This window comes from Kribbella sandramycini, from assembly GCF_013131805.1.
Taxonomy (GTDB): domain Bacteria; phylum Actinomycetota; class Actinomycetes; order Propionibacteriales; family Kribbellaceae; genus Kribbella; species Kribbella sandramycini.
The window spans coordinates 397754-507141 of sequence record NZ_JABJRC010000003.1; the positions used below are offsets into that span (position 1 = coordinate 397754).

General features: G+C 69.5%; 122 protein-coding genes, 1 pseudogene and 1 riboswitch (2 of these 124 running past the window's edge). Of the genes and pseudogenes, 51 read left to right on the forward strand and 72 right to left on the reverse strand.

The annotated features are described in order from the left end of the window. On the forward strand, positions 1-365 hold the 3' portion of the coding sequence (locus HPO96_RS15335; protein ID WP_202885972.1) for a pirin family protein. Its footprint begins 334 nt before the window's first position; only the last 365 of its 699 coding nucleotides appear in the window; its start codon lies beyond the left edge, outside the window; it ends in the stop codon at positions 363-365. On the opposite strand, the gene HPO96_RS15340 is transcribed toward HPO96_RS15335, so the two are convergent. Beyond that, positions 362-691, reverse strand: a complete 330-nt coding sequence (locus HPO96_RS15340) for an L-rhamnose mutarotase (protein WP_171674116.1) — start codon at positions 689-691, stop codon at positions 362-364. The genes HPO96_RS15335 and HPO96_RS15340 overlap by 4 nt on opposite strands. 130 nt (positions 692-821) lie before the next feature. On the opposite strand from HPO96_RS15340, the gene HPO96_RS15345 reads away from it, so the two are divergent. The 8 genes from HPO96_RS15345 (at position 822) to HPO96_RS15380 (ending at position 8226) form a co-directional block, all read left to right on the forward strand. Beyond that, positions 822-2729, forward strand: a complete 1908-nt coding sequence (locus tag HPO96_RS15345) for a penicillin-binding transpeptidase domain-containing protein (protein WP_171674117.1) — start codon at positions 822-824, stop codon at positions 2727-2729. A 14-nt stretch (positions 2730-2743) separates the two neighbouring features. Then, complete coding sequence (locus HPO96_RS15350; protein ID WP_171674118.1) at positions 2744-3091, forward strand: TFIIB-type zinc ribbon-containing protein; 348 nt, start codon at positions 2744-2746, stop codon at positions 3089-3091. A gap of 22 nt (positions 3092-3113) precedes the next feature. Beyond that, positions 3114-3578: a GNAT family N-acetyltransferase gene (locus HPO96_RS15355; protein WP_171674119.1), complete on the forward strand. Its 465-nt coding sequence runs from the start codon at positions 3114-3116 to the stop codon at positions 3576-3578. 74 nt (positions 3579-3652) lie between these two features. Continuing rightward, positions 3653-4639, forward strand: coding sequence for an ATP-binding cassette domain-containing protein (locus HPO96_RS15360; RefSeq protein WP_171674120.1), 987 nt, complete (start codon positions 3653-3655; stop codon positions 4637-4639). Beyond that, a complete protein-coding gene (locus HPO96_RS15365) occupies positions 4636-5448 on the forward strand; it encodes an ABC-2 family transporter protein (protein WP_171674121.1) in 813 nt (270 codons plus the stop codon). The genes HPO96_RS15360 and HPO96_RS15365 overlap by 4 nt, the downstream gene beginning before the upstream one ends. Beyond that, complete coding sequence (locus tag HPO96_RS15370) at positions 5445-6230, forward strand: ABC transporter permease (RefSeq protein WP_171674122.1); 786 nt, start codon at positions 5445-5447, stop codon at positions 6228-6230. Before HPO96_RS15365 ends, HPO96_RS15370 begins: the two co-directional genes overlap by 4 nt. Positions 6231-6283: 53 nt before the next feature. Next, positions 6284-7354, forward strand: coding sequence for a DNA polymerase IV (locus HPO96_RS15375; RefSeq protein ID WP_171674123.1), 1071 nt, complete (start codon positions 6284-6286; stop codon positions 7352-7354). Positions 7355-7392: 38 nt separating this feature from the next. Further along, positions 7393-8226: an alpha/beta hydrolase family protein gene (locus tag HPO96_RS15380; RefSeq protein ID WP_171674124.1), complete on the forward strand. Its 834-nt coding sequence runs from the start codon at positions 7393-7395 to the stop codon at positions 8224-8226. Here the strand turns inward: HPO96_RS15380 and HPO96_RS15385 are convergent. Together HPO96_RS15385 and HPO96_RS15390 are read right to left on the reverse strand one after the other, a co-directional pair. Next, positions 8219-8872 (reverse strand): ANTAR domain-containing protein, encoded by a 654-nt coding sequence (locus tag HPO96_RS15385; protein ID WP_171674125.1) that lies wholly within the window; start codon positions 8870-8872, stop codon positions 8219-8221. The genes HPO96_RS15380 and HPO96_RS15385 overlap by 8 nt on opposite strands. Positions 8873-8942: 70 nt before the next feature. Further along, the gene (locus HPO96_RS15390) at positions 8943-9602 is read right to left on the reverse strand and encodes a GAF and ANTAR domain-containing protein (protein WP_238355136.1); all 660 of its coding nucleotides are present in this window, start codon (positions 9600-9602) and stop codon (positions 8943-8945) included. A 231-nt stretch (positions 9603-9833) separates the two neighbouring features. Between HPO96_RS15390 and HPO96_RS15395 the strand changes: the two genes are divergently transcribed. The 3 genes from HPO96_RS15395 to HPO96_RS15405 are packed head-to-tail and all read left to right on the forward strand — an operon-like array spanning position 9834 to position 12549. Continuing rightward, positions 9834-10247: an STAS domain-containing protein gene (locus HPO96_RS15395; RefSeq protein ID WP_171674127.1), complete on the forward strand. Its 414-nt coding sequence runs from the start codon at positions 9834-9836 to the stop codon at positions 10245-10247. Beyond that, a complete protein-coding gene (locus tag HPO96_RS15400; RefSeq protein ID WP_337796646.1) occupies positions 10244-11539 on the forward strand; it encodes a PP2C family protein-serine/threonine phosphatase in 1296 nt (431 codons plus the stop codon). Before HPO96_RS15395 ends, HPO96_RS15400 begins: the two co-directional genes overlap by 4 nt. Next, positions 11536-12549 carry a cobalamin B12-binding domain-containing protein gene (locus tag HPO96_RS15405; protein WP_337796647.1) on the forward strand — a complete coding sequence of 338 codons (1014 nt, stop codon included), beginning with the start codon at positions 11536-11538 and terminating at the stop codon, positions 12547-12549. Before HPO96_RS15400 ends, HPO96_RS15405 begins: the two co-directional genes overlap by 4 nt. Here HPO96_RS15405 and HPO96_RS15410 read toward each other — a convergent pair. From HPO96_RS15410 to HPO96_RS15435, 6 genes are read right to left on the reverse strand one after another with little or no spacing between them, the layout of a single operon-like run. Continuing rightward, positions 12492-13376, reverse strand: coding sequence for an amidohydrolase family protein (locus tag HPO96_RS15410; protein WP_171674128.1), 885 nt, complete (start codon positions 13374-13376; stop codon positions 12492-12494). The genes HPO96_RS15405 and HPO96_RS15410 overlap by 58 nt on opposite strands. Continuing rightward, on the reverse strand, positions 13373-14890 hold the full coding sequence (locus HPO96_RS15415; RefSeq protein WP_171674129.1) for a sugar ABC transporter ATP-binding protein: 1518 nt from the start codon (positions 14888-14890) through the stop codon (positions 13373-13375). The genes HPO96_RS15410 and HPO96_RS15415 overlap by 4 nt, the downstream gene beginning before the upstream one ends. Then, a complete protein-coding gene (locus tag HPO96_RS15420) occupies positions 14887-15882 on the reverse strand; it encodes an ABC transporter permease (RefSeq protein WP_171674130.1) in 996 nt (331 codons plus the stop codon). The genes HPO96_RS15415 and HPO96_RS15420 overlap by 4 nt, the downstream gene beginning before the upstream one ends. Beyond that, positions 15879-17006, reverse strand: coding sequence for an ABC transporter permease (locus HPO96_RS15425; protein ID WP_171674131.1), 1128 nt, complete (start codon positions 17004-17006; stop codon positions 15879-15881). The genes HPO96_RS15420 and HPO96_RS15425 overlap by 4 nt, the downstream gene beginning before the upstream one ends. Further along, positions 17003-18091 carry a mandelate racemase/muconate lactonizing enzyme family protein gene (locus HPO96_RS15430; protein WP_171674132.1) on the reverse strand — a complete coding sequence of 363 codons (1089 nt, stop codon included), beginning with the start codon at positions 18089-18091 and terminating at the stop codon, positions 17003-17005. Before HPO96_RS15430 ends, HPO96_RS15425 begins: the two co-directional genes overlap by 4 nt. After that, positions 18088-19191, reverse strand: coding sequence for a sugar ABC transporter substrate-binding protein (locus HPO96_RS15435; RefSeq protein WP_171674133.1), 1104 nt, complete (start codon positions 19189-19191; stop codon positions 18088-18090). The genes HPO96_RS15430 and HPO96_RS15435 overlap by 4 nt, the downstream gene beginning before the upstream one ends. Before the next feature lie 122 nt (positions 19192-19313). On the opposite strand from HPO96_RS15435, the gene HPO96_RS15440 reads away from it, so the two are divergent. The 4 genes from HPO96_RS15440 to HPO96_RS15455 are packed head-to-tail and all read left to right on the forward strand — an operon-like array spanning position 19314 to position 21900. Further along, a complete protein-coding gene (locus HPO96_RS15440) occupies positions 19314-20009 on the forward strand; it encodes an FCD domain-containing protein (protein WP_171674134.1) in 696 nt (231 codons plus the stop codon). Between the two features lie 28 nt (positions 20010-20037). After that, the gene (locus tag HPO96_RS15445) at positions 20038-20886 is read left to right on the forward strand and encodes a fumarylacetoacetate hydrolase family protein (RefSeq protein WP_171674135.1); all 849 of its coding nucleotides are present in this window, start codon (positions 20038-20040) and stop codon (positions 20884-20886) included. 34 nt (positions 20887-20920) lie between these two features. Next, positions 20921-21526 carry a class I SAM-dependent methyltransferase gene (locus HPO96_RS15450; RefSeq protein WP_171674136.1) on the forward strand — a complete coding sequence of 202 codons (606 nt, stop codon included), beginning with the start codon at positions 20921-20923 and terminating at the stop codon, positions 21524-21526. Continuing rightward, positions 21523-21900, forward strand: coding sequence for a VOC family protein (locus tag HPO96_RS15455; protein ID WP_171674137.1), 378 nt, complete (start codon positions 21523-21525; stop codon positions 21898-21900). Before HPO96_RS15450 ends, HPO96_RS15455 begins: the two co-directional genes overlap by 4 nt. Here the strand turns inward: HPO96_RS15455 and HPO96_RS15460 are convergent. The 6 genes from HPO96_RS15460 to HPO96_RS15485 all read right to left on the reverse strand — a co-directional run bounded on the left by HPO96_RS15460 (position 21893) and on the right by HPO96_RS15485 (position 26232). Further along, positions 21893-22261, reverse strand: a complete 369-nt coding sequence (locus HPO96_RS15460) for a hypothetical protein (protein ID WP_171674138.1) — start codon at positions 22259-22261, stop codon at positions 21893-21895. The two genes, HPO96_RS15455 and HPO96_RS15460, sit on opposite strands and share 8 nt — an antisense overlap. Beyond that, positions 22258-23331 (reverse strand): alpha/beta hydrolase, encoded by a 1074-nt coding sequence (locus HPO96_RS15465; RefSeq protein ID WP_171674139.1) that lies wholly within the window; start codon positions 23329-23331, stop codon positions 22258-22260. Before HPO96_RS15465 ends, HPO96_RS15460 begins: the two co-directional genes overlap by 4 nt. Positions 23332-23341: 10 nt before the next feature. Then, positions 23342-23887 carry a histidine phosphatase family protein gene (locus HPO96_RS15470; protein ID WP_171674140.1) on the reverse strand — a complete coding sequence of 182 codons (546 nt, stop codon included), beginning with the start codon at positions 23885-23887 and terminating at the stop codon, positions 23342-23344. Beyond that, complete coding sequence (locus tag HPO96_RS15475) at positions 23884-24639, reverse strand: CbtA family protein (RefSeq protein ID WP_171674141.1); 756 nt, start codon at positions 24637-24639, stop codon at positions 23884-23886. The genes HPO96_RS15470 and HPO96_RS15475 overlap by 4 nt, the downstream gene beginning before the upstream one ends. A 3-nt stretch (positions 24640-24642) precedes the next feature. Beyond that, complete coding sequence (locus HPO96_RS15480; protein ID WP_171674142.1) at positions 24643-24840, reverse strand: CbtB domain-containing protein; 198 nt, start codon at positions 24838-24840, stop codon at positions 24643-24645. Positions 24841-24892: 52 nt separating this feature from the next. Then, a riboswitch (cobalamin riboswitch) is annotated at positions 24893-24957 on the reverse strand. 66 nt (positions 24958-25023) lie between these two features. Then, entirely contained in the window at positions 25024-26232 is a 1209-nt protein-coding gene (locus HPO96_RS15485) for an MDR family MFS transporter (protein ID WP_171674143.1), read from the reverse strand. Between the two features lie 73 nt (positions 26233-26305). Here HPO96_RS15485 and pdxR point away from each other — a divergent pair, with 73 nt between their 5' ends. Continuing rightward, positions 26306-27694, forward strand: a complete 1389-nt coding sequence (pdxR, locus tag HPO96_RS15490) for a MocR-like pyridoxine biosynthesis transcription factor PdxR (RefSeq protein ID WP_171674144.1) — start codon at positions 26306-26308, stop codon at positions 27692-27694. Positions 27695-27704: 10 nt separating this feature from the next. On the opposite strand, the gene HPO96_RS15495 is transcribed toward pdxR, so the two are convergent. The 6 genes from HPO96_RS15495 to HPO96_RS15520 form a co-directional block, all read right to left on the reverse strand. Continuing rightward, positions 27705-28316, reverse strand: coding sequence for a hypothetical protein (locus HPO96_RS15495; RefSeq protein WP_171674145.1), 612 nt, complete (start codon positions 28314-28316; stop codon positions 27705-27707). 87 nt (positions 28317-28403) lie between these two features. After that, entirely contained in the window at positions 28404-29009 is a 606-nt protein-coding gene (locus HPO96_RS15500; RefSeq protein WP_171674146.1) for a hypothetical protein, read from the reverse strand. Positions 29010-29094: 85 nt separating this feature from the next. After that, positions 29095-30462 (reverse strand): MFS transporter, encoded by a 1368-nt coding sequence (locus tag HPO96_RS15505; protein WP_171674147.1) that lies wholly within the window; start codon positions 30460-30462, stop codon positions 29095-29097. 38 nt (positions 30463-30500) lie between these two features. Next, positions 30501-30869, reverse strand: a complete 369-nt coding sequence (locus HPO96_RS15510; protein WP_171674148.1) for a DUF1304 domain-containing protein — start codon at positions 30867-30869, stop codon at positions 30501-30503. Then, a complete protein-coding gene (locus tag HPO96_RS15515) occupies positions 30866-31759 on the reverse strand; it encodes a phosphotriesterase family protein (protein WP_171674149.1) in 894 nt (297 codons plus the stop codon). Before HPO96_RS15515 ends, HPO96_RS15510 begins: the two co-directional genes overlap by 4 nt. A gap of 3 nt (positions 31760-31762) precedes the next feature. Continuing rightward, complete coding sequence (locus HPO96_RS15520) at positions 31763-33316, reverse strand: DEAD/DEAH box helicase (protein WP_238355137.1); 1554 nt, start codon at positions 33314-33316, stop codon at positions 31763-31765. A gap of 178 nt (positions 33317-33494) precedes the next feature. On the opposite strand from HPO96_RS15520, the gene HPO96_RS15525 reads away from it, so the two are divergent. Beyond that, positions 33495-33995: a mycothiol transferase gene (locus tag HPO96_RS15525; protein WP_171674150.1), complete on the forward strand. Its 501-nt coding sequence runs from the start codon at positions 33495-33497 to the stop codon at positions 33993-33995. A 1-nt stretch (position 33996) separates the two neighbouring features. On the opposite strand, the gene HPO96_RS15530 is transcribed toward HPO96_RS15525, so the two are convergent. Genes HPO96_RS15530 through HPO96_RS15540 form a run of 3 tightly spaced genes read right to left on the reverse strand, consistent with a single transcriptional unit; the run spans position 33997 to position 35492 of the window. After that, entirely contained in the window at positions 33997-34665 is a 669-nt protein-coding gene (locus HPO96_RS15530; protein WP_171674151.1) for a TetR family transcriptional regulator, read from the reverse strand. After that, complete coding sequence (locus HPO96_RS15535) at positions 34637-35059, reverse strand: DCC1-like thiol-disulfide oxidoreductase family protein (RefSeq protein WP_171674152.1); 423 nt, start codon at positions 35057-35059, stop codon at positions 34637-34639. Before HPO96_RS15535 ends, HPO96_RS15530 begins: the two co-directional genes overlap by 29 nt. Before the next feature lie 4 nt (positions 35060-35063). Then, positions 35064-35492 carry a hypothetical protein gene (locus HPO96_RS15540; RefSeq protein WP_171674153.1) on the reverse strand — a complete coding sequence of 143 codons (429 nt, stop codon included), beginning with the start codon at positions 35490-35492 and terminating at the stop codon, positions 35064-35066. A 114-nt stretch (positions 35493-35606) separates the two neighbouring features. On the opposite strand from HPO96_RS15540, the gene HPO96_RS15545 reads away from it, so the two are divergent. Both HPO96_RS15545 and HPO96_RS15550 read left to right on the forward strand, forming a co-directional pair. Continuing rightward, on the forward strand, positions 35607-35963 hold the full coding sequence (locus tag HPO96_RS15545) for a YybH family protein (protein ID WP_171674154.1): 357 nt from the start codon (positions 35607-35609) through the stop codon (positions 35961-35963). A 150-nt stretch (positions 35964-36113) separates the two neighbouring features. Next, entirely contained in the window at positions 36114-37544 is a 1431-nt protein-coding gene (locus tag HPO96_RS15550; RefSeq protein WP_171674155.1) for an ankyrin repeat domain-containing protein, read from the forward strand. Here HPO96_RS15550 and HPO96_RS15555 read toward each other — a convergent pair. After that, positions 37510-38613, reverse strand: coding sequence for a calcium:cation antiporter (locus HPO96_RS15555; protein WP_171674156.1), 1104 nt, complete (start codon positions 38611-38613; stop codon positions 37510-37512). The two genes, HPO96_RS15550 and HPO96_RS15555, sit on opposite strands and share 35 nt — an antisense overlap. A gap of 72 nt (positions 38614-38685) precedes the next feature. On the opposite strand from HPO96_RS15555, the gene HPO96_RS15560 reads away from it, so the two are divergent. Continuing rightward, on the forward strand, positions 38686-39186 hold the full coding sequence (locus tag HPO96_RS15560; RefSeq protein ID WP_171674157.1) for a GNAT family N-acetyltransferase: 501 nt from the start codon (positions 38686-38688) through the stop codon (positions 39184-39186). Then, the gene (locus tag HPO96_RS15565) at positions 39183-40028 is read left to right on the forward strand and encodes an SCO6745 family protein (protein ID WP_171674158.1); all 846 of its coding nucleotides are present in this window, start codon (positions 39183-39185) and stop codon (positions 40026-40028) included. The genes HPO96_RS15560 and HPO96_RS15565 overlap by 4 nt, the downstream gene beginning before the upstream one ends. Here HPO96_RS15565 and HPO96_RS15570 read toward each other — a convergent pair. Then, a complete protein-coding gene (locus HPO96_RS15570; protein ID WP_171674159.1) occupies positions 40025-40909 on the reverse strand; it encodes a LysR family transcriptional regulator ArgP in 885 nt (294 codons plus the stop codon). The genes HPO96_RS15565 and HPO96_RS15570 overlap by 4 nt on opposite strands. 72 nt (positions 40910-40981) lie before the next feature. Between HPO96_RS15570 and HPO96_RS15575 the strand changes: the two genes are divergently transcribed. Continuing rightward, a complete protein-coding gene (locus HPO96_RS15575; RefSeq protein WP_171674160.1) occupies positions 40982-41581 on the forward strand; it encodes a LysE/ArgO family amino acid transporter in 600 nt (199 codons plus the stop codon). Between the two features lie 14 nt (positions 41582-41595). After that, entirely contained in the window at positions 41596-41856 is a 261-nt protein-coding gene (locus tag HPO96_RS38255; protein ID WP_337796695.1) for an Abi family protein, read from the forward strand. Positions 41857-41904: 48 nt separating this feature from the next. Here the strand turns inward: HPO96_RS38255 and HPO96_RS15585 are convergent, their stop codons facing one another. Further along, positions 41905-42816: an SDR family oxidoreductase gene (locus tag HPO96_RS15585; RefSeq protein WP_171674162.1), complete on the reverse strand. Its 912-nt coding sequence runs from the start codon at positions 42814-42816 to the stop codon at positions 41905-41907. Positions 42817-42862: 46 nt separating this feature from the next. Here HPO96_RS15585 and HPO96_RS15590 point away from each other — a divergent pair, with 46 nt between their 5' ends. Further along, complete coding sequence (locus HPO96_RS15590; protein ID WP_171674163.1) at positions 42863-43633, forward strand: TetR/AcrR family transcriptional regulator; 771 nt, start codon at positions 42863-42865, stop codon at positions 43631-43633. 20 nt (positions 43634-43653) lie between these two features. Here the strand turns inward: HPO96_RS15590 and HPO96_RS15595 are convergent. Next, a pseudogene (locus HPO96_RS15595) lies at positions 43654-44664 on the reverse strand (MFS transporter); the annotation flags it as partial. A gap of 128 nt (positions 44665-44792) precedes the next feature. Here HPO96_RS15595 and HPO96_RS15600 point away from each other — a divergent pair. After that, positions 44793-45677: a hypothetical protein gene (locus tag HPO96_RS15600; protein ID WP_171674164.1), complete on the forward strand. Its 885-nt coding sequence runs from the start codon at positions 44793-44795 to the stop codon at positions 45675-45677. Here the strand turns inward: HPO96_RS15600 and HPO96_RS15605 are convergent. From HPO96_RS15605 to HPO96_RS15620, 4 genes are read right to left on the reverse strand one after another with little or no spacing between them, the layout of a single operon-like run. Next, positions 45646-46044 (reverse strand): GNAT family N-acetyltransferase, encoded by a 399-nt coding sequence (locus HPO96_RS15605; RefSeq protein WP_171674165.1) that lies wholly within the window; start codon positions 46042-46044, stop codon positions 45646-45648. The genes HPO96_RS15600 and HPO96_RS15605 overlap by 32 nt on opposite strands. Further along, positions 46041-46601: a phosphotransferase family protein gene (locus HPO96_RS15610; RefSeq protein ID WP_171674166.1), complete on the reverse strand. Its 561-nt coding sequence runs from the start codon at positions 46599-46601 to the stop codon at positions 46041-46043. The genes HPO96_RS15605 and HPO96_RS15610 overlap by 4 nt, the downstream gene beginning before the upstream one ends. A 41-nt stretch (positions 46602-46642) precedes the next feature. Further along, positions 46643-47626 carry a pyridoxal-phosphate dependent enzyme gene (locus HPO96_RS15615; RefSeq protein ID WP_337796648.1) on the reverse strand — a complete coding sequence of 328 codons (984 nt, stop codon included), beginning with the start codon at positions 47624-47626 and terminating at the stop codon, positions 46643-46645. A gap of 3 nt (positions 47627-47629) precedes the next feature. Then, on the reverse strand, positions 47630-47974 hold the full coding sequence (locus tag HPO96_RS15620) for a helix-turn-helix domain-containing protein (RefSeq protein ID WP_171674167.1): 345 nt from the start codon (positions 47972-47974) through the stop codon (positions 47630-47632). A gap of 125 nt (positions 47975-48099) precedes the next feature. Between HPO96_RS15620 and HPO96_RS15625 the strand changes: the two genes are divergently transcribed. After that, positions 48100-48663, forward strand: a complete 564-nt coding sequence (locus HPO96_RS15625; RefSeq protein WP_171674168.1) for a ClpP family protease — start codon at positions 48100-48102, stop codon at positions 48661-48663. On the opposite strand, the gene HPO96_RS15630 is transcribed toward HPO96_RS15625, so the two are convergent. After that, positions 48635-49804: a trans-sulfuration enzyme family protein gene (locus HPO96_RS15630; protein ID WP_171674169.1), complete on the reverse strand. Its 1170-nt coding sequence runs from the start codon at positions 49802-49804 to the stop codon at positions 48635-48637. The two genes, HPO96_RS15625 and HPO96_RS15630, sit on opposite strands and share 29 nt — an antisense overlap. 147 nt (positions 49805-49951) lie before the next feature. Between HPO96_RS15630 and HPO96_RS15635 the strand changes: the two genes are divergently transcribed. Continuing rightward, positions 49952-50467, forward strand: coding sequence for an Lrp/AsnC family transcriptional regulator (locus tag HPO96_RS15635; RefSeq protein WP_171674170.1), 516 nt, complete (start codon positions 49952-49954; stop codon positions 50465-50467). 368 nt (positions 50468-50835) lie between these two features. Here HPO96_RS15635 and HPO96_RS15640 read toward each other — a convergent pair whose 3' ends face one another. The 3 genes from HPO96_RS15640 to HPO96_RS15650 form a co-directional block, all read right to left on the reverse strand. After that, entirely contained in the window at positions 50836-51843 is a 1008-nt protein-coding gene (locus HPO96_RS15640; protein ID WP_171674171.1) for an LLM class flavin-dependent oxidoreductase, read from the reverse strand. Positions 51844-52181: 338 nt separating this feature from the next. Beyond that, the gene (locus HPO96_RS15645; protein WP_171674172.1) at positions 52182-52709 is read right to left on the reverse strand and encodes an NAD(P)H-dependent oxidoreductase; all 528 of its coding nucleotides are present in this window, start codon (positions 52707-52709) and stop codon (positions 52182-52184) included. A 19-nt stretch (positions 52710-52728) separates the two neighbouring features. Next, positions 52729-53097: a hypothetical protein gene (locus HPO96_RS15650; RefSeq protein WP_171674173.1), complete on the reverse strand. Its 369-nt coding sequence runs from the start codon at positions 53095-53097 to the stop codon at positions 52729-52731. Positions 53098-53223: 126 nt separating this feature from the next. Between HPO96_RS15650 and HPO96_RS15655 the strand changes: the two genes are divergently transcribed. Beyond that, on the forward strand, positions 53224-55464 hold the full coding sequence (locus tag HPO96_RS15655; RefSeq protein WP_171674174.1) for a HelD family protein: 2241 nt from the start codon (positions 53224-53226) through the stop codon (positions 55462-55464). Here HPO96_RS15655 and HPO96_RS15660 read toward each other — a convergent pair. The 3 genes from HPO96_RS15660 to HPO96_RS15670 form a co-directional block, all read right to left on the reverse strand. Next, on the reverse strand, positions 55458-56066 hold the full coding sequence (locus HPO96_RS15660; RefSeq protein ID WP_337796649.1) for a hypothetical protein: 609 nt from the start codon (positions 56064-56066) through the stop codon (positions 55458-55460). The two genes, HPO96_RS15655 and HPO96_RS15660, sit on opposite strands and share 7 nt — an antisense overlap. Further along, a complete protein-coding gene (locus HPO96_RS15665; RefSeq protein ID WP_171674175.1) occupies positions 56027-57775 on the reverse strand; it encodes a histidinol-phosphatase in 1749 nt (582 codons plus the stop codon). Before HPO96_RS15665 ends, HPO96_RS15660 begins: the two co-directional genes overlap by 40 nt. 354 nt (positions 57776-58129) lie before the next feature. After that, complete coding sequence (locus HPO96_RS15670; RefSeq protein WP_171674176.1) at positions 58130-58360, reverse strand: hypothetical protein; 231 nt, start codon at positions 58358-58360, stop codon at positions 58130-58132. A 298-nt stretch (positions 58361-58658) separates the two neighbouring features. Here HPO96_RS15670 and HPO96_RS15675 point away from each other — a divergent pair, with 298 nt between their 5' ends. Next, complete coding sequence (locus tag HPO96_RS15675) at positions 58659-59231, forward strand: MarR family transcriptional regulator (RefSeq protein ID WP_171674177.1); 573 nt, start codon at positions 58659-58661, stop codon at positions 59229-59231. Here the strand turns inward: HPO96_RS15675 and HPO96_RS15680 are convergent. Further along, positions 59228-60058, reverse strand: a complete 831-nt coding sequence (locus HPO96_RS15680; protein WP_238355138.1) for a DUF3152 domain-containing protein — start codon at positions 60056-60058, stop codon at positions 59228-59230. The genes HPO96_RS15675 and HPO96_RS15680 overlap by 4 nt on opposite strands. Before the next feature lie 129 nt (positions 60059-60187). Between HPO96_RS15680 and HPO96_RS15685 the strand changes: the two genes are divergently transcribed. Continuing rightward, a complete protein-coding gene (locus tag HPO96_RS15685; protein WP_171674178.1) occupies positions 60188-61486 on the forward strand; it encodes a protein-arginine deiminase family protein in 1299 nt (432 codons plus the stop codon). A gap of 24 nt (positions 61487-61510) precedes the next feature. On the opposite strand, the gene HPO96_RS15690 is transcribed toward HPO96_RS15685, so the two are convergent. Continuing rightward, positions 61511-61987 (reverse strand): GNAT family N-acetyltransferase, encoded by a 477-nt coding sequence (locus tag HPO96_RS15690; RefSeq protein WP_171674179.1) that lies wholly within the window; start codon positions 61985-61987, stop codon positions 61511-61513. Between the two features lie 125 nt (positions 61988-62112). Here HPO96_RS15690 and HPO96_RS15695 point away from each other — a divergent pair, with 125 nt between their 5' ends. Further along, on the forward strand, positions 62113-63525 hold the full coding sequence (locus tag HPO96_RS15695) for an LCP family protein (RefSeq protein ID WP_337796650.1): 1413 nt from the start codon (positions 62113-62115) through the stop codon (positions 63523-63525). On the opposite strand, the gene HPO96_RS15700 is transcribed toward HPO96_RS15695, so the two are convergent. Together HPO96_RS15700 and HPO96_RS15705 are read right to left on the reverse strand one after the other, a co-directional pair. Next, entirely contained in the window at positions 63522-64286 is a 765-nt protein-coding gene (locus HPO96_RS15700) for a glucose 1-dehydrogenase (protein ID WP_171674181.1), read from the reverse strand. The genes HPO96_RS15695 and HPO96_RS15700 overlap by 4 nt on opposite strands. A 20-nt stretch (positions 64287-64306) precedes the next feature. Then, entirely contained in the window at positions 64307-64888 is a 582-nt protein-coding gene (locus HPO96_RS15705; RefSeq protein ID WP_171674182.1) for a TetR/AcrR family transcriptional regulator, read from the reverse strand. A 45-nt stretch (positions 64889-64933) separates the two neighbouring features. On the opposite strand from HPO96_RS15705, the gene HPO96_RS15710 reads away from it, so the two are divergent. The 4 genes from HPO96_RS15710 (at position 64934) to HPO96_RS15725 (ending at position 67958) form a co-directional block, all read left to right on the forward strand. Next, positions 64934-65773, forward strand: a complete 840-nt coding sequence (locus HPO96_RS15710) for a virginiamycin B lyase family protein (protein ID WP_171674183.1) — start codon at positions 64934-64936, stop codon at positions 65771-65773. Between the two features lie 66 nt (positions 65774-65839). Next, positions 65840-66736 carry a UbiA prenyltransferase family protein gene (locus HPO96_RS15715; RefSeq protein ID WP_171674184.1) on the forward strand — a complete coding sequence of 299 codons (897 nt, stop codon included), beginning with the start codon at positions 65840-65842 and terminating at the stop codon, positions 66734-66736. A gap of 46 nt (positions 66737-66782) precedes the next feature. Further along, entirely contained in the window at positions 66783-67592 is an 810-nt protein-coding gene (locus HPO96_RS15720; protein ID WP_171674185.1) for a phytanoyl-CoA dioxygenase family protein, read from the forward strand. Positions 67593-67628: 36 nt separating this feature from the next. Next, entirely contained in the window at positions 67629-67958 is a 330-nt protein-coding gene (locus HPO96_RS15725; protein ID WP_171674186.1) for a cupin domain-containing protein, read from the forward strand. Here the strand turns inward: HPO96_RS15725 and HPO96_RS15730 are convergent. Beyond that, complete coding sequence (locus HPO96_RS15730; RefSeq protein WP_171674187.1) at positions 67955-68539, reverse strand: YdeI/OmpD-associated family protein; 585 nt, start codon at positions 68537-68539, stop codon at positions 67955-67957. The two genes, HPO96_RS15725 and HPO96_RS15730, sit on opposite strands and share 4 nt — an antisense overlap. Next, on the reverse strand, positions 68536-69501 hold the full coding sequence (locus HPO96_RS15735) for a helix-turn-helix transcriptional regulator (protein WP_171674188.1): 966 nt from the start codon (positions 69499-69501) through the stop codon (positions 68536-68538). Before HPO96_RS15735 ends, HPO96_RS15730 begins: the two co-directional genes overlap by 4 nt. 145 nt (positions 69502-69646) lie before the next feature. On the opposite strand from HPO96_RS15735, the gene HPO96_RS15740 reads away from it, so the two are divergent. Further along, the gene (locus HPO96_RS15740; RefSeq protein ID WP_171674189.1) at positions 69647-70807 is read left to right on the forward strand and encodes a zinc metalloprotease; all 1161 of its coding nucleotides are present in this window, start codon (positions 69647-69649) and stop codon (positions 70805-70807) included. On the opposite strand, the gene HPO96_RS15745 is transcribed toward HPO96_RS15740, so the two are convergent. Beyond that, a complete protein-coding gene (locus HPO96_RS15745) occupies positions 70798-72147 on the reverse strand; it encodes an MFS transporter (RefSeq protein WP_171674190.1) in 1350 nt (449 codons plus the stop codon). The two genes, HPO96_RS15740 and HPO96_RS15745, sit on opposite strands and share 10 nt — an antisense overlap. A gap of 49 nt (positions 72148-72196) precedes the next feature. Between HPO96_RS15745 and HPO96_RS15750 the strand changes: the two genes are divergently transcribed. Beyond that, entirely contained in the window at positions 72197-72682 is a 486-nt protein-coding gene (locus tag HPO96_RS15750; RefSeq protein WP_171674191.1) for a helix-turn-helix domain-containing protein, read from the forward strand. On the opposite strand, the gene HPO96_RS15755 is transcribed toward HPO96_RS15750, so the two are convergent. After that, entirely contained in the window at positions 72640-73776 is a 1137-nt protein-coding gene (locus tag HPO96_RS15755; protein WP_171674192.1) for a cytochrome P450, read from the reverse strand. The two genes, HPO96_RS15750 and HPO96_RS15755, sit on opposite strands and share 43 nt — an antisense overlap. A 65-nt stretch (positions 73777-73841) precedes the next feature. Continuing rightward, a complete protein-coding gene (locus HPO96_RS15760) occupies positions 73842-74687 on the reverse strand; it encodes an NAD(P)H-binding protein (RefSeq protein WP_171674193.1) in 846 nt (281 codons plus the stop codon). 91 nt (positions 74688-74778) lie between these two features. On the opposite strand from HPO96_RS15760, the gene HPO96_RS15765 reads away from it, so the two are divergent. Beyond that, positions 74779-75714, forward strand: a complete 936-nt coding sequence (locus HPO96_RS15765) for an AraC family transcriptional regulator (RefSeq protein WP_171674194.1) — start codon at positions 74779-74781, stop codon at positions 75712-75714. Here HPO96_RS15765 and HPO96_RS15770 read toward each other — a convergent pair. Both HPO96_RS15770 and HPO96_RS15775 read right to left on the reverse strand, forming a co-directional pair. Then, a complete protein-coding gene (locus HPO96_RS15770; protein WP_171674195.1) occupies positions 75711-76391 on the reverse strand; it encodes a dienelactone hydrolase family protein in 681 nt (226 codons plus the stop codon). The two genes, HPO96_RS15765 and HPO96_RS15770, sit on opposite strands and share 4 nt — an antisense overlap. Before the next feature lie 13 nt (positions 76392-76404). Further along, positions 76405-77616 (reverse strand): MFS transporter, encoded by a 1212-nt coding sequence (locus tag HPO96_RS15775; protein WP_202885977.1) that lies wholly within the window; start codon positions 77614-77616, stop codon positions 76405-76407. An 83-nt stretch (positions 77617-77699) separates the two neighbouring features. Here HPO96_RS15775 and HPO96_RS15780 point away from each other — a divergent pair, with 83 nt between their 5' ends. Together HPO96_RS15780 and HPO96_RS15785 are read left to right on the forward strand one after the other, a co-directional pair. Next, entirely contained in the window at positions 77700-78584 is an 885-nt protein-coding gene (locus HPO96_RS15780; protein WP_171674197.1) for a LysR substrate-binding domain-containing protein, read from the forward strand. A 99-nt stretch (positions 78585-78683) separates the two neighbouring features. After that, the gene (locus HPO96_RS15785; protein ID WP_171674198.1) at positions 78684-79286 is read left to right on the forward strand and encodes a VOC family protein; all 603 of its coding nucleotides are present in this window, start codon (positions 78684-78686) and stop codon (positions 79284-79286) included. Here HPO96_RS15785 and HPO96_RS15790 read toward each other — a convergent pair. Then, positions 79252-80145: a LysR substrate-binding domain-containing protein gene (locus HPO96_RS15790; protein ID WP_171674199.1), complete on the reverse strand. Its 894-nt coding sequence runs from the start codon at positions 80143-80145 to the stop codon at positions 79252-79254. The genes HPO96_RS15785 and HPO96_RS15790 overlap by 35 nt on opposite strands. A 90-nt stretch (positions 80146-80235) precedes the next feature. Between HPO96_RS15790 and HPO96_RS15795 the strand changes: the two genes are divergently transcribed. Genes HPO96_RS15795 through HPO96_RS15805 form a run of 3 tightly spaced genes read left to right on the forward strand, consistent with a single transcriptional unit; the run spans position 80236 to position 82140 of the window. Then, positions 80236-81315 (forward strand): ABC transporter ATP-binding protein, encoded by a 1080-nt coding sequence (locus HPO96_RS15795; protein WP_171674200.1) that lies wholly within the window; start codon positions 80236-80238, stop codon positions 81313-81315. A 5-nt stretch (positions 81316-81320) separates the two neighbouring features. Continuing rightward, positions 81321-81740, forward strand: a complete 420-nt coding sequence (locus HPO96_RS15800; protein WP_171674201.1) for a protein phosphatase — start codon at positions 81321-81323, stop codon at positions 81738-81740. Positions 81741-81744: 4 nt separating this feature from the next. Beyond that, on the forward strand, positions 81745-82140 hold the full coding sequence (locus HPO96_RS15805; protein WP_171674202.1) for a RidA family protein: 396 nt from the start codon (positions 81745-81747) through the stop codon (positions 82138-82140). A gap of 4 nt (positions 82141-82144) precedes the next feature. On the opposite strand, the gene HPO96_RS15810 is transcribed toward HPO96_RS15805, so the two are convergent. After that, the gene (locus HPO96_RS15810) at positions 82145-82546 is read right to left on the reverse strand and encodes a hypothetical protein (RefSeq protein ID WP_171674203.1); all 402 of its coding nucleotides are present in this window, start codon (positions 82544-82546) and stop codon (positions 82145-82147) included. A gap of 77 nt (positions 82547-82623) precedes the next feature. On the opposite strand from HPO96_RS15810, the gene HPO96_RS15815 reads away from it, so the two are divergent. Further along, on the forward strand, positions 82624-83250 hold the full coding sequence (locus HPO96_RS15815; RefSeq protein WP_171674204.1) for a MerR family transcriptional regulator: 627 nt from the start codon (positions 82624-82626) through the stop codon (positions 83248-83250). Here HPO96_RS15815 and HPO96_RS15820 read toward each other — a convergent pair. Then, positions 83230-83679: an Lrp/AsnC family transcriptional regulator gene (locus HPO96_RS15820; RefSeq protein ID WP_171674205.1), complete on the reverse strand. Its 450-nt coding sequence runs from the start codon at positions 83677-83679 to the stop codon at positions 83230-83232. The two genes, HPO96_RS15815 and HPO96_RS15820, sit on opposite strands and share 21 nt — an antisense overlap. 93 nt (positions 83680-83772) lie before the next feature. Between HPO96_RS15820 and HPO96_RS15825 the strand changes: the two genes are divergently transcribed. After that, entirely contained in the window at positions 83773-84624 is an 852-nt protein-coding gene (locus tag HPO96_RS15825) for an LLM class flavin-dependent oxidoreductase (RefSeq protein ID WP_171674206.1), read from the forward strand. After that, positions 84614-85030, forward strand: a complete 417-nt coding sequence (locus HPO96_RS15830) for a nucleoside deaminase (RefSeq protein WP_171674207.1) — start codon at positions 84614-84616, stop codon at positions 85028-85030. The genes HPO96_RS15825 and HPO96_RS15830 overlap by 11 nt, the downstream gene beginning before the upstream one ends. 23 nt (positions 85031-85053) lie before the next feature. Here the strand turns inward: HPO96_RS15830 and HPO96_RS15835 are convergent, their stop codons facing one another. Together HPO96_RS15835 and HPO96_RS15840 are read right to left on the reverse strand one after the other, a co-directional pair. After that, positions 85054-86184, reverse strand: a complete 1131-nt coding sequence (locus HPO96_RS15835) for a hypothetical protein (protein ID WP_171674208.1) — start codon at positions 86182-86184, stop codon at positions 85054-85056. A gap of 206 nt (positions 86185-86390) precedes the next feature. After that, the gene (locus HPO96_RS15840; protein WP_184999595.1) at positions 86391-89528 is read right to left on the reverse strand and encodes a replicative DNA helicase; all 3138 of its coding nucleotides are present in this window, start codon (positions 89526-89528) and stop codon (positions 86391-86393) included. A 346-nt stretch (positions 89529-89874) separates the two neighbouring features. Here HPO96_RS15840 and HPO96_RS15845 point away from each other — a divergent pair, with 346 nt between their 5' ends. Further along, complete coding sequence (locus HPO96_RS15845; RefSeq protein WP_337796651.1) at positions 89875-91194, forward strand: MATE family efflux transporter; 1320 nt, start codon at positions 89875-89877, stop codon at positions 91192-91194. A gap of 17 nt (positions 91195-91211) precedes the next feature. Further along, on the forward strand, positions 91212-91781 hold the full coding sequence (locus tag HPO96_RS15850) for a hypothetical protein (RefSeq protein WP_171674209.1): 570 nt from the start codon (positions 91212-91214) through the stop codon (positions 91779-91781). Here HPO96_RS15850 and HPO96_RS15855 read toward each other — a convergent pair. From HPO96_RS15855 to HPO96_RS15895, 9 genes are read right to left on the reverse strand one after another with little or no spacing between them, the layout of a single operon-like run. Further along, complete coding sequence (locus HPO96_RS15855) at positions 91778-92152, reverse strand: DUF4913 domain-containing protein (protein ID WP_171674210.1); 375 nt, start codon at positions 92150-92152, stop codon at positions 91778-91780. The genes HPO96_RS15850 and HPO96_RS15855 overlap by 4 nt on opposite strands. Next, positions 92142-93983: a type IV secretory system conjugative DNA transfer family protein gene (locus HPO96_RS15860; protein ID WP_171674211.1), complete on the reverse strand. Its 1842-nt coding sequence runs from the start codon at positions 93981-93983 to the stop codon at positions 92142-92144. The genes HPO96_RS15855 and HPO96_RS15860 overlap by 11 nt, the downstream gene beginning before the upstream one ends. Beyond that, entirely contained in the window at positions 93976-95583 is a 1608-nt protein-coding gene (locus HPO96_RS15865) for an ATP/GTP-binding protein (RefSeq protein ID WP_337796652.1), read from the reverse strand. Before HPO96_RS15865 ends, HPO96_RS15860 begins: the two co-directional genes overlap by 8 nt. A 16-nt stretch (positions 95584-95599) precedes the next feature. Further along, positions 95600-97183, reverse strand: coding sequence for an SCO6880 family protein (locus HPO96_RS15870; RefSeq protein ID WP_337796653.1), 1584 nt, complete (start codon positions 97181-97183; stop codon positions 95600-95602). Then, entirely contained in the window at positions 97095-98756 is a 1662-nt protein-coding gene (locus HPO96_RS15875) for a TrbL/VirB6 family protein (RefSeq protein WP_171673777.1), read from the reverse strand. The genes HPO96_RS15870 and HPO96_RS15875 overlap by 89 nt, the downstream gene beginning before the upstream one ends. Before the next feature lies 1 nt (position 98757). Continuing rightward, positions 98758-99663 carry a hypothetical protein gene (locus tag HPO96_RS15880; RefSeq protein WP_171674212.1) on the reverse strand — a complete coding sequence of 302 codons (906 nt, stop codon included), beginning with the start codon at positions 99661-99663 and terminating at the stop codon, positions 98758-98760. Next, the gene (locus HPO96_RS15885) at positions 99663-100502 is read right to left on the reverse strand and encodes a DUF8175 domain-containg protein (RefSeq protein ID WP_171674213.1); all 840 of its coding nucleotides are present in this window, start codon (positions 100500-100502) and stop codon (positions 99663-99665) included. The genes HPO96_RS15880 and HPO96_RS15885 overlap by 1 nt, the downstream gene beginning before the upstream one ends. A 24-nt stretch (positions 100503-100526) precedes the next feature. Continuing rightward, the gene (locus HPO96_RS15890) at positions 100527-100772 is read right to left on the reverse strand and encodes a conjugal transfer protein TrbC (RefSeq protein ID WP_238355139.1); all 246 of its coding nucleotides are present in this window, start codon (positions 100770-100772) and stop codon (positions 100527-100529) included. Positions 100773-100823: 51 nt separating this feature from the next. After that, positions 100824-101441: a DUF6668 family protein gene (locus HPO96_RS15895; RefSeq protein WP_171674215.1), complete on the reverse strand. Its 618-nt coding sequence runs from the start codon at positions 101439-101441 to the stop codon at positions 100824-100826. Positions 101442-101693: 252 nt separating this feature from the next. On the opposite strand from HPO96_RS15895, the gene HPO96_RS15900 reads away from it, so the two are divergent. After that, positions 101694-103088 carry a hypothetical protein gene (locus HPO96_RS15900; RefSeq protein ID WP_171674216.1) on the forward strand — a complete coding sequence of 465 codons (1395 nt, stop codon included), beginning with the start codon at positions 101694-101696 and terminating at the stop codon, positions 103086-103088. Positions 103089-103878: 790 nt separating this feature from the next. Here HPO96_RS15900 and rplI read toward each other — a convergent pair. From rplI to HPO96_RS15925, 5 genes are all read right to left on the reverse strand, one after another. Continuing rightward, positions 103879-104325 carry a 50S ribosomal protein L9 gene (rplI, locus tag HPO96_RS15905; protein WP_171674217.1) on the reverse strand — a complete coding sequence of 149 codons (447 nt, stop codon included), beginning with the start codon at positions 104323-104325 and terminating at the stop codon, positions 103879-103881. Positions 104326-104339: 14 nt separating this feature from the next. Continuing rightward, complete coding sequence (gene rpsR, locus HPO96_RS15910) at positions 104340-104573, reverse strand: 30S ribosomal protein S18 (protein ID WP_012924539.1); 234 nt, start codon at positions 104571-104573, stop codon at positions 104340-104342. Between the two features lie 81 nt (positions 104574-104654). Continuing rightward, positions 104655-105254, reverse strand: coding sequence for a single-stranded DNA-binding protein (locus HPO96_RS15915; RefSeq protein ID WP_171674218.1), 600 nt, complete (start codon positions 105252-105254; stop codon positions 104655-104657). 92 nt (positions 105255-105346) lie between these two features. Beyond that, entirely contained in the window at positions 105347-105637 is a 291-nt protein-coding gene (gene rpsF / locus HPO96_RS15920) for a 30S ribosomal protein S6 (RefSeq protein ID WP_171674219.1), read from the reverse strand. A gap of 209 nt (positions 105638-105846) precedes the next feature. After that, the gene (locus tag HPO96_RS15925) at positions 105847-106509 is read right to left on the reverse strand and encodes a DUF4241 domain-containing protein (protein WP_171674220.1); all 663 of its coding nucleotides are present in this window, start codon (positions 106507-106509) and stop codon (positions 105847-105849) included. Positions 106510-106568: 59 nt separating this feature from the next. On the opposite strand from HPO96_RS15925, the gene HPO96_RS15930 reads away from it, so the two are divergent. After that, the gene (locus HPO96_RS15930) at positions 106569-107372 is read left to right on the forward strand and encodes a deoxyribonuclease IV (RefSeq protein ID WP_171674221.1); all 804 of its coding nucleotides are present in this window, start codon (positions 106569-106571) and stop codon (positions 107370-107372) included. On the opposite strand, the gene HPO96_RS15935 is transcribed toward HPO96_RS15930, so the two are convergent. The 3 genes from HPO96_RS15935 to HPO96_RS15945 form a co-directional block, all read right to left on the reverse strand. Further along, positions 107358-107828, reverse strand: a complete 471-nt coding sequence (locus HPO96_RS15935) for a hypothetical protein (RefSeq protein WP_171674222.1) — start codon at positions 107826-107828, stop codon at positions 107358-107360. The genes HPO96_RS15930 and HPO96_RS15935 overlap by 15 nt on opposite strands. Before the next feature lie 535 nt (positions 107829-108363). Beyond that, positions 108364-108897, reverse strand: a complete 534-nt coding sequence (locus tag HPO96_RS15940; RefSeq protein WP_337796654.1) for a class I SAM-dependent DNA methyltransferase — start codon at positions 108895-108897, stop codon at positions 108364-108366. Next, a protein-coding gene (locus HPO96_RS15945) for an MFS transporter (protein ID WP_337796655.1) crosses the window boundary here: on the reverse strand, positions 108855-109388 show its 3' portion. It continues 708 nt past the right edge of the window; the window shows 534 of its 1242 coding nt (coding positions 709-1242); the start codon falls outside the window, past its right edge; the stop codon is at positions 108855-108857. Before HPO96_RS15945 ends, HPO96_RS15940 begins: the two co-directional genes overlap by 43 nt.

The following is a 109388-nucleotide window of genomic DNA, read 5'->3' on the forward strand; positions in this document are numbered from 1 at the left end:
ACGTGCAGATGTGGGTCCGGCCGGATCGGCTCGACCTGCCGCCGTCGTACCAGCAGGCGGAACTCGATCTGACGACCGGTGAGCTGGTGCCGGTCGCGTCCGGGCTGTCGAAACACGCGAGTACGACGGCGATTCGGCTGCACCAGGCGGCCGCGGGGATGTCCGTCGCCCGGCTCGCAAATGCCCAGTCGGTCGAGCTGCCGGCGGCGCCGTACCTGCACGTTTTCCTGGCTGCCGGCTCAGCGAGCGTGGAGGGCCTCGGCGAGCTGAGTACGGCGGACGCCGTCCGACTCACCGACTCGGGAAACCGCCGGCTGACCGCGGGGGCGGCGGGCGCCGAAGTGCTGGTGTGGGAGATGTACTAGTCGCGCTGCTCGCTCATCGTCCAGACGTGCCGGAGGGACTGGCCGGCGACGCCCTCGGGGTTCTGCGCGAAGCCCTCGACGAACTGGCTCATGTGCTGCTGCCAGCGCTGGTCGGTCGGGTTGTCGCGGAGCTGCGCGACGGCGGCCTCGAAGTCGGCGCACTCGACCAGGTGGAACAGGTCGCGACCGCTGCGCCAGATCGACCAGTCGGTGATACCGGCGGCGCGCATCACGGTGATGAGCTCCGGCCAGACGCGGGCGTGCTCGAGCTCGTACGCCTCTTCGGTGCCGGGGATCAGGCGGCTGTGCAGGGCTAAGCGGGTCACAATCGTGCAGGATACGCGGTCTTGACTGCAAAAGGTGTGACAACTTTCCACCCCGGTCCGGGCGTCGTACTTGGGTGGGTTGAGTAGTTTCGCCCGTGTGTTTGCCAATCGTCGTGCGAGAGTTGGAACCGTGAAGCGAACCGCTGCTGTCGTCTGTGTAAGTAGTCTGCTGATCACCGCTGGTTGTTCCGACAGCAAGTCGGGCGACGGCGGGAAGGCCGACCCGGACAACGAGAAGCAGGCATCCGCCCAGGTGGTGAAGCAGTTCGCGGACGCCTGGGTGAAGGCCTGGGCGCCGGACGGCAAACCCACCGAGGCCGCCGCGCTCACCGACAACCCGACCGCGTTCGGCAAGCGGCTCGACGACGTCGACTCGGCGCTGGTGGCCAGTTCGGTCAAGGTCACCCCGCAGGGCGAGGTGAACTGCTCCGACGACGCCACCTGCACGCAGGAGCTGGCCGTCGAGGCCGAGCTGCGCGGGATCGGCGCGATGAAGTGGACCAGTACGGCAACCGCCGTCAAGGTCGCCGACGCCTGGAAGGTGAAGGCCGCCGGCGACACCATCTATCCGGGGCTCGGCGAGGCGAACTACCTCAAGCGCACCCGGAACCTGCCCGCCCGCGCCTCGATCCAGGACCGGCACGGCGTCGCGCTGACCTCGAACAAACCGATCGTGATCGTCGGCGTCGCCTCCGGCACGGCCGCCACCGCGGCGACGTACGCCGCCTTCACCAAGAACCTGGACGTCGACGGCGCAAAGCTGGCCAAGCGGGCCAAGGCCGCGCCGGCCGGTCAGTTCGTGGACGCGATCACCATCCGCGCCGAGCAGTGGGCCAAGCTGCGGCCGACGATGGGCAAGCTGCCCGGTGTCCTGACCATGGGCGGGACGGCGTCCCTCGCGGCGACCCCGACGTTCGCGCGCTCGGTCCTCGGCACCATGAAGCAGGCCAACGAGGACACCCTGAAGAACGCCGGCCCGACCGCCTCCGCGCAGGACCAGGTCGGCGTCAACGGGCTGCAGTACGCGTTCCAGCAGCAGCTGGCCGGCACGCCGGGCGGCATCGTCTCGCTGCGCGACGGCAAGACCAAGCTGACGATCAAGGAGGTCTTCACCCAGAAGGGCACCCCCGGGAAGCCGGTGAAGACGACGCTGGACACCAAGATGCAGCAGGCTGCCGAGGCCGCGCTGGCCACCCAGCAGCTGCCGGCGTCGCTGGTCGCCGTCCAGGCCTCCACCGGGCAGATCCTCGCGGTCGCCAACGGGCCGGACGTGACCAGCTACAACCGCGCCTTCCAGGGCCACTACGCGCCCGGCTCGACGTTCAAGACCGTTACCTCGGCCGCGCTGCTCGGCAGCGGCCTGACCACGAACAGCTCGGTCCCGTGCACGGACACCATCAACGTCTTCGGTAAGACCTTCAAGAACTACGACGCACTGGCGGCGTACGGCGCGGGCCCGATGCAGAAGGCGTTCAACCAGTCCTGCAACACCGCGTTCATCTCCCAGCACGGGCGGCTGCCCAAGGACGGGATGACCAAGACCGCGGCGATGTTCGGGATCGGCCGCGAGCTGAACCTGTCGATCCCGGCGTACGGCGGCGAGGTCCCGGCGCCCAAGGACGACGTCGAGGAGGCCGCCTCGATGATCGGCCAGGGCACCGTCACCGCCAGCCCGCTGGCGATCGCGCTGGTCGGCGCCACGATCGACCACGGCACCGCGATGAAGCCGGTCCTGGTCCCCGGTAAGGACGCCGCCGGCACCGCGGCCGCTCCGTTGCCTGCGGCAACCGCCGCGGCGCTGCGGACGTTCATGCGGACGACGGTCACCGGCGGCACCGCGAAGCTGCTCGCGCAGAGCGGCACGGTCGGCGCCAAGACCGGTACGGCGGAGGTCGTCAAGGACGGCAAGGTCGTCACCAACGGCTGGATGGTCGGCTACCGCGGTGATGTCGCGTTCGCGGTGATCGTCGAGGGCGGCGAGTCCGGCGGTAAGGCGGCCGGGCCGATCCTGAAGAACTTCCTGTCCAAGTTCAAGTGACTTAGGGTTGCGCGATGGAGACCCTGATTTGCCCGAAATGCCGGGGCGCGATGCGTACCTACGAGCGCAGCGGCGTGAGTATCGACCAATGCACCGAGTGCCGCGGGATCTTCCTCGACCGCGGTGAGCTCGAGCACCTGGTGGACGCCGAGCTGCGCTACAACGCGCCGCAGCAGCCGCGGCGCGAGGAGCAGCGCTACGAGGACAAGAAGCGCTACGACGACGATGACCGCCGCCGGTACGAGGAGAAGAAGCGGTACGACGACGACCGGCGCTACGACGAGCGGAGCGGCTACTCCGGCTCCGGTCAGTACCATCATAAAAAGAAGAAGAAATCCTTCCTCGAGGAGCTGTTCGACTGATCGCGGGTCTAGGGTCACCGGTGTGAGTACGCCACTGGTGGCCCTTCGCCCGACGACCGAGGGCGAGTTCCCGGAGTTGTTCGAGCGGGCCGTCGAATCGTTCGCGGCCGGGGTCGGTCCCGCCCGCGATCTGGAGCCGGCGAGTGCGTTGCGGTACGCCCGGGAGTCGATCGCGAAACTCGTGCCGAACGGCCTCCACAGCCCGCACCAGCTGATCTACACCGCTTGGGCCGGTGACGTCATGGTCGGCAGCGTCTGGATCGGCACCGCGGGCCCGATCCCGTACATCTACAACCTCGAAGTGCTCGCCGATCAGCGCGGCAGGGGCTACGGGCGCGCGATCATGCTCGCCACTGCGGACGAGTGTCGCCGGCTCGGCTACCACCGGCTCGATCTGAACGTCTTCGCCGACAATGCCGCCGCGCTCAACCTGTACACCTCACTCGGCTACACCGTCGTCTCCCAGCAGATGCGCAGGGAGCTCTAGAAACTCGCTGGACAGTGCTTTCCGGCCGCGTTTACGGTCGGGGAATGCAGAATGAGTACGGTTGATATCCGACAGTGATCGCCGCGCGTGAGCTGACCAAGACCTACACGTTCCATCAGCAACGCGCCGGTCTCGGCGGCGCTTTGCGAAGCCTGGTTCGGCGTAACTACGAGACCCGGCTCGCGGTGGATCGGATCGGGTTCGAGATCGGCCGCGGTGAGGTTGTCGGCCTGCTCGGGCCGAACGGCGCCGGTAAGACGACGACGCTGAAGATGCTGTCGGGGCTGCTGTACCCGACGTCCGGCGAGCTGGCGGTGCTCGGGCACCGGCCGTCGGAGCGTAAACACGACTACCTGCGCCGGATCGCCCTGGTGATGGGCCAGAAGTCGATGCTCTGGTGGGACGTGCCGGCGATGGAGAGTCTCCTGCTGCACAAGGAGATGTACGGGCTGTCGACGGCCGAGTTCGAGCGGAACGTCGATGAGCTGGCTGAGCTGCTCGACGTCCGGGAGCTGCTCGACGTCCAGGTCCGGAAGACGTCGCTCGGCGAGCGGATGAAGCTGGAGCTGATGGCCGCGCTCGTGCACGGCCCGGAGATCCTGTTCCTGGACGAGCCGACGATCGGGCTCGACGTGGTCGCGAAGGCGCGGGTCCGGAGCTTCCTCGCCGAGGTGAACAAGCTGCGCGGGACGACGATCCTGATCACCAGCCACGACATGGACGACATCGAGGCGCTCTGCTCGCGGGTGATGATCATCGACCACGGGCGGCTGCAGTTCGACGGCGCCCTGGACGAGCTGGTCCGGACGGCGCGCCCACGCAAGCTGGTCCGGGCGACGTACGCCGCGCCGCTGGGCGACGGCGTACTGGCTGGGGTCGAGGGGGTCAGCGGGGTCGAGGTCGACGGGCTGACGGTTCGGCTCGAGGTGGATCGCGATCGGGCGGGTGATGTCCTGGGGGCGTTGACGCGGCTCGGGCCGCTGGTGGATCTCGATGTGGCGGACGCCGATGTCGAGGACATCATGCGGGATCTGTTCGAGCGCCGCGGGGAGCCGTCGTGAACACGCTGACCCGCAATCTGCGGGTGCTGCGCCGGATGACCGCGGCCGAGATCGCCCAGCAGTCGATCTACCGCGGCTCCTGGGTGATCTTCATGCTGGCGAACATCTTCGTCCCGGTCACGTCGTTGCTGATCTGGCGGACGGCGCTCGCGCATGGCGCCCGGCTGCCGGTCGACGAGCGGTACGTGACGACGTACTTCGTGCTGCTCGGGTTCGTGACGATGGCGACGTCGTCCTGGGCGGCGGGGTTCATCGCCAGTGACATCCGGCTCGGGACGCTGTCGAGCTGGATGGTCCGGCCGGCGTCGCTGCTGCTCGGGTTCGTCGCGAACAACCTGTCGGAGAAGCTCCTGAAGCTGATCGCGCTGGTGCCGATGATCGGGATCGTCTGGTGGCTCTTCCGGGAGTCGATGGTCGTCCCGGCGGGGTTCGGGCGCTGGGCGCTGTTCGCGGTCGCCGTGCTACTCGGGGCGGTGCTGGTGTTCACGATCGACATCCTGATCGCGGCGCTCGCGTTCTGGCTGGACGATGTGAGTGCGCTGGTGCAGGCGCGGGTGATCATTGCGAGTGTGTTGTCGGGGGCCGTCGTCCCGCTGGCGCTGATGCCGTCGTGGTCGCGGGGGTTCGTGGAGTTTCAGCCGTTCCGGTTCACGGTGTCGTTCCCGGTGGAGATCGTGGCCGGGCGGTTGTCGGGGGCCGAGCTGTTGCTGGGGTTCGGGCTGCAGCTCGGGTACGTCGTCCTCGCGGGGGTGCTGGCGCGGGTGGTCTGGGCGGCTGGGTTGCGGGCGTACTCGGCGGTGGGCGCATGAGGTACTTGCGGCTGTGGCGGCGGTTCTTCGCACAGGCCGTCGTCCGGGAGACGCACTACCGGGCGCATTTCCTGACCACGCTGGGTGTCGGGCTGGTGCAGCTGGGGTTGGGGATCGTGCCGACGTTGCTGCTGTTCGGGTTCACCTCGGAGCTGCATGGGTGGTCGCGGGCGGAGGTGATCGCGCTGGTCGGGGTGTACCAGATCGTCACCGGGCTGATGGCGGCGTTCGTCGCGCCGAACCTGAACCGGATGACGAGCTACCTCACCGAGGGTGAGCTCGACGCGGTGCTGCTGCGGCCGGTGTCGAGCCAGTTCTACCTGACCTTCCGCTGGATCAACGTCGCCGAGCTGACCAACGTGGCGAGCGGGGTCGCCGTCCTGGTGATCGGTCTGCTGCAGGCGGATGTTCGCGCGGACGCCGGTCAGATCGTGCAGGCCGTCCTGCTCGCCGGCTGTGGACTGGTTCTCCTCACCGCCGTCTGGTCGGCCCTGGCCTACCTGGCCTTCTGGCTCCAATCCGTCGGCCCGATCGGCATCGTCTACACCAGCCTCGCCGAAGCCGGCCGCTACCCGCTCGCGTTCTTCCCCACCGCCGTCCGCACCTTCCTCACCTTCGCCTTCCCCGTGGCCTTCGCCACCACCTACCCCGTCCAAGCCCTCACCGGCGACCTCTCCTGGCGCTACGTGGCCCTGGCCGCCACCCTCACCCTCCTGGCCCTCCTCCTCACCCGCCTCCTCTGGTCCCGAGGCCTCCGCACCTACGCCAGCGCCTCCAGCTAGCCCGTTTTGTCCGTGGGGTGTGGTTTTGTTGGAGGGACTGATGGGAGGGTGCGATGAGCTGGTGGGTCCTGCATGTGGACATGGACCAGTTCATCGCGGCCGTGGAGATCCGCCGGCGGCCGGAGTTGCGCGGGTCGCCGGTGGTGGTGGGTGGGTCGGGTGATCCGGCGAAGCCGCGGCAGGTGGTGGCGACGGCGTCGTACGAGGCGCGTGCGTTCGGCGTCCATTCGGGGATGCCGTTGCGGGCCGCGGTCAAGAAGTGTCCGGACGCCGTGTTCCTGCCGTCCGATCCGGCGGCGTACGAGGCGGCGTCGGCCGAGGTGATGGACACGCTGCGCGAGTTCCCGGTGGTGGTCGAGGTCTGGGGGTGGGACGAGTGTTTCGTCGGCGCCGAGACCGACGACCCGGAGGCGCTCGCCGCGGCGATGCGCGCCGCCGTCGTGGCGAAGACCGGGCTGACCTGCTCGATCGGGATCGGTGACAACAAGACCCGCGCGAAGCTGGCGACGACGTTCGCGAAACAGCCGCGGTCGCATGCGGCGCCGTTCGAGGGGGCCGACGCGGCGGCGCCGGGCGTCTACCGGCTGACCGCGGCCAACTGGCGCGCGGTGATGGACCACCGCCCGGTCCGCGAGCTGTGGGGCATCGGCAGCCGGATGGAGCGCAATCTCAACGAGCTCGGCCTGACCACGGTCGCCGAGCTGGCCGCCGCCGACGTCGAGATGCTCCGCGAGCGGTTCGGCCCGAAGATGGGCGCCTGGTACGCCGCGCTCGGGCGCGGCCTCGGCGACACCGAGATCACCGACGTCCCCCGCGAGCCGGTCTCCCGCAGCCGCGAGGAGACCTTCGAGCGCGACCTGGCCGAGCCGGCCGAGATCGCCGCCGAGCTGCGCCGGATCGCCGTCGAGGTGACGCGTGACGTCGTCGCGGAGGGTCGAAGCATCCAGCGCGTGTGGGTCAAGGTCCGGTTCACGAGTTTCTACACCCCGATCAAGAGCCGCAAACTGCCCGCGATCACCCAGGATCCGGAGGTGATCGCCGCGACGGCGCTCGCCCTGCTGGAGAAGTTCGAGGTGCGGCGTCCGGTCCGGCTGCTGGGTGTGCGGGTCGAGTTCGCGCCGTGAGCCATCCGGAGCGGGGTCGGCTCCGAAGAGCCGGTGTGATGTCTCGACGTACGCTCCTCGCGGCCGCTGCCAGCCTGAGCTTGGGCGGTTGCTCGAGTGAGCCCGCGGCGTCCGACGGCGTGGTCCAGGTCCGGTACGGCGACGACGAGTCGCAGATCGCCGAGCTGCATCTCCCACCCGGTACGGCGACCGTCCCGGTGGCCGTCGTCATCCACGGTGGTTTTTGGCAGAGCGCCTACGGGATGAGTCTGGCGACGCCGCTGGCCGCGGATCTCGCCCGGAACGGGATCGCCGGCTACGCCATCGAGTATCGCCGGGTCGGCAACGGCGGCGGGTGGCCCGCAACGTTCGAGGACGTCGCGGCCGCCATCGACGCGCTCGCCGATCAGCCCCGGGTCGAGCTCGGCAAAGTCGTTGCCATCGGCCACTCAGCCGGTGGTCACCTCGCCGTGTGGGCAGCCGGTCGATCCGCGCTGCCGCCCGCGGCTCCCGGCGCCGCGCCGCGCGTCCAGCTCCGCGGCGCGGTCTCCCAGGCCGGCGTCCTCGACCTCGCCGCCGCGCACCGCGAGCAGGTCGGCGGCAGCGCCGTCCAGGAGCTCCTCGGCGGCACGCCCGACTCGGACCCCGACCGGTACGCCCTCGCCTCCCCGATCGAACGGTTGCCGCTCAAGGTCCCGATCGCACTCGTCCACGGCACCCGCGACGCCGCCGTCCCCCTCAGCCAGAGCCAGAGCTACCTGGCCGCCGCCCGCAAGGTCGGCGACCCCGTGACCCTGAAGGAGCTCGCGCACGTCGGCCACTTCGAGCTGATCGACCCTCGCGACGAGGCCTGGCACACCTGCCGGGCCGAGGCCACCCGCCTACTCAGCTGACATCTGCCCGATCGGGGTCCTCGCGAAGGTGGCTGACCACGTCGCGGAGCCGGACGCCGTGTTCGATCGCGGTTTGGGCCATGACGTCGTAAGCGGCGACGCGATCGAGGTTGTAGCGCTCCATGAGGATGCCGATCCCGGAGCCCACGGTGGTATGCGAGTTCATCGAGCGGCGGAGGCGGCTTTGGTACCAGAGCCCTTCGAGCGCGATCCCGGCGTACGTGCAGAAGTTCGGCAACCGGTCGCGGCTGGGCGTTTCGGCGGTGAGGTAGAGCGAGAGGACGCCGTGCGGACGACCGGCCCCCGGGAACACCGGGGCGTGGACGACCGTGGTGACGCCTGCAGGCAAGGTCGGCAGCGCGCTGCCCTCGACGATGGTTCGGCCTTGGACCGCGTCCCACCACGGGCCATCCGGGACGGCGGCTTCAGCGCGGACGAGGTCGGCCGCCGCGCCGACGATCGCACCCAGCTGCTGCTGGGAGCCGACGGTCGCCACCGCGGGTAACGCGCCGTCGAATGCCTCGGCTGCGGCGTCGGCGATGGTGTCCAGCAGCTCCTCGAGTTGCTGGACGCGGTGCAGCCGGAGCGCGAGATCGGCGAAGTACGCCGCTTCGTCGTGGCGACCGGGCGCGGGGGTAGCGGTCAACAGGCTCTCCAGTCAGGGCATGTGGGCAGGCTCACGCCGTGACCCCGCACTGCAGGAGGCCGCGACCAGCCTACTCGGCCCGGGACTCCGAGTCGGCCACGATCCCCGCCGCGACGTCGTACAGCTTGATGTTGCCGGTCTGCGATGTCCGGACCAGGAAGGCGAAGGCACGGCGCTGATCGAGCCGGTAGCGCTCCATCAGGATGCCGATCGCCTGACCGATCGTCTGCCGCGAGCTGAGCCCGATCGTGAGGGTTTCATGGGTGCGGTTCCAGCCCAGCGCGGCGGCGGCGAAGTTCGCGAACAGGTAGCCGAGCTGGACGTCGTCGGGGCCGATCACGCCGACTCCTTCGGAGAACAGGTTCACCGCGCCGCGGACATGGGACTCGGAACGGAACTGGAAGGCGAGCTGCGATCCGATCCCGAGCTCGGCCGCTCGCGGCCCGAACCGCGGCCAGCGGCCGTCGGCGCGCAGATCGTCGGAGCGGACGATCGGATCGTCGGTCACGGCGTCCAGACAGGGCCCTTCGGCCAGCGAGTACTGCAGTTCGTCGATCTGCAGCGCCAGCGGCCCGGTCGGGGCGAGCGTGCGGATCTTCCCGTCGGAGCCGGTGATCGAGATACTCGCGTGGTCGATCGCCGGCATCGTCCGGACAGCGGCAGTGGTGATCTCGGCGAGCGCGTCGTCGATCGAGATCGGCACCTGCAGCGAGGCCGTCACACGGTCCATCGCGTCAACAAGTTCTCGGGTGTTCATGAGCCCCCCTGGGCAGGTCGCGATCAGTGGACGAAGTGGTAACCGTCGGTCACGGTTGTTGATCCGTCCCCCACACGGTGATAGGTGTAGCACGGCCGAACGGTTCTGCAAGGTAGCCGCTCACCGGCCGCGCCCTGTCGTGGCGCCCTTGATCGAGCCGTCCCCGACCCTGCTGGTCACGGACGGTGAGGAGACCGTTCCGTCATGATCGACGACGACGACCTGACCATCCGGACCGCCGAAGCGGCCGACCATCTGTTGCTCACCGTGATCGGCGACCTCGATCTCGAGAACGCCCCGGCGATGACAGCCGCGCTCAAGGATGCGATCGGCGTCCGGCCGGTGATCCTGGACCTCACCGGCGTCGACTTCATGGATTCCAGCGGGCTCGGCGTCCTCGTCGGCGCCCACAAGGAGGCCGCGGCGCACGGTGCCGCCCTGCTGCTGGCCGCGCCCGGGCCGCGGCTGCAGAAGATCTTCAAGATCACCAAGCTGCACAAGGTGTTCGCGGTGTACGAGTCCGTGCCCGCCGCGGTCGCCGCCCTCGGCCAGCCGTTGCAGGTCGAGGCCGCGCCGCCCGAATCCGTCGTACCGGGCTTCGATGCGGCCGGCCCGTGACCGGGCTGGAGCCCGCCGAGCTCGGCGCGTACGCCGTTGACGAGGCCGGCCGGATCGACGATCGGCCGGGACTGCACGAAGAGATCGGGCTGGCGATGGCGGGATCACTGAACGTCCGCCGCTCGGTCCTCCAACTGCTGGACCGGCTGTGCCCCGAGTTCGCGGACTGGGCCGTGGTGGCACTGACCAATCCGCGGACCGGCGGCGTCCAGCTGTACGGCGGCGTCGACGTCACCTCGGTGGTGAAGGTGTCTCGCCGCGCCTTGGCCGGGCAGGCGCTCGAACGGGTGCTGGCCACGGGTCGGTCCGAGCTGCTGCATGTTTCGTCCGACGACCTCGGCGACGGGCTGACCGGCCTCATCCCGCACCAGGCGCTGCGCGATCAGGCGGCGGCCTTGCGACCGGCCGACGTCCTCGGCACCGGCCTGACCGCTCGCGGCACGGTGGTCGGCGCGCTGATCACCGTGCGCGGCCAGGGCCGCGGGTTCGGGGCCGCAGACACTGAGCTGGCCGAGCAGATCGCGGCGCGCGCGTCGTTGGCGCTCGATTCGGCTCGGCTGTACGAGCAGCGCAGCCAGATCGCGAACGCGCTGCAGAACAGCCTCCTCCCGCCGGAGCTGCCGACTGTGCCGGGTCTCGATCTCGGGGCGCGTTACCGGCCGGCACTCGAGCAGCTCGATATCGGCGGCGACTTCTACGACCTGTTCCAGCGCGACGGTGAATGGCTGGTCGCGCTCGGTGATGTGGCCGGCAAGGGCGTCGAAGCGGCCGTGCTGACCGGCCGGGCACGTCAGAGCCTGCGGACCGCGGCGCACTTCGTCACCGACCCCGGAGCCTTGCTGGCTGCGCTCAACGCCGTGTTCACCGACGACATCTCGCACCGCTTCGTCACGATGATCTGCCTGCGCGTCCGTCCACAGCCCGATGGCGGGTTGCTCGTCGATGTCGCCGTCGCGGGCCACGCGCCGCCGCTGGTCGCGCGGGCGGGCGGCGACGTCGAGGAGGTCGCGTGTGACGGCGCCGTACTCGGAGTCGTGCCGGTGGCGGAGTATCCGGTGACCACCGTTCGGCTCGCTCCCGGCGACCAGATCGTCCTGTTCACGGACGGCATCGAGGAAGCGCGCGGTGAGAGCGGCTTCTACGGTCAGGAACGCCTGCTCGAACTGCTTGGCCGGTACGCCGGCGCCGGCGCGGATGTCACCTGCGCAGCGATCGAGCAGGACGTGCTGGAGCATTTGGACGGCCGCGCCCACGACGACATCGCCGTCCTCGCGCTGGGCTGCACCGGGTGATCGCCGATCTGACACCGACGCTGACCCGTTTCGAGCATGCGGTGGCCGAGATCGACGTCACCTCCGCGCTCGCCGTGGTGGACGAGGCGCTCGCGTCCGGAGCGGACCCGATCGCGCTGCTGACCGAGGTGATCGGCGCCGCGCAGCGTGCCGTCGGCGACCGCTGGCAGCGCGGCGAGTGGTCGGTGGCCGAGGAGCACGCCGCGACCGCCGTCGCGACCGCGGCCACCGAGACCATCACCCGGGAGGTACGCCGGGGGCCGGTCACTCGCGGCCGGGTCGTCGTCGCCTGCGCCGAGCGGGAGTGGCACGCCCTCCCGGCGATGATCATCGACTGCGCGCTGCGCTCGGACGGCTGGGACACCACGCTGCTCGGCGCGTCCACGCCGGCGCTCCGGCTCAATCAGTACCTGCAGGATCTCGGCCCGGACGCGCTTGCCGTCAGCTGCTCGATGCTCGGCTCGATTCCGACGGCGCGCCGCTTCGTCGAGGCGTCCACCGCGGCCGGCATCCCGATCCTCGTCGGCGGACCGGCGTTCGGCTCGGACGATCTGCGCGCCCGTACCCTCGGCGCCACCGGCTGGGCCGCCGATGCGACCGGCGCGATCACCGCGATGCGCGAGTTGCCGGCCGTCGTCCAGCCCGCTCAGCCGTTGGCCGACGGGCCGGTCGAAGAACAGGCCGCGCTGGAGCTCAATCACGGCGAGCTGGTGGCGACTCTGACCAGCCGCTGGCCGCGGCCCGACCGGGCGGGGTCGCCCGAGCTCGATCCGGCGCTGGCGAAGGATGCCGTCGAGCTGATCCTGCACGCGCTCTGGGCGGCCTTGCTCACGGCCGATCCGCGCGCGATCACCGAGACGGCCTGGTGGATCCGCGCCCTGCTCGAACACCGCGACGCCCCGGTCGCGCTCGTGGCGACCCTGCACCAGGAGGTCGCCGGGGCGATCCGCGACTATCCGCTGGCCGCGACGCTGCTCGACGACTCGTGGCCGTCGGCGGAGAGGTTGTAGGTCTCGGTCGCGGTGGTCGCGAAGACGGCTGAGCGCTCGGCCGGGGTCAGGTGGGCGGTCAGGGCCTCGGCGGCTTCGACGACGCCGGCGTAGGGAGCGGCGAGCAGGCAGACGGGCCAGTCGGAGCCGAACATCACTCGCTCCGGCGTGAAGGCTTCGAGGACGGTGTCGGCGTACGGCTTGAGGTCGGCGACGGTCCAGCTCGACCAATCGGCCTCGGTGACCAGGCCGGAGAGTTTGCAGGTCGTGTTGGGCAGGGCCGCGAGCTCGCGGAGCTGGGTCGCCCACGGGTCGAGCGGGCCGCCGACGACCGGTTTGGAGATGTGGTCGACGACGAAGGTGAGTTGGGGGAGCGCCTTGACCGCCTGGATCGCGGCGGGCAGGTGCGGAGTCTTGGTCAGGAGGTCATAGCCGAGGCCGGCATCGGCGACGGCGGCAAGGCCGCGCTGGACGTCGGGACGCAGCAGCCAATCGACGTCGGGCTCGTCGTGGACCTGGTGGCGGATGGCCTTCAGGTAGCCGCCGTCCGGCCGGGCCTGCAGCTCGGCCAGGACGTCGGCGACATCGGGCGCGGTCAGATCGACCCAGCCGACCACACCGGCGACCAGATCGTTGCTTGCGGCAACTTCGAGGAACTCGCGGGTCTCGGCGAGGACGCCGACCGTCTGGACGAGCACGGTCGCGGTGACCTCGGCCGCGGCCGCGATTGGCGCCAGGTCGTCGATCCCGAAGCTCCGCCGGATCGGGGCGAACTCGTCGCCGACCATCCAGGTCTGGTCGCGAACGCTCAGATCCCAGACGTGGTGGTGCGCGTCGACTCTGCTCATGCCGCTGTGGTCCCTTCGGCGTGGATGAGGCGGATGACCTGCTGGCTCATCTGGTCGTAGTCGTGGTTGTTCGGCAACTCGCCGCGGATCCGGTGGTCGCGCATCACCACGACGCGGTCGGCCAGCGTGATCATCTCCGGCAGGTCGGAGGTGATCAGCAGGATCGCCAGCCCGTTGGCGGCAAGATCCCAGATCAAAGTGTGGAAGGCGTCCTTGGTGCGGACGTCGATCCCGACCGTCGGCTCGTCGATGATCAGGATCTCGGTCTGGGCGGCGAGCCACTTGGCCAGCGAGATCTTCTGCTGATTACCGCCGGAGAGCGTGCCGGCCAGTTGGGACGGCGAAGCGATCCGGATGCCCAGCTGTTCGACGTACGACGTCACCATCGCCGTCTCCACCTTGGCGGGCACGTACCCCAGGACCTTGCGCAGCCGGTCCCAGATGGTGACGGCGATGTTGCGGGTGATCGGCTGCTCGAGGAAGACGCCCTCCTCCTTGCGGTTCTCGGTGACGTAACCGATCTTGTGATTGCGCAGGGCATCGCGGACGGTGCGGATCTTGACCGCCTCGCCGCGCACCCGCACCTCACCGGCGGTGATCCGGTCGAGCCCGAGCAGCGCCTTCGCGAGCTCGCTGCGGCCGGCGCCGACGAGCCCGTAGAGCCCGACGATCTCGCCCGGCCGGACGCTGAGATCGACGTCCGCGTGACCGGACGCCGTCCCGACACCGCGCAGCTCCAGGATCGGGGGGACCGCGGTGTCGACCGCGCGCTCGGGCAGGCTGAGCGCCTCATGGACCCGGCCGACCATCAGGTCGACGACCTCGTCCCGGGTCAGGTCGGCGAGGGCGCCGCCGGACAGCACGGAGGCGCCGTCCCGCAGCACGGTCACGGTGTCACAGATCTGGAAGACCTCCTCCAGCTTGTGACTGACGAACAGGATCGCGCGGCCGTCGTCCTTCAGTTTCTCGACGACGCGGAACAGCAGCGCCGCTTCGTTCGGGGTGATGGACGCCGTCGGCTCATCGAGCAGCAGCACACGACTCTCGACCGACAGCGCCTTCGCGATCTCGACCAGCTGGGCCTGGGCGACGGACAGCTCGGTGACCGGTTGGTCCGGATCGATGTCGAGCTCGAGCTCGGCCAGCCAGCGGGCCGCCTCGGAGCGGATCGCGGCCCGGTCGACCAGGCCGCGGGAGGTCGGCAGCTTCTGGAGCAGGATGTTCTCCCCGACCGTGAAGCCGGGGATCAGGTTCCGCTCCTGGTGGACGACGCCGATGCCGGCCGCGGCCGACTCGTGGGGCGAGCCGAACGACATCTCCCGCCCGTCCATCAGCAGGCGACCGCCGTCGGGCCGGTAGAGGCCGGTGATCACCTTGATCAGCGTCGACTTGCCGGCGCCGTTCTCGCCGAGCAGCGCGTGCACGGAGCCGGCCTCCAGCGTGAGCGTGACGCCGTCGAGCGCACGGACGCCGGGGAACACCTTGACGATCTCGGATGCCTCGAACAACGTCATGACACACCTCCGGCCACAGCCGCGTCGGGTGCTTTCACCACGGCGCGGCGCTCCTGACGACGGGCCCGCACCTGGCCGAGGACGACGGAGCCGAGCACGACCGCGCCGACCACGAAGTTCACCCAGGAGGGCTCGAGGGAGAACTCGGCCCGCGCGGTGTCGACGAACCGGACGATGAACGCGGCCAGCACGGTGCCGAGGACGACCGCCGAACCGCCGGTGAGCAACGCGCCGCCGATGATCGGCGCCGCGAACGAGGGCAGCAGCCAGTCGCCGCCGATGCTCTTGTTCACCCCGGGGGACGACGCTACCGTCAGGATCGCGGCGACGCCGAGGATCGCGCCGGACAGCGCATGCGCGACGATCACCGAGCGGTCGTTGGAGATCCCGGACAGCCGGGCCGCGATCGGGTTGCCGCCGGAGGCGAGCAGCTGACGGCCGGGGACGGTCCGTTTCAGCAGCAGCGCGAGCAGGGCGGCGACGATCAGCGCGACCACGAAGATCCAGGGGACGACGCCGAACAGCGCGGCGGAGCCGAACGTCTTCAGACCTTGCGGGTAGGCGTCGACCGTGCGCGTGCCGACCAGGCGGTACTGGACGCCGAGCAGGATCGTCATCGTGGCCAGCGTGACGATGAACCCGTTGATCCGGGTCAGCACCACGAGAACCCCGTTCAACAGCCCGGCCGCGCCGGCCAGCAGGAAGCCGATCAGCAACGCGAGCGGCACCGGGACGCCGTGGTCGGCCATCAACACGCCCATCGCGGCCGCCGCGAACCCGCCGATCGCGCCCACCGCGAGGTTCAGCTGACCCACCGCGAGCACCACCATCTGCGCCAGCCCGATCAGCACCGGCACCGCCAGGAACTGCAGCAGCACCCGAATCGAGTTCGCCGCCAGCAGGTCACCCCCGGAAGCAATCACCAGCCCCACGAAGAACACGAGCCCGATCACCAGCAACGTCATCTCGGTAGACCGAACAAACCGCTTCATCGCTCCCCCTCCTGAGAACCCGCCGCCTTCGGCGGCGGAGGTGGAGAGGAGGAGGCAACGGCTTGGCGGTCGGAGAGGAGGGTTCGGATGCGGTCGGTGGAGAGAGCCGCCAGGAGGATGAGGCCCAGGTAGATGTTGAGGCTTTCGAGGCCGACGCCCAGCAGGTCCAGGCCTTTGCGGATGACGGTGGTCAGGGCGGTGCCGAGGAGGGTGCCCCAGATGGAGACGAAGCCGCCGGCCAGCAGGGTGCCGCCAAGGATGGGGCCGAGGAAGGAGGGGAGCATGAACTCTTCGCCGATGGTGGCTTTGATGGAGCCGGTGGAGACGGCGAGCATGAAGCCGGCCAGGGCGGCCAGGCAGCCGGACATGGCGTGGGCGATGATGACGCGGCGCGCGGTGGGGATCCCGGAGAGCTCGGCGGCGCGGACGGACGAGCCGGTCATCAGGAGTTCACGGCCGAGCCGGGTGCGGGCGTAGATCCAGCCGACGACGGCCATCGCGATGACCGCGAAGATCGCCAGCTGCGGGACGGCGGGTGAGCCGCACACGTTGCCGATACAGACATCGGCGAGCGAGAAGTTCCGCAGCTCGCGCATCCCCGGTGGTTTCGTCACGAAGGCCGCGTTCTCCGTCAGTGACGTGTAGACGAGCGGGATCATCCCGAGTAGCAAGAAGTCCAGCGCCAGCGTCACGACGAACGAGTTGACGCCGGTCCGGGCGATCACCCAGCCGGCCAGCGCGCCGATCGCCGTCCCGGCCACCAGCCCCACCAGGAGGCCGGAGTACAGGGTGAAATGCCACAGGTCGTAGGAGATGCCGGTGATCATCATCGAGAACGCCGCCATCCGGCCGACGGCGAGGTTCATGTGGCCGATCGACAGCACACACAGCTGCGCGAGCCCGACCACGGTGAACATCGCGATATCCCGCAGCAGCGGGAACACCACGAGCTGCTGGTTGAAGAACGCCGGCCGCAGTACGCCGAACAGCGCCGACAGCAGCACCACCAGGAGCAACAGCCCGACGCGCTGGTTCGCCCACCACGGCGTACCCCTGGGCGGCTTCTCGACCGGTGTGTCCTCGCGCAGCGCCTCGGTCGCCGTCGACGAGACCGGCGCGCTCATGAGACCCGCCGATCGTCGATGGCGTCCGGATCCCAGTCGATGCCCAGCCCCGGCGTATCCGGCGCTACTGCATGACCGTCGGCGATCTCCATCTCAGAACGGGTGATGGCGCGCAGCTGGGGGATGTGCTCGACGTACCGCCCGTTCGGCACCGCAGCGGTCAGGCTGACATGCAGCTCCATCAGGAAGTGCGGACAGACCTCCAGATTGAACGACTCGGCCAAATGCGCGACCTTGAGCCACGGAGTGATGCCACCGACCCGCGCGACGTCCACCTGCACAATCCCTGCGCCGCCGGCCGCGACGTACTCGCGGAACTGCGACACCGAGTACAGCGACTCACCCACCGCGATCGGGATCGAGGTGGACTCTGCCAACCGCACATGCCCGGTCACGTCGTCCGCGGGCAGCGGCTCTTCGAACCAGGACAGGTCGACCGCCTCGAAGGCGGCCGCCCGGCGCTTCGCCTCGGCGTACGTCATCGACTGGTTGGCGTCGACCATGATGTCGAGCGACGGACCGACGGCGTCCCGTACGGCGCGCAGCCGGTCCACATCCTCGTGGACGCGCGGTTTGCCGACCTTGAGCTTCACTCCGGGCCAGCCAGCCTTCTGGGAGGCCAGTGCGCCCGCAACGAGCTCGTCGGTGGTCAGATGCAGCCAACCGCCTTCAGTGTCGTACAGCGGCACCTCGCGCCGGTGACCACCAGCAAGCCGCCACAACGGCTCACCGGCCCGCAGACACCGCAGATCCCACAGAGCGGTGTCCACTGCGGCCAGCGCGAGCGAGGTGATCGCACCGACTGTGGTGGCGTGGGTCGACCAGAAGAGGTCCGACCACGCGGCCTCGACGTTCCGAGCGTCCACTCCGAGCAGCCTGGGCAACAGGTTGTCCCGCAGCAACGCCAGTACGGCGGTGCCACCGGTGCCGATCGTGTACGAGTAGCCCAGCCCGGTGAGCCCGTCAGCCGTCTCCAGCGCGACGAAGATGGTCTCCTGCTTGAGGAACGACTGCACGGCGTCCGTACGGACCGTTTCGACCTCCAGGTCGACCAGGTACGCCTCCGCCCGCGTGATTGCGCTCACTGGCAGCTCAGCTGCTTGGCGAACTCGGTCTCGAGCTCCTTGGTCTTCGCCTTGCGCTCGTCGTCGTACGTGTCCACGTTGTCCTTGGTGACCACGAACGAGCCGGAGTCGACCACGACGCCCGGGGTCTTCATCGTGCACTGCTTCGACTGCAGCAACGCGAGCAGCCAACCGCCGACGTACGCCTGACCGACCGGGTTCTGCGTGACGGTCGCGGCGACGCCGCCGGACTTGATCCCGGACAGGATCTTCGCGTCGTCGTCGATCGCGACCACCTTGATCGGAAGCTTGCTCGAGGCAACACCGTCGGCCGCGGCCACCGCGGGGTTGTACGCGGTCGTGACGATGCCCTTGATGTCCTTGCCCTTGGACGCGAGCAGGTCGGCGACGGCCTTCTGCGCGGTCGAGAGGTCCTTGTCGATATCGGTGATCACCGGCAGTTCGGTGACCTTGCCGTTCGTCTCGGCGACGGCCTTCTTCACACCGGCGATCCGGCGCTGGGTGTTGGAGTCGACGTTGTTCCCGGTCAGGTGCACGATCGCGCCTTCGCCGCCGATCGCCTCGATCGTCGCCTTGGCCGCCTTGTACGCCGCCGCCTCGACATCCGTGGACAGACAGAAATCGGCCGAGTTCGTGTCACCGGCCGGGCAGGACGCCAGTGAGCCGACCGCGAAGCCCTTGGCCTTCAGGTCCTCGAAGGTGGAGTTGATATCGGTCGGCGACACGCCGAAGATGCCGAACGCGTTGTAGCCCTGCGCGGCCAGCGAGTTGATGACGTTGTTCTGCTTGCCCTGGTCCCATTCACCGGTCTCGTTGAACGTGACGTCACCGAGTTTGAAGTCGGCCTTGTCGACCTCCGCGGTGGCCTTCCACGGCTGGAAGTAGGGGTGTGCGCCGCCCGGGATCAGCGCCAGCTTGACCTGGGAGCCGTCTTTCAGCGTGACCGGCCCCGAGCTGGATCCGGTGGACGCGTCGTCCTTCGGGCCGCCGTCGGACGTCGAATCGGCGGGTTTCGTGGTGCAGCCGGTGGCCACCAGGGCAACGGCGGCGAGGCAGAGGGCGGTCCTACGGAGAGCGGCGCCGGCGGGGGCGAGGGTCATGAGCGGACTCCAGATCCTATAGGATATTGCGAACCTGATGCTGCCGCCTCACACTGGAGCCGTCAAGACTCGTCGAGGTAACGATGACAAGTCGGGCAGAATAGGTTCGGGAGGAGTGCACTGTGACTGATGCGCATGTGGGTCTCGCGGGGCAGTTGACCCGCCTGCCGCAGCGACAGGTGCTGAGCGACGACGTCTACGAGACCGTCAAGGGCCTGATCATGGACAGCGTCGTCGAGCCGGGCACCCGGCTGAACATCGACGCCCTGACCCGGGAGCTGGGGATCTCGCAGACCCCGATCCGGGAGTCGCTGGCCCGGCTGGAGTCCGACGGTCTGGTGATCAAGGAGCCGCTGCGCGGCTACCGGGTGTCGTCGCGGCTGAGCCGGCCCGAGTTCGAGGACCTGTTCGAGTTCCGGCTGCACATCGAGCCGTGGGCGGCCGGTCGGGCCGCCGAACGCGCCGCGGCCGACGATCTGGTCCGGCTGAAGGACGAGATGCTCAGCTACACCGATGTGCCCGATCGGCCGGCGTACGAGAGCTACCGGGCGATGGCGGCGCACGACCAGCGCTTCCACGACCTCGTGCTGGAGCTGTCCGGTAACGAGACGGCCCGGCTGTCCTTCGCCCGGACGCACTGCCACCTGCACCTGTTCCGGTTGTACTACGGCGGCGGCATCGCGACCAAGGCGCTCCGCGAGCACAAGAACGTCGTGGCCGCCGTCCGCAAGGGCGACCCGGTGGAGGCGGCCGCGGCGATGCGGGCGCATATCGAAGCGTCCCGCGAGCGGCTGCGGCCGATGTTCGACCAAGAGTGATTCCTTCCGTCTGAATCAGGAGACACCTGTGGAACTGCTGCGCCTCGGCGCGGTCGGCGAGGAGCGCCCGTACGTGCGCGCCACCGACGGCACCGTCTACGACCTGAGCCCGCTGACCGCCGATATCGACGGCGCCTTCCTCGCCGCCGACGGCATCGGCCGCACCCGCGCGGCACTCGAGGCCGGTGAGCTCACCGCGGCCGGCACCGACGGCCTGCGGATCGGCGCGCCGATCGCGCGGCCGGGCGCCGTGGTCTGCATCGGGCAGAACTACGCCGCCCACGCGGCCGAGTCCGGCGCCGAGCCGCCGAAGCAGCCGATCGTCTTCTTCAAGCACCCGAACACCGTCGTCGGCCCGAACGACGAGGTCCTCGTCCCGCGTGGCTCCGCCAAGACGGACTGGGAGGTCGAGCTGGCCGTCGTCATCGGCAAGCCCGCCCGCTACGTCGAGACCGACGAGGAGGCGCTCGCCTGTATCGCCGGCTACACCGTCTCGAACGATGTCTCCGAGCGCGCCTTCCAGCTCGACGTCTCCGGCGGCCAGTGGTCGAAGGGCAAGTGCTGCGAGACCTTCAACCCGCTCGGCCCGGCGCTCGTCCCCGCCGACCAGGTCGACCCGACGAACCTCGACCTCAAGTCCTGGGTCAACGGCGAGATCCGGCAGGACTCCAACACCCGCGACATGATCTTCTCCGTCGCCGCCCTGATCCGCGACCTCTCGCAGTACATGGTCCTCAGCCCCGGCGACATCGTGAACACCGGCACCCCGCAAGGCGTCGCCCTCTCCGGCCGCTTCCCCTACCTCGCCCCCGGCGACGTCATGGAGATCGAGATCCAGGGCCTCGGCAAACAACGCCAACCCCTCGGCAAAGCCTGAGCAATCTGTCGGCGCGGCCACCTAGGGTCGCGCCATGACAGAGGCCCTCGACAACATCCGCACGTCGTACGACACCGTCGCCACCTCCTACGCCGAACGCGTCGTGGAAGGCCCGGAGTGGGAGGTCGCTGCCTTCGACCACCTCATCCGGCCGGCGGCCGGCCGCCCGATCCTCGACGCCGGCTGCGGCCCCGGCCGAACCACCGCCCTCCTCACCGAGCGCAGTCACCCAACAGATTCGGTTGTGGTTGGGCTTGATCTTTCGCCCGGGATGATCGGGATCGCTCGGCGGAGCCATCCCGAACTCGACTTTCGGGTCGGGTCGATGACTGCGCTCGACTTCCCCGATGAGTTCTTCGGGGGTGTGCTGAGCTGGTGGTCGATCATCCATCTGCCGCGTGAGCTGGTGCCGGTGGCGTTGGGCGAGTTCTACCGGGTGTTGGCGCCGGGCGGGGTGTTGCTGCTGGGCTTCCACCTCGGCGAGGGTTCGACGCACAAGACCTCCGGGTACGGCGGGCTGGCGATGGATGTGCAGGTGCACCGGTGGCGCCCCGAAGAGCTGGTCGAAAAGGCGGTCGCGGTTGGGTTCACGCCCTGTCAGACTGACTTGCCCGAGGATTGTGTGGTGGTCGGCAAATGACTTCGCGCGTGCGGACGGTGACGTTCGATACTCACGACCCGTACGAGTTGGCCGGGTTCTGGTTGCAGGTGCTGCGAGCGCCACGGCCGGACTACGACCACCCGGGCGACCCGGCGGCGGAGGTGGTGACCGATGGGATGACGTTGTTGTTCGAGCAGAACGACGACGTGAAGACGGTGAAGAACCGGGTGCATCTGTGTCTGGAGCCGGATGGGCCGCGGGATGCCGAGGTCGAGTGGTTGCAGACGCTCGGGGCGACCGTCGCGAACGACCTGCGGAACCCGGACGGGACGGGCTGGGTGGTCATGCTCGATCCGGAGGGTAACGAGTTCTGCGTCCTGCGGAGCGCGGCCGAGCGGGCGGCAACTAGCTGACCGGCGCTTCGCCGGTCAGGGTGATTCGCCAGTCGGTCGCCCAGGCGTGGACGGCGACGTCCAGGCCGTCGCGGGTGGCGGTCGCGCGGTAGTGGCCGTCCTCGGCCGGGGCCGTGGTGGCGGTCCAGCCGCGGGCGCGGAAGGCCTCGGCCGCGGCGGTCACGGCGGCGGCCGGGTCAGGTGCGGTGGGGTTACCGGTCTCGACGGTGATCCGGGCGATGGTGGCCGCGCCGCGGCCGTCGAAGAGGACGCCGGGGTTGATCGGGCCGGGGTCGTGGGTGACGACGGGCTGCTGGTCCGGTACGACGGCGGCCGCGACAGCGAGCAGCTCGGCGCGCAGGGTGTCGCGGGGTGTGGTCATCGCCGGGGTCCTTCGCTGGTCCGTGGTCGGTGGGCTCCGCCGGGGCGGGTGCCCGCGGTGCGGGCGGCGGATTCGGCGCTGGGCGGTCTGGCGGCCTGGGTGGGGGGCGCGAGCCCGCCGTACACCTTGGCGGCGACGCCGGCGGCTCGGTTCAGCATGGTGCCCCAGGCAAGTTTGGTCTCTTGGGCGCGGGTGGTGTCGGTGGTGGTGATCGACGCCAGGTCGCCACGGACGACGCGGCCGATATTGCGGAGGGCCTCGCTGTTCACCCGGTAGTACTCGTTGTGCCAGTGCACCGAGACCGGGTCGTCGCCGTTGGTCGCCATCCGGATCGCGTCCGGGAAGGTGGCCGGATCGGGGCCGTGCCATTCGGAGTACGAGACGTAGTCGCCGGGCGCGCGTTCGACGTACAGGCGGGTCGGGGGCTGGACGATGTCGGCGGCCTCGTCGACGTACTTGGCGATACCGGGCGATCCGGTCAGGACGACGCGGTCGGCACGGGCACCGTGCAGGAGGGCCTGGCCGACGACATCCGAGCCGTAGGAGTGGCCGACCAGGGTGGTGGTCGCGTCGGTCAGCTCGTCGAGCTCGGTCAGGAACGCGGCGAGGCGCGGGCCGCCATCGAGGGCGGCCTGTTTGCTCGCGGCCGCGGCGAGGCCCTGCGGTGATGCGTAGTCGAGCCAGGCGATGGCGACCGTGCCGGGCCCGGCCTCGGCGCGGATCAGATCGGCGCGGTCGGACTGGCCGCGGAAGGTGTCCAGGCTGTTGCCCATTCCGGGGACGAGGACGGCGACATTCCGCGCCTGGTCGAGGTCGCCGAGCACCTCGACCGCCCGGCCCTGGCCCTCGGGGTCGAGCTCGAGGAACTGGCGGGGCCGGTGGACCTCGACGACCTTGCCGTCGGCATCGATCGCCGTGCCCTTGACCGGGGTGAGCAGCTCGGTGAGCGTGTCGAGCCGCTTGCGCTCGGCGGCCGTCGCCGTGCCCGCGGCGACGGCGGCGTGCAGGCGGTTGCGAGCCGCGAGCAGGCGTGCGTGGTTGGCACGGAACCGCTCGGCGAGCTCGCTCATCCGCACTCCGTCAGTGGAAGGCCAGGGACCAGCTGCCAGTGTGGTGGGACAGGTTGACCGTTGCCAAGGGCCGGACATCCACATGCCGGAGCGATTCGGCCGGAGCGTCCAGCACGTACAGGACGATCGCGCGGAAGACCGAAGGATGCACAACCGCCACAATCCGGTCCCGATCCGAGCTCGCGATGTCGCCGAGCCAGTCGGCTACTCGGGCCAGGACGTCGTTCTCGGTCTCGCCGCCGGGGGGCGCCGTGTGCGGGCGTTCCAGCCAGGCCGTGACCTGGGCGGGGTCGGCGGTGAGGAGGTCTTCGAGAGGGCGGTTGGTCCAGTCGCCGTAGTCGCGGTCGCGGAGGGCCGGGTCGACGATGGGGGACAGGCCGAGGGCCTCAGCGGTGGCGATGGCGGCCGGCTCGGGGCCGGCGTAGGTGGCGTCGGCGGCGAGCTTGAGCTCGCCGGCCGCCGCCACACTCGCCGGGTCCGGGTCCGGGGCGCCACCGAGGACGAGGCCGCGCAGCGCGGGAGTCAGTGCGTGGGCGACCAGCGTCAACGAGCTCAAGCATTCACCTTCTGTTCGGATGGCCGGCGGGCCACCGCGGCCGCGTACCCGAATCCGAGCAGGAGCCACAGCGTCGCCTGCGTACCGAGCGAGGCGAACCGGAACTGCCACAGCAGCGTAGCGGGGAACGTGTCCGGAACCTCGTTGATCCGCGGCAGGATCAGGTACGCCGCCACCACCGTCACCAGCAGCCCGGCGACGAACCCGCCCAGCCGGGCGATGTCGCCGTACCGGGCGGCCCAGCGGGACAGCGCGACTCCGGCCCAGACCGCGAGCAGGCCGATCACGATCGTCAGCAGATAGGTGATCGTCCGCTTGGTGATCGTCTCCGGGTCGCCGACAGCCGGCGGGTTCGGCGGGTACTTGAGGAACGGCACCAGCACGATCCCGACGAACCCGGCCGCGGCCAGGCCGAGCGCGGCGTACCCGTCGTTCGCGGTCCGCAGCTTGCGCCGCAGCAGCGTGAAGCCGACGGCGAAGATGCCGCCGAGGGCGACGCCGTACAGGCTGGTGGCCAGGAAGAGACCCGCGCGCTGGCCGTCGCGGCTGACCAGCGGCTCTTCTTCTTCGGCGGCGGGCGTCGCGTGCTCGTCGCCATGGTCATGGGTGTGCCCGCCCGACGCGGCTTCCTCGATCGCGATCGCGGCGTCCACGTGTGGCTCACCGGTGACGTACGCGAAGGTTCCGGCCAGCAGGCCGGCGAAGAGTCCGACGATCAGGCCGCGCACCAGGAGTGATCCGAAGGTGCGCATCGATCAGTGGCAGGGCACGCCGAGGAGGTGCCGACCGTCGTGCATCAGCTCGTGCAGGAACATCCCCGACTGCGAGACCGCGCCCTGGTCGAAGCCGACCAGGTAGGCGAGCAGCAGCAGGAGCGCGACGCTGACGGCCGAGAGAACGAGCAAGCGGGGCGAGATGGCCGGTACGGCGACCGACTGGGCAGGAGCTGCCATCAGAACCTCCTGGGGAAGTGCGCGTCCCCTTCGAAAGGCTGCTGGTGCCCGAGCATCCTGACTCACGAGCAAGCTCGCTCACAGTGGCGCGGCCGTGCCGGATTTTCACCGGCTTCCCTCGGGCATCGCAGGTTGTCCCTCGAACCGTAGCCGCCGGTCCGTTGAAGGGTCAACGGACCGGACTCAACGGGTGAGAATCGCCTCAGTGCGCCGGTCCCGGGCCCGCGCGGTGAGCAGATAACCCGCGCTGGTCGCGACGCCGAGGACGAAACACAGCACCCACAGACTCTGCCCGTGATGCTGCAGCAGATACCCGGCCAGCAGCGGCGCGGCCAGGCGCGAAGCCTGACTGGTGGCGCCGAAGAAGCCGAAGTACCGGCCGCGCAGCGCCGCCGGGGCCATTGTGCCGACCGTGCTGTCGAGGACGGCGAAGTACGCCATCTCGCCGCAGGTCCAGATCGCGACGGTGAGCGCGTAGAACCAGACCGTGTCGGCCGCGCCGGTCAGCCCGAAACCGACCCCGACCAGGAGCGCGCCGAGCGCGAGCACCCGCGAGTACGAGCGGTCCCGGATCAGCCGCGGGAGGAAGAGCTGGCCGACCACGATGAGCAGCGTGTTGACGGCGTAGATCCGGCCGTAGTCGGCGGCGTCCAGACCGTCGTGCTGAACGGCCAGCGGTAGCCCGGCGTTGCTCTGCTTGAAGATCAGCTGGAAGCCGATGAAGAGCAGCACGAAGGTCAGAAAGGGGCCGTCGGCAAGGATTGTGCGAATGGCGCCGCGACTCGGGCCCTGCGGCTCGGACGACGCTTCCGGTGTGGTGTTCGGGACGAAGTACCAGAGGATCGCCGCGAGCAGGACGACGCCGATTGTGTCCAGGATGAAGATCGTCGCGAACCCGGACTTCATCGCCAGCGGCGCGGCGAGGGCCGCGATCGACGTCCCGACGTTGATCGCCCAGTAGTTGATGCTGTACGCCCGCGGCCGGTCGGCGGGTGGGACGACGTCGGTGATCATCGCGCTGACCGCCGTCCCGGCGAATGACATCCCGACGCCGAACAGCGCCATCGCGGCGGCGATCGCGGGCAACGTGGTACTGACCGCGGCGCCGACCAGAGCGATTGCCGTGAGCAAGTATCCGGACAGCGCGGTGCCGCGCCGGCTCCAGCGGTCGGCGAGCGCGCCGCCGGCCAGTCCGCCGGCGATACTGCCGGCGCCGGAGATGGCCAGGATGACGCCGATCTCGGCCGGACTGGTCCCGCGCTCCTCGCGGAGGTAGAAGGTCAGGAAGATCAGCACGAACGACGCGATATTGCCGACCAGCGTGATCGTCCAGAGCGACCAGAAGGCCGCCGGCAACCCGCCGGTCAGTTCGCGCCAGCGGCGACTGAGCATGGAAACACCTTTCGGGAAGTAGTTCTCCCGAGCAGTCTGTGCGCGAAGTGGTACAGAGGTAAGATCCACCTTGATGACAGATACTTGGACCACTTTGCGCGAGGTGCTGCTCCCGGACGGCGCGCCCGGGCGGCAGCCCGGCCGCGAGCTGGAGCGCCGCCTGCGGGAGGCGATCCGGTCCGGCCGGTTGCGCGCGGGCGAGCGGCTCCCGTCCAGCCGCGATCTGGCCGGGCAGTTCGGGATCGCCCGCGGGACGGCGGTCGCCGTCTACCGTCAGCTGGGCGCCGAGGGGTACGTCGTCTCCCAGCACGGCTCCGGCACGAAGGTGGCCGACAGCGTGGCGGAGCCCGCCGTACCGGCGGAGACCGGCCCAGCCCGCAGCTGGCGGTACGGGCTAGGCCCGGGACTGCCGTCACTGGCCGCTTTCCCGCGCAGCGCGTGGCTCGCCGCGCTCCGGAAGGGCCTGGCCGATCTGGACGACGTCGAGCTCGGCTACCCGGATCCGGCTGGTCTGCTCCCGTTGCGCACCGAGCTGGCCGGCTACCTGGGTCGCGTCCGCGCGGTTGTCGCCGAGCCGTCCGATCTGGTGATCACCCATGGCACGTTCGACGCGCTCACCCTGCTCGCGGGCGCGCTGCAAGCACAGGGCCATCGCGAGATCGGGCTCGAAGACCCGGGCAGCCAGGAGCAGTACGAGCTGTTCGCCAACCGCGGTCTGACCGGCCGACCGATCCCGGTGGACGACGAGGGCATCCGGGTCGACGTCCTGACTCGAAGCTCGTGTCGTGCGGTGTTGATCACGCCCGCGCATCAGTACCCGCTCGGCGTCAGTCTGAGCCCGGATCGCCGGCGCGCGCTGCTGCAGTGGGCGCGGAGTACCGACAGCTTGGTGATCGAGGACGACTACGACGCGGAGTACCGCTACGACCGCGCACCGGTCGGGGCCCTGCAGTCGATGGACCCTGATCACGTCGCCTACCTGGGCACGTTGAGCAAGACGCTGGCCCCGGCGTTGCGGCTCGGCTGGATGGTGCCGCCCGCCCGGCTGCTGACCGATCTGGTCCGGCGCAAGCGCCTCGACGACCGCGGCTGCGGCTCGGTCGAACAGGCCGCACTGACCCGCTTCCTGTCCTCCGGGAGCTACGACCGGCACCTCCGCCGGACCCGCCTGCTCTACCGCGACCGCCGCGACGCCCTCCTCGAAGCCCTCGCCGCCGACCTCCCCGACTGGCGCCCGATCGGCATCGCGGCCGGCCTGCACGTCGTCCTCCAACTCCCCCCGGGCACCGACGACCGCGCCCTTACCGCCCGCCTCGCCGACCACGACATTCGCGTCGCCGCCCTCTCCCGCTACACCCACACCGGCCCCGCAACCCCCGGCCTGGTCCTCGGCTACGCGGGCCTCACCCCCGACCGGCTGCGGTCCGCGGTCCGCGCGATCGCCGTCCAGGCCGGGGGCTGAGGCCACCCGCTCAGGCCGTGGTGATCTCCAAGCCCGCCGACGCGCCGGCGAACTTCTTCCACTGGGTCTGGTCGTTCTCGTCGGCTGCCCGCAGAGCGAACGAGATGTGCGACTTACCGTTGAGCAACGCGTCCTGAATCGACTCGTGGACAGGTCCGTCGATGAACTGCAGGACGGGCTTCGGCTGACCGTTCCAGGCGCTGCCCTTGGCATCGCCGAGCCAGCGCCGCCAGGTCGCGCCGTCACTGGAGTTCTCCCAGGTCAGCGGATCCTTCGGGTCGAGGTCCCGGACCAGGAAGAGTTGCACCGGAGTCGCGGCGCCGGTCGGCGTGTGGAGCAACTGGATCGTGAACTTGGCCGAGGTGATCGTCTGTCCGGCGAGCGCCGCGATCGGCACCCGGAAGAACGAGCGCCAGAGGCCGGAATCACCCCACGGCCGGCCGACCAGCGCCTCCCCCTGCGTGCGTCCCCAGTACGACTCGCGCGCCCACGTCCTCGCCGTGTACGTCCAGGCATCGACGGGATAGAACGTCGCCGCGCGCGCGGGCAGTGTGATCGCGAACGGCGCGGCCGCCGCAGCCGCCGCGATACCGAGCACAGAACGACGAGAAAGCTGTGACATGACGGAGTCCTTTGATTGTGAGGTGGCCACACCGTGACACCTGAAAACCCCGAACAACAGCTTTTCGAGTCGCCTTGAATGGTCTCCTCAGGCGGTGGTGACAACGAGGGCGGCGGTGGCGGGGGCGAAGGATTTGCCGTGGTACCTGTTCCACTCGTCAGGGGCGCGGAGGCCGAGGGAGATGTACGGCGACCGCGCGGTCGCGGCAGCCTGGACCTGCTCCCGGACGGCATCGGCCTCGAAGCGGAGGACCGGCCGCGGCGGGGTGCCGTGCGCCGTCGCGGACAAGGTGTCGAGGTGCCGCCGCCAGGTGTTCTCATCACTGGAGTCCGCCCAGCTGATCGGCTCTGCGGGATCCAGGTCGCGGAGGCCGAAGAGGTAGACCGGGTACGGAGTGGAGCTGACCGTCGAGACCAGCTGGATCGTGAACGCGGCCGCGGAGATCGTCTGCCCGGCCAGCCCGGCGATCGGCATCCGGAAGAACGACCGGCAGCTACGGTGCCCGACGTTCTCGGCCCCGACTTGTGCCAGCGGACCGTGGTTCCAGAGGCCCACCGGGTAGTTCTGCATGATGAAGCCCCAGTTGTCGAGTGGGTACCTGGTCGCCGCCCGGGCGGGGAGGGTGGCGGCAAGTGGCGCGACGGCCGCCGCGGCGGCGATGCCGAGTACGGAGCGGCGGGTGAGTTGGCTCATCGGGTGTCCCTTCGTCGGGTGAGTGGGGGAAACCGTTCCAGCCGGCCGCTCCGCGCAGAAGCTGTTCGAGGCCGTTCAAATGGCCTCAGGTGCGGGCTGTGCGGCGGGCTACCTGGACGCCGATCAGGGCGAGGACGGCGGGGACGCCGAAGGCGACCAGGTAGGCGGTGAGGGGGGAGTGCGGCTCGAGGGCGGCGAAGAGGGAGCCGCCGATGGCCAGGACTGTTGCTGTGGACAACGAGTCGCTGAGTTGCAGGGCGGAGCTGTTGGCGCCTTGCTGGTCGCGTTCGGAGTATTCGAGGACGAGGACGGACAAGGTCGGGAAGACCGTGCCCATGCCGAAGCCGGCCAGGCCCCAGCCGAGGATGCCGATCGCGACCGGAACCTGCGGGCTGAGGGTGAGGACGGCGATGCCGATCCCGAGGACGAGCGCGATCATGCCGATCTGCAGGAAGGCGGAGGCGTCGAGGCGGTGGTTCGGCCGGCCGCGCCACCAGGAGGCGAGCACCCAGCTCAGCCCGCTGATCGTCAGCACCAGACCGGCGACCGCCGGGGACAGCCCGCGTTCGCGAGTCAGCATCAGCGGCAGGAACACCTCTGCGCCGAACCCGGCCGCCGCGACGAGCCCCCGCAAGGCGATCACCGCCGGCAGACCCCGGCGGACGGTGAACGTCCCGCGCGGCAACAGCTTCGGCGCGAACCCGGCGATCCCGGCCAGGCCGATCAACAGCAGTACGACCTGAAGGACGCCGTGCTGCTGACCGCCGAAGTGCAGGACGCCGACGCCGACCGCGGCCGCCGTGGCCCACAGCGCGCGCTTGTCCCAGAGCCGACCGGGGCGGACGTCGTACGCGTCGCCGCGGGCCAGCCCGGGGCGCATCACGAACGCGGCTGGGATCGCGAGCAGCGGGACGGCGAGGAAGACGATCCGCCAATTGGTGTGTTCGACGATCAGCCCGGCGATCCCGGGGCCGACGAGGGCCGGGATCGCCCAGCCGGCGGCGAAACCGGCGAAGATCCGCGGGCGGAGCTCCGCCGGGTAGAACTGTCCGACGACGACGTACAGGGCCACGGTCAGCAGGCCGGAGCCGAAGCCCTGGATGATCCGGCCGGCGACCAGCACCTCCATCGACGGCGCGAGCCCGGCGACGACCAGCCCGCCGAGGAACCACGCCGTCCCGTGCCAGAGCGGGCGGGTCGGCCCGCGCAGGTCGCTCCAGGTGCCGGAGACGACCATCCCGACCACGCCGGAGGCGAGCGCGCCGCCGAACGCGAGCGCGTACAGGTACAGGCCGTCGAGCGCCTGCGCGACGGTCGGCATCGCGGTCGTCACGGCCAGGTTCTCGAACGCGACGAGCGTGATCAGCGCGATCATGCCGATCGTCAGCGCCCGGTACCGCGGCGCGAGCACTCCGGCGCGCTGATCCGGTCGGGGTTCGGCTGTCGTAGTCATGCCGAACACCTTCGGACTTAAAGCGCGCTTGAAGTCAACTACAGGACGGCGGCCAGCACGATCGCGGCCAGCGGGGGCAGCGCCTGGGTGGCCGCGGCCTGGACCATCCGGCGGTCGGAGGCGACCAGGACGAGGCCGGCGCCGGCCATACACGCGCAGCTGAACAGCGCGATCGCGTGGCCCTTGTCACCGCCCACGACCAGCCCGCCGAGCGCGCCGGCCGCCAGGAACAGGTTGTAGAAGCCCTGATTGAACGCCCACGGCTTGGCGACGGCCGCTTCGGCGTCGTCCTTGACCAGAAAGCGCCGGTACGTGCTCGGCTTGCGGAACAGCAGGCTCTCCATGACGAAGATCGCGACATGGAACAGACCGGCGACGACGACGAAGACCTGTGCGACGACACTCATGCCGGAACCGTACCGCGCTCGGCCCACCGGAACGCCCGCGCCGGGTTGTCGCGGAAGATCGCGTCGGCGGCCGCCGCGCCGAACTCCCGGATGATCCGCGGCCGGAGCCGGGCCAGCAGATACCTCATCCCGAGGCCGTCCACGCGCGCCTGGGCGGTCGTCGTGTCGCCGCCGAGCAACAGCCGATCGCCGTACCCGGCATCGATCAACGCGCCGAGACAGTCGAGCAGCCACGGGTCGGTCGCGTGGTTGGCCCGCGACGGCCCATCGAAAGCGAGCCAGGCGCCCTGCTTCGCGAGCTCGAGATGCGCGCGCCGATCCGGGAACCGGTTGAGATGCCCGAGCAACACACTCGCCGGCGGTACGCCGAGGCGCGTGAGCAGCTCGAGGACGTCGTCCGCAGCAGTCCCCAACTCATGGTGGACCGCGATCGGCGCCCCGGTCGCAAGCTGCGCCTCAGCAGCCGCAGCCAGCACGAACCGCGCATGCGCATCCAGCCCGTGAAACGCACCCGCCACCTTGATCAACCCAGCCCGCGCCGTACTGGCGCCGATCCCAACAGTCAGCTCACGATGAAACGTCTCCGCCAGCTTCGGCCACTCTGCGCCCTCCGGGTAATGCTCAGCCCGGTGCAAACCAGTTGCCGCAACCAACGAAACCCCGGTCCGCCGCGAGATCTCCACCAGCGCGTCGGCCCGCCGCCCCAACCCGTACGGCGTCCACTGCACAACCGCCGCACCCCCGAGCGCCTTGAACTCGACCACCGCGTCGAGCGCCGCGCCTTCGTCGTCCAGCTCCTGCCCAGCCAGCCGCGCCGAGCGGAAGAACAGGTGATCGTGCGAGTCGGTGACGCCGAGCTGGTCGACGTCACCGAGCACCGTCCGGATCATGCGTCAGGCTGCTTGTTTGCGGGGGCCTCGGCGGCGGCCGCGGGAGCGGGCGCGAGCCGGCTGGTCCGAGGTGGTTGCGCGGGGGCCGGCCGGCTGGGTGGTCGACTGGGCGGCTGGGCGACCACGACCGCCGCGGCCGCGTCTCGGCGTCCGGGTGGCGGTTTCGGACTGGGCGGGCTTGGGGGCGGGCGCGACGTAGGTGCGCTCGCCGGGGGCCAGCTGGGTCAGGAGGGGGTCACCCGCGGTCAGCTTGGTGGTTTTGGGGGTGATGCCGGCTTTGCGGGTCAGGTCGCGGACGTCACGGACCTGGTCGTCGGTCATCAGCGTGATGACGGTGCCCTCAGCGCCGGCCCGGGCCGTGCGGCCGGAGCGGTGCAGGTAGGCCTTGTGCTCGACCGGCGGGTCGGCGTGGATGACGAGCGTGACGTCATCGACGTGAATACCGCGGGCGGCGATATCGGTGGCGACCAGCGTCTTCGCCGTCCCGGCGGCGAAGGCCTCCAGGTTCCGCGTGCGGGCGCCCTGGGACAGGTTGCCGTGCAGCTCGACGGCGGGCACACCCTGGGCGATCAGCTTCTTGGTGAGCGCCTTCGCGCCGTACTTCGTCCGCGTGAAGACCAGCGAACGACCAGGCGCCGCGGTCAGGTCGACCAGCACGGGCAACCGGCTGTCCGACTGGACGTGCAGCACGTGGTGCGTCATCTTCGACACCGGCGACTGCGCCGAGTCGACGCTGTGCGTGACGGGCTTGGTCATGAAGCGCTGGACGAGGACGTCGACGCCGGCATCCAGCGTGGCGGAGAACAGCAGCCGCTGCGCGGTCGCCGGCGTCGCCTCGAGGATCCGCCGGACGGCGGGCAGGAAGCCGAGGTCGGCCATGTGGTCGGCCTCGTCGAGCACGGTGATCTCGACCGCGTCGAGATTCAGGTTGCCGGCCTTGAGGTGGTCCTCCAGGCGGCCAGGGCAGGCGACGACGATGTCGACGCCCTTCCGCAGCCCGCTGGTCTGCGGGCCGTGGCCGACGCCGCCGAAGATCGTCATCGTGCGCAGGCCGAGCGCGTCGGCCAGCGGCGTGATCGAGGCCTGGATCTGGGTGGCGAGCTCACGGGTCGGCGCCAGGATCAGCGCGCGCGGCTGCTTCGGCCGCCGCGGGTGACCGCTGGTCGCCAACCGGGCCAGCACCGGCAGCACGAAGGCGTACGTCTTGCCGGAGCCCGTCCGGCCGCGGCCGAGAACGTCCTTACCGGCCAGCGAATCCGGCAGCGTGGCCGCCTGGATCGGGAACGGTTTGGTGACGCCGGTCGCGGCGAGGGCGGCGGCCAGCGCGGCCGGGACGCCGAGCGCGTCGAAGGTCAGGTCGTCCGGAATCTCCAGCGGGACGACGGCGTCGTACTCGGCCGTGACCGCACCGTTGCTCTGAGCAACATTACCGGCCGGCTTCTTGGCAGCCGGACGGCGGCGCCGCGGGCGGGCCGAGGCGGACCGGTTCGGGGTGGAGCCGTTCGAGGTGGTTCTGGGCGTGGTGGAAGCTTGCGTAGAAGGGCGGCGGGCCGCCATAGGTACTCCAAAAATCGTGGGGTCGTCCTGCCCGGCGCGGCCGTCATCGGCCGCGGCGCGTGGGGGTCGACTGCGAGCACCTCTGTCACAGAGTGCTCCGGGCCCGAGGCAGAACTGGGCGGGCCGTCACCATCAGTGTACGTCACACCAGGTCCGGACCTCGACTAGATTCCGTGCCGTGACCCGAATCGACCCACCCACGGCGGCGTCCGAACGCGAGTTGCTGCAGGGCTTTCTCGACTTCCACCGGCAGACCCTGCTGCTCAAACTCGCCGATCTGAGCGCGGAGCAGCTGACCCTGCGCAGCGCCGAGCCGTCGACGATGTCCCTCCTCGGCCTGGTGCGACATCTCACCGAAGTCGAGCGCTACTGGTTCCAGGCCTGCCTGGACGGCCGCGCGGCGCCACCCGTGTTCTGGACCGACGAACACCCCGACGGCGACTTCGATCTGGCGACGGCCGAGCATGCCGTCCAGGATCTCGACGACTATCGGGCCATCGTCCGCGTCTCGGACGAGCTGGCGGCGCAGTACGAGCTGGATGCGACGTTCCGGCGTCCGCGTCGGGAGGGCGAGTACAGCCTGCGCTACCTCTACATCCACCTGATCGAGGAGTACGCGCGACACAACGGGCACGCCGACCTGCTGCGAGAGCGGATCGACGGACAGACCGGCGAGTAGCTCAGGGCTTGATGGCCCGGATCAACCCGACGACGTCGTTGACGACACCGCGGACGCCGGGGATCCGGGTCAGCCGCAGCAGCCGATCGACCAGCGGAACGGACCGGTCGATCAACGTCTTGGTGCGCTGCAGCTCGTCGCTGTCGTCGTGCACCCAGAACAGCACCACACCCATCTGCAGCAGCCACAACAGCTCCGGCAGCTCCTTCGCCAGCTCGGGCGCGAGTTTGAGATCCGAGCCCTCGACCAGGCGGCGGAAGATCTCGACACTTGCCTCCCGAGCGGGCTGCGACTCGGTGCTGAACGGCGACAACGGGCTCTTCGGATCCGCCGCCGTCTTGAAGAACGTCCCGGCGAACTCGTGGTACGGCGCCGAGACGTCCAGCCAGGTGTGCAGGACGCCGGTCAGCCGGACGACGAACGACTTTTCGCCGGCCAGGATCGTTTCGACCGCATCCCGGTGCTGCTCCTGCAGGTGGTCGTAGTACGCCTGCATGAGGTGGTCTTTGGAGCTGTAGTAGTAGTACGCGTTGCCGACCGAGACCCCCGCCTCGGTCGCGATCGCCCGCATCGTCGTCTTCGCGTACCCCTGCTCGCGGAACAGCCGCAGCGCAGTCGACAGGATCAGCTCCCGGGTCTGCTCACCTTTGGTGGTCGCACTGTCCGTCACATCCGTCAGCGTAGTCACCCCCGGACCGGTCGACGGTGAAGTGCCGTAGGCCGGCCGCCGCGAGCACCATCGCCCGCACCACCGGCTGCATCCCCGGCCGGGTCAGCCGGATCGCCGTCTGCCGGTGGTCGCGCGTGGCCCACAGGCAGATGATCCAGGCCCGGTCACCGATGTAGACCGAGCCGTCGTCCGCGACCACAGTCACGTCGCGCAGCGTCGCCTCGTGGTTGAGCTGGGGGTAGAGCCTCCGCGCGTACGCCGACCCCGCCGCGACGAACCGCATTCGCACCACCCCGTCCGGGCCACCGCGCCCCGGCGCCTGCACCGCCAGCCAACTCCGGAACCTGCGGCACAGGCCGCAGTCCGCGTCGTACAACACCGTCAGCTCGCGCATTGGCTCAGTAGCCGTAGTCGTTCGGCGGCTCGGTCTGCGGCCGCAGTACGGCGTTCGGCGCGACCGGCGGCGTCCCCAGCCGGTCCTCCCGGCTGCGGCGGCGGATCGAGTTGAAGACCCAAACGTTGCTGAGGTGCACGACGCCCAGCACGAGCATCACGATCCCCAGCTTCACGCTCAGCGCCTCGAAGACGGCATTCGCGCTCATCACCGGCTGCTCGATCCGCAGGAACAGCATGACGAAGCCGAGGTTGAGCAGGTAGAAGCCGACCACCAGCAGCCGGTTCACCGCGTCGGCGAAGTCCTCGTTCCCGTGGAAGACATCGACCAGGAAGATCCGCCCGTTCCGACTGAGCGTCCGCGCGACCCAGATCGTCAGCGGGATCGCGATCACCAGGTAGCACAGGTATGTCGTCACCGTCAGTAAGACCATCATTCCGTCCTCACATAGTTGAACACGTTCAATTCAGTGTCGAACGGATTTTGAACATGTTCAAGTGAGTGTCCGCGTGACCTGGATCTCGTCGGCGGGTGCAGGATGCCGGGTATGCGGGAGAAGGATCTGGATCGGTGGGTGACGAAGTACCGGACGGCGTGGGAGTCGAACGACCCGGCCGATATCGGCGCGCTGTGGACCGAGGACGCCGCCTGGTACCGGCGTCCGGACGAGGACCCGGTGCTCGGGCGGGCGGCGATCGTGGAGGCCTGGCTGGAGGTGGCCGACGCGCCGGGGGAGACGACGTTCGAGTACCAGGTGCTCGGGTTCGGCGACGGCGTCGGGTTCGTGCGCGGGTGGACGACGTACCAGACCGAGCCGCCCGGTGAGTTCAGCAATCTGTGGGTGATCCGGCTGGACAAGGACCGGGCGCACGAGTTCGTCGAATGGTGGATGGAGAAGCCGTGAGTGGGTTATCGTCGGCCTAGGCGCTCAGGGCGCCACCGGTCCGCGGGAAGGGCTCAGCCCACCTGATGCAGTGAGTTGGTGCAGTGCTTCACACACCTCCTTTCTCGCCTGACGACGCGGACAGCAGGCTCGCAGAGAGGAGGTCGGCCGATGCCGACCCGCAATCTTCCGAACGACCCGCATCTGGACCATCTGCGCAAGCAGGCCAAGCGCCTACTGGCCGAGGTCCGCGCCGGCGATCGCGCCGCGACTGCGCTGGCCGACGAGTTCCATCCGGTCACAACCTTGGCTGATGCGCAGCTGGCAATCGCGCGCAGTTACGGCTTTCCGAGCTGGCCGCGGATCGTCCGCCATCTCGAGCTGGTCGGCCGCTACAGCCGGTCACCGCATCGGCAGTCCGTCGGCGGTCCGCTGGAGACGCCCGAGCAGCGCGCCGACGAGTTCCTCCGGCTCGCGACCCTGCACTACGGGCAGGACGATCCGGCCCGTCAGCAGGCCGCCCGGCAGCTCCTCGATGAAGTTGCTGCGAGCAACATTTATACGATGGTGGTGGCAGGTGATCTCGACGGCGTCCGGCAGAATCTCGACCAGGTCAGGGAAGAAGGCGGTCCTTACCAGTGGGAGCCGTTGCTCTACCTCACCTACAACCGGCTCGACGCGCCGAACCAGGTCGAGATCGCGCGGTTGCTGCTGGCCAACGGCGCGGATCCCAACGCCGGATATCTGTGGCAGGGCCTGCCATCGCCGTTCACCGCGCTCACCGGCGTCTTCGGCCGTGGCGAAGGTGATCAGCCGACCCATCCGAACCGGGTCGAGCTGGCCCGGTTGTTACTCGACGCCGGCGCGGATCCGAACGACAGCCAGACCATGTACAACTGCGGGCCGGGGTCGCCCCCGCCGTACGACGAGGTCCACCTGGAACTCCTGCTCGAGTACGGGCTCGGGCGTGGGGACGGCGGTCCGTGGCACGACCGGATGACCGCGGCGCACCCGACTCCCCAGCAGTTGCTGGAGGACGAGCTGGTGTTCGCGTCGTCCGCAGGGCTCGTCCGGCGAGTCGAGCTCGTGCTTGCCCAGGGCATCGATCCGGAAGGGCGGGGGACCGAGCACCCGACCTTCTGCGGGCATCGCGCGTACGAACTCGCAGCTGTGCAAGGGCATACGGAGATCGCGGCCTTGCTTCGAGAACGGGGCGCTGCGCCGCTGGACGACGTCCACGAGGTTTATGCGGCGGCGTTCCGCGGCGAGACTCCGGCAGCCAGCGCCGAATTGGCCGCGCGGGCTGTCGCGCGGAACCCGTACCTGATGCACCGCGCCGCGGAGATCGGCCGGACGGCGGCGCTCGAACCCTTGTCCCGTTTGGGTTTCGAGGTGAACCATCATGCGAACGAGGCGCCGATCCACCGCGCCGCACTCAACGGCCACCTCGACACCGTCCGGAAGCTGATCGAGCTCGGCGCCGACCCTGAGCTGAGGGATCCGATGTACGGCGGGAACGCGCTCAGCTGGGCCGAGCACAACCACCAGGACGCGGTGGCCGACTACCTCAGGGGCTTACCGCAAGGAACAGGAAGGCGCTGAACACCATCAGGTGCACCGCGCCCTGCAAGAGCGTCGCCTTGCCGGTCGCGAGCGTCATCATGCTGGTCACGACGGTCAGCGCGAACAGCACCATCTCCTTGCCGTCCAGGCCGAGGACGAGCGGCCCGGTCAGCCAGATCGAGGCCACCGCGATCGCCGGGATGGTCAGGCCGATGCTGGCCAGCGCGGACCCGAGCGCCAGGTTGACGCTGGTCTGGAGGCGGTTGCGCAGTGCCGCGCGCACTGCCGCAACCGTCTCCGGAAGCAGCACGAGCAGGGCGATCACGACGCCGACGACGGCCAGCGGCGCGCCGGCCGACTCGACCGCGGCCTCCAGCTTGGGCGAGACCACCTTGGCCAGGCCGACCACGGCAACCAGACAGACGAACAGCAACCCGAGGCTGCTCAGCGCGACCCGGCCGCTCGGCGCGGCCGCATGCTGCTCCTCTTCCTCCTCGGGTGTCGCCGCCGGCTTCACCGGGAGGAAGTAGTCCCGGTGCCGCACGGTCTGGACGAACACGAACACGCCGTACATCACCAGCGACACGACGCCCGCGAACGCGAGCTGAACCGGGCTGAATCGCGGCCCGGACTCGCTGGTGGTGAACGTCGGCAGCACCAGACTGAGCGTCACCAGCGCCGTCATCACCGCGAGCGCGCCACTCGACGCCTGCACGCGGAACTCCTGCACGTGGTGCCGGATCGAGCCGACGACCAGCGCCAGACCGAGGATGCCGTTACAGGTGATCATCACCGCGGCGAACACGGTGTCCCGCGCCAGGGACGCCGCCTTGTCACCGCCGGAAGCCATCAGCGTGACGATCAGCGCCACCTCGATGATCGTCACCGCGAGCGCGAGGATCAGCGTTCCGAACGGCTCACCCACCCGGTGCGCGACGACCTCGGCATGATGGACGGCGGCGATCACCGCGGCCCCCAGACCGGCGCACACCAGCACCAGCAGCACTGTGCCGAGATCACGACCCCAGGACAGCACCAGGACGACGAAGGCGAGCGGGGGCACGGCCAGACTCCAGCGCGGCAACCCATGGACCACGGAGTTAGTCATCTCCATTTATGCTAAGGGATTCCGAGTAATCCGGTTGGCAACCACTGCGGAGCGGGTGATGCTTCTCGCATCATGACTGTGCAGATCAGGGTGGCGACCGACGCCGACTGGCCGGCGATCTGGCCGTTCTTCCGCGAGATCGTCACGGCGCGCGAGACCTACGCCTACGATCCGGAGCTGACCGCCGAGCAGGCGGAGCGGATGTGGATGACGCCGTCCCCGGGGGCGCGGACGACGGTGGCGGTCGATGCCGAAGGCACCGTCCTGGGCAGCGCGAACATGTACGCGAACCGCCCCGGGCCGGGCGCGCACATCGCCAGCGCGAGCTTCATGGTGGCGGCGGCCGCGCGCGGGCACGGGGTCGGGCGGGCGCTGGGCACGGACATGATCGAGTGGGCCGGTCGGGAGGGGTTCCGCGGGATCCAGTTCAACGCGGTCGTCGCGGCGAACGAGCCCGCCGTCCATCTGTGGCAGGCGCTCGGCTTCGAGATCATCGGCACAGTTCCCGAGGCCTTCGACCACGCCAAGCTCGGGTACGTCGGGTTACATGTGATGTACCGTCCGCTGGTGTGACCGACAACCGCGCACGCCGGATGTGGAAGACCCTCGAGCCGTTCCACGCGATCACGTACTTCGCGCCGGAGACCAGGCAGGCGACCGACGCACTCGGGCTCAAGGGCGGCTGGATGAGCTACTTCGGCTGCCGGGCCGCGCCGCTGGGCGCGGCCCCGGCCGAACTGGTGGCCGCGATCTTCTACAACTTCCACCCGGCGATGGTCGCCCGCTCGCTGCCGGACGCCTGGGGTTTCGCAAGCCCGACGGCGCTGCTCGACGCCCGGCTCGCCGCTGTGGACACCGCCGTACGCCGGCTGTTCGGGAGCGCTCCCTTCGGTCGGGCGGCTGAGCTCGCCCGGCGCGCGGCCGAGGCGGCTCCGGTGGCGGGGCGGCCGTTGGCGGCGGCCAACGCGGCGCTCGAATGGCCGAGCGAGCCGCATCTGGTGCTTTGGCAGGCGACCACGATTCTGCGCGAGTCGCGGGGTGACGGGCATGTCGCGGCGCTCGTCAACGCCGGGCTCAGCCCGTGTCAGGCCCTGGTGACGATCTCGGCGGCGGGTGGGCCGTCGAAGCAGGTCTTCCAGGTCAGCCGCCGCTGGACGGACGACGAGTGGGCGGCGGCGTCCGACGACCTGCGCTCCCGCGGCCTGCTGGACGACGCGGGCGAGTTGACCGACGCCGGGCGCACGCTCCGTCAGCAGGTCGAGGACACGACTGACGTACTGGCTGATCAGGGCTGGCGGGCGCTCGGTGACGAGCTGACGACCGAGTTGGCCGACGTCGTCCGACCGTTGAGCTCGGTCGTGATGTCCGGCGGACTGATCCCACCGGACAACCCGATGGCGTTGCGCTGGGATTAGGTTCGTAGGCTCGCGGTCGCGGCGCGGAGTACGGCGGCGGTCAGGGCGGTCAGCACTGCGGATTCGAGTTTCCAGTGTTGCCAGTAGAGCGGCACGTCGATGTGCTTGCCTTGGGCAACCTCTACCAAGCGGCCGGCGGCGATCGCGGGGCGGGCGAACTGTTCCTCGATCGTGCCCCAGCCGAGGCCGGTCAGCACCGCCTGCTGGAAGGCGCCGGCGGCCGGGACGGTGTGCACCGGTGGATCGACCCGACGGCGGGTCACTTTGCGGATCAGGCGATGCTGCAGCAGGTCCTTGTCGTTGAACACGACCACCGGCGCCTCGGCCAGCGCGTCGGCCAGCGGACGATCGGCGAGCCAGCGCTCGGCGTACCGGGGGTTCGCGACAGACAGGTACCGCATCTTCCCGAGTGGGACGACGCGGCAACCCTGGACCGGCTTGGGGTCCGCGGTCACCGCGGCGAGCACCGTCCCGTTCCGGAGGTATTCGGCGGAGTGGTCCTGGTCCTCGCTGTGCAGTACGAACCGCGCCGGGAACTGCTCGGTCAGCTCCAGCATCGCGGGCAGGAACCAGTTGTTCAGCGAGTCGGCGTTCACGGCCACCGGTAGCCGCATCGCGTCGACCGTCCCCCGGACGGCGGCGATCGCCTCCAGCTCCAGCAACGCGACCTGCCGCGCCAACCGCAGCACCGCCTCCCCCGCCGCCGTCGGCCGGGCCGGCCTCCCGCGCATCACGACCACTTGGCCGAGACGGCTCTCCAACGCCTTGATCCGCTGACTGACCGCGGACGGCGTCACCCGCAATCGCTGCGCCGCGGCGTCGAAACTGCCCTCGTCGACCACGGCCGCGAACGTCTCCAACTGCGCGGAGTCGATCTGCATGATGAAGCAATCCTAATGCCCCATCAGAATCTTTAGCTGGTCTCACCCGACGCCAGTTCCTACCGTCGAACCATGACCGCCCTCACCGGCTTCGCCACCACCCTCGGCCTGATCGTCGCCCTCGGCGCCCAGAACGCCTTCGTCCTCCGCCAGGGCCTGCGCCGCGAGCACGTCGTCCCGATCGTCCTCGTCTGCGCCTTCTCCGACGCGCTCCTGATCTCCGCCGGGATCGCCGGTCTCGGCGTCCTCATCACCCAATCCCCCCTGGCCCTCACCATCGCCAAGTACGCCGGCGCCGCCTTCCTCTACGCCTACGCCGCCCTGGCCGCCCGCCGAGCCCTCGCCCCCACCACCCTGACCGCCACCGCCACCCACTCCCCCCTCTCCCTCCGCACCGCCGTCCTCACCTGCCTCGCCTTCACCTACCTCAACCCCCACGTCTACCTCGACACCGTCGTCCTCCTGGGCTCACTCGCCAACCAACACGGCCCCTCTGCCCGCTGGCTCTACGCCCTAGGCTCCGTCGCCGCCTCCTTCACCTGGTTCACCGCCCTGGGCTTCCTCTCCCGCCACCTCTCCCCCCTCTTCACCCGCCCCCGCGCCTGGCAACTCCTCGACACCACCATCGCCCTCCTCATGACCACCCTCGCCACCTACCTTCTACTGGGCTGATATCCACAGGCGAGATCTTCAGGTGCCCGAAGCCCCACCTCTCCTTCGTCCGCCACTTCCAACGCAAGTACGACGGCAGATTGCCGGTCTGGGTGGTGACCGAGATCCTCGACTTCGGCTCACTCAGCTACCTGTTCACCGGCCTCAAGTCCGCCGACCGCAACGAGATTGCCGCCCGGCTCGGCATCCTCGATCGCCGCGGCGCGCAGCTGGCCGGTCGACGTCCGGCAGTTGCTGCCGGCCGAGTTCCCGAGCACGGGGCGCAGGCTGGCTGAGGCCGGCTTTCCCGACGGGTGGACCGGCCAGAAGCCATGGAAGGCGGATCAGCGGTAGCCGGTGGTGTTGGCGGGGTGGCCGGGTTGTTCTACTTCGACGATGTATCGCCAGGCGTCGGGGCGACTGCCGTCGAGGTCGGTGAAGTTGTAGAGCTTGGCGAGGTCGCCGCTGGAGGTGGATTTGCCGTTCCAGCGGCGGAGGTCGGGGTCGGCGGCGAGGGCGGCGACGGCGCGGCCGACGAAGGACGGGCTTTCGGAGATGGCGAAGTGGGGGATTTTCGTGGTGGCGTCGCGCCAGTTGTCCTCGGTGACGCCGAAGTGTTCGAGCATGGCTTCGGAGCGGAGCCAGCCGGGGGTGAGGAGGACGGCGGTGGCTTCGTACTTGTCGAGTTCGTGGGCGAGGGCGAAGGCCATTCGGCTGACTGCGCCTTTGGCGACGTCGTAGAAGAAGGAGACGCGGTAGTTGTCGGCGTTGTACTCGTCGGTGCCGTCGGTCATCTCGACGACGAGGCCGCCGGGGGTTTTGATCAGCAGCGGGAGCGCGTAGTGGCTGGTGATCGCGTGGGTGTCGACGCCGAGGCGCAGGAGGTGCAGGCCGGCGGCCAGGTCGCTCTCCCAGACGGTCTTGTCCCACTCGGGCTCGCCGAACTGGCCCCAGATGTCGTTCACCAGGATGTGCAGCGCGCCTTGCTCACGCTCGATCCGCTCGACCAGCGCCTGCACCTGAGCGGGGTCGAGATGGTCGACCTGGACGGCGATGCCGTGGCCGCCCGCCTGGTCGATCAGCTCGGCGGTGTCCTCGATCGTCTCCGGGCGGTTCATCTCCGAGCGGCTGGTCCGGGTCGTCCGGCCGGTCACGTACACGGTCGCGCCGGCGGCGCCCAGCTCGACCGCGATCCCCCGGCCGGCCGCGCGGCTGCCTCCGGTCACCAATGCCACTTTGCCCGCCAACGGCTTCATCGCTCAATCCTTTCCATACACTGTATGGTTAGGTACCATACGGCGTATGGTTAGTACTGGCAAGCGCTCCGGCCGGCCCCGCGCGGGTGAGGAGCGGCTGAGCCGGACGGCGATCCTCACCGCCGCGCTGCGGATCGTCGACGACGAGGGCATCGACGCGCTGACCATGCGCCGTTTGGCCGCGACGCTCGGGGTGAACCCGATGTCGCTCTACCACCACCTACCGAACAAGGCCGCCGTCCTCGCGGGCCTCGCGGAGCTGGTGTTCGCCGAGCTGGAGATCCCCGACCCGGGCGCCGCCGTCCCGTGGGCCGATCAGCTGAAGGACGCCGCGCGCGCCTACCGAAACGCGCTGCGCGCCCACCCGAACCTCGCCCTCCAGGTCCTCTCCGACACCTCGACGGTCTCGGCGGTGGTCGTGGCCACGGTCGAGCCGTTCTACCGCGCGCTCGATCGGGCCGGCCTGACGCCGCGGCAGATCGTCGAAGCGGTGAACACGCTGATCGACTTCATCCACGGCTTCCTCCTCGGCGAGGTCTCCGTCCGCGCCGAGACCTTCGACCTGGCCCCCGATCTCCTCGCGCGCACGGCCGACCTCCCGGCCGGGAAGGCCCCGACCCTGGTCCGCGTCGTCGGCGAACTCGGCGCCGAAGGCCTCGCCTACGACTTCGACTCCGGTTTCGAGGCCGCGCTCGCGATCTTCACCGCGGGCATCGCGGCCGGTACGACGAACGCCGTCAACACCACCGGCACGGTCAACCCGGCCACCAGTGTCGCCAGCGGCAGCCAGACCGCCCCGACCGCGAACCCGACGTAGACCGCGATCGCGAAGACGCCGCTGAAGAAGCTCGCCGTGGATGTCACGGTCGCCCGCGCGGGGCCCTCGATCGCATCCTGGAGGCGCGCCTCGGCGACCACGATCACGAGCTGGAGTACACCGTACCCGAGCGCGATCAGCGCGAATCCCCAGGGCGAACCGCTCAACGCGCCGACCGCGATCAGCAGGCCCGCCCCGATGAGCAACGTCGTGAAAGTTGCCGCAGGCAACTTGTACGCCGATCCAGCGAGCGCGCTGCCGATCGCCTGCGCGGCCACGGTCGTCGCCACCAGTAACGGAATGAGGGTGGTCGGGACGCCGAGATCTCCGGCCAGCAAGCCGAAGTACTCGTCGAAGGCCAGGAAGCCGCCGAGTAACGCAACCAACCCCACCGCCCATCGAAGGCGGCGGGACCGCACGACCTCGGTCAACCCCGACCGCAGCATCTCCCCGTACTCCGTGAACGCGCGACGGGAGCCTGAGCCGGACTCAGCCGGAGCGCTCGGCGACTCGTGGAGCGTGTAGGCCACGGCGGCCCTCGTCAGGCCGGCCAACGTGCTGAGGGCACCAGCCAGCACATAGCCGCCTATGGCGAAGACAGGCGCGGCCAAGGCGGTGGCGGCCAGGTTGGCCACGAAGGCGGCAGAGCGAGCCCGGGCCAGCACAGTGGGGAAGTCTTCCGCCTCGCCCCGGGCGGCCAGTTCGTCGTAGACGAAGGCCTCATAACTGCCGGAGGTCAGCGCCGAGGCGGCACCCCAGAGGACGAATCCCGCAGCGAAGCCGGCGTAGCCGGGCAGCACGATCCAAGTCGCGTAACCAACCGCACTCAGCAACGAGCCGAGGATGAGGAGCGTGCGGCGCGAGTATGTATCGGCCCAGGCGCCCGACGGGACCTCGAGCAAGAATCCGGTCGCCGCCCAGATGACGAACAGGGTCGAGATCTGCGTCGTCGACAACCCGTGGTCCCGGAACAGCAACTGGTACAGCGGATACAGGAGGACGAAATCCTCCAACGCTGCGAAGGCGATGATCCACGCGCGGTCCGAACGTCAAAGATGCGGGGCCGGGAATCTCATTTCCCCACGGTACGCCGGGAGCGCGTCGCGCGCAGCCCTAAATTGTCGCGCGGAGTCGCCGGGCCTTCGGGCAGAGTGGACGAATGGGCGTGAGCGAACGGATCTGGGCGAAGCTGCCGACCGGAACCCGGGCGGCGCTGACCGACGGGCTCAGCGGGTCGGACCTGCAGTCACTCCTGCTGGAGCTCAGCCGCGAGCGGGCCGCGAAGGTGACTCCGGCGCGGTTGCTGGAGCGGTGGCGGGGAGATCGGTTCGTGCAGCCTTCGACGGCTGACCCGCGGGCGCTGATCCAGACACAGGCTCGGTTGTGGGCGGCGCTGCCAGATCGGTTCGAAGGGGTCGAACTGTCGCCAGTGACGCCGCTCGGGACCTGTTCGGCCGTCGGCACGATCAACCAGCATCAGGTTCTCAGCACGATTCGGGGGACGGAGGTCGCGAGCGATCCGACCAATGAGCTGGCGCTGGAGGCCGCCGTACGCCGACGCTCAGGCCAGGCTCGGGTCGACCTGGCGGCGTGCCAGCGGGTCGTTCGCGCGCAGCCCGTACAGGGGCCGGGGATGTTCGCGCACTTTCAGCTGTTCGTACTCGTCTCGAGCGCGCGCGACACCGGCTCGGGGCGAACCGAGGCGGCCATGTTGATCGACCACCTCAGCTTCTGGGCCGACGTCCTCGGCGAGCACGCCGACCTGAGCTTCACGACGTTCACGCCGTCCGCAGTCCACGAGCGGATTCAGGACACCGTCCGTCCCGCCCTGAACAACCGCCTACGCGAGGACGCCGAGCGAACCAAGAGCGCCACCTACTACGCCGGGACGGCGCTCGGCATCGGGCTCGCGGACGCCGAACTCGGTGACGGCGGCTTCACCACCTGGACGGCCGACCTGCTCGGCGACGCCAAGGAGCGCTGCCTGACGTCGTGTATCTCCACCGAGCGCCTCACCGCAGTTTCAGCAGGCCCGCGTCGGTAGGGCGGAAGCCGCAGGCCTCCAGGTAGAAGGCGGTCAGGTGGGGTTCGAAGTCGACATGCAGCCATTCGCATCCGGCTGCCCTCGCTTCCTCCGCCGCGGCGAGTACCAGCCGTTTCCCGATGCCTTGCCGCCCGTACTCCGGATCGACAGCGGTATCGAGGACGAACGCGTGCGCCCCGCCGTCCCAACAGACCTGCACGAAACCGATCAGCTGATCGTTGCCAAAGGCACCGACCCAACTCAGAGCCCAACGCTCCAAGCGCTCTGCCCACGGCTGCACCACCGGTTCGCCGCCGAACGCCAACGCATGCAGGGCGGACAGCTGCTGATCGTCCACCGCGAACCGCGCCACCAGCTCGATGCTCACAGCATCGACCTCGCCACGGCGAGCCGTTCGTTCCAGCCCAAGGCCTCGGGTGAGCCCTCCGGCCAGTCCGCCATACTCAACAAGCCCTGGACAACGGTCGACGGCATCGCCACCCGCAGACCCGCGGCCGGCCCGTAGGCGTCCAGTGCCTCGGCCCAGCGGGTGGGCTCGACCGATGACACCAGGAACCAGGCCAGATCGAGTACGCCGGGCGCTGCCGATACGTCCTCCCAGTCCAGCAACGCGACCGCACCATCGGTCGACGTCCGGATGTTCTGGGCCGAGGCGTCGCCATGAATCAAGGTGAGCGGACCGGCGTCGACCAGTTGTTGCTCGACGGCAACGACCTGCCCCTGCAGCCGCTCCCCGAGATCTCGGACCTCGGCCGAAAGGTCCGTGCGAGCTGCGAGTCGCGGCCAGGTGTCGTCGTACAGGCGCGCGACCAAGTCGTTCCCGGCGTCGAGAGAGCGCAGCCATGGCCAAGGGTCAGCTGTGGTCTGGTGGAGCGCACGAAGCACTTCCGCGACCGCGGCCGGGGGACGGCGTTTGACGAGCATGCACCTCAGGCTAGGCCGCGATCACGGCGCGCGAACCTGATTTACGAGGCCGCGGCGGTGCTGATCAGGACTACGGTGCTGGTGCCGTCGAGCGGCAGGCGGGATCGCGCTGCGCGGAGGCCGGCCAGGGTGGCGGCGCCGCTGGGGCCTGAGGTGATGCCGCCGGCAGCCAGGTCGGCCGAGGCTTGGAGTGCGGCGTCGTCGGAGACGGTGACGGCGTGGTCGAGGCCTGCCTGCAGGACCGGCCAGGCGAGGGCGGACGGCGTGCCGCAATTCAGGCCGCCCATCACGGTCTTCGAGGTCGGGATGCTCGTCAGCTCGCCGGCGAGCAGGCTGGTGGTGACGCAGGACGCCGCCTCCGGCTCGACGCCGAGCAGCATCGGGGCGGCGTCCGTACTGCGGTAGTGGGTCACGGCCGCCTGCGCGATCGAGCCGACACCCATCGGGACGACGACCAGGTCGGCCGGCTCCTCGATCTCCCGGAACAGGGTCGAGTAGCCGTCGACGATCCACTGCGGGACGACCTCGTACCCCGGCCAGGCCGAATCCTGGATCAGCAGCCGGTCGTCCCCGGCGTACGCCGCTGCCTCGGCGACCGCGGCGTCGTACGAGTCGGGGACGACGGTCACCATCGCGCCCTCGGAGCGGATCGCCGCGATCGCGCTCTCCGGGACGACGTCCGGGACGAAGATCTGCGCCGGGAGCGACAGCATCGACGCGCGCCGCGCGACCGCCCGGCCGTGGTTGCCGTCGGTCGCCGTCACCAACTCAGCGGGCCCCGGACGCTCGCGCAGCTTGCGGTGGATCGCCCACCAGGCGCCGAGCGCCTTGAAAGCGGGCAGCCCCAGCCGCGACGACTCGTCCTTCACCAGCACCCGGCCCACGCCGAGCTCGGCTGCCAGCGCGGGCACCGGCGTCAGCGGTGTCGGCCGGTACGCCGGCAGGCTCTGATGGAACGCGAGCACATCCGCGGGAGCAGGCGTCGTCCGCCACTCCCTCGCAGTTGGGTTCGAGTACCAGTTCACCAACTAAGCGACCAGGGCGAACGCGGAGTAGGAGGCGGTCGGCGTGCCGACCTGACGCGGCGCCGACTGCGCGACCCGGATCGACGTCGTCCGGAGCCGGATCGGCAGCGTGGACCGGACGGCGGTGGCCAGGTCGAACTGGACCTCGGTCAGCAGGTCGGTCAGCTCCAGCTCCAGCCCCCGGCAGATCGCGGCGAGGATCTCCGACGAGGGCTCCTTGCGGCCGCGCTCGATCTCGGACAAATAGGGCACTGACACCTGCGCCCGCTCGGCCAGCTCGCGCAGGGTGATCCCACGCTCACGCCGCAGCCGCCGGAAGACGTTCCCGATCACCTCGCGTAACAACACGTGTGGCCCTCCTCGGCTCCGATGTCCTGTACCGAGTGTGCCATCCACAAGGTCTCTGCGGTCGGCAGATCTGCCACAGGCAGATTCCCGCCCCCGATCGAGCGCCCACCCGCAGGCTGGAGACCATGAACGAACTCCCGAACAAGAACGTCTACGAGCGGCTGATGTGGCAGCGCATTCTCGTTCTCGGCGACGAGCTGAAGGACGAGAACGCGAACGCGCTCTGCGCCCAACTGCTGCTGCTGAACGCCGAGGACCCGCGGGCCGACATCTCGCTCTACATCAACTCACCGGGCGGCTCGGTCTCCGCGGGGCTGGCCATCTTCGACACGATGAACTTCATCAGCAACGACGTCGCGACGTACGGGATGGGCCTGGTCGCGTCGATGGGTCAGGTGCTGCTGACCTGCGGTACGCCGGGGAAGCGGTTCGCGCTGCCGCATGCGCGGATCATGATGCACCAGCCCACCGGCGGGATGGGCGGGACGGCGAGTGACATCAAGGTCCAGGCGGAGCAGGCGATCAAGGCGCGGGCCGACCTGGCGCAGCTGATCGCCGAGCGGACCGGCCAGCCGCTCGACCGGATCGTCACGGACTTCGATCGCGACCGCTGGTTCACGCCGGAGGCGGCCCAGGAGTACGGGATCGTCGACCGGGTGCTTACCCGACCGGTCGCAGTACCCGGCTGAACGCCTGGAGCAGATCGGCCGTGATGTCCTCCGGGTCTTCGAGGCCGAGGGAGAGGCGTAGGAGGGCGTTGGAGGGTTTGGCGTCGTCCGCGACCAGGCGGTGGGTGAGGGCGGCTGGGTGCTGGATGAGGGTGTCTACGCCGCCGAGGGATACGGCGTGGGTGATGAGGCGGAGTGAGCCGGCTACCTGGGCGGCGGCTTCGTAGCCGCCGGCTACGGTGAAGGCGACGATTGCGCCCGGACCGGACTGCTGGCGGCCGATCAGCTCCTGCGGGTCGGACAGCCCCGGGTAGTAGACCTGCTCGACGGCCGGCTGCGCGCACAGCCAGTCGGCCACCTTCGCGGCGGTCGCCTGCTGCGCCCGCACTCGCACCGGCAGCGTCTGCAGTCCCCTGTGCAGTTCGTACGCCGCCAGCGGGTGCAGCAGGCCACCTGTCACCGCACGGATCTGCCGAAGCCGGCCGACCCATTCCCTGGAGCCCGCGACGACGCCGCCCATGACGTCGCCGTGGCCACCCAGGTACTTCGTTGCCGAGTGCAACACCAGGCTCGCCCCGTGCCGGGCCGGCTGCTGCAACACCGGAGTCGCGAAGGTGCTGTCCACCAGTACCGGTACGTCGCCCGCCTGCCGGACGACGGCCGCGATGTCGATCAACTCGAGGGTCGGGTTGGCCGGTGTCTCCACGATCACCAGCCCGGTGTCGGGCCGGACCGCGGCGGCGATCTCGTCGACGGCGACCCAGCTGACAGTTGTCCCCAGGAGGCCTGTGGACAACAAGTGGTCGCTGCCGCCGTACAGCGGGCGGACGGCGATCACGTGCGGCTTACCGACGGCGACCGTGCCGAGCAGGCAGGCGGCCAGCGCGGCCATGCCGGTGCCGAAGGCGACCGCGCCGTCGGTGTGTTCGAGCTCGGCGAGCGCCTCCTCGAAGCGGGCGACGGTCGGGTTCCACAGCCGCTGGTAGACGAGGCTGCCGCCATCGGGCCCGTTGCCCTGCGCCAGCGCGTCGTACGAGGCCCCGCCGGTGTGGACGTCGGGGAGCGGATACGTCGTGGACAGGTCGATCGGCGGGACGTGCACGCCGAGCGCGGTGAGGTCGTCGCGACCGGCGTGCACCGAACGGGTGTCGAGCTGGGTCATAGCGGGCCTCCCGGCGAGTTATCCACAGGTTTTGCTGACACAGAGTGTGGAATCTTCTGCAGATTGTGGGCAAGAGTTCCGAAGAAAATTCGTCCACAGGCCTGTCCACACACTGTGGATTCTGTGGACGCGCTCTACAGTGGTCTCATGCCGAAGGATCGTCGGAGCCCCGGACCGGCCCCTCGGGCCGTGCCGTCGGGCGGTCTCGACGAGGTGGATCGCGAGCTGGTCCGGCTGCTCGCCATCGACGGGCGGATGCCGAACAACGCCCTCGCCGAGGCGACCGGGATCGCGCCGTCGACCTGCCTGACCCGGGTCCGCGCGCTGCGCGAACGCGGCGTCATCCGCGGCTTCCACGCCGACGTCGACCTGGGCGCGCTGGGTCAGCCGCTGCAGGCGCTGATCGCGATCCGGATCGGGGCGCACTCTCGCGACGAGATCGACCGCTTCCGGGCGAAGGTCCCGGGGCTACCGGGCGTGTTGTCGTTGTTCCACGTCAGCGGCGCCAACGACTACCTACTGCACGTCGCCGCCTCCACGCCGGACGCACTCCGCGAGTTCGTCCTCGACCACCTGACCGCCGACCCAGCCGTCGCACACGCCGAAACCAGCCTCATCTTCGAACACGTCCGAGGCGCCGAACCAAACCTCACCGGGGTGTAAGCCCGCCGTCCCCTCCCGTTTGCTGGGCCCACCCACGAGCCCGTGGGAGAGCCACCCGCAGACGGTAGGCCCTCCCGACATCTCCTGGGTCAGCCCATCAAACGCGGTCCCACAACCCGCGCCCCGACGCGTTTGCTGGGTCAGCCCACGTCCGTGCGGGGCGGCCAACCGCAGGCAGTGGGCCCACCCACAGGCAGCTGGGTCAGCCCAGCAAAACGCGGTCCCACAACCCGCGCCCCGACGCGTTTGCTGAGTCAGCCCACGTCTGTGCGGGGCGGCCAACCGCAGGCAGTGGGCCCACCCACAGGCAGCTGGGTCAGCCCAGCAAACTGGTGGGTCAGCCCAGGCTGGGCTGGTGGGTTAGCCCATCAAAAGCGGGGGGTGAGGCCCCAGGAATTGGCGAGGGAGTTGAGGGACTCGCGGCGTTCGGTGGGGTTGTGGATGTGGGTGGTGACGATGACTTCGTCGGCGCCGGCGCGGTTGGCGCGGCGGCGGAGGTCGGCGGCTACCTGGTCGGCGGTGCCGACGGAGACCAGGCCGGCCCACTCCTCGACGGCGGCCTTCTCGCCTTCGCTCCACGGGTGGTCCGCGGCTTCTTCGGGTGAGGGCAGCGGGCCGGGGCGGCCGGAGCGCAGCCGCAGCATGGAGAGCGCGTTCGCCTGCGCGAGCTGCTGGGCGCGCTCCTCGGTCTCGCCGACGATCGCGGCCAGCGCGAGGATCGCGCGCGGCTCGGTCTCGTGCTCGAAGTGTTGGTAGTTGGTCTTGTACGCCGAGATCACGCCGGCCGGGTCGAGCGTGCCGAAGTGACCGGCGTACGCGAACCCCGTACCGAGGGCGGCCGCTGCCTGACCGCCGTACGTGCTGGAGCCGAGGATCCAGACCGGCGGGAGCGGGACATCTGACGGCTGCGCCGAGATCGGCTCGAACGGGTGCCCGGCCGGAAAACCCTCGGCGTACGCGCGCAGTTCGGCGTACTGCTCGGTGAAGTCGTCGGCCCCCAGCGCCTCCCGGCTCCGGCGCAGCGCCAGCGCCGTCCGCTGATCGGTCCCCGGCGCCCGACCGAGCCCGAGATCGATCCGATCGGGGTAAAGCCCCGCCAACACCCGGAACGTCTCCGCGACCTTCAACGGCGAGTGGTTCGGCAACATGATCCCGCCCGCCCCCACCCGAATCGTCGACGTGACCCCAGCCACCGCCGCGATCATCACCTCCGGAGTCGAACTCGCCACACTCGGCAAGTTGTGATGCTCGGCCAGCCAGAACCGGTGATACCCGGCCGCCTCCGCCACCCGCGCCAGCTCCAGCGTCTCGTGCAACGCCGCCGAAGGCGCCGTCCCACTAGGCACCGGCGACAGATCAAGCACCGACAAAGGCATCGCTTCGCTACTCACACCACGCCAAACCACCCCAAGCCCGCGCCTATTCCACGCCGACGGCGAGTTGCAGACCACGCGGACGACGGCCGGTTCGGCGGCAGCGGATCGCGGCGGCGGACGGCGGGGACGCACGGCGAGCGACGGACAACTTGCGGCATCACATCGAATCGGCTTGCAGGAACTCCTCTGCGGCCGCTGGATCGGCGAGCAGACGAACGGCCCGGTCGCGACGGCAAACGCGAGCGGGTCCCCGGGCAGGAGTAGGCGGGGGCAAGCGCCGGCGGGAGCGGGGAGCGGGAGCGGGAGCGGAGCGGGAGCGGGGGCACGCAGGCGGGGGCCTAGGACGGGTAAGGGTTTTGGGCGCGGGCTTCGCGGAGGGGGCGGGCCCACCAGGCGAGTTGGGTGAGGAGGGCGGTGGCGGCGGGCGGGGTGGTGGGGTTGGTGGGGTGGCCGGTGGGGGTGAAGTCGGATTCCTGGAAGGTGAGGGTGTCGCGGGTGGTGACGGCGTGGAGTTCGGCGAAGACGAGGCGGAGTTGTTCGGCGGCGCGGAGGCCGCCGGAGCGGCCGCCGTAGACGACGAAGGCGACGGGTTTGGCGTACCAGGGGCGGCGGACGGCGTCGATCGCGGTCTTCAGGTCGCCGGGGTAGGCGTGGTTGTACTCGGCGGTGACGATGACGACGGCGTCCGCCTCGTCGATCCGGTCGGCGAGCTCGGGGTGCGGGACGGCGCTCAGGTCGATCAGGTCGGGTTTGAACTCGTCGGCCTGGTCGACGGCGCGCTCGAACCAGCGGGTGACCACGGTCCCGAACCGCCCGGGTTCGAGGTTGCGGGTCAGCACGGCCAGCCGGAGCGGATGCACAGTCACAACCTGCGACGCTAATACCTCAACCAGACTTGAGGTCAACCCGCCGGATGCCGAGGGTAGCGAAGACCACACCGGCGATCAGCAGGACGCCGACCGCGGCGATCAGCCCGGCCGGCAGCAACCGGGCCAGCAGCAGCAACTGGAGCGCACACCCGCCGGCGACCACCAGCGCGAGCCACAATCCGGCCCGACGGCGCGCGATCAACAGCCCGACCGCGGTCAGCGCCAACAATCCACCGAGCGCCGCGGGGAACCCGACGATGATCAGCAGATAGCCATGCGGATCGCAGCCCGGCGCGCAGGCCGGCGACGCCGCCGCGACCAACTGCAGCACGACGGCGCCCGCCACCAGCAGCGTCGCCACCACATTCGCAACCCACAGCTTCACAGCCACGAAGCTTAGACCGGGCCTACGAAAAAGGGGACACACCAGATAAACTCATGGATTTGTGGCTACCACCGAGAAATATATTCGGGAGCCAATACTGCCGCATTTTATCACAAGGGGTTGGAATTGCCGAATCCGGTCGATGCCGAACAAGCGCACCTCAGCACCTTCTACGCCGCGCTGGACGCCGAGCGCGCGAAGACCGAGCAGCGCACGGCGGACGAACTGCTGATCAGCACCCGGAACGCGCAGGCCCTGAACCAGCGCGACCACCGGATCCGCAACCTCGACAGCCGCCTGTCCCGGCTGAACCGCGCCGAGGAGGGCCTGTACTTCGGCCGCCTGGACGCCGCCGACGGCGAGGTGCTGCACATCGGCCGGCTCGGCCTGCACGACGCCGACTACGAGCCGCTGCTGATCGACTGGCGCGCCCCTGCCGCGCGGCCGTTCTACATCGCGACCGCGGTGGCGAACCAGGGCGTCGTCCGCCGCCGGCACATCCAGACCCGGCTGCGCCGCGTGATCGACGTCCAGGACGAGCAGCTCGATCTCGGCCGCGAGGCCGCCGACCCGTCGAAACCGGGGACGGGCGTGATCGGCGAGGCCGTCCTGCTGAAGGCGCTGGACGCCCGGCGGACCGGCCGGATGGAGTCGATCGTCCAGACCATCCAGGCCGACCAGGACCGAATCATCCGCTCCGAGCTGCCCGGGATCCTCGTCGTCCAGGGCGGTCCGGGCACCGGGAAAACCGCCATCGCGTTGCACCGCGCGGCTTATCTGCTCTACACCCACCGCGAACAACTGGAAAAGCGCGGAATTCTGGTCGTCGGCCCGAATGCGGCATTCCTGCGATTCATCGGCCAGGTGCTCCCGTCGCTAGGTGAGGACGGCGTCCGCCTGGTCACGATCGCCGAGCTCTACCCCGGTCTGACCGCGACCCGGCCCGAGGCGCCGGAGAGCGCCGCGGTGAAGGGCCGGGCCGTGATGGCCCAGGTGATCGCGAAGGCGGTCGCCGATCGGCAGTGGGTGCCGGCCGAGCCCGTCGAGCTGACCGTCGACCGGACGACGCTGACCGTCGACCCGGCGTACGTCGAAGCCGCGCGCGACCGCGCCCGCAGCCGCAACCTGACCCACAACCAGGCGCGGCCCTTCTTCGTCACCGAGCTGATCGACTGGCTCACCAACCAGTACTCCGACCTGATCGGCACCGATCCACTCGACGGCGAGAACCTGCTCGACGAGTACGACCTGGCCGAGCTACGTAAGGAGATCCTCGCCGAGCCGACCGTGCACGCACTGCTCGATCAGCTCTGGCCGCAGCTCAGCCCGCAACAACTCCTCGAAGATCTGTACGGCGACGAGCGACGGCTCGCCGAGGCCGCGCCGCAGCTCTCCGAGCTCGACCGCGAGCACCTCCTCCGCTACGGCGCCGACTGGAGCCCGGCCGACGTCCCCCTGCTCGACGAAGCCGCCGAGCTGCTCGGCGACGACGGCACCGAGGCCGCTCGCGAGCGAGCCGCCCGAGCCCGCGCAGTCGCTTACGCCCAAGGCGCTCTCGATGTGCTGTCGGGCTCGGGCTCGACCGACTTCGACGAGGACGACGACTCCGAGATGCTCACCGCGAAGGACATCCTCGACGCGGCGATGCTGGCCGAGCGCTACGAGGCGGACGACGACCGGACGCTCGCCGAGCGCGCCGGCGCCGACCGGCGGTGGACGTACGGTCACGTGATCGTCGACGAAGCTCAGGAGCTGTCGCCGATGGCCTGGCGGGCGATCGCCCGCCGCTGCCCGCTGCGCTCGATGACCGTCGTCGGCGATGTTGCGCAGACCAGCGCGATCGGCGGCGGCACCAGCTGGTCGAGCGCGCTCGGCGAGACCTTCGGCGACCGTTGGCGGCTGGCCGAGCTGACGCTGAACTACCGCACCCCGGCCGAGGTGATGGAGCTGGCGAACGACGTACTCCGGGAGGTCGACCCGACCGCGAAGACACCGCGCTCGGTCCGCTCGACCGGCGTCCAGCCGTGGCATGCCGATATCCCAGCGGCTGAACAGGCCTTGTACGTCTACAAGCTGGCTTCCGAGGAGACGCAGTACGGCGCGGTCGGCGTCATCACCTCACGCAGCCGGCTGGAGCTGATCCAGGAGGCGGTCGACGGGCTGAGCGGTGTGACCGTGCTGACCGCCCGTGACGCGAAGGGGCTCGAGTTCGACTCCGTCCTGGTCGTCGATCCGGACGGGATCGTCATCGAGTCCCCACGCGGGCTGCGCGATCTGTACGTCGCGCTGACCCGCTGCACTCAGCGTCTCGGAGTGGTCGGCGAGCTGCCCGACGTACTGCGGGAGTCCCGAGCCTGGGCTCAGTGATCGGCGCAGCACTTCTGTTGGTGCTGCAGCTCGAACGGGATGAGCACGTTGCCGGCGGCCGGCTGGAGCTGCAGGACCAGCTGGCCCTCCCGGCGTACCGGCCGGAGGAAGTCGAGTGTGTCGACCAGGCTGTCGTCGGTGATCGGCAGCCCGCCGACAGCTTCCAGATAGTCGATCCCGCACCGGGCACGCAGCTCGGCCGCCGGCAGGACGCCGCGGCCCAGCTCGTGACCCGGCCAGCGGACGACGCGGCCCGCCGTCCCCAAGGCCGCCTCGACTGCAGCGACGTACGCGCCCCGGACGAGCTGGCTCGGCCCGGCCAGTTCCGGCTGGGACGCACCCGGCCGGGTGACGGCCAGACCGGCCTCCCGATCCGCGACCACCGCGCGGATCGGGTCGGCCAGGTCGGCCGCGCTGGTGAGCGAGACCGCGACGTGCGGGCGGTCGCCGCCGGACACCATGTGGGTGCAGGCGACGACCGGCTGGTCCACAGCCGCGAGCAGCTCGTACAGCAAGTGGTCGGCCGCGGCCGTGTCCTTGCTGTTCGCGTCGACGGCGACGATCACTTCGGCAGCACCCAGATCGGGTTCGTGTAGAACCACAGGTCGATCCACGGGTCCGCGTCGCCGACGACGTCGAGCGCCGGCCCGGCCGGGTCGATCGCCGCGCCGTGATACCCGGGCTGGCTGCGATTCCCGTCCGTACCGCGGACCCGTACGTACGACGCCTCCTCGACCCGGCCGAGCGGGTGGACCAGCTCGAAGGTGCCGCGTTTGCCCGAGGTGTCCCACTGCCGGACGACCTTGGTCTGCGGGGCCGCGAAGGTGTCGCGATCCTTGACCGGGCCGGTCACCTTGCCCTGGATGACGTCGACCCGGTTCAGCGCCGGGACGAAGTTCGCCCAGTTCGGCATCGTCTGCGTGGTGACCCGGACGACGAGCTCCACCGGACGGCCCTTGCGGACGACGAGCGCCCCACCAAGGGGTTCGCCGTACCGCTTGCCGACCTCGCGGACCTCGACCTCGACGCCTTTGACGAGCATGCCGTGGTCGACCCAGACCCGGCCGTTGCGCAGGCCCTCCATCAGCGACAGGTAGTCCCGGCGCTCGGAGCCGACGTGGGTGCGGCTGTAGAAGCCGGGCCAGAAGTCGCCGGCGGTGGAGTTGAGCTGGTTGCCGTAGACCGGGTCCATGTAGCGGCCGTCGCGGTCGAACTGCTCCTGGGAGGAGCCGTCCGGGCGGCGGGCGGTCTCGTTCCAGTTCACGTGCGAGTCGGAGTTCGCGCTGATCCACCACGGCTTGCCCTCGGCGAGCAGGCTGTCCCAGAGGCCGCCGACGGTCGCCGTCATCCAGTCGAAACCACCCCAGGTGCGGTAGCTCTCGGCCGGGTACGCCGGGAACGAGTTCGCGTTCGGGGAGTTGCCGTAGAAGCCGCGGGCCGAGGCGCCGCCGATCCCCTTCGGCAGGCCGGCCGCCTGGTGACCGGGCGCACCCTCGAAGCCGACGGCGATCCGCGGGTCGGCGTCGCGCCAGTTCCGGATCTCGTGCGGGCTGTCGATCCCGTTCCGGGCCGGGTGGTTGGCCAGGAACAGCGCGTCGGCGACGCGGCGCTTGTCGACCTGCTGGCCGAGCCACTGGATGCCGGAGACCGCGAGCTGCTCGTTGACCGGGGTGTTGGCGCCGGCATTCTTCACGCTGCCGTCGTAGCTGGTCTCGAACTGCTTCAGGACCTCGACCTCACGATTGCCGGGGGCAACGAAGATCGTGCCGTGCTCGGCGGCCGGGATGTTCCATTCCAGGCCCTGGAAGATCAGCGTGTCGCGCAGCTCGGCGCGGGCGGCCTTGATCTGCGGGTTGACCAGGTCGACGCCGATCCGGGCGTGCGTCGCGCCGCCGTGGTCGGTGATGACCAGCCAGTCCAGGCCGAAGGCGGCCGCGTGCCGGGCCTGGTCGATCACCCGGTACAGGCCGTCCGAGCTGAGCTGGGTGTGGATGTGGTGGTCACCGGCCAGCCAGACGTTGGGGCGGTTGGCGTGGCCGAAGACCCAGCCGTCCTTCGGGGCGTGCGCGGCCGCGACCTGGGCGCCGGTCACCGCGAGCGCCGCCGTCCCGCCGAGGACGCCGGCCGAGCGGAGCAGCGCACGCCGGGAGACCTCGGTCGGCGACAGGTCGCTGTCCGGGACCGACTCGTCGAGCGCGGCCAGCGTCGACGCGTCCAGCTCGGTGTTCGGGTGGTGATGGTCGTGATCGTGACCGTGCCCGTGCCCATGCCCATGACCGTGCCCGTGCCCGTGATCGTGCGAGTGCCCCATCTTTTCCTCCTGACAAAGGGAAATCTCGCGGATCATCACCCCCGTGGATGTCTTCCGGGTGTTGGTTCGGTGAACCGTTCGACGTACCTGCGACCCCGTCGCGGCAACGCAAAACGTCCGCACCGGGCTGGGGAGTCCGGTGCGGACGTGAAGGTGTTTCGGAAATGCTTCTCAGGCGCATTACAGGGGAGAAAGCGGCGGGCAAGTGCGGAGCAGAACGCCAACGCGCACTTGCCCGCCGAAACCGGTGTCTTTCGTGGTCGAGGTGAGGTGCTCGGCCGGCCGTCGTCCGGGTGGGTTGTCTGGTGAGAAACGGAGACGGAAAGACGCCGGGAGTTTTTCTCAGCCCCCTTTTCAGCGGGGTGCTACGTCCCACATGCGCTCGCCGGGCAGGGGGTCGGGGAGCCGGTCGACATTGGGCATCGGGTCGTTGGTGACCCGGAGCCCGGCGAAACGGCGGCTCATGGCGTGGGCGTATCGCTCGGCCAACGCCGGCTCGGCGTTGTAGTCGGCGATCACGTGCTCACCGAACCAGACCCGCACGCGACGGCGCTCGATGGTCTGGGTGGCGGTGGCGGTTGTCACTGGTCCTCCTGGCGTGGTTCTCAAGGGGTGGTCGGCGGAGGAAAAATCGCGGGCGAGCGCGGTGACGATGCGCCGTTTGTGTTCACCGTCACGTCAGATCCAACGGAGCACCTGAGCACTTGGTCACGCCTCGATCTCGATTTGTCCGCCGCCGGGCAAACTTTTTCGGAACCGGCCGGACTCGATTCTTCGAGCACATTTTCGACTGTTCCGTCCGGCCCGCTCGGAGCCCGGATTCACAGCGATTCCTCAGGAACGACACGCCGAGCTGTCGGACGGACTCCGTACGCTGGATCTCGTGACCATCGAAGAGACGGATACGAAGGCGCTGGCGGTTCCCGAGCGGGTGGCCGACGGCGTCGTGGGAGCGGATGTGCCGCCGGCCATGGGGCTCGCGGCGGTGCAGACGGAGCACCTGATCGGAGACGTCGGCGACGCGCTGCGGCTGCTCGACGCGGTCGAGCGAGTCCGTGGTCACGCGCATCCACTCGTCCTCGGCCTGCAGGATGCGGTCGGTCTGAAGATGCCGGCGGCGCTCGTGCTGAGCGCCATCTCGAACGGGCGGGCGACGGCCGCCGGGGTCGCCGAGCAGATCGGGACGACGAGCGCCGAGGCCGAGCTCGCGATCGCGGAGCTGGTCGCGGCGGGCATGGTTCGCGGCGGCGCCGAGCTGGCCGTCACCTCGCTGGGCCAGGCCCGGCTCTCACAGCTGGACGGCCTGACCGTCCGCGTGCTCGACGTCGTCACCGGCATCCTCGGCCCGGACGACGCCGCCCACCTGATCCGCCTGCTGCACACCGTGGCCGACGGCCTGGAGTCCGCAAGCTCGCCCGGCAGTCCGGCGCTACCGCACGTCCTGCTGCAGAACTAGCTGGTCGGGATCGAGTCGTCGTACTTGCCGAGCGGCCCGCGGTAGAGCGCGCCGTTGCGGTACGGCGACTGGTTCGCCACGCAGCCGTGCAGGCCAAGCGTCTGCTGCTGCATGACCGGCGCGGGCTGCCCGGCGCCCGGGCACAGCTGATGCGCGTAGCCGAGCCGATGCCCGGTCTCGTGGTTGATCATGTACTTCCGGTACGTCAGCAGCGGGGCGCCGTAGTTCGGAACGCCGTGCACCCAGCGGGCGATGTTCAGCACGACCCGGTCGCCGATCCGGCAGCTCGTGTAGCGGTCCGGCGCATAACCGCAGTACGTGTCCCGGGTCTCCGGCGTGACGAACATCAGCCGGAAGTCACTGGCCTCCCCCGGCCCGACCTGCTGGAAGCGGAACTTCCCACCCGCGGTCCAGCCGTTGACGGCGCCGTACGTCTCCCGCACGAACTTCGCCAGCGCCGCGTTGTCGATCCCCTTGATCCCGCCCTCGATCGCGATCTGGAACCTGAACAACTTGCCGGAGGCACCGAGTACCTCCCGCTCCGGATCCGCCGGTAACACGGTGAACTTGACCGTCCCGCGGCTCGGATAGGTGATCGCCGGCACCGGCCGCTCGGGCACCTTCGACGCCTGCTCACCACCCATACTCGGCTTCGGCTTCGGCGTGGCGGCAACCGGCCGCTCACTCTCCTGGGTCCGCTCGACAACCGGCTGCTCCGGCTTCGCCGCGCGATCGAACGGGCTGGCCGGCAGCTGATAGACCACGCCGACCCCGACCACCGCCACCGCGGCAAGCCCCACGATCCTGACCCCACTCCAGCGACGCATCCGTTGCTCTCCTCACGACGTCCAGTCGCCTCTTCTTGCCCCCAGCGGCCGAAACCCTTCTCAGCACGGGTGTGCTAAATTGATCGCTGAGAAAACACGCTCGTATCAAAAAAGAGGAGACGCCCGACGATGCGCTGGACGACCGCCCTCGCGACCGCGACCCTGGTCACCGCGAGCTCTGCCCTGGTCGCATCGGCCGCCGACGCGGTCCGGAGTACGCCGTCGCGCGCGAAACTGACCGCCGACGTGAACCGCGACGGCCGCCTGACCGCGGCCGACGACGCCGGCCGCGCCAGCTGGAGCCAGGCCCGCGGCGCGATCTTCCTGCCGAACCTCGACGACGACGGACGCCGCTGCCGGGTCGACCCGGCCGACCTGGAGAAGGCCGGCCGCGCGGTCGACGACAAGCTCGCGGCCTGTCACGACGCGGCCGACGAGCGGATCAACGGCCCCCGCGACGCCGCCGACCTCGCACCGCTCAAGATCGATGCCCTGCGCAACCTTTCGGCAGCCGCCACCGGCACGATGACGATCCGCTCCGGCAACGTCTGGGACTTCGCCGGAGTCCCCACTCCGCGCCCCGCGGGCCGGCTGCTCTACCGCGATCTGCGCGGTCCGGACGTCGGCGTCGTCCAGGAGCTGGCGAAGGCCGCCTCCCCGCAGCTCGACGACCTGCTGAACATGGGCGGCAACATCGAGATGCTCCCGCCGTACGCCGGGTACCCGCACGGCCGGATCGTCTACGGCTCCGGCGAACGCCGTCCGGACCCGGGGTTCATCACGATGGTGACCAGCCAGGGCTACCAACCGCCGATCGTGTACGACGTCTCCTGGCTGATGATCGGTCACGCCGACGAGACCACGCACGTCGTCCGCGCCGACAACGCCCGCGGCTGGACGCTCGCGGTCGCCGATCCGCGACTCGCGATGCGCCTGCTCCACGACGTTCAGCGCCGCGGCGGCGGCAGTCAGCGGCTCTTCGCGGACACCAACTCACCGTCGAAGCCGACCGTCGACGAGATCGTCGCCAACGGCGCCGCGGACAACGAAACCGCGGCGCGACACATCGACGACCAACTGAAGATCCTGCTCACGGCGACCGGCCTCCGCCCCGACGAGCTGGTCCGCCTCCCGGTCCTCTTCGACCGCGTCCCCGGCGCCGAGCTGTACAAGGCGCTGACTCCCGGCCTGGTCAACGGCCTCTCCCTCACCGACCGCCACTTCGCCGCCCCCGACCCCCACGGCCCCAAACTCAACGGCCGCGACCTCTTCCGCCACACCGCCGAACGCGCCCTCGCCCGCAACGGCGTCCGCATCCACTGGGTCGAGAACTTCTTCTGGTCGCACCTCGGCGGCGGCGAAGTCCACTGCGCCACCAACGCGCTTCGAGACACATACAGCACAACCCCCTGGTGGAAAGGAGCCTGAGATGCCTGCCGCGAGCTGGTGATGTCAGAGGTACAGCCGTAAAGCCGGATAGCGCGAGGTCACGAAGCCGAGTTGCTCGTAGAGCGCGAGGCCGTCGGGGGAGGCGTTCAGCTCCACCACTCCCACGGCGGTCTCGTCGCGAAACCAGTCGACCAGCGCGACCACGCAGAGGCGGGCCAGGCCGCGGCGCCGAAACGCCGGCTCGGTGCTGACGTTGTACAGATGCCCACGCAGGGTGGTCGGATCCTTCGGACCCGGCGGGTGCTGGTTCACATGACCGACGGCGTTCGCGACGACACCGGCCGTCGGATCGTCGACGACGTACGCCGCGAAGCTGCCCGGCTGCTCGAGTTGCTCGGCGTACCAGCCCCGGGCGTTCTTGCGCCATTGCGCGTCGGGTCCGCCCGGGTCGGTGCCCATCGCCTCGATCATCAGGCCGCGGAGGTGGACCAGCGCCTCCACGTCGTTCTGGGTGGCTCGGCGTACGTGTGGGGCGGTCATGGGGAGATCCTGCCAACTTTTTGCGGGGATGGGGGATCTAAGGGGCCGTGGGTGCGAGGAGTGGGCGGCGGGCGCGGCGGGCCAGGGCTCGGGGGCGGTCGGGGGGTCGCGCGTTGGTGGTGGCGGTGCTGGGGGTGCTGCTGCCGGGGGTTGGGTATTTGGCGGCGGGTAGGCGGCGGTTGGGGGCCGTCGTGCTGCTCGTCAGTTTGGGGTTGTACGGCGGGGCGGCGGTTGTCGTGCTGACGCGGCGGGATCAAGTGGTCGCCTGGGCGTTGCAGCCTGATGTGCTGCTCGCGATGGTGGTCGGCCTCGGGGTGATCGCGTTGCTCTGGGTGACGGTGCTGGTCACGTCGTACAAGATGTTGCGGCCGCTCCATGCGGGGCCGGGGGCCCGGCTGGCGGGGTCGGTGGTGATCGGGCTGGTCTGTTTCGGGCTGGCGTCGAGTACGGCGTTGGGCGCGCAGACCCTGATGGCACAGCGCGACCTGGTGGAGAAGGTGTTCTCCGGCGAGGGCTCAAAGAGCCAGACCCGGCCGAAGATCAAGAACACCAAGGACCCGTGGGCCGAGGTGCCGCGACTGAACGTGCTGCTGCTCGGCGCGGACGACGGCGAGGGCCGCCAGGGCACCCGCACCGACTCGATCATGGTCGCGAGTATCGACACCCGGACCGGCCAGACGTCGCTCATCTCGCTGACCCGGAACTGGATGCGGATGCCGTTCCCGGAAGGCACCGCGCTGCACCGGCGGTTCCCGACCGGCTACTGGGATCCGGACGGCCCGAAGGAGCAGCCGAACTTCTACCTGGACGCGATGTACCGGATCATCCCCGCGGAGTACGGCGAGCTGATCGGCCCGTCCGACAACCCGGGCGCCGACGTCCTGAAGATGTCGGTCGGCGAGGCGCTCGGCCTCAAACTGCATTACTACGTGCAGGTGAACCTGGCCGGGTTCGCGCAACTCGTCCAGGCCCTCGGCGGAATCACCGTGAACATCAACTACCGGGTCCCGGTCGGCGGTAACGACGACAAGAAGATCCCGCCGAACCGCTGGCTCGAGCCCGGGCCGAACCGGCACCTGAACGGCGCCGACGCGCTGTGGTTCGCCCGCGGCCGGTACGCGGTGAAGGGCGCGGACATCGCCCGCCAGGCGCGCCAGCGCTGCACGGTGAAGGCGATCGTCGAGCGCGCGACCCCGCAGAACGTGCTGGCCAACTACCTCGACATCGCGAAGGCCGGCGAACAGCTGATCCGGACCGACATCCCGCAGTCGATCCTGGGCGCGTTCGTCACGCTCGGCCAGCGGGTGAAGAACGGCAAGATCACCAACATCGACCTGGACAAGCAGAAGAACTTCCCGAACGGCCGCAACCCCGACTACGCCGCGATGCGCAAACTCGTCCAGCGCCATTTGAACCCGGTCAAGGCGACGCCGACCCCGCGCAAGACCGCGCCGACGACGCCCCGCAAACCGTCCAAGGCGACCACCGCCGCCCCCGACCTGGCCGAGGCCTGCGCCTACAACCCGGTGGAGGGTTAGGCGTAGCGGACGCCGAGGCCGCCGTCGACCGACCAGTTGGCGCCGGTGACGAAGGCGGCCGCGGTCGAGGCGAGGAAGCAGACGACCTCGGCGACGTCGGTGGGGGTGCCGATCCGGCCGAGCGGGTGGACGCCGAGCGCCCGGTCGCGTTCGCCGGGGAAGGTGTCGAAGAACTCGTCGAGCAGGTCGGTGCCGATGTAGCCGGGGCTGACCGCGTTCACCCGGATGTTGTGCGGGCCGACGTCGAGGGCCAGCGAGCGGGTCATCCCGACCAGGCCGGATTTGGCGGCGGCGTACGGGAACATGCCCGCGGTGGTCAGGTTCGAGTGGATGGACGCGATGTTGACGATCGCGCCGTGCCGGTCGGCGATCATCGACGGGAGGACCGCGCGCGCCATCAGCCAGGCGCCCTTCAGGTCGACGTCGAAGACGGAGTCCCACTCGTCGACGGTCATCCGGGTTGCGTCGGCGTACGCGTTCTTCCCGGCGTTGTTGACCAGCACCGTGGCCGGGCCGAGCTCCGCCGCCAACTGTGCAACCGCTTCGGCAACCGACTCCTCAGCGGTGATGTCACCGACCGCAGCGGCAACTCGGACGCCGGTCGCGCGCAGCTCGGCCGTGGTTTCGGACAGCTGATCGGCCAGGATGTCGATCAGCCCGACCGCCGCACCTTCGGCCGCGGCCTTCACCGCCACCGCTCGCCCGATCCCCCGCGCGGCCCCGGTCACCAGCACGACCTCGTCGGTCAAACGTCCACTCACGGCAGTCCTTCCGTTAGGCGTCAGCTCGACCCTAGTCGGGCAGCGGCTCGGGCGTACCGATCGGATTCGGCCGCGGTCATCGGCTGCCGTAGCAACAGCAATTGGTGATAGATCGGCGCGGTCGCCGCCACACACACCGCGTACGCGTCGGTCGTCGCCGGCACCTCACCCCGATCGATCGCCCGCTGCACCACGACACCCGAACGCCGGTAGCGATCGGCCCAGAACTCCCGCAGCGCAGCACCCGCCTCCGGCGTCCGGAACGACGCGGCGATCACGGCCCGGGTGATCGACGGCTCGATCGTGAGGGACTCGTACACCTCCCGATTGAGCGCAATCAGATCCCCTTCCAGGGTGCCGGTATCAGCCGGCGCCCAGTCGTCCGTCGCTCCCGAGTCGAGTAGGTCGACCAGCAACCCGGCAACGCTCTTCCACCGCCGATAGACAGTCGTTCGATGGACGCCGGAACGCGCGGCGACGCCGTCCATTGTCAGCCCGTCGTATCCGTGTTCGGCCAGCTCCGCCACGACGGCGGCCAACACCTCGGCACGCACCCGCGCCGTTCGGCCACCCGGTCTGCTTGCGCGATCAGCCTCGCTCATGTCACGATCTTAACACTACATTCGTCGCATTAAGGAGTTCCCGCCATGCAAGCCCTGGAGATCTCCGGCCCGGCCGAAGGGCCGTACGGTGTCGCACTCACCGATGGCAAGGCGTGGGCGACGCTGGTGCACGCGGGCGCGGTGGCCCAGGTCGACGGGCGGCGATTCGAGCTCGGTGACGGCGCGCGGCCGATGGTGATCGTGGCCGACCCGGACGGCGGCGTCCGATTCACCCGGAACGGTGACGACCGCATCGGCCGAATCGATGCCGAGGGCAACATTTCGGCAGTCGAGGTGCCGGGATCGCCGTACGGTGTCTGCATCGGGCCCGACAATGCCTTGTGGTGCACGCTGATGAGCACCGACGAGGTCGCGCGAATCGCGGCCGATGGAACGGTGACGACGTACCCGATCGGCATCCCCGGCGCATTCCCGGCGATGATCACCGCGACCGACGAGCTGTGGTTCACGCTGAACCAGGGCAACGCGATCGGCCGGATGACGACGGACGGCGTGGTCACCACCTACCCGCTACCGACCGAAGGCGCCGGCCCGGTCGGGATCAGCGCCGGGCCGACCGGTGTCTGGTTCGTCGAGATCCTCGCCGATCAGGCCGGCCGGATCACCGGCGACGGGAAGATCGACGAGTTCGCGCTCCCGCCCGGATCGAAACCGCACGCGGTCGTCGCGCTACCCGACGGCGGTTGCTGGATCACGTTGTGGGGCACGGGTTCGCTGGCCCGGCTCGACGCGGACGGCGTCGTCCAGCGGGAGGTCGAGCTGGGCGCGGGATCCGAGCCGCACGGGCTCGCGGTCGACGCCGACGGATCGGTCTGGGTCGCGCTCGAGAACCGTTCCCTTGCTCACCTTCCCGCTGGAGAGTGAGGGGACTCACGCCTGCGAAGGAGGCGCGATCGGGACGCCGAGGAGCACAGTGGAGTCGTGGCCATCATGGCTGGACTTCCGACAGCTCGCCGGGTTCGCGATGTCATCGCGGTCGGGCGACCTGCATTCTGGGTCGTCTCGATCGTTCCGTATTACGTCGGCATCCTGCTCGCGACCCGGCAGCTGATCCCGCCGCTGGAGGAGTGGCCGCGGCTGATCGTCGGCGCGGTCGTGATGGGCCCGCTGGTCTGGCTCGCAGTCCTCGCGGTCAACGACGCCTACGATCTGCCGAGCGATCGGCTGAACCCGCGGAAAGCGAAGTCACCGCTCCTGGACGGGCGGATCACCCTGCGGGCCGCCAAGCGGTTGGCCTTCGCGGCCGCCGTGGCCGCGGTCGGGATCAGCCTGCACGTCGGCATCGTGTTCGCGCTCGGCGTGCTGCTCGCCGTCCTGCTCGGCTATGCCTACAGCGTTCCGCCGGTCCGGCTGAAGACTCGCGCCGGGTTCGACGTCGCGGTGAACGCGCTGGCCCTCGGCGCTTTCGGGCCGCTGGCCGGCTGGGCCGCGATCAACCCCGATCTGAGTGACTTCCCCTGGCTGATGGGCCTGCAGGGCACGCTCGCCGCCGTCGGCCTCTACCTGCCGACCACGCTGGCCGACCTCGACGCGGACCGCGCCGCCGGCTATCACACGATCGCGGTCCGGTACGGCGCACGCACGACGTACCGGATCGGGTACGGCGCGTGGATCGCGGCGGCCGCGTTGTCGGTGCTCCTGGCCGCGACGGACACGATCATCCCGCGCAGCATGCTGTTGCTCGAGGTCGTGATGGTCCCGGTGCTGGTGATTGCGTACGGAAAGCTGATCGGGCCGCGGCAGTCGTTCCGCGGGATCATCGTGCTGGCGTCACTGTTCCTGCTGCCCTGTGGCACGTTCGCACTGACATACACCGGAGTAATTTGATCAGTGATCTTTACATCGATGGATCCGTTGTGGACCCTAAGGTCCCATGACTGCGACCCGCTCCGAACTCGACGCCGACTACACCCTCAGCCGGTCCGATCTGGCGCATTTCACCGAGTACGGTTTCGTGAAACTGAAGAACGTGCTCAGCCCGGCCACGATCGCGGCGTACGAGCCGGAGATCACCGGCAAGGTGATCGAGCTCAACACTCAACATGTCCCGCTGGCCGAGCGCGACACCTACGGCAAGGCGTTCCTGCAGGTGATGAACCTGTGGCAGGACAGTGAGCAGGTCCTCGAGTTCGTCTCGTCACCGCGGCTGGCCCGGCTGGCCGCGCAGCTGCTCGGCGTCCAGTCCGTCCGGCTCTACCACGACCAGGCGCTGTACAAGGAGGCCGGCGGCGGTGTGACGCCGTGGCACGCGGATCAGTACTACTGGCCGTTCACGACCGATCGCTGCGTCACGGTCTGGATCCCGCTGCAGGACACCCCGATGGAGATGGGCCCGCTGTCCTTCGCGGCCGGCAGTCATGTCTTCGAGCACGGCCGCGACCTGCCGATCAGCGACGAGTCCGAGCGCGTGCTGCAGCAGGCGCTGCGCGAGCAGGACTTCCCCGAGGTCTCCGAGCCGTACGAGCTCGGCGAGGTCAGCTACCACCTCGGCTGGACCTTCCACCACGCGCCGGCCAACACCACACCGATCCCGCGCCGGGTGATGACGATCATCTACGTCGACGCGACGATGGAGATCGCGCCGCCGCTGAACAGCTTCCAGGAGAACGACCTGGCCAGCTGGCTGCCCGGGAACCAGCCGGGTGAGCTGATCTCGTCGCCACTGAACCCGATCCTGTACTGATCGACGTCTGTACCTATTGGTATGTACGATGCTGCCATGGAGCAGATCGTGCGTGAGGTCGTGTTGGATCAGGTGCTACCCCGGGACCTGCCGGTCCGCCGGATGGAGGTGCGCCGGATCTCGATCGTCCCGGACGCCGCCGTCGGTTGGCACACCCACAACGGGCCGGTGTTCGGGAGTATCGAGACGGGGTCGGCGTTCTATCAGCTGCGCGACGAGCCGGAGATCGTCCTGGGGCCGGGCGATCTCTTCTACGAGCCGGCCGACGAGCGGATCCGGTTCGACGCCGGGCCGGAGGGCGTGTCCTTCCTGGCGTACTTCCCGCTGACGGACGGGCAGGAAGCGGCGCTGGATCTCGTCGACTAGAGGGTGCGTTTCTGCGGATAGATGGTCTCGCCGCGGCTGAGCTGGTCGACGTACAAGGCGATCCGTTTGGCACGGGTCGCTTCGCGTTTGGCGTCGTTGACGCGATGGATGACGGCAAACCGGTTGGCGCTGGTGAGGATGTCGAACATCGCCTGGGCCCGCGGTGCGGCGGCCAGCGCGGCCGCCAGCTCCGCCGGGACTTCGATGGTCGCGGGACCGGCGTACGCCTTGTCCCAGCGGCCGTCGGCCTTGGCCCGCTCGACCTCGGCGCGGCCGGCCGGGAGCATCCGGCCCTCGCTTTCGAGGCGGGCGATCAGGCCGACATTGCGCTGCGACCACAGGCTGCGGGCGCGGCGCGGGGTGTAGCGCTGCAGGAAGGTGTACTCGTCGCGGGTCTTGCGCTGGCCGTCGATCCAGCCGTGGCAGAGCGCTTCGTCGAGGGCGTCGGTGATCGCGAGACTGGTCGGCGTAGTCACGTTCTTCTTCGCGATCACCAGCCAGACGCCGTCGCTGCTGCCATGGTTCGCACCGAGCCACTCATGCCACGCCGCATGATCCGCGACGATCAGTTCGGCGGTCATGAAATTCCTTCCTGGTAACGGTTCGCGAGCTGCCGGGCGGCCTCGATCAGCTCGGGCGGGCCGATCAGCTCGAGGTCGCACTCGTACATACCGAACGTCGCGGCCAGCCCGATCCACGACCAGGCCGACATGATCACCCGGCAACTGGTCGGCGAGACCTCCTCGACCACGGTGTCCCGCCCGGCCCACGGCGCGACATCGGACGCCGGCGTCTGCAGGATCGCCTCCCCGCGGAACGGGTACTGCTCGGTGGACTTGAACTGTTTGGCGACGTACGCCGCGACGTCCGGCGCGGGCAACTCACGCGGCGTGAACCGCGGCCCGGTCGGCGTCTTCGGCGTCATCCGGTCGACCCGGAACGTCCGCCAGTCCTGCCGATCGAGGTCCCAGGCGATCAGGTACCACCGGCCGCCCCAGGTCACCAGGTGATGCGGCTCCACCTTCCGCGGCGGCAGCCACTCCCCCTCGGGCGCCCCGGGGGTCGCGTAGTCGAACCGCAGTACTTCGTTCGCCCGGACGGCCATCCCGATCGCGATCAGCTGATCCGAGTTCACCGTCGTACGCCGAGCCGCGTACCGATCGATCGTCGTCACCTGCAGCGCGTCCACCCGCTGCCGCAACCGCGCCGGCATCACCTGCCGCACGGTCGCCAGCGCCCGCAACGCGCCCTCCTCGATCCCGGCCACCGTCGTCGTCGCGGTCTGCAGCGCCACCGCGACCGCGATCGCCTGATCGTCGTCGAACAACAACGGCGGCAGCTCGGCCCCGGCATCCAGCCGATACCCGCCGTCCGGCCCCTTGATCGCCCGCACCGGATACCCCAGATCGCGCAACCGATCGACATCCCGCCGCACCGTCCGCGCACTCACCTCGAGCCGCTCGGCCAACAGCGACCCAGGCCAATCCCGACGGGCCTGCAACAGCGAAAGCAGCGAAAGCAACCGAGCCGAAGTTTCGGACATACCCCAAGTTTCCCACCGATAGCGGCCACCTTCTGACCGCTACTTCGCTGGCTCCTCTGTGACATGGCACTGCTCGGCCTCGCGATGGCGATCGTTGTCACTTACGGTACCGGGCAGATCACCCACCGCCCCCCTAGGAGATCTGATGAGGCGTCGCCCTGCTCTGTTGACCATGGTTGGCTCGTTGGCCGCTGTTGGTCTTGCCGCGACCAGTGCGATGGCCGCCGTACCGTCTGTCGACACAGCCACCGCCCCGGTTGTGTCGCAGGCGGTGCTGGCCACGGATACCGATGGCGACTCGCTGCCGGACAGTTGGGAGACCAACGGGTACGACGCGAACGGCGACGGTGTCATCGATGTCAACCTGCCGGCGATGGGCGCGGATCCGCGGAAGAAGGACCTGTTCGTCGAGATGGACTACATGGAGGGCCGGCTCGCGACGACGGCTGCGCTGGATCGGATCGTCCAGGTCTTCGCGCAGGCCCCGGTGAGCAACCCGGACGGGACGACCGGGATCAAGATCCATCTGGACGCCGGGTCGGCGCGCGGCGCGGCGTACGACCTCGGCGGCGGCAACCTGGTTGCCTATGACAACGACTTGAATCCGTCGGGGTCGCAGACCACCGCGATCAAGAACGCCAACTTCGCCCCGGCGCGGAAGGCAGTCTTCTACTACATGCTCTGGGCCGACAGCTACGACGGCGGCTGCAGTAGCGGCCAGGCCTTCAACATCCCGAACGACACGTTCATCGTCACGGTCGGCCCGAAGTGCTGGAACGCGACCGACAACATCAACGTCGGCACGTTCATCCACGAGCTCGGCCACAACCTCGGCCTCAGCCACGGCGGCTCGGACCACGTGAACTACAAGCCGAACTACCTGAGCGTGATGAACTACTTCTTCCAGCTCGGCGGCCTGCCGAAGGCCGATGGCACGCTCTCCTTCAGCTTCTCGAACGTCGCCCCGCCGGCCCTGAACGAGACCAGCCTGACCGAGGCGAACGGTCTGGGCTCCTCGGCGTCCGCGTTCAAGACCAGCTGGAAGTGCCCGGACGGCAGCTCCCGGACGACGACGGGCGCGGCCAGCGGCCCGATCGACTGGAACTGCGACGGCGACGCCACCGACGTGACCGCGGCCGACATCAACGACGACAACGTCAACAACACGCTGACCACCCAGAACAACTGGGCCAACATCGTGTTCGGCGGCGGCGCCGTCGGCCAGGGCGCCAATGTCCAGAAGCGGACTCCGGCGGCCGAGCTGCGCGAGATGACCCATAGCGAGTGGGCCGAGCTTCAGCGCTGAGCTCGCCCTACGAACAGAACGAGTAGTACGGCGGCGGCCAGGATCGTCACGCCGGCAACGAGCAGCCCGGACAGCAGACCGTGCACGGTGAGCGCACCGAGTACGGCGATGCCGACGGCCGTCCCGCCGCCGCGTGCCGAGCTGACCGTCGCCGACGCGATTCCGGCCCGTTCGAGCGGGGCGATCTCCAGGACGGCCGCACTGGCCGGGGTGATGCTGAGACCTTGGCCGAGGCCGTTCAGCACGAAGCAGATGGCGATCAGCGCGTACGACGTACCGGCGTCCGCGGTGAGCATCCCGAGCAGGCCGATCCCGAGGCTGGTGAATCCGATCGACATCGGCACCCAGGCGGCGTACGCGGCGGTCAGTCGGCCGGCCAGGTAGGAGCCGACGCCGGCGGCGACCGTCAGCGGGAGCATCAGCAGCCCGGTCGCGGTCGCGCTGTTGCCGCGCTCGCCTTGGAGATACAAGGACAGCAAGTACATCGAGCCGCCCGCGGCGAAGCCGAGCGCGGCCGCGCCGAGGATGGTCACGGTGAAGCGCGGGTCGCGGAAGAGTGCCACCGGCAACATCGGTTGCCGGCTCCGTCGTTCGATCAGGATCAGCCCGATCAGCGCGGCCAGGCAGAGCACGCTGACGAGCCAGGTCGTGGCCGAGTGCCACCCGTACTCGCGGTACTCGATCGTCGCGAAGACCAACGCGCCCAGGAACAGGGCCGCGAAGGTCTGCCCCGGGACGTCGAGATGCGCGTGTTCAGGGTCGGCGCTCTCGGTCAGCCCGCGGACGCCGAGGATCAGAATCAGCGCGCCGATCGGCAGATTGACCAGGAACAGACTCCGCCAGCCGAGCGTGTCGACCAGCAGTCCGCCGAGCAGCGGCCCGGACACGAAACCGAAGCTGACCACGACGCCGTAGATCCCGAACCGGCGCGCGCGGACGGCGCGGTCCGTCGTCGACCGGCCGACGATCGCCAGCGCGACCGGCATCATGATCGCGGCCGCGATCCCCTGCACGACCCGGCCCGCGATCAGGACGTCGATGGTCGGCGCGACTGCGCACAGCAGCGAGCTCGCCAGGAACAGCGCGACCCCGCCCAGGTAGACCCGCTTGCGGCCGAACCGGTCACCGAGCAGACCGCCGGTCAGCAGCAGCGCGGCCAGGCTGAGCGCGAACCCGTCGACGATCCACTGCAACTGCGTGAAGGACGCCGACAAGGACTGCTGCATCGCGGCCAGCCCGACGTTCACGATGGCGGTGTCCAGGATGGCCAGGAAGGTGCCGAAGAAGGCAGCGGTCAGCGCCGCGCGGGAGATACCGGGCGGGCTCGCGGTCAGAGTCATGCTGCAGAGCCTTTGAGGTGAAGTCGCCTTCATGTCAATACTGGGCGACATGGCCAACGACTACGTCGGGATCGGCGCCGCCGCCGCGTTGTACGGATTACCGGTGTCGACCGTCCGCTGGTGGGAGAAACAGGGCGTCGTCACCCCGCCGGTCGGTCCCGACGGCAAACGCCGGTACGGCGAGCGTGAGCTCCGGCAGCTCGGGATGGCCCAGCTGTGTCGCTCGACCGGGTTGATGGCCCTCGACGAGATCGCGCTGATCACCGCCGACGACTCCAGCGCGATCGAACGCCGGCACGTCGTCGACAGCCGGATCGAGCAGCTCGAACGCCAGATCGCCGAGCTGACCGCGGCCCGGGCCTACCTGCTGCACTTCGCGACCTGCCGGCACGCCGAATCGACCGAATGCCAGTTCCTCACCGACGACCTGCGCGCCAACACCCATTGGCGGTTCTTCGACACCCCCGACCTACTGTCGGCCGCCCGCCAGGCCTACCAGGTGACCGGCAAGGCCTCGATCCCGCCGGTGAACTGATTCGGCCGCGCCCGCAGCGCCTCCGGCGGGACTGCGACCTCCAGATGTGGGAAGCGCCGGTACAGCTGGCTGAACAGGACCTGCAGCTCCAGCCGGGCAAGGGGCGCGCCGATGCAGAAGTACGGGCCGTGGCCGAAGGCGACGTGCGGGTTCGGCTGCCGAGTGCTGAGGAACCCGCGCTGGGCGCCGACCACGACCGGGTCGTCGTTCGCCTCCAGAAGTTGCAGGACGACGAGATCACCGGCCGCGATCGTCGCGTCGGGCAGCTCGATCTCCGCATTCGCCCAGCGGGGCAGGCCGAAGGCCTCGTCGTCCCGGGCGGTGTTTCCGGGGAGCGGCATCGAGGAGCGCAGAATCTCCTCGACCGCGGCCGGGACGAGGGACGGATCGATCCGCAACGCCTGCTGCTGCTCGGGGTGCAGCGAGAACTGCAGGATGCCGGTGTCGATCGCGGTCACCGTGGTCTCGTGCCCGGCGAACAGGACGCCGCCGCCCAGTTGCGCGGCGGCCGCCAGGGGGAACCCCTCCGGATCCTCCTGGTGCGCCGCGGCCAGACTGGACAGCAGGTCGTCGGTCGGATGCTCCAGCCGCTGAACCAGCAACTCGCCGATGTACTCCGCGAGCGCCGCGTACCCAGCGATCGAGCGACCCGGATCGACCATGTCCGCGGTGTCCTCGGACCAACCGCGGAAGCGCTCCCGATCAGCCGGCGGAACGCCCAGCAGCTCGCAGATCACCAACGCAGGCAGCGGAAACGACACCACCTCGTGGAAATCGGTCGGCCGGTCCCGAACCGCGAGGTCGTCGAGGACGGCGGTCACCAGCTCCTCGACCCGCGGCCGGAACTCTTCGAGCTGCCGCGCGCCGAACCAAGGCCCGAGCAGCTTCCGCATCCGCTTGTGGTCCGCACCGGACGTCGGCGTCTCGGGCGCCGGCGGGCCGAAGACCACCGATTCGGAGTACCGCGGCGCGACCGTGGGGTCGGGGTGCGTGCGGACGAGGCGCGGATCCGGGAGGAGCTTCTTAACCGTGCGGTAGTCGGAGACGAGCCAGGCAGGATCCCCGGTGGGTGTGACCGTTCGGCGGATGCTCATCCATCGATCAAAACACCCTCGCCACCGGCTCGCATCATCTTCCGTGTCCGATCGGTCACGGACGGTCAAGCTGCCCAGATCCCGGTCTGCGCGGTCGCGCGCGCCCAGTCGGTGAAGTCGCGCGGCGCCCGGCCGAGGATCTGCTGGACGCCGTCCGACACGTACTCCGAGCGGTGGTTGCGGATCACCGCGAACAGGTCGCGGACCGACTCGGCGTCCTCCTGGGTCTGGCCCTGCTCGACGAGCTCGGCGACATGCTGCTCGGGGTCGAGGTCGACGTATCCGATCGAGCGGCCGGTCGCGGCGCTCAGCTCGGCGGCGACCTCGGTCATCGTCAGCGTGCGCGGGCCGGACAGCGCGTAGCTCTGGCCGGTGTAGGCCTCGCTCAGCAACACGGCGGTCATCACGTCACCGATGTCGTCGGTGTCGATCCAGGCCTCCGCGCCGGCGCCGGCCGACAACCGGAGCTCGCCGGCCAGGACGTCGTACCGGAGGAAGTCCTCGCTGAAGTTCTGGGCGAACCAGGCCGGCTGAATGATCGTCCAGGCCGCGCCGCTTTCCTGGACGGCGTGTTCGAGGTCGAGTTGCCCTTGATAGACGGCGAAGTCGCGGCCGGGGCTGCCGACGCCGCGGCCGGAGAGCAGTACGACGCGGCGCAGTCCTTCGGCGGCGGCCTGCTTGATGAAGCGGCCGGCCTGTGCGAGCCCGGTCGGGCCGACCGGCGGTGCGAGGTACGCCGTCTCGGCGTCCGCGATGGTCGGTGACCACGTGCTCTCGTCGTACCAGTCGAAGCGCTGCGCGCTGGAGCGCGAGGCCAGTCGGAAGGGGACGTTACGGGCCTCGAGCTGGGTCGCGACGCGGCGGCCGGTCTTGCCCTTACCGCCCAGGATCAGAATCGGTGAGTTCGTCATGGCTCAAGTTCATCGCGATAGTGTGAGTCAGACCATGGCTGTTCAGCGCAATTCGATGTTCGAAACGCTCAGATCGGCGTACGCTCTGAGGATGGACGTACTCGACGACCTGCTGGCCGGGACGCGCGCGGTGGACGGCGTTTTCAACCTCGGCATCCTGAACACGCCCTGGGCGCTGGAGATCCGCGACGAGGCGCCGCTGGCGATCGCGACCATGGTCTGCGGCGGCGCGTGGATCAGCCGGGCCGGGGTCGAGCCGCTCCGGATGGCGGAGGGCGACGTCGCGATCTTCACCGGGAGCACGCCGTACGTCGTCGGTGACGAGCTGAGCACCGCGCCGCAGCTCCGGATCAATCCGGGGAACGTCTGCGAACCGTTGCCTGGGGCACCTATTGACTACAGTGAACGGCTGGGGCCGCGGACCTTCGGCCTGAAGGTCACCGGTGACGTGATGATTGCCAGCGGCACCTATACGGTCGCGGGCGATGTCAGCCGGCGGCTCGTCACCGCACTCCCGCCGGTGCTGGTGGTGCCGGCGGCCGAGGTGGCCGGGCCGGTGATGGAGATGATCTTCGACGAGATCCGGCGCGAGTCGCCCGGGCAGCAGAGTGTGCTGGACCGCTGGCTCGACCTCGCGCTGATCACCACGCTGCGCGCGTGGTTCGCGCGGCCCGAGTCGCATGCTCCCGGCTGGTACCAGGCGCAGACCGACCCGGTTGCCGGTGCGGCGCTTCGGCTGTTGCACGCGGATCCGGCGTACCCCTGGAGCGTGCCCGAGTTGGCCGATCGGGTCGGGGTGTCGCGCGCCGGGCTGGCGCGGCGCTTCACCGCGGTCGTCGGCGAGGCTCCGATGAGCTACCTGACCGGTTGGCGGATCACGCTCGCGGCCGACCAGCTCCGCAGCACGCAGGACACCGTCGAGACCATCGCCCGCCGGGTCGGTTACGCGAATGCCTTCGCGCTGAGCGTTGCCTTCAAGCGGGTGCGCGGGACGACGCCGAGCGCGCACCGCCGCCAGGTCGCTTAGCTCTTGATGAAGGCGAGGGTTTGCGGCCAGGCCAGCTTGAAGGCGTTGGCGTTGACCTCGTTGCCGTGTCGCATGCGGTCGGAGAAGCCGTGTTCGGCGCCGGGGAAGTACTGGGTGAAGGTCGCGCCGGTCGCGCGGGACTGGAGGACCGTCTGAAGGGCCTCGAAGTCGGCGTTCGTGACCAGGGTGTCGGCGCTGGGGTAGCTGACCAGGACCGGTGCGGTGATCGCGGCCGCGTCGCCGATGGCGTCGTAGGTGTGGTGCGGCGGCAGGTCGGAGGGGATGGTCGGGTGGTAGGCGATCACGTTGGCCAGCCGGTGGTCGCGAGCGCCGAGCAGGAGGGCGAAGCGGCCGCCGAGGCACCAGCCGATGACGCCGACCTTGGTGCAGCCGAGCTCGTCGAAGAGGTGGTCGACGAGCGCCTGCTGATCGGCGAGCGCCTCGTCGTCGTCCAGCTGGCTCGCGAGCGGGAACATCTCCTCGCGCGGGGTGTTGTCGGTGTTCTTGCCGTGAAAGGGATCCCAGACCAGGGCAGTGATCCCGGCGGCGGCGAGCTCGTCCGCCCAGTCGCGGATCTGCTCGCCGATACCGGTGATCATCGGCAGCAGGAGCATGCCCGTCCGGCCGACTCGCGCGAGATAGGCGTCCTGCGCCCCGACCGTCACCGTCACACCCATGCGCGCATCGTAGTTACAGCATCCGAGGTACGGCGACATTGACCAGGATCAAGATCAGCGCGGAGAACACGACCAGCGCGGTCGCGGCCGGGAGCAGGGCGATGCCCAGTCCGATGGCGAGCACCGGGAGGGCGAGACCGGCGTACGCGATCAGGAAGAGTGCCGCCAGTACCTCGCCGCGGGACGCCGGCTCGGCGAGCGAGGCCGCGGTCGCAACGGCGCCGCGGAAGACCAGGCCGACACCGGCGCCGGCGATCACGCCACCGGCGACGAACAGCGCGAGACTCGGCAGCAGCCCGCCGACCGCGATCCCGATCAGGCCGGCCGACATCAGGACCAGACCGAGGCGGAGCTGGTTGCGCCGGGCCATTCGGACGAAGACGACCTGGCTGACGGCGCCCGCGATGAAGACCACGAAGGCGACCACGCCGGCCAGCGCTCGCGACGGGTGGTGCAGGACGCCGGCCAGGAAGGTCGGCGCGAGCGAGGTGAACAGGCCGAAGATCGCGAAGGCGGAGAAGGCGCCGATCGCGGTGGCGAAGAAGAGCGGCTTCGCGGCCGCCGGTAGCGCGACCCGCTGCGGCCGGTACGCCGGACGCTCCTCCAGCCGCTCGACCGTCTCCGGAACCAGCGCGATCCCCAGCGCGCTGAGCAGCAACAGGATCAGGAAGATCTCGTACGGGCGCTCGAGCGGACCGGACACGTACTGCGCCAGCAACCCACCGACCAACGGGCCGAACGCGAGCCCGCCGAGGTTGACCATGCTGGAGATGAGCGCGGAGCGACTCGGGTCCTCACCCGGTCGCGCGATCTGCCGCAGCTCGGACAGATGCGCGGTCGCCGTCGCGGTCAGGACGCCGACGCCGACACCGGAGATGAAGCGCGCGACCAGCAGACCTGGGACGGCCGGCCAGATCAGGAAGATCGCTGCCGCGACCGCCTCGGCGAGGACGGCGAGCAACGCGACCCGACGGCGGCCGAGCCAGTCGCTGACATGACCGGCCAGGTAGAGGCTGACCATCACGCCGACGGCGTACGCGGCGAAGATGATCGTGATGACGTAGGTCGGGAACCCGTCCCGGCGCTGGTAGATCGCGTACAGCGGGGTCGGCACGGTCGAGAACGCCATCGTGGTCAGGAAGGCCGCGGCGATCATCCAGAAACCGGGTGCGTGCGCGAACCGCACCCGGGTCATCGTTGGGCGGGACTGCGTCAAGGTGGACATATCAACCATGGTGGTCCGGATGATCTATCGAGTCCAACGAAAGTTCTTGCACTCTCTTATCGTTGATGCCAATAATTGCGGCTGTGGACAGCCGGCAGCTCGAGTACTTCGTCGCGGTCGCCGAGGAGCTCAGCTTCACCCGGGCCGCCCAGCGCCTGTTCACCGTCCAGTCGACGGTTTCGGCGGCGATCCGGGCCCTGGAAAGCGATCTGAAAACCACACTTTTCGATCGGTCGACCCGGCGGGTGCTGCTCTCGGATGCCGGCGCCGCGCTGCTCCCGGAGGCGAAGGCGGCGCTCGAAGCGCTCGACCGCGCGCGAGCCGTGGTCGAGGAGGCGTCGACCGGGCTGCGCGGCAACATCCGGATCGGCACGATGACCCGGCTCGGGCTGGTCGACCTCGCGCCGCTGCTCGGCGCGTTCTACCGGAAATACCCGCTGGTCGACGTCCACGTGACGACCTCGCCGACCGGGTCGAGCGGGCTGGCCGACGACGTCCGGCACGGGCGGCTGGATCTCGCGCTGCTCGGCCTGCCTCCGGCGGAGCTGACCGGGCTCGACGTCCGCGAGCTGATGTCCGTCCCGTTCGTCGTCCTGGTGCCGCCGTCCCATCGGCCGGCCGCGGGGGACGGCGTCCGGTTGCGGGAGTTGAAGGGTGAGCGGTTCGTCGACATGCTGCCCGGGTTCGGGAACCGGCGGATGGTCGACCGCGAGTTCGAGCGGGCCGGGATTCCGCGCCAGGTGCACGTCGAGGTGCCGGACCTGAGCGAGGTCCCCGAGTACGTCGCGGCCGGGCTCGGGATCGCCGTCGTCCCGGACATCCCGGCCGCACTCGACGGCGTCGTCCGGCTGCCGCTGGTCGATCCGGAGCTGTCCTGGACGTTGTCGGTGGCAACGGCCGCGGGCCGCACGCCGTCCCGCGCGGTCAGCGCGCTGTTCGAACTGCTCGTCGCCCTCCCGAAGTCATAACCGCTGGGTTATCGCTCGTTACGAACTTCGGCGTTGTTCGCGCCGACGGCTGCCGGGAGCCTGGGGAGGCAACCGAACCTCCCCTGGAAAGGCAGATCAATGACCGCTTTCGAGACCGTCACGCTGGAGGTGCCGGACGCCGAGGCCGCCACGGCGTTCTACGAGGCCTTCGGCCTGAGCTCCTACGTGCAGGTGCGGACCACGCGCGCGCCGGCGAACGGATTCCGCGGGTTCGCACTGTCGCTCGTGGCCGCCCAGCCCGGGGACGTCGACGCGCTGACCGCGGCCGCGGTCTCCGCCGGGGCGACGACGACGCAGCCGGCCACCAAGAGCTTCTGGGGGTACGGCGGGGTGGTGCGCACCCCCGACGGCACGCTCTGCAAGATCGCGAGCTCCAAGAAGAAGGACGTCGCTCCGGTCACCGGCCGGATCGATCAGGTCGCGCTCCTGCTCGGCGTGGCCGATGTGAAGGCGAGTAAGCAGTTCTACGTCGGCAAAGGACTGGCGGTCGGCAAGAGCTACGGCGGTAAGTACGTCGAGTTCGACACCCCGTCGTCCGCGGTGACGCTGGCGCTCTACCCGCGCCGGGCACTCGCGAAGGACGTCGGAACGGCCGACGACGGCAGCGGATCGCACGGGATCGTGTTCGGCGGTCAGGCCGGGACGTTCACCGATCCGGACGGGTTCGAGTGGGAGAACTGACCAGCTCGACGAAGGCACGTACACGAGGCGACAAGGCGCCGTCCCGCCAGACGAGCACCCACTCGGTGGGCGGCGCATCGTGCACAGGCACAAAGACGACACCTGGATGGGTGTAGTAGCGGAGTACGTGCTCGTTCAGCGGCGCGACCGCTTCGGCCGCGGCGATCCGGGTCAGCACCTCATGGAACGTGCTGACCAACGGGCCGCGCGCGATGGCCTGCCCGCTTGGGGTGCGGGCGGGCACCATCGACTCGATCCAGTACTCCGGGAGCGGGCCGGGATCGACGACGAGCTGACCGGCGAAGTCCTCCATCGAGACCGCGGGGCGCGCGGCCAGCTCGTGGTCGGTCCACACGGCCAGCACCCGGCCCTCGGTGAACACGATCGGCCCCTCGACCAGGTCGGGCTCGCGGACCGGGCGCCAGACGAGCGCCAGCTCCAGCTCGCCGGCGCGCAGCGCGCTGAACGGGTTGCTGAAGTGGATCTCGTGCAGGGCCACCTCACAGGCCGGATGCCGATCGCGGAACGCGGCCAGAAGCTCGCGAATCTCGTGGCCGACCGCGCCCATCACGCCCAGCCGGACGGTCCCGCTCACGCCTTGCGCGGCCTCGGTCGCCTTCACCACTCCGGTGCGGATGGCGTCGTACCCGGCCTGCAGGTCGGCGCGTAGCTGCTCGCCGAGCGGGGTCAGCAGCACCGCGCGGCTGGTGCGCTCGAAGAGCGGTGCGCCGATCCGGCGCTCCTGCGCCTTGATCGACTGGCTGACGCGCGCCTGCGAGACGTGCAGCCGCTCCGCGGCGCGGCCGAAGTGCAGCTCCTCGGCGAGCGTCAGGAAGATCTCGATGTCGCGGAGCTCCACGGCCGACACGATAGCCGCCGCCTTACTTCACCGGGGAATACATCTCGGCCGATCCCGGTTCTCCCGAATAGCCGAGGAAGGAAGCGCGACATGGCAACTGTCTCGTTCAAGGGAGCTACCCGGGTCTACCCGGGCACCGACACCGCCGCCGTCCAGGCCCTGGATCTGGAGATCGAGGACGGCGAGTTCATGGTTCTGGTCGGGCCCTCCGGTTCCGGCAAGTCGACCGCGTTGCGGATGCTGGCCGGGCTGGAAGAGGTCAACGACGGGTCGATCTACATCGGTGAGCGCGATGTCACGAACGCGCCGCCGAAAGAGCGCGATATCGCGATGGTCTTCCAGAACTACGCGCTGTATCCGCATATGACCGTGGCCGACAACATGGGGTTTGCCCTGAAAATGCAGGGCATCCACAAGGAGGAGCGCGCCAAGCGCGTCCTCGAGGCGGCGAAGCTGCTTGGCCTGGAGGAGTACCTCGACCGGAAGCCGAAGGCGTTGTCCGGTGGACAGCGTCAGCGCGTCGCGATGGGGCGTGCGATCGTCCGGAGTCCGCAGGTGTTCTTGATGGACGAGCCGCTGTCGAACCTGGATGCGAAGCTGCGGGTGCAGACCCGGACGCAGATCGCCGAGCTGCAGCACCGGCTCGGTGTCACCACGGTCTACGTCACGCACGACCAGGTCGAGGCGATGACGATGGGCGATCGGGTCGCCGTGCTGAAGGACGGCGTCCTGCAGCAGGTCGACACGCCGCTGAACCTGTACGACCGGCCGCGGAACAAGTTCGTCGCCGGATTCATCGGGTCGCCCGCGATGAACCTGCTCGACGCGGAGATCGTCGACGGCGGCGCCAAGGTCGGCGACTACGTCGTCCCGATCGCGCGCGACCTGCTCGCGAAGGCCGGCTCGGACAAGACCGTCACGCTCGGCGTCCGGCCCGAGGCGTTGCACCTCGCGGACGACGGCCTGCCGGTGAAGGTCGCCGTCATCGAGGAGTTGGGCTCCGACGCCTTCCTCTACGGGACGGCCGAGCACACCGACCTGAATCAGCAGATCATCGCCCGGATCGGCACCCGGCTGCACAACGACAAGGGCGAGATCGTCCACCTCGCGCCGGATCCGGACAAGCTGCACCTCTTCTCGGCGTCCACCGAGGAGCGTCTGGTTAGCTAGGCCGGGTGTGGAACGACGACACCCCTGGATTGCTGACGTTGCCGTCCGGCCGTCGGGTTCGCGGACGTGGTCTGCGGAACGGGCCGGCGGCTGCGCCGTTGCCGACGTACGGCGTGTATTTGCTGGGTTCTGAGCCACCGGCGGTGGAGTGGGAGTCGCGCTGGCTGCGCTGGCCGGATTTCCGGCTGCCCGCTGATCGAGCATTGGCCCGGACGGTGTTCGCAGAGGCGTTGGAGCGCGCTGAGTCGGAGCGAGTTGAGTTCGCGTGCGCCGGTGGGCGGGGGCGGACCGGTACGGCGTTGGCCTGTTTGGCTGTACTGGACGGCGTACCAGCCTCGTCGGCGGTGGCCTATGTGCGGGAGCACTACGACCGACACGCGGTCGAAACTCCGTGGCAGAAACGGTACGTGGTCAGGTTTCATTAGCGCGATGACCATTGAGCGCTCGAACCCCGACGGCCTGCATGCGACCCCCGGCTACCATCACGTGACGCGTGTCCAGGCGGACACCATGATCTACCTCGCGGGGCAATGCCCGCTGACTGCGACGGGCGAGCTGGCCGAGGGCGGCCTCGCCGCCCAGACCGATCAAGTGATCGAGAACATCCTGACCGCGCTGACTGCGGCCGGGGCCACGCCGGGCGACGTCGTCCGCACGGTCATCTACGTCAACAGCACCGACCGCGGCGAACTCGCCGCCGTCTGGACGCAGCTGAACGAGTCTTCGCTCGCCCCGGCGTTCAAGTCGGCGTCGACATTGCTCGGCGTCGCACAGCTCGGCTTCACCGGCCAACTTGTCGAGATCGACGTGACCGCCGCGCTCTGAGCGCTCACGCGGTGATGAGGCCGACGCCAAGGGTGAGTGTGCCGAGGGCGAGTGCCGCGGCGCCGATCCAGAGCATCCAGATGGCCTGATTCGGTTGGGTGCGGCCTTTGCCCGCGGAGGCGGCGAAGAAGCCGCCGGACATCAGGACGGCGGCGATCGGGATGGCGAGCCGGGCGATCCACAGCCAGGCGCCGGTCAGGCCGGTCTGGTCGACGTACAGCAGGCCGACCAGACCGAGGATGACCAGGACGCCGGCGTGCGCGTGGCCGGCCCGGGCGAACGACTTCTGGAAGTCGGTCATCGGGACCTTGCCGCGGACGATCCTGGTCATGAAGTAGCCGCCGAACTCGATGGTCACGATCGTGAGCAGGATCAGCCCGGCCACGACGCGCGTTGCGTCAGTCATTTCTCCGCCTTTGGATAGTAGAAGTATCCGTTTATGGATACTGATACTATCCATCGGACGGCGACGGAAGGCAAGCGATGCGAATCGGTGAGCTGAGCAGGGCTACTGGGATTCCGGTGCCGACGATCAAGTACTACCTGCGGGAGGGATTGCTGCCTGCCGGGGAGCTGAGCAGTCCGAACCAGGCGGCGTACGGGGAGGCGCACGTACGGCGGCTGCGGCTGGTGCGGGCGCTGGTTGATCTGGCCCAGGTGCCGGTCGCGCAGGTGAAGGAGATCGTCGCCTCACTCGACGCGGACGACGTCCCGCTGCACGACCAGATCGGCCGGGCACACCGGGCGTTGATCCCAGCGCGGAAGCAGACGGCGTCCGCGGAGGCGCGCGAGGTCGCGACCGCCGAGGTCCGCGAGCTGCTGCAGCGACGCGGCTGGCAGGTCGAGGCGGACGGGCCGGCGCTCGCGACCTTGATCGAGACGGTCGCGACGTTCCACACCCTCGGGCAGCAGAATCTCGTCGGATTCCTCGACGCCTACGCCGCCGCCGTCGAACAGTTCACCGAGCTCGAAGTCGAAGCCGTCACCGCGCACCCGACCCGCGACCAGGTCGCGGAGTCCGTCGTCATCGGCACGATCCTCGGCGAAACCGTCATCTCGTCACTGCGTCTACTCGCGCAGGAGTCAATCTCAGCCCGCCGCTGGAGCTGACGGACCGCGGTACGACTGGGTCTGCGAGTAGACGAGGTTCGTGGTCGTACTCCCGAAGTCGGTCAGCTCGTTGACGAGCTCCTCCAGATGCGGCATCGACGCCGCCGCGACCTTGAGCGTGTAGCAGTCGTCACCCGTCGTCCGCAGACATTCGAGGATCTCGCTCCGCTCGGCCAGCAGACGGCGCAGCGGCTCGTGCTTGTTCCCCGGGTACTTGAGCCGGACGACGGCCAGCACCGGGTAGCCGACCTTCGTCAGGTCGACCTCGGCGCGGTAGCCGGTGATGACCCCTTCGGACTCCAACCGGCGGACCCGCTCGGTCGTCGCCGACGAGCTGAGGCTGACCCGCCGTCCGAGCTCGGTCAGCGAGATCCGCGCGTCCGCCTGGAGTTCGGCGAGGATTGCCCAGTCGGTCGAATCGATGGCCATCGCACCAATCTACCGGGGATTCCCCGGCGATCGGGGGCTGATGCCGGTCGAATTCTCTTCTGGAGCGACCTGTTGCCTCGATAACCTGACGGGGTGGAAATCGGCGTGAACGTCCCGAATTTCGGGCCTGGTACGAGTCCGGCGCGGCTGCGTGACTGGGCGCAGGTGGTGGAGGGGCTCGGGTACGACCTGTTGATGATGTCGGACCATGTAGTGATCACGCCGGATGTGGCCGAGCAGTATCCGGCGCCGTTCTACGAGCCGTTCACGACGCTGAGTTGGTTGGCCGGTCTGACGTCGCGGGTCAAGCTCGGGACGACGGTGCTGATCGCGCCGTACCGGCATCCGCTGCTGGTAGCGCGGATGGCCGCGAACCTCGCCGAGCTCAGCGACGACCGGTTGATCCTCGGCGTCGGCGCCGGCTGGGCGCAGCAGGAGTTCGCCGCGCTCGGCACCTCGCACGAGACGCGCGGCCGCCAGACCACCGATCTGCTCACCACCCTGCGGAGCGCCTGGTCCGACACCGCGGACTACGGAAAGACCACAATCCCCTTGTGGGTAGGCGGAAACAGCGACGCCGCCATCCGCCGCGCCATCCGGTACGGCGATGCCTGGCACCCGCTCCGGCAGTCGCTCAATTGGTTGCGTGCGGCAACAACTCGGGTCGGCTCGTTGGCTGCCGCACTCGATCGTCCCGTCCCGCTGTTCACGCCACGCATCCTGCTCCGGCTCACCCCCGAGCCGCTGCCCGACTCGCGACTCGCCGGGGAGGGCTCGATCAAGCAGGTGCTGGCCGATCTCGACGTACTGCGCGCACTCGGCGCGAGCACCGTCGTCCTGGATCCCTTCGTCGGCGACCCCGCCGAAACCCTCCACCCCGAAGCCGCCTGGCAATCCCTGGCCACCCTCGCCGCTCACCTCACCCGGAGCCCTCATGACGCCTGAGTCCGAACACTTCCTGCGCCGCGCCATCGAGCTCGCCGCCGAATCCCGCGCCGCCGGCAACCCGCCCTTCGGCTCCCTCCTGGTCGCCCCCGACGGCACCATCGTCGCCGAGGCCCACAACACGACCATCACCGACAACGACATCAGCCTGCACCCCGAGCTGAAACTCGCCGTCTGGGCCGCCGCCAACCTCCCTCGCGAGACCGCGGCCAACACCACCATGTACACCAGCTGCCAGCCCTGCCAGATGTGCGCCGGCGCCCTCGCCCGCTCCGGCCTCGGCAACGTCATCTACGCCCTCACCCCCGACCTCCTCGGCTCCACCCCCTTCCCCGCCGTCCCCCTGGACGGCCCCCACCTCACCGAAGAAGCCCAGGCACCGGTCGCCGGCTACTACACCTCATAACAACGTCAGTACGGCTCGTCGCTTCAGAGACCGGCGTGGAAGGCGATTCGCTCGCGGGTTGGCCTCGGCAGGTTGCTGCGGGAAAGCAGGAGGCCGATCGCCTCGCGCTCTGTCGGGTGTAGGCGTTCGTACATAGTTGCCGCGCGTAGCTCCAGCCAGTTGATCAGGTCTCGGCGGGCTTCGGCGGCGAGGGCGCGATCGACGTCGAGGCTCGCCTCCAGGCTGCCGCGCAACCGGCTCGGGCCGCCGAGCTCGCGGCGTACCATCCAGGCCGCTCGGCGCTGGTCGGGGCTGTCGGACTCAGCCGCCGGTACGACATCGTCGTACCGGACCCCGGGCTGCGCCGCCAGCAGCCGGGCTGCGCGCTTGACGACCGCCCGGCTGGGGTCGGCGAGCATGGCGAGCAGGAGCTCGCGCGGCGGCGCATCGCCCGGCCACAGGTCGAGGGCGGCCAGCCGACCGCGGGCCTCTGGGCTCGCCAGCGCCGCGCGCGCCTCCGGCTCGGTGAGTTGCTGGCCGATCTCCCGCAGTCCGAACAAGGCCGAGCCGCTCTGCGGCCGTGAGCGGTAGAACGCCACCGGCTCCCGGCCGGACCGTCGATACCGCCACCGAGCAGCCTGCCGCACCCGGCTCGACCGATCGAGCATCAGCTCCTCGAGCTCCGCCGGCTCGAAGGCTTCATCCGCCGCGCCGTACAGGGCGGCCAAGCGGCCTTCGACCAACTTCGACCCCAGCAACCGCCTCTTCGCGGTCACCGGGTCGATCACCATCCACCGCTCGGCCAGCCGACTCTGCAGCAGCTGATCCGGCTCATCGGCCAACCGGGCCGCCACCTCCTGAGCCGTCAGCTCATCGAGAACCCGGTCGTACGCGAACCGCCGTACGAGTAGATCCTCGACGGCCAACAACTCGCGGGCGTCAATCTGCGCCGCGTACGACGCCAACGCCGCCGGCCCGAACGGACGCCGCTGCACCCGCAGCAACACCTCCAGCACGACCACCGCCGGCCGCCCACTCAGCGCCCCGACCGCGACCGCACGCACCTGCTCAACATGATCCACCGCCCGCAACGCCAGAAAGCGAGCCGCCAACTCGCCGCCCCACCCAGCCAGCGCCCGCGCCGCCCGCTCCCGCACATACCCATCGGCGTGCATCGAGCCCAAACAATCCGCCAGCCGATCCCCCCGCCCAACCCGCGCGGCCCAGTCGCCCCGCCGATCCAACGGACTCCCCGCCCAAAAATACGGCCGATACCGCTCCACCAGCCGCACCACCTCAACCCCCGGCAACCCCTCCAACCAAGCCAGCAGCTGCCCATCCCCCAACCGCAAGGCCTCCCCCAAAGCCCCCACCCCAGCCATTACCCGTCGTGCGCCATATCCACAAACCGCGAGTAATGCCCCTGAAAAGCCACCACCACATCAGCCGTAGGCCCATTACGGTGCTTGGCAATAATGAAGTCCGCCTCCCCCGGCCGCGTCGACTCCCGCTCATACGCATCCTCCCGGTGCAACAGAATGACAACGTCAGCATCCTGTTCGAGCGAGTTGTGTGTAGCGATGCCTTCGGCAACGAAGTTGTGGGTCCCGAGGACGGTGGCGTCGTACACCTCTTGCTCGCCCAGGGACTCGATCGAGGTGATGGCGTCCCAGAAGATGTCGTTGGTGGCGAGGACTTCGAGGTCGGCGGCGTCGAGGATGTCGGCGACCTTGGCGAGGCGTTGGCGGCTCGGGGCGTGCTTCCAGAGCGTGGAGCCGGAGAACTGCGTCCCCATCGCGGCAGCGAACTCGCGGTGCGTCACCTTGCGGTCGGCGAGAACCTGCCGGACCTGCGACCAGACCTCCTTGGGCACCGTGTCCAGGTTGGTGTTGCTCTTCTTGTCCTGGAGGGCGGTGGCGACCTCGAGAACCTTGAGGCCGCGCAAGCCGTGGACGCCGATACCGTCGCAGAAACGCATCTGGTTCTCGGCGCCGTAGATGTGCAGGTGGTACGAGTCGCGATAGCCGGGCTTACGGGCGGTCTTGATCCGGCTGAAGATGTTGTGGCGGAGGAGGAGGCGGGCGAGGTCGTCGACGAGGCGGCGGCTGGTGCTGGCGTAGTAAATACGCGCTTGGCCGACCTTGGCGTCCCAGCGGACGGAGCCGTCGGTGGCCCAGAGGTGGCGGATGAAGTGCGCGATCTGGTCTTTGGGGAGGGCGAAGACGCCGTCGGGGACGAACTTCTCGTGGCTGCGGAGGCCGAAGAGGCCGAGGCCGTCGAGCCAGGCGGCGATCGGGTTCCGCTTGCCGCGAGCAAGCCGGTACGGCGCCGGGAGTCGGAGGGTGGTCACCCGGGCGGCGGCGTACTCGTCGCGGACGGCGGTGATGCCGAACCGGCGGGCGGCCGCCTCGGAGACGGCGGTCAGGTTCGCCTCGTCGATGCTGGCGTAGCGGATCGGCTGCCGTTTGACGAAGGAGCCGTCACCCAGCAGGTGGGCGAGCATGGTCAGCTCGTCCTCGTCCCAGGGCTTGACCTCGAGCGGCGGCGGGACATGGCGCAGCGAACCCAGCCGCGCCCCCGGGGCCAACTCACCGAGCGGCTTCCAGCCGTCGTAGGTGAGGAACGGGTGGTTGGCGGTCGCCTTGATCTCCCGGCCGGAGGCGAGCTTCAGCCGGAAGACCTCCTTTACACCGCTCGGGAAGGCGTGGGTGAGCGTCCGCGGGACGAGCTTGAGCCGATCGTCGAGCGACCAGACCGGGATGTCGCGGGCGTCGGTCGCCAGCAGCTCACCGAGCGAGATCTCCGCACCGGTGTCGGCGCGCATCAGCCGGGTGTCCGCGGTCAGGCAGCCGGATTCGCGGAGGTCGGAGGCCATGGGGCGTTTGTCGGAGCGTTGTTCGGAGCCTCGGTTGAGCTGGCAGATGGCTACGACGGGGAGCTCGAGTTCTTTGGCGAGGAGTTTGATGGAGCGGGAGAACTCGGAGACTTCGAGTTGGCGGGACTCGACTTTCTTGCCCGAGGTCATCAGCTGGAGGTAGTCGATGATGATCAGGCGGAGGTCGTGGCGCTGTTTGAGGCGGCGGGCCTTGGCGCGGATCTCCATCATGGTGAGGTTCGGGGAGTCGTCGATGAAGAGCGGGGCTTCGGAGACCTCGCCCATCTTGCGGGCCAGCCGGGCCCAGTCCTCGTCGGTCATCTTGCCGTTGCGCATGTGGTGCAGGGGGACCTTGGCCTCGGCGGAGAGGAGACGCATGGTGATCTCGTTACGGCTCATCTCCAGCGAGAAGATGCAGGAGGTGAGGCCGTGTTTGATCGAGGCGGAGCGGGCGAAGTCGAGGCCGAGGGTGGAATTGTGGGTCGGGATCATCGTCTTACCGGCCAGGTAGAGGTGGTCGGGGTTGTCGACCTCCACGCAGCGGACGGGGACGGAGTCGACCGGGTCGATCCACTCGATCCGGCGGTCGCCTTCGCCGGCCAGGGCGGCAGGGAAGCCGTGGCCGGTGATCTGGCGGGGCGCGGAGCCAGGGATCGGCGGGGTGAGGCCGGGGCTGGCCGACATCGCGGTGTGCAGGTCGGCGGTGGTGCAGATCAGCGGGCGGCCGCCGTCCTCGACGAGCCATTGGTGCTCGGCGTCCGCGACGATCGCGCTGCCGTCGGAAAACGAGAGCCGGAAGCACGGGCGGTCGATCAGGACGTCGGTCGCCGCGACGACCGTGGTCGGGACGCCGGTCGCGTCGAGCAGCTGATCGCCGACGGCGACCTCGGCCATCGTCGTCCAGCCGGTGGGGGTGGGTAGCGGCGTGTCGAGGGCGAGCGCCTTGCCCATGGCGGGACGCGCGGCGACGATGATCATCTGCCCCGGGTGCAGCCCGTTGGTCAGCTCGTCGAGATCGGTGAAGCCGGTCGGGACGCCGACCATCGCGTCACCGCGGGAGTCGATCGCCTCGATCTCGTCGAGGGCGCCCTCCATGATGTCCTTCAGCGGGGCGTAGTCCTCGGTGGTGCGCTTCTCGGTGACCGAGTAGATCTCGGCCTGGGCCTCGTCGACGACGTCGTCGACCTCGCCCTCACCCGCATACCCCAGCTGGACGATCTTCGTGCCCGCCTCGACCAGCCGGCGCAGGATCGCCTTCTCGCGGACGATGTGCGCGTAGTAGCCCGCATTCGCCGCGAGCGGCACCGAGGCGACCAGCGTGTGCACGTACGGCGCGCCGCCGATCCGGGCCATGTCGCCGCGTTTGGTCAGCTCGGCGGCGACCGTGATCGCGTCGGCCGGCTCGCCACGGGCGTACAGGTCGGTGATCGCGTCGAAGACCGACTCGTGGGCGGGGCGGTAGAAGTCCGTCCCGCGGAGGGTCTCGATGACGTCGGCGATCGCATCCTTCGAGAGCATCATCGCGCCCAGGACGCACTGCTCGGCCGCCAGATCCTGCGGCGGGGTGCGGTCGAAACCCATCTCCGGGTTGCGCTCCTCGCGACCGCTGCCGTCTCCGCCGCCCCGGAACTCCGCCACGCTCACAAGCCCGCCTCCATCATCCGTCGCTGCCCCGGTCACCGACGGCAGGGCTCGAACACCTGATCGAACCGTAGCCGCGCCGACCGACAAAACCGCTGCCGCCGACTCGCGCGACCGTACGCCGCTCTCGTCCCCAGGTGGTAGCTCGTCATCCACAGGCAGTGGGGAAACCCTGTGGAGAAACCGGGGAAACCGTGTGCACAGGCTGAGCACAACCCTGTGGATATCTGGGGACAGTTACCCACAACATCGCTCTGACCTGCGGTTTTGTCAGTGCACAACTGTGGAGAAGAAAAAGTCGCCCACCTTGTGCACAGCCGCGTCCCCAGCCGTGGGTAACCTCGCTGCGGTGAGCCGCAAACGGGTGGGGGAACAGGATCGCGAGATCCTCCGGCTCGCCGTCCCCGCGTTCGTCGCCCTGGTCTCCGAGCCTTTGATGTTGCTTGCCGACTCAGCGATCGTCGGCCACCTCGGCACCCCGCAGCTGGCCGCCCTGGGGATCGCGGGCACCATCCTGCAGACCCTCGTCGGCATCTGCGTCTTCCTCGCCTACGGCACCACCTCGGCCGTCGCCCGCCGGATCGGCGCCGGCGATCACAAGGGCGCCCTGGCCCAGGGCATCGACGGACTCTGGCTCGCCCTGCTGCTCGGCGTCGTCCTGGCCGCCGCCGGCGCCCTGCTGGCGCCCCAGGCGATCGGCGCCTTCAACCCGTCCCCGGACGTCGCCGCCCACGCGGTCACCTATCTCCGCATCTCCTGTATCGGCATCCCCTCGATGCTGCTCCTGCTCGCCGCCACCGGCGTCCTGCGCGGCCTCCAGGACACCAAGACCCCGATGGTCGTCGCGATCACCGCCAACCTGGCCAACGTCGTCCTGAACGTCGTCTTCGTCTACGGCCTGCGCCTCGACATCGCCGGCTCCGCCCTCGGTACGGCGCTCGCCCAAACCGGGGCCGGGGTCGCGCTGGTCGCGGTCGTCGTCCGCGGCGCCCGCCGGGACGGCGCCAAACTCCGGCCGGACCGCCCGGGCATCCTCGCCTCGGCCCAGATGGGCGTCCCGCTCGTGGTCCGGACGCTGACGTTGCGCGCGGCAATCATTCTGCTCACGTTCGTCGCCACCGCCCTCGGTACGACGTCCGTCGCCGCCCACCAGGTCGCCTTCACGCTGTGGAACTTCCTCGCCCTCGCCCTCGACGCGATCGCGATCGCCGCCCAAGCCCTGACCGGCCGCGCGCTCGGCGCCGGTGACGTCGCCGGCACCCGCTCGATCACCCGCCGGATGATGTGGTGGGGCCTGTACTCCGGTCTGGTCTGCGGCCTCGCCCTGTGGGGTCTGCACCCGCTCTACGTGCACTGGTTCAGCGCCGACCCCGAAGTCCAGCGCACGCTCGCCGCGATCATCCTCGTCGCGGCCGTCTGGCAGCCGCTGAACGGCGTCGTCTTCGTGCTGGACGGCGTCCTGATCGGTGCGGGCGACGGGCGCTACCTGGCCGTGGCCGGGCTGATCGCGTTCGCCCTGTACGTGCCGCTGGCGCTCAGCGTGCTCTGGTTCGACGGCGGCGTAGTGGCTTTGTGGTGGGCGTTCGGCGGGTTCATGCTGCTGCGACTGCTCACCTTGCTGACCCGCGAACGCCGCGACACCTGGCTGGTCACCGGAGCTACCCGCTGACCCCGAGGTGCGGCATCGTGGAGCGCAAGGAAGGGAGCAGTATGGCCGACAAGGACGACGAGTTGGATCGCCTCGAGGAAGCGGAGGCGGAACGACTCGACGACGAGGAACTCGAGCGGGCAGCGCGCAGCGAGCGTGAGCTCGAGGAAGTCCGCGACCGTCGCCAACTGCTCGACGCCACTGCCGAGACCACCGAGGCCATCCGGCTCGCCGAGGCCGACGCCGGCGTTGCTCGCCATCGCGATCTGGCCGACGCCCAGCGCCGCCAGGCGCGCAGCGACCGTGCCCACGGCAATCATCTGCTCGACGAAGCGGCCGCAGGGCCGGACGAGCCAGGCGCCGCCGCGACCGCAGCCGCCGGACGACGCTATCAGCGCGCAGCTGACCGTGAGGAGCGCGGAGCGGCGTACGACGACCGCGTAGCGGACCGGTACGCCGGTGGCGACGTACCGGTCGGTCGGGAACAGGCGCCGGCGAGTGACGCCGCGCGCCGGCCCGCCGAGCCGCCGGAGGCCCGCAAGTTCATCCGCAAAACCAAGAAACGCGAGAAGCAGACGGGCCTGCGCGACGTCGGCCTGGGCGACTAGATACCGCGGACGTTCGGTTGGCGCTGGTCGAAGAAGAGGCCGGCAGGCGGCTCTTCGACCGGGAGCGGCGGGATCGGGTAGTCGGTGTGCTGGCCGCGGCAGGCAGCGAAGGGACCATCCGGGTCGAGCAGGGCCATCATGTGCGGGTCTGCGTGGTCGCGCCACCAGACCGACATGCCGGTCGCGGGGTCGAGCCGCAGGTGCTCCCAGGCGCGCCAGATCGAATCCAGCCGGCTGAGCGCCTCGGCATGCCGGAACCACTCCGGGCACCAGACGTACTGCTGCCCGATCCGGCGCGTGTAGAGGTAGATCAACCGGTCCTCGACGAAGGCCGCGACATGCGGGTAGAAGAGTTCCTGCTCACCATCCACGTCGCTGCTCCTCCGTCTGCTCCCACACCGGTACGCCGTGCGGGATCGGCGGCGGCCCGGACTGCTGGCCACCGGTCAGCCACGGGTTGCCCCCGCTGGCGCCCGGCGGCAGGCTCGCCCCGGGATCGTACTTGCGCAGCGACGCCTTGACGGCGCCGGCGTCCGGCCGGGTGAACCACGGCACGGTCTTGATCATCGTCGCCGGGATCCCGGACGGGAACACCACGGCCCGGCCCGGCGGCATCGCCGCGAGGTCGGAGATCTCCAGGATGTTCTGCCGCTGGGTCTGCCGGCTGGTCCCGCGCTCGCCCTTGTTGTACGAGACCGAGCTGGAAATGATGTCGTAGTCGCCGATCAGCTTGCTCAGCCGCTCGAGGAAGTTCGCGTCCGAGGCGCCACCGCCGTACACGCGGATGTTGGCGGCCGACCAGAGCTTCTCCATGCCGTGCTCGCCCCAGCACTCCTGCCCCTGCGCCCAGGACTGCAGGATCGTCATCAGCACGATGCCGCGGGAGCCGAAGTGGCTGTAGAGGTCGGGCAAGTTCTTCCAGCGGCAGACGTTCGCCGCCTCGTCGAGGACGCCGACGAGCGGGTTCGGCATCCGGCCCATCGGGCAGCCGCGGGCGTACTGCTCGGCGGCCTCGACGACGGCCACCGTCAACGCGGTGACCAGCGGGCCCGCCGTCCCGGCGCCCTCCTTGGAGAGGCTGTACAGCGTGCCGCCCTGGCGGATGAACTCGTGCGGGTTGAACTGCGGGCGGCTGTCGTTCGGCCCTTGCGGCGTGACCCAGCGGGTGACCTTGCGGTTCACCAGGAACTGCGCGCTCTGCTGCGCCGTGCCGTAGATACCGGCGCGCTGCTTGTCCGGAGCGTTGATGACGCCGGACAGCGCGTCGGCCGACAGTTGCAGCCCCGGGGTGTTGCGCAGGATCCGCTCGGGCTCGTCGTTGCGCTGGTCGGCGAGCCAGCTGTAGACCTGCGTGATCGGGCGCTTGGCGACCGCGGCCGCGAGCAGCAGGCCGGCCAGCAGGTCGAGACCCGCGGCGTCGAAGAACGCGTCGGTCTGGGCGTTCAGGTCCCGCTGGGAGGCGACGAAGTGCTCGGCCATCTCGCGGGCCTTGGTCTCGTCGGTGATGTAGGTCAGCGGGTTCCACCACCAGTTCGGCGGCTCCTCGCAGACCTCTTGCGGGTCGAAGACCCAGACCGGGCCCTTGTCCAGCCGGGGGCCGCGGGTGGCGTCGACGATGTCGCGCTTGTTCGACGTGGCGACGACGGAGCCCGGCGCGTCCAGGATCGCGGGGACGGCGCGGGACGTCGTCTTACCGGTTCGCGGACCCCAGATGTCGACGTGCATGTCCTCCCAGGACCCGAAGACCTCCAGGTTGTCCCGGACGGTGCGGCCGATCAGGATGCCGGGGCCCGCGTGCCCGGCGCCGAGCCGGTCGGCGATGCCCTGGGCGCCCTCGCGGGTCAGCTTGTAGATCTCGGAGCGCTTCGACATCAGGAAGGCCTGCCGGTCGACCCGGCCGACGGTCTCCTGCCGGCGGCGCAGGTAGAACCACACGCCGCCCGCGATCAGGAACAGCAGCACGATCTCGAGGATCAGCACACCCGTCGCCGCGCCGGACCAGCGCAGCCGGCCCTGGATCAGCTGGGACAGCGCGCTGACCGGGTTCCCCGGGACGTCCCGGGTGCCGTCGATCGCCGCGGCCGCCTTGAGCGCACCCCAGATCCCGCCGACGACGATCGCGAACAGCCCGCAGCCGATAAAGATCAGGACGGTCTCGACGGACAGCCCGCCGGGACCGGTCGTCTTCTTGCCGTCAGCCATTGGTCACCTCCCGCTGCACCCGGGTCATCGGGTCCGGCGGCGGGAGCATCGCGGGGTCGTCGAAGCTGTACTGCTCGACGACCTCCTCCGTACCGTCCTCGGCGACCTCGACCTTGAGCGGCCGGCCGTCCTCGCCGGTCCGCCAGAGTTTGTTGGTGTCGTTGATCTCGCGCTCGACCGAGGTCAGCCCGACGTGCACCGGGATGCCCGGCCGGCCGCCGACCTTGACCAGGAAGTTACCGCGGCCGGGCGGCGCCGCCTCCTCGCCGGTGGCCGGATCCCACGCGGGCGGGTCCTGCCAGCCGATCAGCATGTTCTTCTCTTCTTCCGACATCGGCACGACCTCGTTGAGGTTGTCCATCTCGGCGCGCGGCAGTCCGCCGCAGATGACCATGCCGGACCGCTCGACGAAACCCTTGGCCTTCATCCGGTCCTCGGGGTGCTCGAGCGCGAGCAGGTCGGACATGGTGTGCGAGATCATCGCCATCCCGACACCGCGCTGCCGGTTCAACCGGGTCAGCGCGTCGACGCGGTCGACCAGGCCGCGGCCGGCCCGCAGCACCCGCCAGAGCTCGTCGAGGATGACGAAGTAGTGCCGTCGCGGCTCCAGCCCGGCGTCCGCGAGCGCCTGGGAGACGGCGACCGCGCCGAACCCGTACGACCAGCAGGCGAGCAGGACGGCGGCCTGCAGGTTGGTCTCGGAGTCGTCGATGTTGGAGACGTCGAAGACGACCGGGCGGTCCATCTTCATCGGGTTGTCGGTCTGCTCGGAGAAGATCTCACCGAGCCGGCCGCCGCCGACCAGACCGATCAGCGAGGCCTCCAGGCCTTCGGTGATCTGCCGGTAGCGGTCCAGACTGCCGCGGTCGAGGGCCACGTTGCGGACCCGATCCGGCGCGTCCTGGACGACCTTGAGCAGGTCGCGGAGCACCGGCGTACCGGTGTGCCGCTCGTCGAGGACCTTCAGCGCCTCGTCGATGATGGTCTCTTCGCGGTCGGTCGGCGGGGCCGAGCGCATGATCGAGATCAGCGCCGAGACCATCGTCTGCCGGCGGCCGTGCGCGTCGGCCTGGATCGCCTCGCGCGCCTTGCCGGTCAGCCGGAGCGCGGCCTCGCGGGACTCGCCCGGGTCGAGGATGTTCAGGTGGCCGCGGCCGCGGCCGAGCTGGATGACCTGGCCGCCGAGCGCCTCGATCAGGTCCTTGTAGTCGGGTTTGAGGTCGCCGAGAACCAGCGGCTGAATCCCGTACCCGGCCAGGCCGAGCGCCATCCGCCGGGTGATCGTCGACTTGCCCAGGCCGGGTTTGCCGAGGACGAACATCGACGGGTTCGAGATCAGCTTGGCCCGCATGAACCAGCTGATCGGGTCGCAGCACATGGTCGCGCCGGAGAGGATGTTCCGCCCGATCGGCACACCGACCATCGGGCTGCCGGTGCCCGCGGCGAACGGCCACAGACCGCACACCTGCACCGTCGTACCGCGCCACTCGGCCGGCGCCTGCAGGTACGTCGAGTAGCCGCCGCCGGCGCCCGGCCAGCCGCGCGGCATCGGCCGCCGGCCGCGCTGGACCGGCGGCTTCTTCGCCTTCTTCTCGCTCACTGTGACCCCCCAGCTGTCATAGCGCTTCCCGCAGGCCGGCCGGGACGGACAGGTGACTCTGCAGGACGACGCCCAGCGGCAGCGCGGCCACGAAGGCCGAATCCTGCGAGCCGTACGCCGGACGCAGCAGCACCCGGGCCGTCGCGCCGAGGTTGTCGATCGCGGCGATCATGTCCGGGATCTGCTCGGCCGTCATCACCGTGCCGGTCACGATCATGCCGAAGTTGACCAGGCCGGCGCCGCGCGCCTCCTCCTGCGCGGTGCGGTCGGCCGCGCGGGCCTCGGCCATCGTGCGCGCCGACGGCCGGTTGGTCGTCGTCGCGCGGAAGGACGCGTTGCGCTTGTCGGCCTCGACCATCCGGGCGGCGGTGGCCGCGTCGAGCGGGCGGTAGAGCAGCGTGACGCGCTTGCGGTCGATGTCGGCATGCGGCGCGACCAACTGGGACAGCACGGACGAGAACACCTCGCCGCGCGGCGCCTGTGACATCTGCCAGGTGACTGACCAGGCGGAGTCGTGGCGGTATTTGTCCCAGAACGCCTGCGCGCCGGCCGGGCCGACGTCCGTCCACTGCAGCTCCGGCGCCATGCCCTGGCCGCGGGCCTCGTCGATCAGGACGGCGGCCGCCGGGTCGTAGGCGATCCGGACGGCCTCGCACAGCTCCTGCGCGGTGACCGGGCGGGCCGCGCCGGCGCCGGTCGCGTTCAGGCTCTGGGTGAGCGCGGGCAGCCGGGACGCGAGCTCACGGCCCATGTCCTCTTCCTTGCGCCGCTTGCCGTTGCGGTCGGTGCCCTTGAAGGTCAGCGCGACCCGGGCCGACACCAGCGCCGAGCCCTCCGGGTAGCTCTGCACGACCTCGGCGAGCATCGCCTGCGCGATCGCGGGCGAGCCCGGCTGGATGTTGTGGTTGACCTCGCGGCGCAGCCGGATACCGGTGTCGGGCGCGCTCTCGACGGTCACCGAGGCGGCGACGATCCCCGGCTCGTGGCCGAGGGATGCGAGCCACTGACCCCAGTGCGCGACCCAGACGTCGATCTGCTCCTCGTCGACCAGCGACGCGCCGTCCGGCTCGGCGTTGATCACGACGGTGAAGTGCCGCGTGCTCGGGTAGAAGAGCAGGGCGAACGGACGGCCGTACGAGTCCTGGAACTCGCTCAGCTGGGACGCGGCCGCCAGGCCCGGGAGTTGGAACTTGCCCCAGGCCGTCCGGCCGAGCGGACCTGAACGGTAGATGTTGTGTTTGGCCATCTTTGCTCGTTGCCATCCAATGATCGTCGAGAGCCGTTGCAGCGCGGACAGGCCGTGCTTGTCCTTGGTCATCAGCATCAGCAGTACGAAGCCGACGGCCAGCAGGGTGATGATGGCGCCGAGGAAACCGCCCGCCATCATCGCGAAGATCGTCATCAGCAGGCCGCCCATCATGATGGCCGTGCCGAGAGAACCCAGGCCCGCGATACCCGCGGAGACGGGCTGCCGCCAGTTGCCGTAGGTGCGCGGAGCGCTTCGTACGTTGTCAGCTGCTGCCACGGGGCCCATCCGGTTCTCGTCGATCGTTGCGTTGTTGGTCGCGATAACGCTGGTCGTCGCGGTAGCGCTGCTCACGCTGGCGTTCCCGGTTGGCGTCGCGGGTCTCGCCGCTGCTGCCCGACGGGCCGCCCTCGTCGCTACCCCCGCCGCCACCGCCGCCACCGGACTGGTCCTCGCTCAGGGCCTCCTTGGCGACCGCCTTGCTGGCCGCGTGTGCCGCCTTGCCGGCCGCGATCGCGATCGCCACCGGGGCCACCGCCGCAGCCGCCGGACCGGCCGCAGCCGCCGCACCGCCACCCGCTGCCGCGCCACCACCGGCCGCTGCGCCACCACCAGCAGCTGCACCGCCGCCCGCCGCGCCACCGGCCGCACCGCCACTCGCAGCACCACCGCTGGCACCGCCCGAGGCGCCGCCGCTGGCGCCAGTGGCCCCACCGCCACCGCCACCCCCGCCGCCGCCTCCGCCGCCTTGGCCGCCACGTGTGCTCTGGGCCTGGTTGCGCGCCCGGCCGACGTTTCGGGCGCCGGACGGACCGCCACCCTCGCTGTCGCCGCCCTCACCCTCAGCAGCGCCCTGCACCTTCTCGGCGAGCTTGTCGGTACCGGTCAGCTTGGCCGCGAGCATGCCCGCGCCGGCGCCGCCTGCGGTCGCAGCGACCATCGGCACGATGAAGCGCATCAGCGCCGGCAGCGCGAACAACGCCAGCACCAGAAGGGCGAGGCCGGTGATCATGTTCAGGACGGCGGTCGCCGTGTCCTGCGGGTTGTTGCCGAAGTTCAACGGGTTCGGAGCGCCTTGGCCGTTGTTGCCGGTCAGGCGGATCGCGGTGGCGTAGACGATCGCCGCCACCGGTTTGTACAGGATGAAGGCGAAGATCCAGCCGAGGATCTTCTTGAACCAGTTCCGGCCCATCTCGGTGTGGGTCGCGGCCGCGGCGATCGGCAGGACGCCGACCAGCAGCACCAGCATCGCGCTCCGGACCACCATCAGCACGATCTGGATGACACCGGCGATGATGGCCAGGATGCCGATCGTGATCGCCAGGCCGAGCCCGAGCCCGCCGGACGCCGCGGCCAGGCCGAACATCGCGGTCATCGTCGTCCCGAACGCCTTGCCGTTGCCCTGGCCGGGATCACAGGCCCAGTAGCCCTGGGCCGGGTTGTCGATCAGCGAAGTGGTGACGATACAGCGGGCGAACCGGTCGCCGAAGTCGATCAGCGCCTGCGCGACGCCGATGGTCAGCGCGGTCGCGGCGCCGAGGGTGATCAGCGAGCGCAGGATGTCCCGCGCGGACTCGCCGCGGTGGCTCCAGGCGAGCTGGATACAGGCGATGAAGATGCCGATCACGGCGACGCCGAACGCGATGAAGTGCGTGTTGGTCTGCATCCATTCGACGGTCCCGCTGGCGGGTTCGCCGTTCGGGGTGCCGCGTTCGCCGACGCCCTGGCCGACCGCGATCGTCGGGACGTAGACCCAGAACGTGCCGATGGTCCCCATCACGACCGTGACCGCCGAGGCGACGGCGTCCAGAATCGGCTCAAAAATCACGGTGATCAACCAATCGACAACAGTGCCGACGACGTTCTTGACCGCTTCCCACACGCAGTCGAGCCAGCTGCCGCACAGCGGGATCAGGAAGGGAGGCATATCAGGACGCCTTCGGTGAGACGAACCGCAGGATCGCCGGTAGCGCGACGACGGCGAGCAGCATCATCGTCACCCCCAGCACGATGTTGTACGCCTGCGGTGCTCCCTTTTCGGGGTTGACCCCTTCGGGTACCGCGGGGACGCGAATCATCATGATGGCGGCCGCGTAGATGAGCGCGGCCACCGGTTTGTAGATGATGAAGGCGCCCAGCCAGGCCAGGGCGCGTTTGAACCACATCATCCCCATCTCGGTGTTGGTCGCCGCCGCGGTGATCGGGAAGACCGCCGTGAGCAGGACGAGCATCCCGTATCTGACGATCATCAACGCCAGTTGGATGATTCCGGTGATCACCATCAGGATACCGACGAAGATCACCAGCCCGATGGTCAGCAACGTCTTGTCGTCCATCAGCGGTTTGGTCATCCGGTTGGCGAGCTCGGTGCCGAAATCCGTCCGGCCGCCGAGCGCCTTGGCGATGATCCATTGCGAGAACTCGTCGGCGGCGCCGATCAGATTCGACGCGACGAACAGCAGGCCGGCGTTCACCAGCACCATCGTGATCAGCGAGCGCAGGATGTCGCGCAGCGGCTCCCCGCGGTGCGAGATCGCCATCTGGATCGCGCCGACGATCACCGCCACGGTGGCGACCGCGACCATGATGTACTGCGTCCGCTCGTGCATCCACCAGACGGCGCCGTTGCGAGAGATGTCCGGGGTGTCGATCTTGATCCAGAGGAAACCGACGCCGGTCATGATCGCAACGACGGTCTCGATGACCACCTTGGCGATCGCGTCCAGCAGCATCTCGAAAACATCGGCGAACGCCTGACCGACGATGTCGGTGAGGAACTCGCGGACACAGTCGTCCCAGTTCCACGGCGCGAGGTTGCACCCGAGGATCAGCATCAGGCCCCCTTGAACCGGACGTAGCCGGCCATCGAGCCGAGCAGGTCGGGCTCGGTGGTGCCGTTGAAGCTGCCGTCGGCCTGCAGCAGGCCCTTCCAGTCGCCACTGGTCCAGACCATGGTGACCGGGAGGGCGGCGACCCGGCGCTCGTCGAAGGCGACCGCGATCGAGACGATCGCGCGGTTCGGCTGGTAGTCGAGCACCTTGAAGCCGACGAACTGCGCCGTCTTGACCTCGCTGAACGGGGTCGGGGTGGCCTTGTTCTGCTCGATCGCGACCGTACGGCCCTTACTCGGCGCGATCCGGTTCGCCAGGACGTCGGGGGTCAGCGCCGGGTTCTTGATCTGGGCCAGCAGGGTGAACGTCGCGAACACCGCGCCGGTCGGCGAGTGCGCGAAACAGGACCGGACGCCGCGGGCGCTCATCAGCGCCGGCCCGGCCTCCTGCTGGGTCGGGAACAACATGTCGTCCTCGAACTGCCAGGTGACCCCGGCCGGCGCGATCCGGGGGATACCGGGCGCGGGGCTGACGGTCTTGCAGCCGCCCTTACCGGAGACCGGCGGCGCGCTGGGCGTCGTCGTACCGACGGGGTCGGTCGGCGTGGCGACCGGCTCGGTCGGCTCTTCGGAGGGCTGCTCGGACGGCGGCCCGGTGACCACCGGGGTCGGCTGCGGGTTGCTGGTCGACGTCCCGGGATCGCGGACGAAGAACCACAACGCCACGCAGATCAGGATCGCGCCGACGACGATCGCGGCGGCCAGGAAACCGCGCTCCTGCCAGAGCCCGGTCGGCCCACCGCCGTCCGCGTCGTCGTCGGAACTCCTGCTGAACAGCCCCACCGTCGATCAGCCCCCGGCCGGTTGTCAGTTGCCCTGGAGAGCGCCGACCAGCAGCGTCGCGGACCCGATCACGATGCACGCCGCCAGCACCCAGCCGAGCCGGGCCGCGTGCTCGCCGCCTTCACCGCGACGCTGGCCGACGGCCATCATCGCGCCGGCGATCAGGATGCCGAGGACGCAGATGGCGAAGGCGATCCAGCGCACCCAGTCGATGACGAGATCGAGTTTCTCCGCTCCCGGGGGCCGCTGGCCACCGCCGAGCGGAACCATGGAGGGAATCTCCGAGATGAGATGAGCCAACATCATGCGCGGAACTGCCTTTCAGTACGGGGCGGGATAATCCGCTGGGTTTGACGCGCGAAGAGCGTAGATGGATTCAAGAACTTCGAAAACCTCGTCGGGGGTGTTGTCGGGCGACGGAGCCTCCCCTCTGCGCCACTCCTCGATCCAGGGAATGTCCCAGACTCTGGGGACGCCGCCACCGACGATGTCGGCGAAGTCGTCGAGCACCCGGGGCAGCCGTCCGGGGGCGTCCGCGATCAGCACCAGGCCGAGCACAGCAACGCCTTGGACGACACCCGAGGCCCATTCGATCGCCGCGCGCTGCGCGGATCGCAGCCCGGAGCCATGTGTCCGGGCGACCAGGATCACCGGGGTCGGCACCGGGGGCGGCGGAATCGGCCAGCGATGGTTGGCCGCCCGGGTGCCGGGCAGCAACTGCGCCATCGTCGACTCGCCGGCTCCGCCGTGGACGCCGACCCACCACAAGGTGTCGGCGGCCGGGATCGCGAATTTCGGCAGCCGCTGGTCCTCCGCGGGCGCCGGAACACCGTGTTGCGGGGCCACCGGGCCCCGGGGCGCCTGCTCCGCCTGCGACGAAGGCCCCGGCGGCGGACCCGGGGGCGGCGGTTGTTGCTTCGTCCACGGGTTCTGCGTCATGAGACCTCCTCTCGCGATGCGTCACTGGCTGTCGCCCACAGTATTCTCTCGCTTTCCGGGTGTACGTTCGTGACCCATCCACAGGCGAGGATGTTTCTACCCCCTTGTCGGGGTCAGTGGAGCCGCCGGGCTCACGGGGTTTCTGCCTGCCGGAACTGTCCTGGCATGCCTTCGGGTGCGGTGGACATGCTAGAACGAGTGCGTCGGCTCCGGATGAACTAGGGAGATTCGTGGCGGGAATGAGAGGTCATCGTGGCTGAGAAGATCCCGTCCTGGCCCAAAGTCAGCATTCATCTGTACGACGACCACAACGCCGAGGTGAAGATCGCCGGGCGCAGCCACCCGGTCAACCACCACGACCCGCGGCAGGCGGCGCTCCAGCTGGTCAGCGAGCAGGCCGCGCAGCTCGGTCGCCCGGTCAAGGCGACCGCGGTCGAGGCCGACGGCACCTCGTGGCCGCTCGTCATCCACCCGGACGGCGAGGTCGAGGCGATCGAGATCGCCCGGAAGAAGAAGCCGATCTGGCCGATCGTGGTTGCCTTCTCGCTGGCCGGGGTACTCATCGCGGGGACGACGCTCTGGCTGACGGTGCTGCGGCCGAAGGGCCCGCCGCCTCCGCCGAAGGCGTCGCCGACGCTGCCCGCGTTGCCGCCGCCGAGTATCGCGCCGGACCAGTTCTCCGCGCGGCCGGTGCCGCCGGGGTGGACGCCGAAGGCCAGCTGGACGGTCGACATCGCCGCGAACTCGCAGCCGGCCGTCTCGCCGGACGGGTCCGAGGTCGCCGTCCTGACGCAGGACAAGAAGATCGCGGTCTTCGACACCGAGGGCAAGGTCAAGTGGCAGGACAAGGTGCCGTCCGGGGTGGACGCGCCGGTCTACACGACGATCGACGGCAAGCCGGTGCTCGCCGTCGCGAACGACGACACCTTGTACTACTGGGCCGGGAACGGCGCCGAGGCCGTCGAGGTCGCGCTGCCGAACTCGTCGACCGTGCAGTTCTTCGGGACGTCGCCGCTCGTCCTGCTCGCCAGTAACGCCGGCGCGAGTGTGGTCAGCGGGGGTGAGCTGAAGCCGGTGCCGAACCAGCCGCGGTTGTCGACGATGCTGCTCGCCGAAGGGCAGAAGACGTTGATGGCGCGGTACGAGGGGCCGCTGTACTGGAGTGAGCCGGGGCAGCCGCTGCAGACGCTCGAGTTGAAGCCGCCGAAGGGCGTCAAGGACGTCGAGCGGATCGTTGCCGCCAGCCCGGATCGGGTGCTGGTGTTCTGGAAGGCCGCTGGTCAGGACATGGTGGTCCCGGCCGTGCACTCGAGTGCGGACGGTTCGCCCAAGGCGACCTGCGCGGCGGCGAACGTCAACGACAGCCAGAACTGGCAGTGGCTGCCGGACGCCTCGCGCAAGGTCGCGGCCTGGGGCGAGTGCCTGATCAACTTCAGCACCGGCAAGACCTCGCTCTACCCGAACTTCCGGCCGCTCTCGGTCACCGGCACCACCATCTACGGCTCCGTCAACAGCAAGCTCGTCACGGTCACCCCCGGCGGCAAGTCCCGCACCATCCCCACCGACACCGCCCGCCCCTGGGGTGTAGCCGGCCCGCACGCCATCGTCGTCCACGACGACGTCGTGTACGCCCTGGACAAACCGTGACCCGTCCACACCCGGCACGCCGGTCGCCCACTCTCCGGCGGCTCGCCGCAAGCACCGCCGCCCTCACCCTCCTGCTCGTCCCGGCAACCCCCGCCACAGCAACCGAGGACGACCCAGCCCCCACCCGCTGGCCCCGCATCCAGCCCCCCGCCTCCAACGGCAACGCCGCCGACCCCACCCCCACCCGCTGGCCCCGAATCCAACCCCCCAGCGCCGCCGGCACCGAAGACCCCATCCCCCCCAAATGGCCCAAACCCCGCCAGCCCTAACCCCCCACCCAGACGTCCCCCGCCGCAGAACCCAACCCACACCCGCAACCACCGGGTTGGGAATCCTCTCGCCAACCACCCACGGCCGGTAGACACCTGACCCAAGCAAACTGCCCGGCCGCAGACAGACAACGGAACCACCCGACGCCGCCCACCCGACCACCGGCAGGCACCTGCAGAACCCACGCCCCCACCCGACCACCGGCGGAATACCTGTGGACAACCCACTCACGGCCGGTGGATACCTGAGCCACGCGAACTGCCCGGCCGCAGATGGCCAACGGGACCACGAGGAGCGCGAGACAGCCGCGGGAACTTGAGCTGGGTGCGCGACCGCTGTGTGCAGGAGCAGACACAGCGCAGAAAGCAGGTGGGGTGCAGGAGCAGGCGCGAGTGCAGCCGCAGGTGGGGTGCGGGAGTGGGTGGGGTGGACGGCTGAGCGCGGGTGGGTGGGGGTGGGGAAACACGAAGGCCCACGGTCCCGGGTGGGAGCGTGGGCCTTGGTGGCGGTGAGGCTGGTGTCAGCCGGCGGCTACCTCGAGGCGGACCGTGGCGGCCACGTCGGGGTGCAGCTGGACCGAGACCTGGTGCTTGCCGGTGGTCTTGATCGGCGACGCGATGGCGATCGCGCGCTTCTCGACCAGCGGGCCGCCGGCGGCCTTGATGGCGCCGGCAATGTCGGCCGGGGTGACCGAACCGAACAGGCGGCCGGTGTCGCCGGCCTTGACGCCCAGCGTGACGGAGAGCTGCTCGAGCTGGTTCTTGACCTCGCTCGCGTGCTCCTTGCCCTGGATCGCCCGGGCGTCGCGCGCCCGCTTGATCGACTGGATCTGCTTCTCGGCGCCCCGCGTCCAGCCGATGGCCAGACCGCGCGGAACCAGGTAGTTACGGCCGTAGCCGTCCTTGACCTCGACGATGTCGCCGGGGTTGCCGAGGCCCTCGACCTCCTGCGCCAGAATGAGCTTCATGTTTCGGACCTCCCTCAGCGAGCGGTGCTCGTGTAGGGCAGCAGCGCCACCTCACGAGCGTTCTTGATAGCGGTGGCCACGTCGCGCTGGTGCTGCACGCAGTTCCCGGTCACCCGGCGGGCGCGGATCTTGCCGCGGTCCGAGATGAACTTCCGCAGCAGCGCGGTGTCCTTGTAGTCGACGTACGTCGCCTTGTCCTTGCAGAAGCCGCAAACCTTCTTCTTCGGCTTCCGAATGATCTTGGCCATTGTGGTGCTCTCTTCCTACTTCCAGAGCCCGGCACGGGTGCCGGAATGGTCTGTCTTACAGGTCTCGACCCGGGGACCGGATCAGAACGGAGGCTCCTCCATCGAGCCGCCGCCCTGGTTGGCCCAAGGGTCGTTCTGCGGGGCGGACTGACCGCCGCCGCCACCGCCTTGCTGGGGGGTCGCCCAGGGGTCGTTCTGCTGGCCGCCGCCACCTTGGTTGCCGCCGCCATAGCCGCCGCCACCCTGGTTACCGCCGCCGTAGCCACCACCTTGGTTGCCACCGCCACCACCGAACCCGCCGCCGCCGCCGCCTTCGCGGGACGTCTTGGAGATCTTCAGCGTCGCGTACCGCATGCTGGCGCCGATCTCCTCGACATCGCACTCGAACACGGTGCGCTTGTTACCGTCGCGGTCGTCGTAGCTGCGGGCCTTCAGACGGCCGTGTACGACGACACGGGATCCTCGGGTCAGCGACTCCGCGACGTTCTCGGCGACCTGGCGCCAGACAGCGCACGAGATGAAGAGCGTCTCGCCGTCTTTCCACTCGTTGCTCTGCCGGTCCAGGTTCCGCGGGGTACAGGCGATCGTGAAGTTCGCCACCGCGGCGCCGGACGGCGTGAAACGCAGCTCCGGGTCACCTGTCAGGTTTCCGATCAGAGTGATGGGTGGTTCACCGGCCATGACAACTCCTCCTGCTTTCGGGTGTGACTGTGTCCACAGCTATTGGTAGCGGCTGGCGCCGACAGTACCGATAGCTGCTGACGACCCCAGGCTCAGTGCTGGTCCGGCCGAATGACCTTGGTGCGGAGGATCGACTCGTTCAGCGTGAGCTGACGGTCAAGCTCCTTCACCACCGCGGGTGTCGCGGTCAGGTCGATGACGGCGTAGATGCCTTCGGCCTTCTTCTTGACGTCGTACGCAAGCTTGCGGCGGCCCCAGATGTCGAGCTTCTCGACGGTGCCACCCTCCTTGCGGACGATGTTCAGGTACGTGTCGATGGACGGTTCGACCGTGCGCTCGTCGAGCTCCGGGTCGAGAATCACCATGACTTCATAACGACGCATGCGCGAACTCCACCTCCTTCGGACTTTGGCGGCCACGGTCTTTCCGTGGCAGGAGGGCGATGCGATTGCACTTCACACCGGCACTTGCCGCCGGTGTCAAGCAACGAGCCCGGTCGATGGACCGGGCCACATCCGAAAGAATACCAGCGTTCGGACGCCGTCCTGACCATATCCACAGGCCTTCACAAGCGTCGAAGACTACCGGCTGTTCACTGGTCGTCACTCTCCGGACCCACCACGAGCAGGTCGATGTGGATCCCGAGCGTGCGTCCGGCGGCGTCCACCGTACGGACCAGCGGATACGCACCGTCACCCCAGCCCGAGTGGGCCAGGACGAGATTCTCACCCTCCGTGGCCAACGGGAGCACGATATTCGCGCAGCCCTCGATCAGATGCTCGGGCGAGTCCATCAGCGCGAACCAGCTGTCGTCCCGCCCGTTCTCGAACAGGTCCTCGTACCAGTCGCCCTCCGGCATCAGCGTCCGGACGGCCTCGGCGTCCACGAAGCCGACGGTGCCGGCGTCGACGGCGACCATCCAGAACTCGTCCTCGCCGAGCTCCTCGTCCGCGTTCGTCGCGGCCTCCACCGCAGCGACCTCGCCCTCGGCGAACCGCAGCGACAGGTACGCCTCGCGCAGGTGGCTGCCGTCCTGCGCGTCCGACACGTCCGCCACCGTCACGTACGCCGGATAGTCGCCGGCCGGGACGTCGACGACCGGGCCCTCGCCCAGCGTCACGAACGGGTCGCACGCCTCGAGCTTGCCGTTCGGCACCCGCAGTACGCCGAGCTCGTGCACGGTCAGGCTCCACGTCCGGCCGTCGACCTCGACAGGACCCGGACGGAGCGCGCGGAACAGGTTCGGGGTGATCACCAGGCCAGCGTAGGCCTGGCCGGTCGAGAACTGTCGGAGGACAGTTCTAGGGTGGGGTCATGAGCTTGAAGCTGGGTGCACACGTCGACCAGGAGGACCCGCTGGCCGAGGCGGCCGATCGGGGCGCCGACCTGGTGCAGTTCTTCCTGGGCAATCCACAGGACTACAAGGCCCCCAAGCTCGCGTACGCCGACGGCGAGGAGGCGCTCCGGGAGCGATCGGCCGCGGCCGGCGTCGATCTGTACGTGCACGCGCCGTACCGGCTGAACGTCGCGAACACCAACAACCGGATCCGCATCCCGAGCCGCAAGCTGCTGCAGCAGACGCTCGACAAGTCGGCCGAGATCGGTGTCAAGGGCGTGATCGTGCACGGCGGTCACGTCGGCGACGAGGACGATCCCGAAGCCGGCTTCGACAACTGGCGCAAGTGCATCGAGCGGGCCGAGCTGCCGGTCCCGCTGCTGATCGAGAACACCGCCGGCGGCGAGAACGCGATGGCCCGCCAGCTGGAGCGGATCGAGCGGCTGTGGGAGGCGGTCCAGGCCTCCGGTAACGATCGCTTGGAAAATGTCGGCTTCTGTCTCGACACCTGCCACTTCCACGCCGCCGGCGAGGAGCTGGCGACGGTCGTCGAGAAGGTGCTGGCGATCACCGGCCGGATCGACCTGATCCACGCCAACGGCTCGCGCGACGAGTTCGGTTCCGGCGCCGACCGGCATGCCAACTTCGCCGACGGTCACATCGATCCGGCCGATATCGTCGCCGTGGTCAAGGCCGCCGGCGCCCCGGTCGTCGTCGAGACGCCGAATGCCGACCACGGCCAGAAGACCGATATCGACTACCTGCGCTCACACCTCGGCTGAGCTGTCGCCGTCCGGCTGCGGCGCGACGAGGTGGTAGAGCCAGTAGCCGATCCCCCACGGCAGCAACAGGCTGAGCGCCGTCGTGGACCGCGGCGGGATCAGTACGGCGACCAGGATCGTCACCACCAGCAACAGCGTCGACACCTGAAACAGGTCGAACCGCCCCAGCACCCGGTCCTTCAGCGTCACCCGCTCCAGCGCGCACAACACGTACAGCCCGGCCAGCCCGAGCAGCAACAACGTCACCACCGCCAGCCCGACCCACCCGAGCACCCCCGCCGCCCCCGGGTCGGCGAGCACCCGCGAGTACTGGAAGACCCCGACCAGCAAACTCACCGCAGCGCACACCCAGTACAAACTGTTCGTCGTCTGCTGCGCCCGCTCCGGATCCGGCTTCGGCTCCACCACCTCGGAGCCATCCGACTCCTCCGGCACTTCCGACTCTGACTGCGCCATGCCCGCGACGGTAGCGCACCACAGGACAAGGGTTCGCTCCCGACCGAGCCCTCCCGGCCACCCGCTTCCCCGAACTCTTCGCCCCCGCCGACCGGGCCTGGGCCCAGCAGCCAGCTCCCATTTGCCGGGCCGACCCGGCCCTCGTTAGCTGGGCCAGCTCGGCTCATTTGGTGGGCTGACCCAGCAAACCCCGGGTGGACCAACCGCCTGCGCCAGGTACACCCACCACTTCATGGGCCCACCCAGCAAACCCCGGGTGGACCAACCGCCTGCGCCAGGCACACCCACCACTTCATGGGCCCACCCAGCAAACCCCGGGTGGACCAACCACCCGCGCCAGGCACACCCACCACTTCATGGGCCCACCCAGCAAACCCCGGGTGGACCAACCACCTGAGCCAGGTACACCCACCACTTGATGGGCCGACCCAGCGCGTGGGTCTGTTTCGCTTGTCGCCGCTTACCTCGACGCGAGGGATGACGGCGGTCACCACATGGGTAGGCAGGTCAGGTTGGCGCGCGAGCTGGGGCTGATCTAGGTGCGGCGGTGGACTGAGACGGCGTAGTCGCCGTTGGTGAAGGGGGTGCGGTCCCAGGTGGCGAAGCGGTCGACGAGGGTGAGGTCGGCGGCGGCGCAGTGGGCGTCGTAGTCGTCGGTGGTGTACCCGCGGTCGAGGCTGAAACCGGCGATCAGCAGGTTGCCGACGTGGCGGGCGACGCCGGCGACGAGTTGGGCCTGGGTGCCGGGGGCGGTGAAGAGCGGGACGTTGCCGGCCATGACGACGACGTCGAACGTCCGGCCGAGGTCGAGCTCGGCGAGGTCGGAGCGGACCCAGGTGAGCCCGGGAGCGCGCTCGGCGGCGGCCGCCAGCATGGACTCGTCGAGGTCGGCGCCGACGACGTCGATGCCGTGGTTGGCCAGCTCGATGCCGACCCGACCGGTGCCGCACCCGGCGTCCAGGACGCTACTCGGCGCGAACGCACGAACGAAGGTGGCCTCGCCGTGCACGTCCATACCGGACTCGGCTAGCGAGTCGAATCTGCGTTGGTACTCAGCGCCGTTCCACACTCCTGAACCTTACGTCGATCCGTCGGTCGCCACGGGAGGATGGCGGCGCTGAGCAGGCAGAAGACGCCGGCCGCCCAGAGCGCGCCGCGGAGGCCGAGAACGACGGACAGCACTCCGCCGAGCGCAATGAACGCTGGTTGGACGGAACGCGAGGTAATGGACCAGGCGGTGACGACGCGGGCCATGTGGGTGTCCGAGGTGGCCTGCATGCGATAGGTCGCGAACGACGGATTGAAAGCGCCTGCTGCGATCAGCAGGCCGGCTTCGGCGAGTGTCAGCCAGATGAGGCCTGGCAGGCCGGACGGCGACAGCGGGAACAAGAGCAGCCAAGGAGCGCGCAGTACGCCGAAAATCAGCAGCATGCGGTGCAGGCCCCAGCGCCGCGTGAGCCGAGGCGCCAGACCGGCGCCGAGAATGCCGCCCAGACAGGAGACGCCGAGGAACAATCCCCAGCTCCAGGGGGCGAGGTTGAGGTCGCGGAGCATGAAGAC

What these genes read in the sequence shown, in the direction of transcription:
- HPO96_RS15350 (WP_171674118.1), top strand. Translation starts at nt 2,744, where the DNA reads ATGGAGACCCTGATTTGCCCGAAATGCCGGGGCGCGATGCGTACCTAC.
- HPO96_RS15370 (WP_171674122.1), top strand. Translation starts at nt 5,445, where the DNA reads ATGAGGTACTTGCGGCTGTGGCGGCGGTTCTTCGCACAGGCCGTCGTC.
- HPO96_RS15375 (WP_171674123.1), top strand. Translation starts at nt 6,284, where the DNA reads ATGAGCTGGTGGGTCCTGCATGTGGACATGGACCAGTTCATCGCGGCC.
- HPO96_RS15380 (WP_171674124.1), top strand. Translation starts at nt 7,393, where the DNA reads ATGTCTCGACGTACGCTCCTCGCGGCCGCTGCCAGCCTGAGCTTGGGC.
- HPO96_RS15390 (WP_238355136.1), bottom strand. Translation starts at nt 9,602, where the DNA reads ATGGACCGTGTGACGGCCTCGCTGCAGGTGCCGATCTCGATCGACGAC.
- HPO96_RS15395 (WP_171674127.1), top strand. Translation starts at nt 9,834, where the DNA reads ATGATCGACGACGACGACCTGACCATCCGGACCGCCGAAGCGGCCGAC.
- HPO96_RS15410 (WP_171674128.1), bottom strand. Translation starts at nt 13,376, where the DNA reads ATGAGCAGAGTCGACGCGCACCACCACGTCTGGGATCTGAGCGTTCGC.
- HPO96_RS15415 (WP_171674129.1), bottom strand. Translation starts at nt 14,890, where the DNA reads ATGACGTTGTTCGAGGCATCCGAGATCGTCAAGGTGTTCCCCGGCGTC.
- HPO96_RS15420 (WP_171674130.1), bottom strand. Translation starts at nt 15,882, where the DNA reads ATGAAGCGGTTTGTTCGGTCTACCGAGATGACGTTGCTGGTGATCGGG.
- HPO96_RS15425 (WP_171674131.1), bottom strand. Translation starts at nt 17,006, where the DNA reads ATGAGCGCGCCGGTCTCGTCGACGGCGACCGAGGCGCTGCGCGAGGAC.
- HPO96_RS15435 (WP_171674133.1), bottom strand. Translation starts at nt 19,191, where the DNA reads ATGACCCTCGCCCCCGCCGGCGCCGCTCTCCGTAGGACCGCCCTCTGC.
- HPO96_RS15450 (WP_171674136.1), top strand. Translation starts at nt 20,921, where the DNA reads ATGACAGAGGCCCTCGACAACATCCGCACGTCGTACGACACCGTCGCC.
- HPO96_RS15455 (WP_171674137.1), top strand. Translation starts at nt 21,523, where the DNA reads ATGACTTCGCGCGTGCGGACGGTGACGTTCGATACTCACGACCCGTAC.
- HPO96_RS15460 (WP_171674138.1), bottom strand. Translation starts at nt 22,261, where the DNA reads ATGACCACACCCCGCGACACCCTGCGCGCCGAGCTGCTCGCTGTCGCG.
- HPO96_RS15465 (WP_171674139.1), bottom strand. Translation starts at nt 23,331, where the DNA reads ATGAGCGAGCTCGCCGAGCGGTTCCGTGCCAACCACGCACGCCTGCTC.
- HPO96_RS15475 (WP_171674141.1), bottom strand. Translation starts at nt 24,639, where the DNA reads ATGCGCACCTTCGGATCACTCCTGGTGCGCGGCCTGATCGTCGGACTC.
- HPO96_RS15480 (WP_171674142.1), bottom strand. Translation starts at nt 24,840, where the DNA reads ATGGCAGCTCCTGCCCAGTCGGTCGCCGTACCGGCCATCTCGCCCCGC.
- HPO96_RS15485 (WP_171674143.1), bottom strand. Translation starts at nt 26,232, where the DNA reads ATGCTCAGTCGCCGCTGGCGCGAACTGACCGGCGGGTTGCCGGCGGCC.
- pdxR (WP_171674144.1), top strand. Translation starts at nt 26,306, where the DNA reads ATGACAGATACTTGGACCACTTTGCGCGAGGTGCTGCTCCCGGACGGC.
- HPO96_RS15495 (WP_171674145.1), bottom strand. Translation starts at nt 28,316, where the DNA reads ATGTCACAGCTTTCTCGTCGTTCTGTGCTCGGTATCGCGGCGGCTGCG.
- HPO96_RS15500 (WP_171674146.1), bottom strand. Translation starts at nt 29,009, where the DNA reads ATGAGCCAACTCACCCGCCGCTCCGTACTCGGCATCGCCGCCGCGGCG.
- HPO96_RS15505 (WP_171674147.1), bottom strand. Translation starts at nt 30,462, where the DNA reads ATGACTACGACAGCCGAACCCCGACCGGATCAGCGCGCCGGAGTGCTC.
- HPO96_RS15510 (WP_171674148.1), bottom strand. Translation starts at nt 30,869, where the DNA reads ATGAGTGTCGTCGCACAGGTCTTCGTCGTCGTCGCCGGTCTGTTCCAT.
- HPO96_RS15515 (WP_171674149.1), bottom strand. Translation starts at nt 31,759, where the DNA reads ATGATCCGGACGGTGCTCGGTGACGTCGACCAGCTCGGCGTCACCGAC.
- HPO96_RS15520 (WP_238355137.1), bottom strand. Translation starts at nt 33,316, where the DNA reads ATGGCGGCCCGCCGCCCTTCTACGCAAGCTTCCACCACGCCCAGAACC.
- HPO96_RS15535 (WP_171674152.1), bottom strand. Translation starts at nt 35,059, where the DNA reads ATGCGCGAGCTGACGGTGTTGTACGACGCGGACTGCGGCCTGTGCCGC.
- HPO96_RS15540 (WP_171674153.1), bottom strand. Translation starts at nt 35,492, where the DNA reads ATGGTCTTACTGACGGTGACGACATACCTGTGCTACCTGGTGATCGCG.
- HPO96_RS15545 (WP_171674154.1), top strand. Translation starts at nt 35,607, where the DNA reads ATGCGGGAGAAGGATCTGGATCGGTGGGTGACGAAGTACCGGACGGCG.
- HPO96_RS15550 (WP_171674155.1), top strand. Translation starts at nt 36,114, where the DNA reads ATGCCGACCCGCAATCTTCCGAACGACCCGCATCTGGACCATCTGCGC.
- HPO96_RS15555 (WP_171674156.1), bottom strand. Translation starts at nt 38,613, where the DNA reads ATGACTAACTCCGTGGTCCATGGGTTGCCGCGCTGGAGTCTGGCCGTG.
- HPO96_RS15560 (WP_171674157.1), top strand. Translation starts at nt 38,686, where the DNA reads ATGACTGTGCAGATCAGGGTGGCGACCGACGCCGACTGGCCGGCGATC.
- HPO96_RS15570 (WP_171674159.1), bottom strand. Translation starts at nt 40,909, where the DNA reads ATGCAGATCGACTCCGCGCAGTTGGAGACGTTCGCGGCCGTGGTCGAC.
- HPO96_RS15575 (WP_171674160.1), top strand. Translation starts at nt 40,982, where the DNA reads ATGACCGCCCTCACCGGCTTCGCCACCACCCTCGGCCTGATCGTCGCC.
- HPO96_RS15585 (WP_171674162.1), bottom strand. Translation starts at nt 42,816, where the DNA reads ATGAAGCCGTTGGCGGGCAAAGTGGCATTGGTGACCGGAGGCAGCCGC.
- HPO96_RS15590 (WP_171674163.1), top strand. Translation starts at nt 42,863, where the DNA reads ATGGTTAGTACTGGCAAGCGCTCCGGCCGGCCCCGCGCGGGTGAGGAG.
- HPO96_RS15600 (WP_171674164.1), top strand. Translation starts at nt 44,793, where the DNA reads ATGGGCGTGAGCGAACGGATCTGGGCGAAGCTGCCGACCGGAACCCGG.
- HPO96_RS15610 (WP_171674166.1), bottom strand. Translation starts at nt 46,601, where the DNA reads ATGCTCGTCAAACGCCGTCCCCCGGCCGCGGTCGCGGAAGTGCTTCGT.
- HPO96_RS15625 (WP_171674168.1), top strand. Translation starts at nt 48,100, where the DNA reads ATGAACGAACTCCCGAACAAGAACGTCTACGAGCGGCTGATGTGGCAG.
- HPO96_RS15630 (WP_171674169.1), bottom strand. Translation starts at nt 49,804, where the DNA reads ATGACCCAGCTCGACACCCGTTCGGTGCACGCCGGTCGCGACGACCTC.
- HPO96_RS15635 (WP_171674170.1), top strand. Translation starts at nt 49,952, where the DNA reads ATGCCGAAGGATCGTCGGAGCCCCGGACCGGCCCCTCGGGCCGTGCCG.
- HPO96_RS15640 (WP_171674171.1), bottom strand. Translation starts at nt 51,843, where the DNA reads ATGCCTTTGTCGGTGCTTGATCTGTCGCCGGTGCCTAGTGGGACGGCG.
- HPO96_RS15665 (WP_171674175.1), bottom strand. Translation starts at nt 57,775, where the DNA reads ATGGGGCACTCGCACGATCACGGGCACGGGCACGGTCATGGGCATGGG.
- HPO96_RS15680 (WP_238355138.1), bottom strand. Translation starts at nt 60,058, where the DNA reads ATGCGTCGCTGGAGTGGGGTCAGGATCGTGGGGCTTGCCGCGGTGGCG.
- HPO96_RS15685 (WP_171674178.1), top strand. Translation starts at nt 60,188, where the DNA reads ATGCGCTGGACGACCGCCCTCGCGACCGCGACCCTGGTCACCGCGAGC.
- HPO96_RS15690 (WP_171674179.1), bottom strand. Translation starts at nt 61,987, where the DNA reads ATGACCGCCCCACACGTACGCCGAGCCACCCAGAACGACGTGGAGGCG.
- HPO96_RS15705 (WP_171674182.1), bottom strand. Translation starts at nt 64,888, where the DNA reads ATGAGCGAGGCTGATCGCGCAAGCAGACCGGGTGGCCGAACGGCGCGG.
- HPO96_RS15710 (WP_171674183.1), top strand. Translation starts at nt 64,934, where the DNA reads ATGCAAGCCCTGGAGATCTCCGGCCCGGCCGAAGGGCCGTACGGTGTC.
- HPO96_RS15715 (WP_171674184.1), top strand. Translation starts at nt 65,840, where the DNA reads ATGGCTGGACTTCCGACAGCTCGCCGGGTTCGCGATGTCATCGCGGTC.
- HPO96_RS15720 (WP_171674185.1), top strand. Translation starts at nt 66,783, where the DNA reads ATGACTGCGACCCGCTCCGAACTCGACGCCGACTACACCCTCAGCCGG.
- HPO96_RS15725 (WP_171674186.1), top strand. Translation starts at nt 67,629, where the DNA reads ATGGAGCAGATCGTGCGTGAGGTCGTGTTGGATCAGGTGCTACCCCGG.
- HPO96_RS15730 (WP_171674187.1), bottom strand. Translation starts at nt 68,539, where the DNA reads ATGACCGCCGAACTGATCGTCGCGGATCATGCGGCGTGGCATGAGTGG.
- HPO96_RS15735 (WP_171674188.1), bottom strand. Translation starts at nt 69,501, where the DNA reads ATGTCCGAAACTTCGGCTCGGTTGCTTTCGCTGCTTTCGCTGTTGCAG.
- HPO96_RS15740 (WP_171674189.1), top strand. Translation starts at nt 69,647, where the DNA reads ATGAGGCGTCGCCCTGCTCTGTTGACCATGGTTGGCTCGTTGGCCGCT.
- HPO96_RS15745 (WP_171674190.1), bottom strand. Translation starts at nt 72,147, where the DNA reads ATGACTCTGACCGCGAGCCCGCCCGGTATCTCCCGCGCGGCGCTGACC.
- HPO96_RS15750 (WP_171674191.1), top strand. Translation starts at nt 72,197, where the DNA reads ATGGCCAACGACTACGTCGGGATCGGCGCCGCCGCCGCGTTGTACGGA.
- HPO96_RS15755 (WP_171674192.1), bottom strand. Translation starts at nt 73,776, where the DNA reads ATGAGCATCCGCCGAACGGTCACACCCACCGGGGATCCTGCCTGGCTC.
- HPO96_RS15760 (WP_171674193.1), bottom strand. Translation starts at nt 74,687, where the DNA reads ATGACGAACTCACCGATTCTGATCCTGGGCGGTAAGGGCAAGACCGGC.
- HPO96_RS15765 (WP_171674194.1), top strand. Translation starts at nt 74,779, where the DNA reads ATGGACGTACTCGACGACCTGCTGGCCGGGACGCGCGCGGTGGACGGC.
- HPO96_RS15770 (WP_171674195.1), bottom strand. Translation starts at nt 76,391, where the DNA reads ATGGGTGTGACGGTGACGGTCGGGGCGCAGGACGCCTATCTCGCGCGA.
- HPO96_RS15775 (WP_202885977.1), bottom strand. Translation starts at nt 77,616, where the DNA reads ATGTCCACCTTGACGCAGTCCCGCCCAACGATGACCCGGGTGCGGTTC.
- HPO96_RS15785 (WP_171674198.1), top strand. Translation starts at nt 78,684, where the DNA reads ATGACCGCTTTCGAGACCGTCACGCTGGAGGTGCCGGACGCCGAGGCC.
- HPO96_RS15795 (WP_171674200.1), top strand. Translation starts at nt 80,236, where the DNA reads ATGGCAACTGTCTCGTTCAAGGGAGCTACCCGGGTCTACCCGGGCACC.
- HPO96_RS15805 (WP_171674202.1), top strand. Translation starts at nt 81,745, where the DNA reads ATGACCATTGAGCGCTCGAACCCCGACGGCCTGCATGCGACCCCCGGC.
- HPO96_RS15810 (WP_171674203.1), bottom strand. Translation starts at nt 82,546, where the DNA reads ATGACTGACGCAACGCGCGTCGTGGCCGGGCTGATCCTGCTCACGATC.
- HPO96_RS15815 (WP_171674204.1), top strand. Translation starts at nt 82,624, where the DNA reads ATGCGAATCGGTGAGCTGAGCAGGGCTACTGGGATTCCGGTGCCGACG.
- HPO96_RS15820 (WP_171674205.1), bottom strand. Translation starts at nt 83,679, where the DNA reads ATGGCCATCGATTCGACCGACTGGGCAATCCTCGCCGAACTCCAGGCG.
- HPO96_RS15830 (WP_171674207.1), top strand. Translation starts at nt 84,614, where the DNA reads ATGACGCCTGAGTCCGAACACTTCCTGCGCCGCGCCATCGAGCTCGCC.
- HPO96_RS15835 (WP_171674208.1), bottom strand. Translation starts at nt 86,184, where the DNA reads ATGCACGCCGATGGGTATGTGCGGGAGCGGGCGGCGCGGGCGCTGGCT.
- HPO96_RS15860 (WP_171674211.1), bottom strand. Translation starts at nt 93,983, where the DNA reads ATGGCTGACGGCAAGAAGACGACCGGTCCCGGCGGGCTGTCCGTCGAG.
- HPO96_RS15875 (WP_171673777.1), bottom strand. Translation starts at nt 98,756, where the DNA reads ATGCCTCCCTTCCTGATCCCGCTGTGCGGCAGCTGGCTCGACTGCGTG.
- HPO96_RS15880 (WP_171674212.1), bottom strand. Translation starts at nt 99,663, where the DNA reads ATGCTGATCCTCGGGTGCAACCTCGCGCCGTGGAACTGGGACGACTGT.
- HPO96_RS15890 (WP_238355139.1), bottom strand. Translation starts at nt 100,772, where the DNA reads ATGGTTCCGCTCGGCGGTGGCCAGCGGCCCCCGGGAGCGGAGAAACTC.
- HPO96_RS15895 (WP_171674215.1), bottom strand. Translation starts at nt 101,441, where the DNA reads ATGACGCAGAACCCGTGGACGAAGCAACAACCGCCGCCCCCGGGTCCG.
- rplI (WP_171674217.1), bottom strand. Translation starts at nt 104,325, where the DNA reads ATGAAGCTCATTCTGGCGCAGGAGGTCGAGGGCCTCGGCAACCCCGGC.
- rpsR (WP_012924539.1), bottom strand. Translation starts at nt 104,573, where the DNA reads ATGGCCAAGATCATTCGGAAGCCGAAGAAGAAGGTTTGCGGCTTCTGC.
- HPO96_RS15915 (WP_171674218.1), bottom strand. Translation starts at nt 105,254, where the DNA reads ATGGCCGGTGAACCACCCATCACTCTGATCGGAAACCTGACAGGTGAC.
- rpsF (WP_171674219.1), bottom strand. Translation starts at nt 105,637, where the DNA reads ATGCGTCGTTATGAAGTCATGGTGATTCTCGACCCGGAGCTCGACGAG.
- HPO96_RS15930 (WP_171674221.1), top strand. Translation starts at nt 106,569, where the DNA reads ATGAGCTTGAAGCTGGGTGCACACGTCGACCAGGAGGACCCGCTGGCC.
- HPO96_RS15935 (WP_171674222.1), bottom strand. Translation starts at nt 107,828, where the DNA reads ATGGCGCAGTCAGAGTCGGAAGTGCCGGAGGAGTCGGATGGCTCCGAG.